This window comes from Maritalea porphyrae (assembly GCF_027213965.1).
Taxonomy (GTDB): domain Bacteria; phylum Pseudomonadota; class Alphaproteobacteria; order Rhizobiales; family Devosiaceae; genus Maritalea; species Maritalea porphyrae_A.
The window spans coordinates 165105-276649 of sequence record NZ_JAPWGX010000001.1 but is presented as its reverse complement, the minus strand read 5'-3'; the positions used below and the strand labels follow the sequence as shown (position 1 = coordinate 276649).

At 50.1% G+C, this 111545-nt stretch carries 127 protein-coding genes and 1 pseudogene (2 of these 128 cut by a window edge); 71 read left to right on the top strand and 57 right to left on the bottom strand.

All coding sequences use genetic code 11. The features are described from left to right. Positions 1-375: the 3' portion of an Lrp/AsnC family transcriptional regulator gene (locus O4H47_RS01610; protein ID WP_269392816.1), read on the top strand. 99 nt of this gene lie to the left of the window's left edge; the window shows 375 of its 474 coding nt (coding positions 100-474); its start codon lies off the left edge, out of view; it ends in the stop codon at positions 373-375. Between the two features lie 4 nt (positions 376-379). Here O4H47_RS01610 and moaA read toward each other — a convergent pair whose 3' ends face one another. Next, positions 380-1393, bottom strand: coding sequence for a GTP 3',8-cyclase MoaA (gene moaA / locus O4H47_RS01605; protein WP_269392814.1), 1014 nt, complete (start codon positions 1391-1393; stop codon positions 380-382). Between the two features lie 103 nt (positions 1394-1496). After that, the gene (locus O4H47_RS01600; protein ID WP_269392181.1) at positions 1497-2090 is read right to left on the bottom strand and encodes a L,D-transpeptidase; all 594 of its coding nucleotides are present in this window, start codon (positions 2088-2090) and stop codon (positions 1497-1499) included. A gap of 209 nt (positions 2091-2299) precedes the next feature. Between O4H47_RS01600 and rpiA the strand changes: the two genes are divergently transcribed. The 3 genes from rpiA to gor all read left to right on the top strand — a co-directional run bounded on the left by rpiA (position 2300) and on the right by gor (position 5002). Then, the gene (rpiA, locus tag O4H47_RS01595) at positions 2300-2998 is read left to right on the top strand and encodes a ribose-5-phosphate isomerase RpiA (protein ID WP_269392180.1); all 699 of its coding nucleotides are present in this window, start codon (positions 2300-2302) and stop codon (positions 2996-2998) included. 14 nt (positions 2999-3012) lie between these two features. Then, a complete protein-coding gene (locus O4H47_RS01590; protein WP_269392179.1) occupies positions 3013-3516 on the top strand; it encodes a DUF2059 domain-containing protein in 504 nt (167 codons plus the stop codon). Positions 3517-3616: 100 nt separating this feature from the next. After that, positions 3617-5002, top strand: a complete 1386-nt coding sequence (gor, locus tag O4H47_RS01585) for a glutathione-disulfide reductase (protein WP_269392178.1) — start codon at positions 3617-3619, stop codon at positions 5000-5002. A gap of 315 nt (positions 5003-5317) precedes the next feature. Here the strand turns inward: gor and O4H47_RS01580 are convergent, their stop codons facing one another. Continuing rightward, positions 5318-6049 carry a VIT1/CCC1 transporter family protein gene (locus O4H47_RS01580; protein WP_269392177.1) on the bottom strand — a complete coding sequence of 244 codons (732 nt, stop codon included), beginning with the start codon at positions 6047-6049 and terminating at the stop codon, positions 5318-5320. A gap of 194 nt (positions 6050-6243) precedes the next feature. Between O4H47_RS01580 and O4H47_RS01575 the strand changes: the two genes are divergently transcribed. The 4 genes from O4H47_RS01575 to gltX all read left to right on the top strand — a co-directional run bounded on the left by O4H47_RS01575 (position 6244) and on the right by gltX (position 11989). After that, positions 6244-7623: a class II 3-deoxy-7-phosphoheptulonate synthase gene (locus O4H47_RS01575; RefSeq protein ID WP_269392176.1), complete on the top strand. Its 1380-nt coding sequence runs from the start codon at positions 6244-6246 to the stop codon at positions 7621-7623. A gap of 159 nt (positions 7624-7782) precedes the next feature. Next, complete coding sequence (locus O4H47_RS01570; RefSeq protein ID WP_269392175.1) at positions 7783-8853, top strand: hypothetical protein; 1071 nt, start codon at positions 7783-7785, stop codon at positions 8851-8853. A 135-nt stretch (positions 8854-8988) separates the two neighbouring features. Further along, positions 8989-10653: an NAD+ synthase gene (locus O4H47_RS01565; RefSeq protein WP_269392174.1), complete on the top strand. Its 1665-nt coding sequence runs from the start codon at positions 8989-8991 to the stop codon at positions 10651-10653. A 4-nt stretch (positions 10654-10657) separates the two neighbouring features. After that, positions 10658-11989 (top strand): glutamate--tRNA ligase, encoded by a 1332-nt coding sequence (gene gltX / locus O4H47_RS01560; protein WP_269392173.1) that lies wholly within the window; start codon positions 10658-10660, stop codon positions 11987-11989. Here gltX and O4H47_RS01555 read toward each other — a convergent pair. Further along, a complete protein-coding gene (locus O4H47_RS01555; protein ID WP_269392172.1) occupies positions 11934-13016 on the bottom strand; it encodes a DUF2865 domain-containing protein in 1083 nt (360 codons plus the stop codon). The genes gltX and O4H47_RS01555 overlap by 56 nt on opposite strands. A gap of 138 nt (positions 13017-13154) precedes the next feature. Here O4H47_RS01555 and O4H47_RS01550 point away from each other — a divergent pair, with 138 nt between their 5' ends. The 9 genes from O4H47_RS01550 (at position 13155) to O4H47_RS01510 (ending at position 23515) form a co-directional block, all read left to right on the top strand. Beyond that, a complete protein-coding gene (locus O4H47_RS01550; protein ID WP_269392171.1) occupies positions 13155-14159 on the top strand; it encodes a fumarylacetoacetate hydrolase family protein in 1005 nt (334 codons plus the stop codon). Between the two features lie 78 nt (positions 14160-14237). After that, positions 14238-14780, top strand: coding sequence for a VOC family protein (locus tag O4H47_RS01545; protein WP_269392170.1), 543 nt, complete (start codon positions 14238-14240; stop codon positions 14778-14780). 135 nt (positions 14781-14915) lie between these two features. After that, positions 14916-15278, top strand: coding sequence for a c-type cytochrome (locus tag O4H47_RS01540; protein WP_269392169.1), 363 nt, complete (start codon positions 14916-14918; stop codon positions 15276-15278). A 246-nt stretch (positions 15279-15524) separates the two neighbouring features. Further along, entirely contained in the window at positions 15525-16967 is a 1443-nt protein-coding gene (cysS, locus tag O4H47_RS01535; protein WP_269392168.1) for a cysteine--tRNA ligase, read from the top strand. After that, the gene (locus tag O4H47_RS01530) at positions 16967-17437 is read left to right on the top strand and encodes a GFA family protein (protein ID WP_269392167.1); all 471 of its coding nucleotides are present in this window, start codon (positions 16967-16969) and stop codon (positions 17435-17437) included. Before cysS ends, O4H47_RS01530 begins: the two co-directional genes overlap by 1 nt. A 2-nt stretch (positions 17438-17439) precedes the next feature. Further along, positions 17440-19038 carry a citramalate synthase gene (gene cimA, locus O4H47_RS01525; protein ID WP_269392166.1) on the top strand — a complete coding sequence of 533 codons (1599 nt, stop codon included), beginning with the start codon at positions 17440-17442 and terminating at the stop codon, positions 19036-19038. Between the two features lie 251 nt (positions 19039-19289). Continuing rightward, positions 19290-21227 carry a LysM peptidoglycan-binding domain-containing protein gene (locus O4H47_RS01520; RefSeq protein WP_269392165.1) on the top strand — a complete coding sequence of 646 codons (1938 nt, stop codon included), beginning with the start codon at positions 19290-19292 and terminating at the stop codon, positions 21225-21227. 41 nt (positions 21228-21268) lie between these two features. Next, positions 21269-21592, top strand: a complete 324-nt coding sequence (locus O4H47_RS01515; protein ID WP_331283662.1) for a metalloregulator ArsR/SmtB family transcription factor — start codon at positions 21269-21271, stop codon at positions 21590-21592. A gap of 3 nt (positions 21593-21595) precedes the next feature. After that, on the top strand, positions 21596-23515 hold the full coding sequence (locus O4H47_RS01510) for an ABCB family ABC transporter ATP-binding protein/permease (RefSeq protein WP_269392164.1): 1920 nt from the start codon (positions 21596-21598) through the stop codon (positions 23513-23515). A 139-nt stretch (positions 23516-23654) separates the two neighbouring features. Here O4H47_RS01510 and O4H47_RS01505 read toward each other — a convergent pair whose 3' ends face one another. The 6 genes from O4H47_RS01505 to O4H47_RS01480 form a co-directional block, all read right to left on the bottom strand. Further along, positions 23655-27032 (bottom strand): efflux RND transporter permease subunit, encoded by a 3378-nt coding sequence (locus O4H47_RS01505; RefSeq protein WP_269392163.1) that lies wholly within the window; start codon positions 27030-27032, stop codon positions 23655-23657. Next, the gene (locus O4H47_RS01500) at positions 27029-28231 is read right to left on the bottom strand and encodes an efflux RND transporter periplasmic adaptor subunit (protein ID WP_269392162.1); all 1203 of its coding nucleotides are present in this window, start codon (positions 28229-28231) and stop codon (positions 27029-27031) included. Before O4H47_RS01500 ends, O4H47_RS01505 begins: the two co-directional genes overlap by 4 nt. Positions 28232-28242: 11 nt before the next feature. Next, positions 28243-28791 (bottom strand): PadR family transcriptional regulator, encoded by a 549-nt coding sequence (locus O4H47_RS01495; RefSeq protein ID WP_269392161.1) that lies wholly within the window; start codon positions 28789-28791, stop codon positions 28243-28245. A 146-nt stretch (positions 28792-28937) separates the two neighbouring features. Then, entirely contained in the window at positions 28938-29744 is an 807-nt protein-coding gene (cysQ, locus tag O4H47_RS01490; RefSeq protein WP_269392160.1) for a 3'(2'),5'-bisphosphate nucleotidase CysQ, read from the bottom strand. Between the two features lie 15 nt (positions 29745-29759). Beyond that, positions 29760-30632, bottom strand: coding sequence for a carboxylating nicotinate-nucleotide diphosphorylase (gene nadC, locus O4H47_RS01485; protein ID WP_269392159.1), 873 nt, complete (start codon positions 30630-30632; stop codon positions 29760-29762). Positions 30633-30697: 65 nt separating this feature from the next. Continuing rightward, positions 30698-31363, bottom strand: coding sequence for a glutathione S-transferase (locus O4H47_RS01480; RefSeq protein WP_269392158.1), 666 nt, complete (start codon positions 31361-31363; stop codon positions 30698-30700). 177 nt (positions 31364-31540) lie between these two features. Between O4H47_RS01480 and O4H47_RS01475 the strand changes: the two genes are divergently transcribed. After that, positions 31541-32479 carry a crotonase/enoyl-CoA hydratase family protein gene (locus O4H47_RS01475; RefSeq protein ID WP_269392157.1) on the top strand — a complete coding sequence of 313 codons (939 nt, stop codon included), beginning with the start codon at positions 31541-31543 and terminating at the stop codon, positions 32477-32479. A 3-nt stretch (positions 32480-32482) separates the two neighbouring features. Here O4H47_RS01475 and O4H47_RS01470 read toward each other — a convergent pair whose 3' ends face one another. Further along, complete coding sequence (locus O4H47_RS01470; protein WP_269392156.1) at positions 32483-34783, bottom strand: putative bifunctional diguanylate cyclase/phosphodiesterase; 2301 nt, start codon at positions 34781-34783, stop codon at positions 32483-32485. A gap of 300 nt (positions 34784-35083) precedes the next feature. Here O4H47_RS01470 and O4H47_RS01465 point away from each other — a divergent pair, with 300 nt between their 5' ends. Beyond that, positions 35084-36337 (top strand): Ppx/GppA phosphatase family protein, encoded by a 1254-nt coding sequence (locus O4H47_RS01465; protein WP_269392155.1) that lies wholly within the window; start codon positions 35084-35086, stop codon positions 36335-36337. A gap of 167 nt (positions 36338-36504) precedes the next feature. After that, complete coding sequence (locus O4H47_RS01460; protein WP_269392812.1) at positions 36505-37158, top strand: RlmE family RNA methyltransferase; 654 nt, start codon at positions 36505-36507, stop codon at positions 37156-37158. On the opposite strand, the gene O4H47_RS01455 is transcribed toward O4H47_RS01460, so the two are convergent. Beyond that, positions 37148-38548: a DHA2 family efflux MFS transporter permease subunit gene (locus tag O4H47_RS01455; protein ID WP_269392154.1), complete on the bottom strand. Its 1401-nt coding sequence runs from the start codon at positions 38546-38548 to the stop codon at positions 37148-37150. The two genes, O4H47_RS01460 and O4H47_RS01455, sit on opposite strands and share 11 nt — an antisense overlap. A 207-nt stretch (positions 38549-38755) precedes the next feature. On the opposite strand from O4H47_RS01455, the gene guaB reads away from it, so the two are divergent. The 4 genes from guaB to O4H47_RS01435 all read left to right on the top strand — a co-directional run bounded on the left by guaB (position 38756) and on the right by O4H47_RS01435 (position 43199). After that, positions 38756-40258 carry an IMP dehydrogenase gene (gene guaB, locus O4H47_RS01450; RefSeq protein WP_269392153.1) on the top strand — a complete coding sequence of 501 codons (1503 nt, stop codon included), beginning with the start codon at positions 38756-38758 and terminating at the stop codon, positions 40256-40258. Between the two features lie 5 nt (positions 40259-40263). After that, positions 40264-40689 carry an MAPEG family protein gene (locus tag O4H47_RS01445; RefSeq protein WP_269392152.1) on the top strand — a complete coding sequence of 142 codons (426 nt, stop codon included), beginning with the start codon at positions 40264-40266 and terminating at the stop codon, positions 40687-40689. A gap of 7 nt (positions 40690-40696) precedes the next feature. After that, the gene (locus O4H47_RS01440) at positions 40697-41995 is read left to right on the top strand and encodes an RsmB/NOP family class I SAM-dependent RNA methyltransferase (RefSeq protein WP_269392151.1); all 1299 of its coding nucleotides are present in this window, start codon (positions 40697-40699) and stop codon (positions 41993-41995) included. Between the two features lie 388 nt (positions 41996-42383). Next, complete coding sequence (locus tag O4H47_RS01435; protein WP_269392150.1) at positions 42384-43199, top strand: hypothetical protein; 816 nt, start codon at positions 42384-42386, stop codon at positions 43197-43199. A 237-nt stretch (positions 43200-43436) separates the two neighbouring features. Here the strand turns inward: O4H47_RS01435 and O4H47_RS01430 are convergent, their stop codons facing one another. Further along, positions 43437-44885: a DEAD/DEAH box helicase gene (locus O4H47_RS01430; RefSeq protein WP_269392148.1), complete on the bottom strand. Its 1449-nt coding sequence runs from the start codon at positions 44883-44885 to the stop codon at positions 43437-43439. A gap of 256 nt (positions 44886-45141) precedes the next feature. On the opposite strand from O4H47_RS01430, the gene O4H47_RS01425 reads away from it, so the two are divergent. The 3 genes from O4H47_RS01425 to guaA all read left to right on the top strand — a co-directional run bounded on the left by O4H47_RS01425 (position 45142) and on the right by guaA (position 47861). Further along, positions 45142-45693, top strand: coding sequence for a helix-turn-helix domain-containing protein (locus O4H47_RS01425; protein WP_269392147.1), 552 nt, complete (start codon positions 45142-45144; stop codon positions 45691-45693). Positions 45694-45705: 12 nt separating this feature from the next. Further along, positions 45706-46224, top strand: a complete 519-nt coding sequence (locus O4H47_RS01420) for a GNAT family N-acetyltransferase (RefSeq protein WP_269392146.1) — start codon at positions 45706-45708, stop codon at positions 46222-46224. Between the two features lie 77 nt (positions 46225-46301). Further along, on the top strand, positions 46302-47861 hold the full coding sequence (gene guaA / locus O4H47_RS01415; RefSeq protein ID WP_269392145.1) for a glutamine-hydrolyzing GMP synthase: 1560 nt from the start codon (positions 46302-46304) through the stop codon (positions 47859-47861). Positions 47862-48021: 160 nt separating this feature from the next. Here guaA and O4H47_RS01410 read toward each other — a convergent pair whose 3' ends face one another. Continuing rightward, positions 48022-48963 (bottom strand): SMP-30/gluconolactonase/LRE family protein, encoded by a 942-nt coding sequence (locus tag O4H47_RS01410; RefSeq protein ID WP_269392144.1) that lies wholly within the window; start codon positions 48961-48963, stop codon positions 48022-48024. Between the two features lie 91 nt (positions 48964-49054). Between O4H47_RS01410 and O4H47_RS01405 the strand changes: the two genes are divergently transcribed. From O4H47_RS01405 to O4H47_RS01395, 3 genes are read left to right on the top strand one after another with little or no spacing between them, the layout of a single operon-like run. Then, positions 49055-49984, top strand: coding sequence for a LysR family transcriptional regulator (locus O4H47_RS01405; protein WP_269392143.1), 930 nt, complete (start codon positions 49055-49057; stop codon positions 49982-49984). A 32-nt stretch (positions 49985-50016) separates the two neighbouring features. Next, positions 50017-50451, top strand: a complete 435-nt coding sequence (locus O4H47_RS01400) for an SRPBCC family protein (protein ID WP_269392142.1) — start codon at positions 50017-50019, stop codon at positions 50449-50451. Between the two features lie 33 nt (positions 50452-50484). Beyond that, entirely contained in the window at positions 50485-51051 is a 567-nt protein-coding gene (locus O4H47_RS01395; protein ID WP_269392141.1) for an NnrU family protein, read from the top strand. A gap of 3 nt (positions 51052-51054) precedes the next feature. Here the strand turns inward: O4H47_RS01395 and O4H47_RS01390 are convergent, their stop codons facing one another. After that, entirely contained in the window at positions 51055-51402 is a 348-nt protein-coding gene (locus O4H47_RS01390) for a TraR/DksA family transcriptional regulator (protein WP_269392140.1), read from the bottom strand. 150 nt (positions 51403-51552) lie between these two features. On the opposite strand from O4H47_RS01390, the gene O4H47_RS01385 reads away from it, so the two are divergent. The 3 genes from O4H47_RS01385 (at position 51553) to O4H47_RS01375 (ending at position 54403) form a co-directional block, all read left to right on the top strand. After that, positions 51553-52239 carry a tetratricopeptide repeat protein gene (locus O4H47_RS01385; RefSeq protein WP_269392139.1) on the top strand — a complete coding sequence of 229 codons (687 nt, stop codon included), beginning with the start codon at positions 51553-51555 and terminating at the stop codon, positions 52237-52239. Positions 52240-52265: 26 nt separating this feature from the next. Beyond that, positions 52266-53732 (top strand): ribosome biogenesis GTPase Der, encoded by a 1467-nt coding sequence (der, locus tag O4H47_RS01380; RefSeq protein ID WP_269392138.1) that lies wholly within the window; start codon positions 52266-52268, stop codon positions 53730-53732. 83 nt (positions 53733-53815) lie between these two features. Then, positions 53816-54403, top strand: coding sequence for a DJ-1/PfpI family protein (locus O4H47_RS01375; RefSeq protein WP_269392137.1), 588 nt, complete (start codon positions 53816-53818; stop codon positions 54401-54403). Between the two features lie 141 nt (positions 54404-54544). On the opposite strand, the gene O4H47_RS01370 is transcribed toward O4H47_RS01375, so the two are convergent. Then, positions 54545-55144 (bottom strand): LysE family translocator, encoded by a 600-nt coding sequence (locus O4H47_RS01370; RefSeq protein ID WP_269392136.1) that lies wholly within the window; start codon positions 55142-55144, stop codon positions 54545-54547. A gap of 526 nt (positions 55145-55670) precedes the next feature. Here O4H47_RS01370 and O4H47_RS01365 point away from each other — a divergent pair. The 3 genes from O4H47_RS01365 to O4H47_RS01355 all read left to right on the top strand — a co-directional run bounded on the left by O4H47_RS01365 (position 55671) and on the right by O4H47_RS01355 (position 57853). Further along, positions 55671-55991 (top strand): hypothetical protein, encoded by a 321-nt coding sequence (locus tag O4H47_RS01365; RefSeq protein ID WP_269392135.1) that lies wholly within the window; start codon positions 55671-55673, stop codon positions 55989-55991. A 478-nt stretch (positions 55992-56469) separates the two neighbouring features. After that, positions 56470-57087, top strand: coding sequence for a LysE family translocator (locus tag O4H47_RS01360; protein ID WP_269392134.1), 618 nt, complete (start codon positions 56470-56472; stop codon positions 57085-57087). Between the two features lies 1 nt (position 57088). Continuing rightward, the gene (locus tag O4H47_RS01355; protein ID WP_269392133.1) at positions 57089-57853 is read left to right on the top strand and encodes a 2-phosphosulfolactate phosphatase; all 765 of its coding nucleotides are present in this window, start codon (positions 57089-57091) and stop codon (positions 57851-57853) included. 1 nt (position 57854) lies between these two features. Here the strand turns inward: O4H47_RS01355 and O4H47_RS01350 are convergent, their stop codons facing one another. The 10 genes from O4H47_RS01350 to rpsF all read right to left on the bottom strand — a co-directional run bounded on the left by O4H47_RS01350 (position 57855) and on the right by rpsF (position 66528). Beyond that, positions 57855-58013 (bottom strand): hypothetical protein, encoded by a 159-nt coding sequence (locus O4H47_RS01350; RefSeq protein WP_269392132.1) that lies wholly within the window; start codon positions 58011-58013, stop codon positions 57855-57857. Continuing rightward, complete coding sequence (locus O4H47_RS01345) at positions 58010-58744, bottom strand: SDR family NAD(P)-dependent oxidoreductase (protein ID WP_269392131.1); 735 nt, start codon at positions 58742-58744, stop codon at positions 58010-58012. Before O4H47_RS01345 ends, O4H47_RS01350 begins: the two co-directional genes overlap by 4 nt. A gap of 3 nt (positions 58745-58747) precedes the next feature. After that, a complete protein-coding gene (purF, locus tag O4H47_RS01340) occupies positions 58748-60259 on the bottom strand; it encodes an amidophosphoribosyltransferase (protein ID WP_269392130.1) in 1512 nt (503 codons plus the stop codon). 106 nt (positions 60260-60365) lie between these two features. Beyond that, on the bottom strand, positions 60366-60950 hold the full coding sequence (locus O4H47_RS01335) for a CvpA family protein (protein WP_269392129.1): 585 nt from the start codon (positions 60948-60950) through the stop codon (positions 60366-60368). Between the two features lie 79 nt (positions 60951-61029). Further along, on the bottom strand, positions 61030-62427 hold the full coding sequence (gene radA, locus O4H47_RS01330; protein ID WP_269392128.1) for a DNA repair protein RadA: 1398 nt from the start codon (positions 62425-62427) through the stop codon (positions 61030-61032). Positions 62428-62429: 2 nt separating this feature from the next. Then, positions 62430-63554, bottom strand: a complete 1125-nt coding sequence (alr, locus tag O4H47_RS01325) for an alanine racemase (RefSeq protein WP_269392127.1) — start codon at positions 63552-63554, stop codon at positions 62430-62432. Continuing rightward, complete coding sequence (locus tag O4H47_RS01320) at positions 63554-65032, bottom strand: replicative DNA helicase (protein WP_269392126.1); 1479 nt, start codon at positions 65030-65032, stop codon at positions 63554-63556. Before O4H47_RS01320 ends, alr begins: the two co-directional genes overlap by 1 nt. 181 nt (positions 65033-65213) lie before the next feature. Continuing rightward, entirely contained in the window at positions 65214-65819 is a 606-nt protein-coding gene (gene rplI / locus O4H47_RS01315) for a 50S ribosomal protein L9 (protein WP_269392125.1), read from the bottom strand. Between the two features lie 72 nt (positions 65820-65891). After that, complete coding sequence (gene rpsR / locus O4H47_RS01310) at positions 65892-66146, bottom strand: 30S ribosomal protein S18 (protein WP_419719579.1); 255 nt, start codon at positions 66144-66146, stop codon at positions 65892-65894. A gap of 13 nt (positions 66147-66159) precedes the next feature. Then, complete coding sequence (gene rpsF / locus O4H47_RS01305) at positions 66160-66528, bottom strand: 30S ribosomal protein S6 (protein ID WP_269392124.1); 369 nt, start codon at positions 66526-66528, stop codon at positions 66160-66162. Between the two features lie 383 nt (positions 66529-66911). Here rpsF and O4H47_RS01300 point away from each other — a divergent pair, with 383 nt between their 5' ends. From O4H47_RS01300 to gmk, 8 genes are all read left to right on the top strand, one after another. After that, a complete protein-coding gene (locus tag O4H47_RS01300; RefSeq protein ID WP_269392123.1) occupies positions 66912-67361 on the top strand; it encodes a GNAT family N-acetyltransferase in 450 nt (149 codons plus the stop codon). 45 nt (positions 67362-67406) lie between these two features. Further along, complete coding sequence (fabD, locus tag O4H47_RS01295; protein WP_269392122.1) at positions 67407-68351, top strand: ACP S-malonyltransferase; 945 nt, start codon at positions 67407-67409, stop codon at positions 68349-68351. A gap of 36 nt (positions 68352-68387) precedes the next feature. After that, positions 68388-69125, top strand: a complete 738-nt coding sequence (gene fabG / locus O4H47_RS01290; protein WP_269392121.1) for a 3-oxoacyl-[acyl-carrier-protein] reductase — start codon at positions 68388-68390, stop codon at positions 69123-69125. Positions 69126-69338: 213 nt separating this feature from the next. Further along, the gene (locus O4H47_RS01285) at positions 69339-69575 is read left to right on the top strand and encodes an acyl carrier protein (protein ID WP_269392120.1); all 237 of its coding nucleotides are present in this window, start codon (positions 69339-69341) and stop codon (positions 69573-69575) included. A gap of 23 nt (positions 69576-69598) precedes the next feature. Continuing rightward, on the top strand, positions 69599-70867 hold the full coding sequence (gene fabF, locus O4H47_RS01280) for a beta-ketoacyl-ACP synthase II (RefSeq protein WP_269392119.1): 1269 nt from the start codon (positions 69599-69601) through the stop codon (positions 70865-70867). Between the two features lie 105 nt (positions 70868-70972). Further along, complete coding sequence (gene mltG, locus O4H47_RS01275; RefSeq protein WP_269392118.1) at positions 70973-72088, top strand: endolytic transglycosylase MltG; 1116 nt, start codon at positions 70973-70975, stop codon at positions 72086-72088. Between the two features lie 57 nt (positions 72089-72145). After that, a complete protein-coding gene (locus O4H47_RS01270) occupies positions 72146-73039 on the top strand; it encodes a YicC/YloC family endoribonuclease (RefSeq protein ID WP_269392117.1) in 894 nt (297 codons plus the stop codon). A 142-nt stretch (positions 73040-73181) separates the two neighbouring features. Next, positions 73182-73823 (top strand): guanylate kinase, encoded by a 642-nt coding sequence (gene gmk, locus O4H47_RS01265; protein WP_269392116.1) that lies wholly within the window; start codon positions 73182-73184, stop codon positions 73821-73823. Between the two features lie 361 nt (positions 73824-74184). On the opposite strand, the gene rsmA is transcribed toward gmk, so the two are convergent. From rsmA to O4H47_RS01235, 6 genes are all read right to left on the bottom strand, one after another. Next, entirely contained in the window at positions 74185-75036 is an 852-nt protein-coding gene (gene rsmA, locus O4H47_RS01260; RefSeq protein WP_269392115.1) for a 16S rRNA (adenine(1518)-N(6)/adenine(1519)-N(6))-dimethyltransferase RsmA, read from the bottom strand. Beyond that, positions 75033-76052 (bottom strand): 4-hydroxythreonine-4-phosphate dehydrogenase PdxA, encoded by a 1020-nt coding sequence (gene pdxA / locus O4H47_RS01255; protein WP_269392114.1) that lies wholly within the window; start codon positions 76050-76052, stop codon positions 75033-75035. The genes rsmA and pdxA overlap by 4 nt, the downstream gene beginning before the upstream one ends. A 6-nt stretch (positions 76053-76058) precedes the next feature. After that, on the bottom strand, positions 76059-76961 hold the full coding sequence (locus O4H47_RS01250; RefSeq protein ID WP_269392113.1) for a peptidylprolyl isomerase: 903 nt from the start codon (positions 76959-76961) through the stop codon (positions 76059-76061). 87 nt (positions 76962-77048) lie between these two features. Then, on the bottom strand, positions 77049-79346 hold the full coding sequence (locus tag O4H47_RS01245) for an LPS-assembly protein LptD (protein WP_269392112.1): 2298 nt from the start codon (positions 79344-79346) through the stop codon (positions 77049-77051). Further along, entirely contained in the window at positions 79343-80419 is a 1077-nt protein-coding gene (locus O4H47_RS01240; RefSeq protein WP_269392111.1) for an LptF/LptG family permease, read from the bottom strand. The genes O4H47_RS01245 and O4H47_RS01240 overlap by 4 nt, the downstream gene beginning before the upstream one ends. Further along, positions 80412-81524 carry an LptF/LptG family permease gene (locus O4H47_RS01235; protein ID WP_269392110.1) on the bottom strand — a complete coding sequence of 371 codons (1113 nt, stop codon included), beginning with the start codon at positions 81522-81524 and terminating at the stop codon, positions 80412-80414. The genes O4H47_RS01240 and O4H47_RS01235 overlap by 8 nt, the downstream gene beginning before the upstream one ends. Before the next feature lie 180 nt (positions 81525-81704). On the opposite strand from O4H47_RS01235, the gene O4H47_RS01230 reads away from it, so the two are divergent. The 3 genes from O4H47_RS01230 (at position 81705) to O4H47_RS01220 (ending at position 85120) form a co-directional block, all read left to right on the top strand. Continuing rightward, complete coding sequence (locus O4H47_RS01230) at positions 81705-83195, top strand: leucyl aminopeptidase (protein ID WP_269392109.1); 1491 nt, start codon at positions 81705-81707, stop codon at positions 83193-83195. A 30-nt stretch (positions 83196-83225) separates the two neighbouring features. Then, the gene (locus O4H47_RS01225; protein ID WP_269392108.1) at positions 83226-83672 is read left to right on the top strand and encodes a DNA polymerase III subunit chi; all 447 of its coding nucleotides are present in this window, start codon (positions 83226-83228) and stop codon (positions 83670-83672) included. A 158-nt stretch (positions 83673-83830) separates the two neighbouring features. Then, positions 83831-85120, top strand: coding sequence for an MFS transporter (locus tag O4H47_RS01220; protein ID WP_331283661.1), 1290 nt, complete (start codon positions 83831-83833; stop codon positions 85118-85120). A 293-nt stretch (positions 85121-85413) separates the two neighbouring features. On the opposite strand, the gene O4H47_RS01215 is transcribed toward O4H47_RS01220, so the two are convergent. Continuing rightward, positions 85414-86223, bottom strand: a complete 810-nt coding sequence (locus O4H47_RS01215; protein WP_269392107.1) for a DUF4344 domain-containing metallopeptidase — start codon at positions 86221-86223, stop codon at positions 85414-85416. A gap of 13 nt (positions 86224-86236) precedes the next feature. Continuing rightward, positions 86237-88132, bottom strand: coding sequence for an ABC-F family ATP-binding cassette domain-containing protein (locus O4H47_RS01210; RefSeq protein WP_269392106.1), 1896 nt, complete (start codon positions 88130-88132; stop codon positions 86237-86239). Between the two features lie 206 nt (positions 88133-88338). Here O4H47_RS01210 and O4H47_RS01205 point away from each other — a divergent pair, with 206 nt between their 5' ends. From O4H47_RS01205 to O4H47_RS01195, 3 genes are all read left to right on the top strand, one after another. Continuing rightward, a complete protein-coding gene (locus O4H47_RS01205; protein WP_269392105.1) occupies positions 88339-88782 on the top strand; it encodes a hypothetical protein in 444 nt (147 codons plus the stop codon). A 104-nt stretch (positions 88783-88886) separates the two neighbouring features. Next, positions 88887-89309, top strand: coding sequence for a nucleoside-diphosphate kinase (ndk, locus tag O4H47_RS01200; protein ID WP_269392104.1), 423 nt, complete (start codon positions 88887-88889; stop codon positions 89307-89309). 138 nt (positions 89310-89447) lie between these two features. Further along, on the top strand, positions 89448-91538 hold the full coding sequence (locus O4H47_RS01195) for a molybdopterin-containing oxidoreductase family protein (RefSeq protein WP_269392103.1): 2091 nt from the start codon (positions 89448-89450) through the stop codon (positions 91536-91538). 19 nt (positions 91539-91557) lie between these two features. On the opposite strand, the gene O4H47_RS01190 is transcribed toward O4H47_RS01195, so the two are convergent. Further along, on the bottom strand, positions 91558-92325 hold the full coding sequence (locus O4H47_RS01190) for a sulfite exporter TauE/SafE family protein (RefSeq protein ID WP_269392102.1): 768 nt from the start codon (positions 92323-92325) through the stop codon (positions 91558-91560). A gap of 168 nt (positions 92326-92493) precedes the next feature. Here O4H47_RS01190 and O4H47_RS01185 point away from each other — a divergent pair, with 168 nt between their 5' ends. After that, entirely contained in the window at positions 92494-93198 is a 705-nt protein-coding gene (locus O4H47_RS01185; protein WP_269392101.1) for a glutathione S-transferase N-terminal domain-containing protein, read from the top strand. 18 nt (positions 93199-93216) lie between these two features. Here O4H47_RS01185 and O4H47_RS01180 read toward each other — a convergent pair whose 3' ends face one another. The 22 genes and pseudogenes from O4H47_RS01180 to O4H47_RS01080 form a co-directional block, all read right to left on the bottom strand. Then, positions 93217-93597 carry a DUF2147 domain-containing protein gene (locus tag O4H47_RS01180; protein WP_269392100.1) on the bottom strand — a complete coding sequence of 127 codons (381 nt, stop codon included), beginning with the start codon at positions 93595-93597 and terminating at the stop codon, positions 93217-93219. 315 nt (positions 93598-93912) lie between these two features. After that, the gene (locus O4H47_RS01175; protein ID WP_269392099.1) at positions 93913-94911 is read right to left on the bottom strand and encodes a tyrosine-type recombinase/integrase; all 999 of its coding nucleotides are present in this window, start codon (positions 94909-94911) and stop codon (positions 93913-93915) included. 59 nt (positions 94912-94970) lie between these two features. Beyond that, positions 94971-95018: pseudogene (locus tag O4H47_RS18150) on the bottom strand (hypothetical protein); the annotation flags it as partial. A 37-nt stretch (positions 95019-95055) separates the two neighbouring features. Then, positions 95056-95253 carry a hypothetical protein gene (locus O4H47_RS01170; protein WP_269392098.1) on the bottom strand — a complete coding sequence of 66 codons (198 nt, stop codon included), beginning with the start codon at positions 95251-95253 and terminating at the stop codon, positions 95056-95058. Then, the gene (locus O4H47_RS01165; protein WP_269392097.1) at positions 95253-95534 is read right to left on the bottom strand and encodes a hypothetical protein; all 282 of its coding nucleotides are present in this window, start codon (positions 95532-95534) and stop codon (positions 95253-95255) included. The genes O4H47_RS01170 and O4H47_RS01165 overlap by 1 nt, the downstream gene beginning before the upstream one ends. Before the next feature lie 5 nt (positions 95535-95539). Beyond that, on the bottom strand, positions 95540-95791 hold the full coding sequence (locus O4H47_RS01160; protein ID WP_269392096.1) for a hypothetical protein: 252 nt from the start codon (positions 95789-95791) through the stop codon (positions 95540-95542). 176 nt (positions 95792-95967) lie between these two features. Next, positions 95968-96399 (bottom strand): hypothetical protein, encoded by a 432-nt coding sequence (locus tag O4H47_RS01155; RefSeq protein ID WP_269392095.1) that lies wholly within the window; start codon positions 96397-96399, stop codon positions 95968-95970. Further along, on the bottom strand, positions 96392-96904 hold the full coding sequence (locus O4H47_RS01150) for an HNH endonuclease (protein ID WP_269392094.1): 513 nt from the start codon (positions 96902-96904) through the stop codon (positions 96392-96394). Before O4H47_RS01150 ends, O4H47_RS01155 begins: the two co-directional genes overlap by 8 nt. A gap of 52 nt (positions 96905-96956) precedes the next feature. After that, on the bottom strand, positions 96957-97487 hold the full coding sequence (locus O4H47_RS01145; protein WP_269392093.1) for a hypothetical protein: 531 nt from the start codon (positions 97485-97487) through the stop codon (positions 96957-96959). Then, positions 97484-97759 (bottom strand): hypothetical protein, encoded by a 276-nt coding sequence (locus tag O4H47_RS01140; protein WP_269392092.1) that lies wholly within the window; start codon positions 97757-97759, stop codon positions 97484-97486. Before O4H47_RS01140 ends, O4H47_RS01145 begins: the two co-directional genes overlap by 4 nt. Positions 97760-97799: 40 nt before the next feature. Then, positions 97800-97985: a hypothetical protein gene (locus O4H47_RS01135; RefSeq protein WP_269392091.1), complete on the bottom strand. Its 186-nt coding sequence runs from the start codon at positions 97983-97985 to the stop codon at positions 97800-97802. Continuing rightward, positions 97982-98377, bottom strand: a complete 396-nt coding sequence (locus tag O4H47_RS01130) for an HNH endonuclease (RefSeq protein ID WP_269392090.1) — start codon at positions 98375-98377, stop codon at positions 97982-97984. The genes O4H47_RS01135 and O4H47_RS01130 overlap by 4 nt, the downstream gene beginning before the upstream one ends. Before the next feature lie 410 nt (positions 98378-98787). Next, entirely contained in the window at positions 98788-99030 is a 243-nt protein-coding gene (locus O4H47_RS01125; protein ID WP_269392089.1) for a hypothetical protein, read from the bottom strand. A 12-nt stretch (positions 99031-99042) separates the two neighbouring features. Then, positions 99043-99477: a hypothetical protein gene (locus tag O4H47_RS01120; protein WP_269392088.1), complete on the bottom strand. Its 435-nt coding sequence runs from the start codon at positions 99475-99477 to the stop codon at positions 99043-99045. Beyond that, positions 99461-100282, bottom strand: a complete 822-nt coding sequence (gene bet, locus O4H47_RS01115) for a phage recombination protein Bet (RefSeq protein WP_419719578.1) — start codon at positions 100280-100282, stop codon at positions 99461-99463. The genes O4H47_RS01120 and bet overlap by 17 nt, the downstream gene beginning before the upstream one ends. Continuing rightward, on the bottom strand, positions 100279-100587 hold the full coding sequence (locus O4H47_RS01110) for a hypothetical protein (protein WP_269392087.1): 309 nt from the start codon (positions 100585-100587) through the stop codon (positions 100279-100281). The genes bet and O4H47_RS01110 overlap by 4 nt, the downstream gene beginning before the upstream one ends. Further along, positions 100584-100811 carry a hypothetical protein gene (locus O4H47_RS01105; protein ID WP_269392086.1) on the bottom strand — a complete coding sequence of 76 codons (228 nt, stop codon included), beginning with the start codon at positions 100809-100811 and terminating at the stop codon, positions 100584-100586. The genes O4H47_RS01110 and O4H47_RS01105 overlap by 4 nt, the downstream gene beginning before the upstream one ends. Continuing rightward, positions 100804-101112 (bottom strand): hypothetical protein, encoded by a 309-nt coding sequence (locus tag O4H47_RS01100; protein WP_269392085.1) that lies wholly within the window; start codon positions 101110-101112, stop codon positions 100804-100806. Before O4H47_RS01100 ends, O4H47_RS01105 begins: the two co-directional genes overlap by 8 nt. A gap of 94 nt (positions 101113-101206) precedes the next feature. Beyond that, positions 101207-101485, bottom strand: coding sequence for a hypothetical protein (locus tag O4H47_RS01095; protein WP_269392084.1), 279 nt, complete (start codon positions 101483-101485; stop codon positions 101207-101209). Next, on the bottom strand, positions 101482-101673 hold the full coding sequence (locus tag O4H47_RS01090) for a hypothetical protein (RefSeq protein WP_269392083.1): 192 nt from the start codon (positions 101671-101673) through the stop codon (positions 101482-101484). Before O4H47_RS01090 ends, O4H47_RS01095 begins: the two co-directional genes overlap by 4 nt. Next, entirely contained in the window at positions 101673-101945 is a 273-nt protein-coding gene (locus O4H47_RS01085) for a hypothetical protein (protein WP_269392082.1), read from the bottom strand. Before O4H47_RS01085 ends, O4H47_RS01090 begins: the two co-directional genes overlap by 1 nt. Positions 101946-102205: 260 nt before the next feature. Continuing rightward, on the bottom strand, positions 102206-102847 hold the full coding sequence (locus O4H47_RS01080; RefSeq protein WP_269392081.1) for a LexA family transcriptional regulator: 642 nt from the start codon (positions 102845-102847) through the stop codon (positions 102206-102208). 92 nt (positions 102848-102939) lie between these two features. Here O4H47_RS01080 and O4H47_RS01075 point away from each other — a divergent pair, with 92 nt between their 5' ends. From O4H47_RS01075 to O4H47_RS00980, 20 genes are all read left to right on the top strand, one after another. Continuing rightward, the gene (locus O4H47_RS01075) at positions 102940-103158 is read left to right on the top strand and encodes a helix-turn-helix domain-containing protein (RefSeq protein ID WP_269392080.1); all 219 of its coding nucleotides are present in this window, start codon (positions 102940-102942) and stop codon (positions 103156-103158) included. Between the two features lies 1 nt (position 103159). Beyond that, positions 103160-103336, top strand: a complete 177-nt coding sequence (locus O4H47_RS01070) for a hypothetical protein (protein ID WP_269392079.1) — start codon at positions 103160-103162, stop codon at positions 103334-103336. Next, positions 103333-103851: an HNH endonuclease gene (locus tag O4H47_RS01065; protein ID WP_269392078.1), complete on the top strand. Its 519-nt coding sequence runs from the start codon at positions 103333-103335 to the stop codon at positions 103849-103851. Before O4H47_RS01070 ends, O4H47_RS01065 begins: the two co-directional genes overlap by 4 nt. Beyond that, positions 103848-104246 carry a hypothetical protein gene (locus O4H47_RS01060; protein WP_269392077.1) on the top strand — a complete coding sequence of 133 codons (399 nt, stop codon included), beginning with the start codon at positions 103848-103850 and terminating at the stop codon, positions 104244-104246. The genes O4H47_RS01065 and O4H47_RS01060 overlap by 4 nt, the downstream gene beginning before the upstream one ends. Further along, positions 104233-104652: a hypothetical protein gene (locus O4H47_RS01055; RefSeq protein WP_269392076.1), complete on the top strand. Its 420-nt coding sequence runs from the start codon at positions 104233-104235 to the stop codon at positions 104650-104652. Before O4H47_RS01060 ends, O4H47_RS01055 begins: the two co-directional genes overlap by 14 nt. Beyond that, the gene (locus tag O4H47_RS01050; protein ID WP_269392075.1) at positions 104649-104819 is read left to right on the top strand and encodes a hypothetical protein; all 171 of its coding nucleotides are present in this window, start codon (positions 104649-104651) and stop codon (positions 104817-104819) included. The genes O4H47_RS01055 and O4H47_RS01050 overlap by 4 nt, the downstream gene beginning before the upstream one ends. Beyond that, a complete protein-coding gene (locus tag O4H47_RS01045) occupies positions 104819-105121 on the top strand; it encodes a helix-turn-helix domain-containing protein (protein ID WP_269392074.1) in 303 nt (100 codons plus the stop codon). The genes O4H47_RS01050 and O4H47_RS01045 overlap by 1 nt, the downstream gene beginning before the upstream one ends. Continuing rightward, entirely contained in the window at positions 105121-105807 is a 687-nt protein-coding gene (locus tag O4H47_RS01040; protein WP_269392073.1) for a hypothetical protein, read from the top strand. The genes O4H47_RS01045 and O4H47_RS01040 overlap by 1 nt, the downstream gene beginning before the upstream one ends. Then, positions 105807-107171 carry a replicative DNA helicase gene (locus O4H47_RS01035; RefSeq protein WP_269392072.1) on the top strand — a complete coding sequence of 455 codons (1365 nt, stop codon included), beginning with the start codon at positions 105807-105809 and terminating at the stop codon, positions 107169-107171. Before O4H47_RS01040 ends, O4H47_RS01035 begins: the two co-directional genes overlap by 1 nt. 40 nt (positions 107172-107211) lie before the next feature. Continuing rightward, entirely contained in the window at positions 107212-107748 is a 537-nt protein-coding gene (locus O4H47_RS01030; protein ID WP_269392071.1) for an HNH endonuclease, read from the top strand. Beyond that, positions 107749-108591, top strand: coding sequence for a hypothetical protein (locus tag O4H47_RS01025; RefSeq protein ID WP_269392070.1), 843 nt, complete (start codon positions 107749-107751; stop codon positions 108589-108591). Next, complete coding sequence (locus O4H47_RS01020; RefSeq protein ID WP_269392069.1) at positions 108588-108797, top strand: hypothetical protein; 210 nt, start codon at positions 108588-108590, stop codon at positions 108795-108797. Before O4H47_RS01025 ends, O4H47_RS01020 begins: the two co-directional genes overlap by 4 nt. Next, positions 108794-109075, top strand: a complete 282-nt coding sequence (locus O4H47_RS01015) for a hypothetical protein (RefSeq protein WP_269392068.1) — start codon at positions 108794-108796, stop codon at positions 109073-109075. Before O4H47_RS01020 ends, O4H47_RS01015 begins: the two co-directional genes overlap by 4 nt. Next, positions 109072-109242: a hypothetical protein gene (locus tag O4H47_RS01010; protein ID WP_269392067.1), complete on the top strand. Its 171-nt coding sequence runs from the start codon at positions 109072-109074 to the stop codon at positions 109240-109242. The genes O4H47_RS01015 and O4H47_RS01010 overlap by 4 nt, the downstream gene beginning before the upstream one ends. 18 nt (positions 109243-109260) lie before the next feature. Further along, the gene (locus O4H47_RS01005; RefSeq protein ID WP_269392066.1) at positions 109261-109584 is read left to right on the top strand and encodes a hypothetical protein; all 324 of its coding nucleotides are present in this window, start codon (positions 109261-109263) and stop codon (positions 109582-109584) included. A 35-nt stretch (positions 109585-109619) separates the two neighbouring features. After that, positions 109620-109964 carry a hypothetical protein gene (locus O4H47_RS01000; RefSeq protein ID WP_269392065.1) on the top strand — a complete coding sequence of 115 codons (345 nt, stop codon included), beginning with the start codon at positions 109620-109622 and terminating at the stop codon, positions 109962-109964. A 385-nt stretch (positions 109965-110349) separates the two neighbouring features. Further along, on the top strand, positions 110350-110655 hold the full coding sequence (locus tag O4H47_RS00995; RefSeq protein WP_269392064.1) for a hypothetical protein: 306 nt from the start codon (positions 110350-110352) through the stop codon (positions 110653-110655). Between the two features lie 222 nt (positions 110656-110877). Then, entirely contained in the window at positions 110878-111159 is a 282-nt protein-coding gene (locus tag O4H47_RS00990; protein WP_269392063.1) for a hypothetical protein, read from the top strand. Between the two features lie 9 nt (positions 111160-111168). After that, positions 111169-111387, top strand: coding sequence for a hypothetical protein (locus O4H47_RS00985; RefSeq protein WP_269392062.1), 219 nt, complete (start codon positions 111169-111171; stop codon positions 111385-111387). Then, positions 111384-111545 carry the beginning of a hypothetical protein gene (locus tag O4H47_RS00980; protein WP_269392061.1) on the top strand. Its footprint extends 387 nt past the window's final position, so 162 of the gene's 549 nt are visible here — the first part of the coding sequence; the start codon lies at positions 111384-111386; its stop codon lies off the right edge, out of view. Before O4H47_RS00985 ends, O4H47_RS00980 begins: the two co-directional genes overlap by 4 nt.

The following is a 111545-nucleotide window of genomic DNA, read 5'->3' as shown; positions in this document are numbered from 1 at the left end:
TGTTGGCGCCGTATTCAAAAGATGGAAGAAGACGGGGTCATCAAACGCCGGGTGGCCATTCTAGATCCTGCCAAAGTAAACGCCGGGGTCACAGTGTTTGTTTCTGTGCGCACAAACCAGCATCACGACAAATGGCTCAAAGAATTTGCAGCAGTGGTTGAAGCCCACGAAGAAGTTGTTGAGTTTTATCGCATGAGTGGCGATGTGGACTATGTGTTGCGCGTTGTTGTGCCCGACATTGCCCATTATGATCGCTTTTATCAAAAACTGATTGCGCAAATGTCTATGAGCGACGTCAGTTCATCATTTGCAATGGAGCAAATCAAATATACCACGGCGTTGCCGTTGGAGTTTGTCGAAGACAAAAACGACTAAATGGTCATCCACCTGTAACCGACATGTGTCGCTTCACGTTGCGCTGCGGCTTTTGTCGGTCAATTTCAAAGTCATGGCCTTTGGGCTTTATGTCCATGGCGTGATCAAAAAGCGAATTGAGCGCATCAACGCCACCTTCGCGCAATGGATCGCGCAAACTCACTTTGTCGTCTTGCCCCAAACACAAATATAAATCACCGGTGGCGGTCATGCGCACACGGTTACACCCTTCGCAAAAATTGTGGGTGAGGGGGGTGATCAGCCCAAGTCTTCCGCCGGTTTCAGCAATGCGCAAATAGCGTGCTGGCCCGCCCGTTGTGTGCGGATCTTGCGTTAAAGTGAATTGCTGAGACAGTTTTTCCTGTACCTCAGTTAGCGGCAAATATTGATCCGCCCGTTCAATATCGACCAAACCCATCGGCATGGTTTCGATTAGCGTCAAGTCCATGCCCTTTTGATGTGCCCATTCCATCATTGGCACTATTTCGTGGTCATTCTCACCGCGCAGCGCCACCATGTTGATCTTAACGTGCAAGCCAGCTTCAAGCGCTGCATCAATGCCATCAAGTACCTGAGAGAGTTTCCCCCATCGCGTGATGGCAGCGAATTTTGCCGTATCGCGGGTATCGAGCGAAACATTGATTCGCCGGACCCCATGTTGAAACAATGCTTGTGCATGTCGGCGCAGCTGACTGCCGTTAGTGGTCAGCGTCAATTCTTCAAGGCCCGCGCCCAATTGGTTGCCCAGCCGCTCGACAAGTTTCATGATGCCCCGGCGCACCAAAGGCTCTCCACCGGTCAACCTTAGCTTTTTGACCCCCCGCGAGATGAACGCTAAAGCGATAGTCTCTATTTCTTCAAGGCTAAGTATCTGACTTTTTGGCAAAAAACTCATGTTTTCGGACATGCAGTACGTGCATCGAAAGTCACAGCGATCAGTCACTGAGATGCGCAAATACTCAACATGTCGCCCAAACCTATCAATGAGCGGGCGTCCGGTGGTTTCGTTTGTTTTCATGTGAATAAGTTTATGCAGTGGAACGTCGCTTGGCAATCGGCTCATAAAAAAAGGCCGCGCACTTTAAAAGCGACGGCCTTCAATTCTTGGTGATGAGTATTGGCTAGTGGCGAACGATAACGCGCGCTCCCACTTTTGCCCGATTGTACAAGTCAACAATATCATTGTTGGTCAATCGGATGCAGCCCGATGATACAGCCTGACCAATTGTCCAAGGCTCTGAAGTGCCGTGAAGTCGATAAATTGTGCTTCCAATATAAAGAGCGCGTGCGCCGAGCGGGTTCTTTGGGCCGCCAGGCATATAGGCTGGCAAGCCAGGAACCCGTTTGCGCATAGCAGGTGGTGGTGTCCAACCTGGCCATTCCGCTTTGCGTGTAATCCGATGCGTGCCAGACCAACGGAACCCATCACGGCCCACGCCCACGCCGTACTTCATTGCGCGACCGTTGCCTAGAACGAGGTAAAGGCGACGTTCGGACGTTTCAACGATGATGGTGCCCTTAGCAAGCTTTGTTTCATAAGCAACTTCTTGTCGCTTAACTTTGGAGCCACCGCGTGCGCCGCGCGTCACATCGTCAGTATCGTACCATTCCTTTGTAACATGGTCGTACACGCGCTTGGCCTGTGCTGTTGTCGTTATCATGGACAGCATCATGATCGACATCAGGACTGCCGTTCCTAGTTTTAATAGTCTCATCTCAAATTCCTCAAGCTCCAGCGCTCACCGCACGAGCGTCATGCCAACATATATTCCAGCAATGGGATATTATGGTTAATACATCGTTTGCGCAATTTCCATTGTTCCAATTTTTTGTAATAAACAACATAAAAACATTGTGATTGTGTCGTCTGACTTGTTATGTGGCGCAAAAACCAATTGCAAGTGCTGGACAAAGGTAGAATGAGATGAGCGACGAACTGAAGAAGCAAGCGGCAAAAGCGGCAATGCAAGAGGTCCGTTCGGGCATGCGCATCGGCCTGGGAACAGGATCTACTGCAAAGCACTTTGTTGACTATCTGGGCGCTGAAGTCGCCAACGGTTTTGAATGCATTTGCGTGCCAACCTCAGAAGTCACAGCAGCGCAAGCGCGCTCACTGAACATCCCGCTTACAACATTGGATGAAATTGACTCGTTAGACGTTACTGTTGATGGCGCAGATGAAATCGACGCCAACAAATACCTGATCAAAGGTGGTGGTGGCGCATTGCTACGCGAGAAAATTGTCGCGGCCGCTTCCGCCAAAATGGTCGTGATCGCGGATACAAGCAAAATGGTAGATCATTTGGGTGCGTTTCCATTGCCGATAGAAGTGAACAAGTTCGGGTTAGGCGCAACCACAAAACTTGTCCAAACCATCATGGATGAATTCGCAGCGCAAGGCGGCTTGGCACTACGCCAAACAAAGGGTGGACAAGCTTTTGAAACCGATGGCGGGCATTTTATTCTAGATGCATCATTTGGCCTTATTTCCGATGCAAAAGCATTGTCAAACGCTTTGCTGAATGTGCCTGGAGTTGTCCAGCATGGACTTTTCTTGGATATGTGTTCAGCTGCCTATTTAGCGAGCCCCGATGGTGTCGTTGAGCTGGGTGGAACAGTTTAATAAGGATGGAATTCATGACTAGTTTGAAAAACCTGTCGACTTGGGCGATTGCTGCTGGCGCGGCATTAATGCTGTCATTTAGCGCACATGCGCAAGAAATAGGACCAGAGCATCTGGCCCTGGCCAAAAAATATGTCGCGATGACAGACACCGGGCATCTTTATGAACGGATCATCGTGGACACATCAAAAAAATCCATGGATTTCTTGGTTCAGCAAAACCCAGCCATAGCGGCATCCATTGCAACCGCGGCAAAAGACGTGGCCACAAGTTATTTTGATGGAAATAATGAGCTTCACGATAGTTTTGCTCGTATTTACGCTGTGCGGTTTTCAGTTGAAGAGCTGAACGAAATTATTGCTTTCTATGAGACAGCCGTTGGGCAAAAACTCCTCGCGAACAACCAAGACATCGGCAAAAACATTGAATCGGCGGCCATGATTTGGAAATCCAACTTGGAAACCGAGATTGCGATTAAGTTACGCACGCTTTTGAAAGAACGTGGTTTCGACATTTAGTCGATAACCCAGTTCCCGAATTCGTGAAGCCTCGCATCTTGTATGCGGGGCTTTTTTGTGGTCAATCGGGCGCAAACATAGATGAAATTTGGAGAAACGCATGTCCACTCATTATGATCTTGTTGTCATCGGTGCCGGTTCTGGTGGTGTTCGGGCCGCGCGAATGGCTTCAACCTACGGCGCAAAAGTCGCGATCATCGAGGAATATCGGCTGGGTGGCACATGCGTTATTCGAGGATGTGTGCCAAAGAAGCTTTTCGTTTTGGCCAGTCGCTATCCAGAACAATTTGAAGTCGCTCAGAGCTTTGGGTGGTCTTTTGGCGAGCCCAAGTTTGATTGGGGCACATTGTTGGCCAACAAAGACAAAGAGATTGATCGGCTTGAAGGCATCTATGGAAACATTTTGGGTGGGGCAAACGTCGAGATCATTCGCGACCGTGGTGTCATTACGGGCCCAACAAGCGTCAAGCTTGCCAAAGCCAACCAAGAATTGAGAGCGGATCGAATTCTTGTCGCGACCGGTGGACGTCCATTTGTGCCCAATATCCCAGGCGCTGAAATGGGCATCACCTCGAATGAGGCTTTCCATATCAAACAGCTGCCTAAGAAAATATTGGTCAATGGCGGTGGCTATATTGCCGTCGAATTCGCGGGCATTTTTGCCGGGCTGGGTGTTGAAACAACATTGCTCTATCGCGGCGACCAAATATTGCGCGGTTTTGATTCTGACGTACGCGATATGGTTGCGGAGCAGATGAAAGCGCGGGGCGTTACAATCAAGCTAGAGAGTGAAATCACGCGGATGGATCGCTGTGCTTCGGGCAATATTGACGTTAGTTTTTCAACCGGAGAAGTCGTCGATTTCGGCGAAGTGATGTTTGCAACTGGCCGTGTTCCAAACATTGAAGGCTTGGGGCTTGAAACAGCTGATGTAAAACTCAACGCTGGTCGTGCCATCCACGTTGACGCTTATTCTCAAACCAGTTGTCCATCAATCTATGCCGTTGGAGATGTGACAAACCGTGCTGCACTTACCCCTGTCGCCATTCGGGAAGGGGCGGCTTTTGTAGAAACAGTTTACAACAATAATCCAATGGCCGTGGACCACTCGCTTATTCCAACGGCTGTGTTTTCCGAGCCCGAAATCGGCACTGTTGGGTTGACGGAACATGATGCGGCGTCAAGTCGCGCGAAGGTCAACGTTTATGTGTCAACTTTCCGCCCGATGCAAAACACACTGACCACACGTCCCGAAAAAATGATGTTTAAGCTGATCACGGATGGCGAAACTGACGAAGTGTTGGGCGTACATATCGTTGGCCCATCGTCCGGTGAAATGATCCAAATGGTCGGCATTGCAGTTTCGATGGGGGCGACAAAGGCAGACTTTGATCGAACGATCGCCGTGCACCCAACCGCCGCTGAAGAACTGGTGACTTTAAAAGCGCCGAGCTATGTCATTGAAAACGGGGAGCGCCAGAGCTAGCGCATTGTCTTGTCAATCGACTTAAGGATGCGCGGTTCAAACTTTTGAATTTTTGCCAGGTTCAACTGCGCTGCCTTGTAAATGGACAGGAACTGAACTTTTGCTTTTGGTGCGCAAACACCGACCAGTGCCCTTTTAAGGATGTGTTGGACTGGATTGCGCATCAAAAAGGTGTCCACCCACTATGCAGAGCCTAGGGTTGTCTTTGCGGCAACCTCCTGGATTTGGGTAAGCTTTGGTTTGATGGCTGAAAGGTCTGTTGCGTGTTGTATGCAATGCCCGGCGCTCAAAACGAAGTTGACCCAAGTTCCTCAATCAAGCGACACCAAAGGCCGTTTTCAGCAATGCGCCCACCGCATAAGCCAGCCCTGCGGCCAACATGCCAATTGCAAATGTTTCTAAGGCACTCATATACCACGTAGCTGTAGACCATAATGATTTGGCAGCGCCGATTGCTAAAAACACAAAGCCAGTCATCACAGCTGCAAGGACGGCACTTGCGGGTAGGCCAAATAGGTAGGGCACAAGTGGAACCGCTCCACAAATAATGAAGGCCATGAATGTGGCGAATGCCGCTCTGGCGGGTGATCGCTGTACAGCTGAAATGCCGTATTCCTCAGTCAACATCACTTCAATCCACATTTCTTGGTTGTTTGTGACCAAATGCACAATTTCGTCTAGCTCAGCCCCTTCAAACCCTTTGGCGGAAAAAATCTGACGCAGTTCTTCTCGCTCCCCTTCAGGGTGGTCCGTGATGTGACGAATTTCGGCTGCACGTACGCGTTTGTAATCGTCGATTTCCGCTTTGGTGCCAGAGTAATTAGACGCGGCCATGGAAAAGCCGTCTGCGAGCAAATTCGCGACACCTAGAATTAAAACGATTGCAGCAGATAATTCCGCGCCGACCACACCAGCGACAATCGCAAAAGTTGTTACGGCCCCGTCGATGCCGCCGTATATCCAATCACGTAAGTAGGAGATTTTTGGACCATTGCTCAATCGTTGGTGAATGGCCTCTTTGGAGTGCTTATGATCAAGTTGACGCATATTGGTTCCAAATTGCTCCTCTAAACTTCTCTTTGTCAGACAATAACATGGCGATTCTTTATAAGAATGTGGTGGAAGGTCGCTTTTAGTATGAAATTGGTCAAGTTTTGCCATTCGTTACTAGTTTGCGCGGCAAAAGTTTGCTAAATCCTTCGGGTTAAATAATCAATTTAGATGTGAAAGCGAGTAGAACAATGAGTAACTGGACACCTGATAGCTGGAGATCGAAAGACATCCGCCAGGTTCCGGCTTATCCAGATAAGGCGGAACTGGCAGCTGTTGAAGAGCGCCTTTCATCATTTCCGCCCCTCGTATTTGCAGGCGAAACGCGCGGATTAAAAGCTCAATTGGCAGATGTAGCCCATGGTAAAGCATTCTTGCTTCAAGGCGGCGATTGCGCAGAGAGCTTTGCAGAGCACCATGCGGACCATATTCGAGACTTCTTCCGTGTCTTTTTGCAAATGGCAGTCGTTCTAACGTCTGGCGGGTCAAAACCTGTTGTAAAAGTCGGGCGTGTCGCTGGTCAATTTGCCAAGCCCCGGTCGGCAGACAATGAAACCATTGATGGTGTAACCCTGCCAAGCTATCGCGGCGACATTATCAACGGCATCGATTTTGATGAAGCTTCACGCGTGCCAGACCCCAACCGCATGACAATGGCTTATCGCCAGTCAGCGGCAACGTTGAATTTAATCCGCGCTTTTGCGTCCGGTGGCTATGCCAACCTAGAACGCACCCATGAATGGACCATGGAGTTCATTAAGGACACCAATTCATACAATCAGTATGACGCGGTAGCGAAGAAGATTGACGACGCAATTGACTTCATGCGTGCGCTCGGCATCAACGCTGAAAACACACAGCAACTGCGTGAAACTAAGTTTTACACCAGCCATGAAGCGCTATTGCTTGGATATGAGCAGGCCTTCACGCGCCGCGACTCAATCACCAACGATTGGTATGCAACTTCTGGCCACATGTTGTGGATCGGCGATCGCACACGCGACGTTGACGAGGCTCACGTAGAATTCTTCTCGGGCATCAAAAACCCGATTGGCTTGAAATGTGGCCCATCGCTTACGAATGACGACTTAAAACGTCTTTTGGACAAGCTTAATCCTGAAAACGAAGCTGGCCGTTTGACATTGATTACGCGTTTTGGCGCAGAAAAAATCAACGATGAACTGCCACGTTTGGTGGAACTGGTAAAAAGCGAAGGCCGCACCGTTGTTTGGTCATGTGACCCCATGCACGGCAATACGGTCAAAGCGTCTACCGGCTATAAAACACGGCCATTTGATTTGGTGCTTTCTGAAGTGAAAAGCTTCTTTGAGGTGCATCGTCAACTCGGCACCTACGCGGGTGGTGTGCATGTGGAAATGACTGGCGCAGACGTTACTGAATGCGTTGGTGGGTCTTCAGCGGTAACAGAAGCGGACCTTGAAAGCCGCTACCACACCCATTGCGACCCACGCTTGAATGCTTCACAAGCACTTGAGTTGGCATTTTTGGTTGCTGAAGAAATGCAAGATCATCAGCGCCCCGTGCGGCCACGCAATTTGGCAGCTATCTAAGCCACAAGAACTCAAATAAAAGAATTTCGCACCGCTCCTCAAAAGGGGGCGGTGTTTTTTGTTGCATTATCAATTTGTTAAGACAGTTTTAGTGCCCCCTTAACCTTAATCAACCATAAATACTCAGGAGTGATTTGATTTACGCAATTGGAGTTGGCCATGCGGCATGTTGGTTTAGGTATTTTGGTAAGTGTTGCGGCAATGGTGAGCGCAAGCACCGCACTTGCAGCAGACTTGGATTATCCAGCAGATATGCGCGGCAGCTACAACAGTTGGGACGAGCCTACCGATCCGCTGATGGAATTTGAAGCTGGTTTGCGCTACCACTATTCGCGTGGTGGAAGCTCTATTTCAACCAGTGGCCTAAACAATTCCGGAATAATCGTCCCTGCGACCAACGGTAGCACCAACGACACCACGCAGTTTGGCGAAGTCTTTCTACGTCTGAACGATTTGGCAACTGATACCTATCTAAACGTATATGGCGGATATTCAGTTCATTTAGATGCTAGCTATGACAATGGCCTAACAAGCGGACAAACAACGCTTGGTAATATGGCTTATGCGGTTGCTGATTTCGGTTATATGCCGGTAAAGCTTGGCAACGATGATGTTGGCGCTACATTTGGTGGCTTTGTGGGCTATCAATATCTAAATGATGCGCCAACAATTGGCGGTGCCGAATACCGTCCGATTAAAGACAATTCATCATTGTCTTGGACGACGGGCACCAGTAGCTTTTTTGTACCAGTTGAACATGCTGATCACACTTTGAACATCAACGCGTTGCGTTTGGGTCTTTCGACTAAGGCTGTGGCGGGAAGCTTTGATGTGACAGCGGAAGTTGCTGCAATTCCTTATGCATCCCTTTCGGGAATCCTGGGTGGGCATAGTTTTGCACCAATCACCAGTGGTGGCTACACAACCTACAAAGCGACCGAGTCAAAATTTGATGGTTCTGGATGGGGTGGTGCAGCTGACGTGATGGTTGGCTACAACGTCACCGATAATGTTGCAGTTCGTGTTGGCGGGCGCGCAACATACCTTCGCGGGCAGGGCAACCTTGTTTACGGCCTTGCGGATGTTACAGCCCCTGTCGACAGTAATTCTGATGGTACTTACGATATTGGCCCAAGTACGGGTGGGACATACTATTTGACGCCAGAGCGGATCGACGCGTTTTCGCTTTGGCGATATGGCGTTCTGGCTGAGCTGAAAGTGCAGTTTTAGTCCGGCACAACGAATTATCTCAAAAAACGCACCTAATATTTGGGTGCGTTTTTTTGTGTCTTTGCACACGCCTTGCTTAACGCCTATTGAATCGCTACATCTACCCCCGATTTTGATCAGTTTTGGACGTTCTTTGTGACCGATAAATTGCGCATTGCGCTTGCTCAGCTCAACCCCACCGTTGGCGCGCTTTCAGTAAATTTTGAAAAAGGTAAGCGAGCACTCGCTGAAGCTATTGATGCGGGCGCGGATATCATTCTTTATCCAGAACTGTTTATCACCGGCTATTTCCCTGAGGATTTGCTGTTTAAGCCAAAATTCGTTGCTGACGCGATGGAAACCGCTTGCGAACTGGCGGAGTTGACCAAAGGCGAGCATATCGCAGCGCTTATTCCATGTGTTTGGCGAGAAAGCGACAAGCTATTCAACGCTGTTCTTTTGGCCAAGGATGGCAAAATCGTTGACTGGCGCGCCAAATACGAACTGCCAAACGACGATGTTTTCTACGAAAAACGCTATTTTGAACAAGGTCCACTTCCCGGGCCCTTCAACATCCATGATGTGCGCATCGGTGTGCCCATTTGTGAAGACATTTGGTGGCCCGAAGTTTGCGAATGTTTGGCCGAAACTGGCGCAGAAATGCTTTTGTGTCCTAATGGTTCGCCTTACTGGCGCAACAAACAAGACGTTCGTGTAAATGAGGTCGTGCAGCGTGTAGTGGAAACTGATCTACCTCTGCTTTATCTCAATCAAGTGGGCGGCCAAGATGAACTGGTGTTTGATGGGGCGTCATTTGGATTGAATGCGGATCGCTCGTTGGCGTTTCAAGCGAAAAGCTTTGAAGAGCAGCTCATCATGAGTGATTGGGCGCGCGAGGACGATCTTTGGGTTTGCGCTGAACCGCAAATCACCAATTTGGTTTCAGAGGATGAAGCACCATGGCGCGCTTGCGTGTTGGGGCTGCGGGACTATATTCAAAAGAACCACTTTAAATCTGTTGTGCTGGGCCTTTCTGGCGGCATCGATAGCGCCATTGTTGCCGCGATGGCGGTGGATGCATTGGGTGCGGACAATGTGCATTGTATCATGTTGCCCTATCGTTACACGTCGGAGGAAAGCCTAAAAGACGCCAAAGACTGCGCACAACGCTTGGGTGTGCGATATGATATTGTATCGATCGGTGATGGGGTGGAAGCTGCAACAAGTGCACTCGCGCCGCTGTTTGCCGGTTTAGAGCCAGGGTTAGCAGAAGAGAACCTACAATCGCGGATGCGTGGCACATACTTGATGGGCGTATCGAACAAGCTTGGCTCCATGCTGATCACCACCGGCAACAAGTCTGAAATGGCGGTTGGTTATGCCACCATTTATGGCGACATGAACGGCGGCTATAACCCAATCAAAGACCTCTATAAAATGCAGGTCTATCATTTGGCAGAATGGCGCAACAACCATATGCCTCAAGACTGCTGGGGGCCGAAAGGTGAGGTGATCCCGCAAGCGATCATTTCCAAAGCGCCAAGTGCTGAACTGCGCGAAGACCAGACGGATCAAGACAGTTTGCCGCCATACCCAATGCTGGATGCTATCTTGCAGCGTTTTGTAGAGGGCGAAGAATCGATGGAAGAGATCATTGCCGAAGGCTTTGATGCAGAAATTGTCGCCAAAGTGCAAAAATTACTCTATATCGCCGAATACAAACGACGCCAATCAGCGCCAGGACCAAAACTAACCGCAAAAGCGTTTGGTTTTGGCCGCAAATATCCAATCACCAACGGTTATCGTGACCAAGGAAACTAAACCAATGACCACAGTTGTGCGCTTTGCGCCTTCGCCTACTGGCTATATTCACCTCGGCAATGCCCGACCTGCTTTGATGAACTGGATGTTTGCGCTTAAAACCGGTGGTCAATTTATCCTGCGTTTTGACGATACGGATTTGGAGCGCTCCAAAAAGGAATATGCGGACGCGATCGAAAAGGATCTCGCATGGCTGGGCATCAAACCAAACCGCTTAGAGCGTCAATCTGAACGTACAACTTTTCACGATGCGGCGCGCGATCAACTGATCGCTGCTGGCCGGCTTTATCCTTGCTATGAAACCGCCGATGAATTGAACCGTCGTCGCGCCCGTGCCCGCGCAATGGGCAAGCCGCCAATTTATGATCGTGCTGCGCTGAATTTGACCGATGAAGACAGAGCCAAGTTAGAAGCTGAGGGGCGCAAGCCACACTGGCGGTTCAAGCTTGAGGGCAAGGAAGTGCATTTTGATGATGTGGTGCGCGGCGATCAAAAAGTAAACACAGACACCATGTCTGACCCGGTGCTTATTCGCGAAGACGGTACTTATCTCTACACATTGCCATCCGTGGTGGATGATATTGAAATGGGTGTGACCCACATCATCCGTGGCGAAGATCACGTGACCAATACAGGCGCACAAATTGAGTTGTTTGAAGCGTTGGGCGCAACAGCACCCACATTTGGACACCACAATTTGCTAACCGACGCAACAGGCGAGGGCTTTTCAAAGCGCAAAGGCTCTCTATCAATCACCAACCTTCGTGAAGAAGGTTATGAATCCCTAGCCGTTGCATTAATTGCAATCCTAACAGGGACAAGCCAACCTGTTGCGCCACATGCCTCACTTGAAGAGCTGGCACAAACATTTGATGTTTCAATAGTGTCACGCAGCTCCGCGCGGTTTGATCCAGCTGAACTTGATACATTCAACGCGCGCATGGTGCATCACTTGAGCTATAATGACGTGAAAGATCGTTTGAATGCGCTCGGCCTAGAAGACGGTGAAGCGCTTTGGAACGCAGTGCATGAGAATTTGGAAAAGTTCGGCGATATTGTGCAATGGAGCGAACTTGTTAAGGGGCCTGTTAAATCAGTGATTGCTGATGAAGATCGTGAATTCATTGATGCGGCGCGCGAGCAATTGCCAGCCGAGCCTTGGGATGAAAACACGTGGGGCGAATGGACCAATCAACTCAAAGCAGAAACCGGGCGTAAAGGTAAAAGCCTGTTTATGCCACTGCGTTTAGCATTGACCGGTCAATCACACGGCCCTGAACTTACGACCCTGCTGCCGCTACTGGGGCGTAAGGCGTGTCAGGACCGACTAGCCTAACCAGTTTTTCACCAATGGTGACCACACGATGGTCGCCATTGGTTTGCTGGGGAATTGCCACACTCGCACTCTCGCCGTCACGATTTGGGCGGGGTCGGGGTAAAGGCACATAGTTTGCAACAGCCACTTTTATTTCTAGCGTTTGGCGTGGATCGCGCCGTGGCAGCGGGAAACTGATGTCGCCAAATGAAATCACCGCCCGTGAAAAATCGTCGCCTTCTGCGGCTTGGATGATCCCATAGACTTCAGTTTGTTTGACGTTGCAGGTCGCATCATATTCACGACGATATTTGAACGCATTTGGACTGTCGGCATACCGTTGGCCATTTAAGTTCACCATGTCGTCAGGCGTGCCCCCACGATTGCTGTAATAATATAGCGAAACCTCGCCAACGCCGGCTTGAGATTCGCACACACCAGCATCCTGATAAAGATAGTCTTTGACGGTTGAAAAACTCACGGGCCAATAGTAGCCATCACAAGTTCTCGCGCAGACGGAACGATAGGTGGTCACAGAGAAATCGTAAAAATCACCGTCGTTGATCCGGTCATCACCGCCGCCGAATAAGCGCTCAAAGAGCGTTTTGCGTTCTGGTTTTGCCTCTGTCCGGCTAACTGAGCCGCTTGAGCGATTGCTACAACCAAATCGCGCATATTGCTGCAACGCAGCTTCGCGGGCCGCGGCCACTTGGCTGCCTTTTTTGACCCGAGCGACGGCATTTGAATAGTCTTTTCTTTCGCGTTGTATCTTGCGGGCGATAGAGCGACACGTGCTATTTAGGCGTCCGCCAGCGTTTAAGACTTTTTGACAGCCACCGCGTACAAATTCACTTTCCCATTTTTTGATTTCGGAAAGCGCCGCGCGTGCTTTTGCATCATTTTCTTGCCCGTCGCGAAAATCCGAGTTGCGTTCATACGAGCGAATCTTACGTTGCAACGAGTTGCAGCTGTCCGCCTGCGCAAATGCGGTTTCGACGCCGCCGAAACTCATAACCAGGGCAATGGTAATTGCTAGAATGCGCTGCACGAATCTACTCACAGTGTTCAAATTGTTGCCGGTAATTCATCAATCTGCCATTTTGAGGGCAATGATTTAATGTACTTGGCACAAGCTTCTCAAAACCGTATTAAATTTAACTCAATTATTCTGCATCGAGAAGAAATTATGAAGCTTGCAACTTTGCGCAATGGCGCCCCTGACGGTCAACTGGCCATCATTTCCCAAGATCTTACCAGATTTACCCAAGCCAGCGCCATCGCGTTAACGCTTCAATCTGCTTTAGATCAGTGGGATCAGGTATTACCGGACTTGCAAGCACTTAGTGATCAACTGAATGCAGGTCACATCGCCGGAAAACCCTTCGATGCTTCAATGGCGATGGCTCCGCTGCCACGGGCCTTTCAATGGATCGATGCCAGCGCCTATATGAGCCACCTTGAGCGCGTGCGTTCTGCAACGGGTTCCAAAGATGCAGAGTTGCAGGATGATCGTCCGATTATGTATCAAGGCGGCTCCGATACACTTCTTGGCGCACATGACGATGTTGTGGTGCCAGCTGATGATTTGGCGGTGGATTTTGAAGCTGAACTCGCCGTTATTCTAGGGCCTGTTGCAATGGGTGCGACCGCCGAAGCGGCTGCCTCTGCTATTCGCCTAATTACCATTTGCAATGATGTTTCGCTTCGCCGCTTGGTGGCTGACGATTTGCAGGGCGGTTTCGGGTTTTTTCACGCAAAACCGTCTTCGAGTTTTGGACCCATTGTCGCAACGCCAGACGAATTCGGTGCGGCTTGGGACGGCAAAAAGCTGTCGGGTAAATTGCAGTCACGCATCAATAGCGTTTTGGTGGGGCAGCCACGAACAGAAGTGGATATGCTGTTTGATTTTCCACGCTTGATTTCAGAAGCAGCTCGCACCCGCAATCTTGGGGCAGGGACCATTCTTGGGTCCGGCACGGTTGCCAACACCCATGATGAGGTGTTGCCGATTGGATCAGATGGCATCGGCTTTTCATGTATTGTTGAAGCCCGCACAGCGGAAAAGCAAAAGAGCGAGAAGGCCGTGACGCCTTTCCTAAGAGAAGGGGACGAAGTGGCTATCCGTTTCGTCGCAGATGATGGCTCAACACCCCTAGGTGAAATCAAACAGATCATCCAAATTAAAGCCTAAGCAATTTTTCTTGCAATTAGTAACAAATGAAACTATTTTATCCATATAGTTACAGATGAAACTAATTTGGAGGCAATTATGAAGATCGAACAAATCCACCACGTCGCTTATCGCTGCAAAGACGCTAAGGAGACCGTTGAGTGGTACACCAAGATGCTCAACATGGATTTTGTTTTGGCCATTGCCGAAGACCATGTGCCCTCAACGCATGAGCCGGACCCCTATATGCACCTGTTTTTGGATGCGGGAAATGGCAACGTTTTGGCCTTTTTTGAATTGCCCACCAAGCCTGAAATGGGCCGCGACGAAAATACACCAATTTGGGTGCAGCACATTGCGTTCAAAGTGAAAGACCGCGAAACACTAATCGAATTCAAAGAGCATCTTGAAGCCAACGGTGTTGACGTGCTGGGGGTAACTGATCATTCGATCTTCCACTCAATTTACTTCTTCGATCCCAATGGTCACCGCGTCGAACTGGCTTGCCCCGATCCAAAAGAAGAAGAGTTGCTTAAGCGTCTGGATGGTGTGAAATGGGAAATGCTTGAAGAATGGTCAAAAACCAAGAAAGCGCCCAAACATGCAGACTGGCTGCACGCGAAAGAGTTGCAAGACGTCTAGCATTTGCCGCAATTGTACGCTTACCTCACAAACATGTGAGCGGCTGTGATCTCGCCGCTCACGATTTGCACTTGGCGCAATCTATTTCAACTGCTTATGCTAAGTGACGTTATTTTGAGGGATAGGGAGTACATAATGAAGTTCAAAATTGTATTGGCCGCAGTTGCAGGTCTTTCGCTTGCTTTTGCTGGCAGCGCAATTGTTGCCGACGAAGACCCAATTGCAGCACGCCAGTCTGCCATGAAATCCATGGGCGCTGCGCTTAAAGCGGGTGATGTTGCTGCAGTGGCCCCATTGGCTGCACAGCTAAAACTGCTGTTCCCTGAAGGCTCAACAAGCGAGAAATCTGAGGCGAGCCCAAAAATTTGGGAAGAGTGGGATGACTTTATCGCCATTCTCGACAAACTCGAGGCAGACGCAACTGCAGGCGCTGCCGTTCCAGTAATTGGCGGAAGCTGCAAAGCTTGTCACGATAACTACCGGGTTAAAAAGGGCTAAGGCTCCTTTTACAGAACGGAACAATTCTGAAACGTCGCCTTTGGCGGCGTTTTTTTGTTTCTGGCTTGATTTTTCTCAACACCCCATGCAAAGTGCGCGCACTATGATGAACCAAAACGCAATCTGCATTATCGGCTGCATTATTATTCGCTAATTTCAAATTGGCGGCGTGGTTCTTTCTTTGACATTTTCAGACAGATTTGACCTCGCTGCCCAACGGGCAAACACGCTTTATGGTTGAGGCAAATGACTGATATCCAACTTTACAACACACTCACGCGGACCAAAGAGAAATTCGTCCCAATCGACGAAACCAACGTGCGCATGTATGTGTGTGGCCCAACGGTCTATGATTATGCCCACATTGGCAACGCGCGGCCTGTCATCGTATTTGATGTGCTTTATCGCCTGTTGCGCCATGTTTATGGCACTGAGCATGTGGTCTATGTGCGCAACATCACCGACGTTGACGATAAGATCAACGCGCGCGCAGTTAAAGAACATCCCGGTATGGAGCTAAACGCCGCCATTCGTGAAGTAACAGAGCGCACCGCAAATCAATACCGCAAAGACATGTTGGCGCTGGGCAATCTGGACCCAACCATCGAACCACGCGCAACAGACAATATTGCTGAAATGATCACTCTGATAGAAGTGTTGATCGAAAAGGGCCATGCCTACATTGCAGGCGGCGAAGTGTTGTTTGACGTCACATCAATGCCCGACTACGGCAAATTGTCCAACCGCAATCTGGATGACATGCAAGCAGGCGCAAGGGTTGAAGTGGAAGCCCACAAAAAGAACCCAGGTGATTTTGTTTTGTGGAAACTTTCGGACGAGAACCAACCCGGATGGGACAGTCCTTGGGGTCGGGGCCGTCCGGGGTGGCATATCGAATGCTCTGCCATGTCTGAGCGCTATATCGGCAAGCATTTTGACATTCACGGCGGTGGCATAGATTTGGTGTTCCCCCACCACGAAAACGAAATTGCCCAATCCCGTTGCGCCCACGGCGAAAGCCATATGGCAAACGTGTGGATGCACAATGGGTTCTTGCAAATCGAAGGCGAGAAGATGTCCAAGAGTTTGGGCAATTTCTACACCATCGCTGACTTGCTCGAAACAGACAAATTCGGCGGACGGGTTTGGCCCGGCGATGTGTTGCGCCTTGCCATGCTGATGACAAACCATCGAGAGCCGATCGATTTCACGAAAAAGCGACTTGAGGAAGCCGAGAAAAACCTCAATCGTTGGCAATCAACAATGCTTAAATTGGGCCTGCACTTTGGAGAAGAAAACCGCGAAGAATATCAAGCGCTTGGTCCGTGCTCTAAATTGTTAGCACATTTGGCAAACGACTTAAACATGTCAGGCGTTTTGGCCGAATTGCACCGCCACGCAGGTGGAGACAAAGAGCATAATGCGAGACGCCTGTTTGGGTCGTTACAACTACTGGGCTTGGTGACATTTGACAGCATGAAGGCCTTTGAAGAAGCGCAGAATGCTGAGCCAACCCACGAAAACGCGGATCAGATTGAAGCCAAGATCACCGCGCGCCTTGAGCATTTGAACGCAAAAGAATGGGGCGAAGCGGACGCCATTCGTGATGAATTGGCCGAAATGGGCGTGAAGCTGAAAGATGGCAAAGACGATGCGGGCAACCGGATCACAAATTGGGAGTTGAATTGATGGCCGAGACAATTCACAGCGGGGGATGCCAATGCGGTGCGGTGCGCTTTCAGGCGCGTGGTGATGATTTCCTGTCTTCCATTTGTCATTGCCGCATGTGCCAAAAGCAAACCGGCGGCTATTTTGGTGCCTTCGCCACATTTAAAGATGACAAAGTGGCGTGGACGCGCGGAGAAGTGAGTTATTTTGTGAGCTCAAGCATTGCCAAACGCGGGTTCTGTAAAGGTTGCGGCACGCCATTGACTTACGAATGGCATGGCGACGGTATTTCGCTCGCCATTGGGGCGTTCGACAATCCAAACCTCGTTGCACCCAATAAACAACTGGACGTCGCCGCACGTATCAAGAGTTTTGATACCCTGCACGAATTGCCTGTTGTCGAAGAGGCTGCAGATTTCAAAGAACAACAAGCAAGCTTAAAAAACCACCAACACCCCGACCACGACACAAACACTTGGCCAGAAGAGTAATTATGACCAAAGAACGCCTCTATCTGTTTGACACGACCTTGCGCGACGGTGCGCAAACCGCTGGCATCGAGTTTTCTGTTGAAGACAAGATTACGATTGCCAAATTGTTAGACGGCATGGGCGTTGACTACATTGAAGGCGGTTACCCCGGTGCCAATGTTGTGGACACCGAGTTCTTTTCCAAAAAACGCACTAAAAATGCAGTTTTCACAGCATTTGGCATGACCAAACGGGCAGGGCGTTCTGTTGGCAATGATCCCGGTTTACAGGGCCTACTGCAGAGCGAAGCGCAGGCCATTTGCTTTGTTGCCAAAGCTTGGGACCGCCAAATCGAATTGGCGATGGGCATCAGCTTGGATGAGAACCTACAGTCAATTGATGGCTCCGTTCGCGCTTCGGCTGAAACCGGGCGCGAAACGATTGTTGATTGTGAGCACTTTTTTGATGGCTACAAATCCAACCCTGAATATGCGTTGAACTGCGCAAAAACCGCCTTTGAAGCAGGCGCGCGCTGGGTTGTATTGTGCGACACAAATGGCGGCACCATGCCCAGCGAGGTTTTCAAGATCGTTGAAGCGGTGCAGAAGGTTGTGCCGGGCAAAAGCCTTGGGATCCACGCCCACAACGACACCGAACAAGCAGTTGCCAACACCTTGTCTGCAGTGCGCGCTGGTGTGCGCCACATTCAAGGCACTTTAAACGGCATCGGCGAGCGCTGTGGCAATGCAAACTTAATCTCCGTCATCCCAACGCTGGCCCTAAAAGAACCATTTGCCTCAACAATTGAAATCGGCGTTTCACCAGATCAACTGGTGGGATTGACCACAGTCTCTCGAGGGTTTGATGAGCTGCTCAACCGAGCGCCTGCGCGCCAAGCGCCATATGTAGGTTCTTCCGCTTTTGCCACAAAAGCGGGTATACATGCCTCCGCCCTGCAAAAAGACCCTTCGTGCTACGAGCATATTGAGCCGGAAACGGTGGGCAACCAACGCAATGTGATGGTGTCGCAGCAAGCGGGAAAATCAAACCTTCTTACGGTCCTTGCACGGTTTGGAATCGAAGTAGAGAAAAACGATCCTCGTTTGGATGGACTGTTGCGGGCCGTCAAGGAACGCGAAGCGCGCGGCTATTCATATGATGGGGCAGATGCTTCGTTCGCCCTTTTGGCACGTAAAACGCTGGGCCAAGTGCCTGAATACTTCCGCGTTGACAGTTTTCGCACCTCTGTTGAACGTCGCTTCAATGCACGTGGTGAGATGGTCACCATGTCAGAGGCGGTGGTAAAACTAGAAGTAGATGGTGAGATTTTGATGTCCGTTGCCGAGGGCAATGGACCCGTCAACGCGCTCGACTTGGCCATGCGCAAAGATTTGGGCAAATACTCCGACCGAATTGACGACCTTGAATTGGTGGACTTTAAGGTGCGTATCTTAAACGGTGGCACGGGCGCGGTAACCCGTGTGCTGGTTGAATCAAGGGATAAATCGGGCGAAAGATGGTTTACAGTAGGTGTTTCTGCAAACATCATTGATGCATCGTTCGAGGCGCTGTATGAGTCTGTTACGTATAAATTGCTAAAGACCGAACCGGATAGAGGGTAGTCCAGTTCAACCTAAGGTCGAGAACGCAAAAAAAATGGGAGGCAACCCTGGCTGAATCGACTTCAAATTCCAATCTGTTTGTTGCGCTTGGCTTTGCCGCGGCAACGGCAGCAGTTGTAACAGGAGTGGTCGCCGCTCCTGCAATCTCATCATGTTCTCAAGGCACTGATCAGCCGTTTTTGAGTTGCGTTGTTGGTAAGATTTTCAACAGAGGTAGCAACGGGTCTCAAGTATCATCTGTAGATGATGCGTTGAAAACCGAAGATGGAGGCAGCGAAAACGGGCCTGCAGCAACCACCGAAACATCACAAACAGCCGCCTTAAACGATCAAGCCTCGCCGCCGGTGGCTCAAAACGACATTGCCGTGGTTGTGCCAGAGTTTACAATCGCGCGCGCCACCGCTGATGGCCTTGTGGTTATCGTGGGCACCGCTGCGGTGGGCGATACAGTGATTGTAAAATCAAATGGACAAATTCTGGGTAAAACCAAGCCCGAACGTACAGGTGAATGGGTGTTTGTGCCCGAAAATCCCCTTGCAACTGGCGGTGTTGAGATCACCGTTGAAGCGCAGGATGCCAAGGGCAATTTTACACCATCTGCAAAGTCAGAAATTGTATTGATCCATGAGGGGCGTGATCAAGAACCAATCGTGGTAGCGTCTGTGCCCGGCGAAGCCTCTTCAATTATTCAAGGACTTGAGCCAAAGGTTGTTGAAGTCGCCGAAGCCATAGTTGAATCAACGCCTGAAGTTGTTGAATCTCCAACTGAGGTTGCAGCGCCAACTGATTCAATTGATTCAGAAAATTCTCCTGAAACAGCTGTTGTTGCCGCAGAGCAACCTTCAACAACACCAACAGAACCTAAAACCGAAGAAACAGCGGTAGAAACAGCTGAAACGCCGGTTGTGGTTGAAGACGCACAAGACACCCTTAGTGAAACGACTGAGGTTGCTGAAGTGGTAACGCAAGCCGTCGCGCCAACTGTTGAAGCCGTGGAGGAGGTTGCTGAAGCAACTACTGATCCAGTGGTTGAAACAGCGCCAGTAGTTGCAACCGAGCAAGCGGTTGATGATGCGGTTCCAGCAACGCAAGAAACAGCTGAGGCTTTAGTTGAAGCGACAGAAACCAATGTTGTGGATGCTGTGTCAGAAGCAGCTGAAGTTCAAACCGAAGTTGCGCAAGCTGAAACAACACCAGTTGAAGTTGAAACAGCCCCAACCGCACAAGAAGTTGCAACAGCAGAAGCCGCACAGGCTGCCGTTGATGCGATTGAACAATTTGTGCAGCCCACAATTGACGCCATTGAGATTGATGGCACGATGAATTTCATCGCTGGTGCTGGGCCTGATGGGGCCACAATGCGGATTTATGTCGACAATCAATATGTTGCGGACGCTGTTGTTGCCGATGGACGATGGTTGGTTGAGGCGCAAAATGTTCTGACCAAACCCACACAACGGGTGCGGGCTGATTTGCTGGTCGCGGATACCTCGCAGGTCTCTGCACGCACTGAAGTGAACTTTGTCGTCGAAAATTTGGCTGAAATTCCTGCCGCGCATGAAACCGCAACGGATACCGTTGCTGTCGCCGAAACAAGCACACCTGCAGCGGAAGAAACAGCGACCGCCGCGCCCGAAGCTACAGCAACTCAAGAGCAGGCTGAGACGGCCAATGCGGACACGCAAACAGCAGTAGAGACTGCAAATACCAATGAAGCTGCGCCTGTGGTGGAAGAGCAAGCGGCAGTGGCACAAGCTGAAACAGCCATCGAAACAGATGCTGCAACCACGCCAACACCTCAAGTGCCTGACCAAACCACTGCATCGGCAGCAGTCGAAACTCCGCCTGTAGAAGCGGCTCAGCAACCAGACCCTGAAGCTGTGGCAAGCCAAACAGTGCCCGATCCGAGCGCGCCAGAACCAGCCATGGACACGGCTGAGACCAGCACCCAACCAGCAACAGATCAAGTGAGTACAATCACAGCTGTTGCTGTGGGCGAGGGCGATGATCAGCGATTTGTGTCAGGCAAGGCCATCATTCGCAAAGGCGACAATCTATGGACCATCGCGCGTCGTGTTTATGGGAGTGGTGTTAAATACACCACCATTTACGAAGCCAATGCCAACTCCATATCAAATCCGCATATGATCTTCCCAGGTCAGGTATTTGAGTTGCCGGACCAAGAATAGGGCTTGAACTTCGGGCGGAACTGCTTTATCGTAATATTACGATGAATGAAATTTCGCCCGAAGACCAACAACTCGCCAAAGCCATGCGCGCCCTGTCACACCCGGCGCGCCTAGCAATTTTGCGCTATTTGTCAGATATAAGCACCCCATGCTGTGGGGATGTCATGACCTGCGTTGAATTGGCTCAATCAACCGTTTCTCAACACCTAAAAGTGTTGCTTGAAGCTGGGCTGATTGAGCGAAGAGGCCAGGGCACCAAAAACTGTTATAGTATATGTACCGAACGTCTAAGTTCTGTTCAGTCCCTCTTTGAGCGCACCGTGGCGCCACTCACGGTTAAGTCAGTTTCCCAAAAATCGGAGTAATCCATGGCTCTAGCGCCAACAGGTCGCACTGTTTCAAAAAAACAAACCGTGAACGCCGACGAAGGCTCTACGTTCACCACAATTAAAAACCTTTGGCCCTATATGTGGCCTTCCGATCGCCCAGACCTGAAAGCCCGCGTGTTGCTGGCTTTATTGTCATTGCTTGCGGCGATGGGGGCAGCAACTTTTGCCCCATATTTTTACAGTCAAGTCATTGATTCCTTGGACATTGGCAATGGTGTCGAACAAGCCAAAATGATGGGGGTAACGCTAGCGGTTGCTTTTGTTGTGGCCTACGGTGTTGGCAATATCGTTGAAAGCCTGTTCATGCAGTTGCGCGATGTGCTGTTCGCTTCTGTTGGACAAAATGCGGTGCGCCAACTTGCCCGTCGTACCTTTGTTCATTTGCACGCCTTGTCTTTGCGCTATCACTTGCAGCGCCGTACCGGTGGCCTTTCACGGGTTATTGAGCGGGGCACAAAGGGCATTGAAACAATCGTTCGTTTCACCATGCTCAACACGGCACCAACACTGGTTCAATTTGTCATCATCTCCACGATTTTCGTCTGGCGTTTCGGATTGCCCTATCTCGGTGTTTTGGTGATCACCGTTGTTGGCTACATCTATTTTACAGTGAAGGCGAGCAATTGGCGCATTGGTATACGTCGCAAAATGAACGACAGCGACACAGATGCAAATTCAAAAGCCATCGACAGTTTGCTGAATTTTGAAACGGTAAAATACTTCGGAAACGAAGAAATGGAAGCCAACCGGTTCGATAAATCAATGGCAGTTTATGAAGGCGCTGCGATCCGCATGTGGACCTCGCTTGGGTTCCTCAATTTTGGCCAAGCGGTGATTTTTTGGCTGGGCATGATTGTCATTTCCATTATGTCCGTGAATAGCGTCCTCGCCGGTCAGATCACTGTCGGTGATTTTGTGCTGATCAATATGTATATGATGCAAATCTACCGCCCACTCAACTTCATTGGTTTCGTCTATCGCGAAATCCGACAGGGGCTGACCGATATTGAAAACATGTTCCAGCTGCTTGATATGGACGCTGAAATCAAAGACAAGCCGAACGCCAAACCGTTGGATATCACCGGTCCCGTTCTTAAGTTTAATGATGTAAAATTTCACTATGATCCAGATCGTGAAATCCTAAAAGGCGTTAGTTTTGAAGTGCCTGCGGGAAAAACCATTGCGGTGGTGGGACCATCTGGTGCCGGTAAATCAACCATTTCTCGACTGATCTATCGCTTCTATGACGCCATTGAAGGCAGTGTAGAAATTGACGGGCAGGACGTGCGCGATGTGACGCAAAAATCACTACGTGCAGCTGTTGGCATGGTGCCGCAAGACACGGTACTGTTCAACGACACGATTGCTTACAATATTCGTTATGGCCGCCCCGAAGCAACTGACGAGGAAGTGCATGAAGCCGCTAAACTTGCGCAGATTGCGGACTTCATTGAAGGCCTCCCCCAGGGCTACGAAACACCAGTCGGTGAACGTGGGCTAAAATTGTCCGGTGGTGAAAAACAACGTGTCGCCATCGCGCGCACCATTTTGAAAAGCCCACCAATTTTGATCTTGGATGAAGCGACGTCTGCGCTTGATACCCAAACTGAACGTGAGATTCAGTCCGCCTTGGACCATGTGTCGCAAAACCGCACGACGCTGGTGATTGCCCACCGCTTGTCCACTGTCATCAACGCCGATGAAATCATTGTGCTGCGGGCAGGGGAAATCGCAGAGCGTGGCAACCACGAAGGCCTGTTGGCCCAAAACGGTCTCTATGCCCAAATGTGGAACCGGCAGCGTGAAGTTGATGAGGCCGGCGAAAAGCTTCGTCTCGCCCGGGAAACGGATACCGAGGGCTTTTTGGGTAAGCACGAAAAACACGAACCTTCGAACTAGTCTCTAGTGAATTACAATGAAGAGTTTCGGGCACGGTTTTTCAAAGCCGTGCCCTTTTTCTTTTGTCCTTGATCGATAAAAAATGGGGCGCGGTATTCCAAAATACCGCGCCCCAAACAAATCATAATAGCGAAACTGCTTATTCTGCAGCCTCAGGGGTTGGTCGCGACACAACGGTCACGCCGTGGCGTTCTTCGGTTACCAAATCACCCGTGATATATGCTTTTGCACTATCAGCGTTTGCTGGGATCTTTGCAGCCGCTGGTTGATCTGTAACCATTGCCTCTTCATCCACCGCTTCAGCGGCTTCAGCTTTCGCTGTTGCTTTTGACCGGCGCCAAGCCGCAAATGCGCGGAACGGGTAGGTGATCATTCCCCAAAGCCAGATGAGTTGGCTCTGCCAAATCGAAGGGGCGACAAGCAGAACAGGGACCATGATCAACGTCAGCAGAGTTGAGAACGTCAGGCCAGAAATAACTGCCGTTGCCAGCTGAATCCACCAAGCACCTGATGGGTCGCCAATCACAATGGATTGCCCAAAGAAGTCTAGGGTGATGCCCAAGGCCATTGGAATCAAACCAAATACTGTTGTGATCGTCGTCAAAAGAACAGGGCGCAACCGCTGTGATGCGGTCATCAAAGACGCACTGATCGGATCCGCTCCTTCGTGTCGGAACCGATTGTAGGTGTCGATCAACACAATAGAGTTGTTCACCACAATCCCAGCAAGCGAAACAATGCCCACGCCCGTCATAATGGCAGAGAACGCCTGTCCGGTGATCAACATGCCTAACAATACACCGGCCACAGACATCACCACTGTCGATAGCGTGATGGCCACTTGGTAGAAGCTGTTGAACTGCGTCAGCAAGATCAGGAACATCAAGAACATCGCAGCGCCACCAGCTTGCATCATAAATGCATTGGTTTCGTTGGTCTGTTCATCCGCTCCGGCATATTCAAATTCAACACCAGCGGGCCAGGTCTGCGCGCTGATCCAAGTTTTCAGCTCTTCAACCTTTTCGGCGGCCATTACCGGGGTGCCATCTTCCTTTTCACCCGATACATTGGCACGAACGCCCATTGTATACCGAGAGTCACGGCGAGAAATGGAAGCCACTTTTGGCACCGCTTCACGCGTGATGAAGTTGGACACAGGAACAAGCCCGGCGTTCGTGATGATTCTTAGTGAATCAAGCGCCTCAAAACTACGCTGCTCTTTTGGCAGACGAACGCGAATATCCAATTCGTCAATCGCATCATCTGGACGATATGTGCCAATTGCAACACCAGAGGTGACCAGCTGCACATATGGGCTCAGGTCACGAACACCAATGCCATAGAGTGCTGCCATTTCGCGGTTCACATTGATCTTCCAATCAATACCGGGCAGGGGACGACCATCTTCAACTTCGATCATATTGCCAAGATCGTTTTCCACGTAATTGCGGATTTTCGCAACGGTTGGTGCCAAGTCATCATAAGACTGGGCAGTCACCCGCATGCTCAGATCTTTGCCTGTTGGAGGGCCTTCTTCAGCTTCCAGCAATTCAACGCCCACACCTTTGATGTCTTTGATGTTTTCGCGAATGTCTGCAAAAATTTCTGTCGCATAACGTCGATCAGAAAAGGGTTCAAACTCCAGTTGCAGGTTGCCAAGTGTATCAGGAGGAGGCGATGAAACAGCACCGGTGCTGCCAAAATTCATCACCACTTCTTTGATGCCTTTAACCTTGAGTACTTCGGTTTCAACCTCGATCAACAAGTCGCGGATTTCAATTGGCGAGTAGTTGCCTCGTCCAGTTACCGCCACTGTGGCATACTCAGGTTCAATTGAAGGAAACGCTTCAACGCCTGTACTGTTTTGACCAAAGTACATGAAAATGCCAACGATCATGCCAACACCAACAACGAGCACCATGATCGGGCGACGAATGATGGCGTTCAAGAAGCGGACATATCCGCCAGTAAATCCTGGTACGGTTTTGGGATCAAAATTGTCACGTCCAGAAAGGGCTTGCGCCGCAAGCATTTCTTTTTCGCTGACTTTCTTGCGTGCCAAAAGGCCACCAAGCACCGGCAAAAACACCATGGCCGTAATCAAAGACGCAATCAGCGTGATGATCACCATGATGGGCAAATAGCTCATGAATTTACCGATAATCCCCGGCCACAATAGCATGGGCAAAAACGCCGCGAGTGTGGTGCCCGTGGAGGAAACAATTGGCCAGAACATGAGTTTTGCAGCGCGAATGAAGGCTTCGCGCCGTTCCATGCCCTCAGAAATCTTTCGGTCGGCATATTCAACAATAACAATGGCACCATCCACCAGCATCCCAACAGTCAACACAAGGCCGAACATGATCATCATGTTCACCGTCATGCCGATGAGTTGTAGGAATAAGAAGGCCATCATGAACGATGTTGGAATCGCAAACCCGATCATAAGGGCAGGGCGGATGCCAAGCATTGCAATGGTCACAATCATCACCAGCGCAACCGCGGTCAAAACAGCTGATTGCAAAGAGCCCAGCATATCTTCAGCCGGTTTCGCTTGGTCAATCATAACGCTGGTTTTAATGGCCGGATTGCGCTCCGAAGCGGTTTCGTCGACCAATTTACGCACGCTATCTGACATATCAATAACGTTGGAGCCCAAACGCTTGAATACACCTAGAATAACAGCTGGTTGCCCATTCACACGTGTGTAGGTATTTGCGTCTTTAAACGTACGCTGAATAGTGGCCACATCACCAAAGGTGACATTTGTGCTGCCATCGGTTTTAAGCGGCAGATTATAAACGTCTGACGCGCTTTCAATAAGGCCCGGGACCTCGATGGCAAATTTGCCTTGCCCAGTGTCCAGCGTGCCAGCAGGCACCACCAAGTTGTTGCGCGCTAGCGCATCAAACAGTTGGTTTGTGGTCAAATTGTAGGATTCGAGTTTGTTCAAATCAACAATAATGTCCAGAACTTCTTCACGGTTGCCGGACATATCAACTGTACGAACAGAAGAAATGCCTTCAAGCTGATCCTGCAATTTACGCGCCGTTTGAGAGAGTGCACGTTCAGGAACATCGCCGTACAGTGCAACAGTAACAGTTGGGAAATCGCTGATCGAGACTTCGTTGACCGTTGGCTCATTTGCATCATCTGGCAATTGAGATTTGGCGCGGTCAACTTTTTCACGCACATCAGAAATGGCCTGATCTTTATCGAAATTGATATCAAATTCCAAGAAGATCGATGCATGACCCGTCGACGAAGTGGAGGTCATGGCCTTCAACCCATCAAGGTTGCGCAATTCCGTTTCCATAGGGCGCGCGAGCAAGCGCTCCGCATCACCAGGCGAAACGCCGGTTTGCGATATTGAAACGTACAAGTAAGGAATATCAATGGCTGGTTGCCCTTCTTTTGGCAACGAAATGTAGGCGGAAATACCCGCCAACAACAGCACGATCATAATCGTAATGACGGATTTTGGCCGCCTTAGTATATTTTCCAGAGCACCAATCATGATGTTTTCTCGTCGCTGATATTGTCAGCAACGACCTTTTGTCCAGCGATTACATATTCCTGCCCAAAAGTGATAATTTCCACATTTCCGGGAAGGCCGGTCACCCAAATACCCTTTGTTGTGTCACGTACGATTTGTATAGCGTGAAACACAACAGTGCCGTCCAACACAGCGCGAACGCCGATTGTACCCTCACTGTCCAAAGTAAGTACTGATTGAGGCACAAGATGTGCCTTAACTGTGCCCAGAACTGCAGTCGCTTCTGCGGTCAGCCCAGCACGAATTGCATAATCATCGTTCGGAATTTTCACTTCCACTGGGAAGGCCCGAGTGGCGGTGTTGGATGTAGGGGACACATAGCTCAATGTGCCCACCACTTCTTGTCCGGTGATGGTTTTTACAGTCACTGGCAATCCAATGGCGGCCGCGTTGATCCGTGCCTCAGGAATATCGCCAGAAAATAGAATTGGGTTCATTTGTACAAGGGTCACACAAGCCGCGCCTGCGCTCAGCATATCGCCGGGCTGGGCGATTGGGTCCTGTACAATACCTGCAACCTCAGAATAGATCACAGTGCGTTCAAGTTCCGCCTGTGCACCATCAACAGCTGCACGGGCAGCTTCAAGCGCCGCTTCAAATTGTCGACCAGAATTTGCTGGTGAAAGGCCTTTTTCTCGAAGTGTCTTGTTGGAGGAATAATCGAGTTCAGCTTTCGCCAATGAGGCTTTGGCTTGTGCCAATTGCGCTTTGCGGGTTCCCTCATCAATTTCGCACAACAGATCGCCAGCCTTAACGTGATCACCTTTGTTCACATGCCGTGTTTTCAAGATACCCGTAGTTTCGGCTCTAATGGACACAGTCGCACTGGCTTTTGTGTTGCCGCGCAATGAAACAGTTAGTGGCAAATCTTGTGCGACAAATGCCTGCGTACGAACTGATTGAAGTGCTTCTGCTTCCGCTTCAGGCTCTTCCGTAGCAACATCAATGTTTTCCTGCGTGGGCTCAGTTGGTGTAACCAGCCCAACCTGCTCCAAGACACCTCTAATTCCGCTATCTTCAGGCAGCTCCAGCACGTCAAGGATAGCGCGTTCGCCATTTCCTGCGCCTTGACCACCTTGAACGAGCGTCCCAGACGCCATCCAAACCCCAATGCCAACGATCAAAAGAAACGCCACGCCATATGACAATAAAAAGCGCATTTAATAATTCCCTATTCGGCTGCCTTAGCAGCAGCATCTATCGGCTGCGCCATGGCGATAATTTCATCTTTATGTTCAATCAGATAGTTTCGAGCTTGCCGAATACAGGACAGTCCGTATTTCAAAACCCAGCGATCTGCTTTAGCCTCCAGATCGGCCCCCATCTCTTCAATCGACGCAATTTCCTCGTCGACCTTTGAGATACGTTCTAAAATTCGTTTTTCAACCAGGTCGCGCGGTAATTCTTCGGCAAAACGCAAAAACAGCATGAATTCTGAACGAAATACATCGGCATTCAGATCTTCAAAAAGCGAATTTATGAAGCTCTCTCGACCCACTTGTGTGATCGAATAAACCCTTTTGGCTGGCTTTCCCTCTTGCGCCTGGACGTGGCTGGTGACAAATCCATCTTCTTCCAATTTAGAAAGTGCTGGATAAATCGAGCCAAAGCTGGCTTCTAAAAAGAAGGAAAAGTCGCCCTCAGTGGAGCGTTTGCGGATTTCATAGCCTGTCGTTTCCCCTTGGGTGAGGATCGCTAGGCAGACGGTTCTTACATTCATGTCTCATGCTCGTTCGATATATATCGAACCTATATAGGTATGAGAGAGTTAAGAACAAGAGTCTTTTGCCGAAAAATGGCACTCAACTGCGCAAATTTGCGTGAGAGGTTAATGGAATATCATACCCAGCAAACGAAAAAATCTTGTTAAGAGACGAGATTTTCCATCAGACATGCCGCTTTTTTGGCAACGTCCTCATTTGCAGCAGCGACAAAAAATGGGTTGTAGAACTCAACCTCGGCCTTGCCGTATTTGAGCGGCGCGCCATCCATGGTCAATACGGCGCCGCCAGCACGTAGCAATATCGCTTGTCCGGCGGCAATGTCCCACTCGCACGTTGGTGTAAAACGTGGATAGAGCAGGGCGTCGCCTTTGGCGACCAAACACAATTTGAGCGAAGAGCCAACGCTAATATTTTCAACAATGTTCAACTCTTGGCACAATGCGGCTAAGGCGGCGTGGCCGTGTGAGCGACTGGCGACAACTTTGCGTGGCCCATCCGGGCGCGTTTGCAGCCTGATGAATTCAGAAGACCCATCTTTATCTTGGACAATAGAATATGCGCCAGTTTCGTCGGCGACGAATTCCAAACCCAAAGCAGGCGCGGTAACAACGCCAGCAACTGGAACGCCATCTTCCACAAGTGCAATATTGACGGTGAATTCGCCATTGCGCTTGATGAATTCCTTTGTGCCGTCCAACGGATCAACAACAAAGAAGCGACTTCCAAGTGAGGGGATTTGACCAGCTGCAACGCTTTCTTCCCCCAATAGGGGAATGCCGGTCGAATTTAGAACACCAATGATAATGTCTTCAGCGTTTTGATCTGCAATTGTCACCGGCGATCCATCGCCTTTGCGCTCAATATCAACGCCATCCGCGTAGTGGCGCATGATTTCTGCGCCCGCTTTTCGCGCCGCGCTAAGCATCAGTTCGGTTAAATTGTTGATCACGACAAGTCCGTTCGGTTAGCTGTCGATTTGAATATCGAGGCCAATATCAAGCGGCATGGCTGCCATGGTGATTTTGCTGGTCGAAATATATTCAACGCCACTTTCTGCAATTTTTCGGACAGATTGCAGATCAACACCGCCGGATGCTTCCAGCCGGGCACGGCCCTTGTTCAGTTGAACTGCTTCACGCAGCACTTTTGGTGGCATATTATCAAGCAAAACCGCAGTAGCACCCGCGTCTAGCGCCTCAGCAAATTGTTCAAGATTGTCAACTTCAACTTCAATCGACATCAAGTGGCCAGCAAAAGCGCGCGCCGCTTGCACAGCTTGAGTGACCCCGCCAGCAACTGCAATATGATTGTCCTTGATCAAAATAGCATCGTCTAACCCAAACCGATGGTTCGAGCCGCCGCCACATTTTACCGCGTATTTTTCAAAAGCGCGCAATCCCGGGGTTGTTTTGCGCGTGCAGCAGATTTTGGCACCTGTGCCTTCCACTTCAGTGGTAAATGCGCGGGTATAGCTGGCAATCCCACTCATATGACACATGAAATTCAAAGCAACGCGCTCACCGGACATAATGTGCCGGGCGTTGCCCGAAACACGTGCAATATTGTCGCCGGCCGCGATCAAATCACCGTCTGATACAAACGCCTCAAATTCAAGGTTGGGATCCACTTGCCGAAATGCTTCGCGCGCGAGGTCAATCCCGGCAACAATGCCGGGCTCTCGCACGTTCATTACCGCAACCGCCACCGCTTGCTTGGATAATGTGGCCTGAGTAGTCACATCACCCGCCATGCCTAAGTCTTCAAGCAATGCATTGCGCACAGCGCCTTCGATTAGCGGTGCTGCGAGTTCCGCGGGGTGCGCAGGTGAATTGATCAATTGGTCACCTCAAAAACTGATTATGTTTGCTTTAAGGCGAATTGTGCACCCCTGCAAGCAAAAGCCTAATTTGGGTGTGAATTGCCTGGAAACAGGATGGGGTTGTCGCCGGGCTTCCAAATTGAAAATTTGGGCATGATTTGTGCGAACCGCTCGGAGTCCAAAAACACATTTAACCAGATTATGACATCGCTAAAATCTTGGGAAAAAAACCAGTCTTTATCCACAAATGCAAATTGGCGCACAAAGGGTACGATGCAAATGTCCGCCAAACTGATCCTAGATCCAAACAAATACGCGCGGTCCTGCAAACGTTCATTCAAGTGACCAAGAAAACCTGCTGCATCGTCTCGGGCCGTAAATGCTGATTCTGGTTCTGAATGAAATCGATATTTATAGCGGTCGAGCAGTGGTTTGAATTGCTGATCCATAGTCAAAATCAGCGCCAAGATCTCGTCCAGATTGCCCTCGATTGGGGCCAGCAAGAGTTCGGGATCGTGTTCAGATAACGCCCAAAGTGCAATGTCTAAGCTCTCGTCAATCACCGTGCCATCGGGCAATTCAAGCACAGGAACGGTGCCTTTTGGCGAAATTTCAAGCATATGATCGGGTTTGTCGCGCAGAATTATTTCCCGCAACACGCACTCAACCTGCGAAGAGGCAATGGCCAATCTAGCACGCATTGCGTACGGGCATCTACGGAAGCTATATAAGGTTGGCCGATCGCTCATTCTCTTTTGATATCAGATATTTGAGCAAACCTCTAGATTGAGATCAAAAAGAACCTCGTTTCCAGTCTGTGGCACTGGAAATTGAAAAAAAGACAGTTTTTCCAACGAACCTGTTTGCATTTTATCGCTGGATGTCGTTTAATTTAACCATATTTTAGTGTATTTTAAAGTGTTCATATGACCAAAAATCTCGCCGTCAAAAATCGGTCGATTGGCCGGGAAGAACCAACGTTCAAGCTTCTCACTCAATCTGACCTGCCGTTCAACCGCCCCAAAGACCAAGAAAGGTTTTGGGGAAACTTGGGACAGATCGAAAGCAATTTCGATATTTCCAATGCCACTGTTTGGTCATTTATGCAGTTCGAGGGCAGGGCATCTTATAATCCCCGCCTACTAGATGACTTTCACAATTGGCACATCAACATCGAAGCACTTAAGTCGCAGATGCACGACCAAATGAAATTTGTCGTGCTGGGTTCAAGGCATGAAGAGTTCTTTTGTCTTGGCGGAGACCTCGATTATTTTTCACGCTGCATTGAAGAGCAAGACCGAGAAGGGCTTTATGAGTATGGCCTATCATGCGTTCAAATTCTTCATCGCAACTGGCTCGCCACCTCACTCGACCTAGTCACCATTGCATTGGTGCAAGGGGATGCATTGGGGGGCGGCTTTGAATCATTGTTGTCATTCGACATTATTTGTGCGGAAAAAGGTGCAAAATTCGGTTTTCCAGAGCATCTGTTTGGTCTGTTCCCTGGCATGGGAGCTTTGACTTTTTTGGGGCGCAAGCTGGGTTTTGCCAAAGCGGAGCAGCTCATTCGCACTGGGCGGTCACTAAGTGCAGAGGAATTGTTTGAAATGGGGGTGGTTCAAATCCTTGCCGAACCCGGTGAGGGGGTGAAAGCCGTCAAGAAATATATTTCCAAAACCACGCCAAGGCACCAACCCGCCTGCGCCTACCATGCAGCCATTAAGCGTGCAAACCCAATTCCCTTCGAGGAATTGGACGATATTGTGAGTTATTGGACGGACGCGGCGCTAAAAATTACACCTCGTGAACTCAAAATCATGCGCAGGCTCGTTTCAGCGCAGTCAAATAAACCTTTGACCGACTAAGGATTAGCCAGCTTCACTCACTGCTGGGGCAGCTTTAACCAGAAGCGCCTCAGCGGCCTCAGCATCCATTGGTCGACCGGTGAAATACCCTTGGATATGGGTAACGCCAACCGATTTGAGGAAGTCCAATTGAGCTTGGGTTTCAACGCATTCTGCGACAACCGTAATATCAAGCGCCTTACCAATTTCAGCAACTGCGGTTGCAACCGCCGCAGAACTTGGGTTCGTCTCCAAATCGCGCACAAAGCTGCCATCAATTTTGATTTTGTTGAATGAAAAGCGCTGCAATTGGCTGAGTGATGAATAGCCAGTTCCAAAATCATCAAGCGATATCTTTACGCCAAGATCCTTCAGCTGTTGAAGCTGCTTCAGACTGTTCTCAATATCAACGATAAAGGCGGTTTCGGTAATTTCCAACTCAAGCAGTTCTGCGGGGAAGTTGTACCGCTTTAGCTGGCGTTTCAGGAAATCAGCAAACCGAGAATCCTGAAACTGAACAGCTGAAAAATTCACCGATATCTGTGTGCGCACAGGCCAGGCAGCTGCAGTCTTGATGGCTTCTTTGGTCACCCAACGACCAATTTCCATAATCTGCCCTGTTTCTTCAGCGGCCGGTATAAATTTGGCGGGCATCATTTTGCCATTTGTTGGATGTGTCCAGCGCACCAAACATTCAAAGCTTGCAACGCTGTTGTTTTCAGCGTTGACAATTGGCTGAAATGCCAACTTGAATTGGCTCTTTTCCAAAGCCTGTTTGATGTCCAGCTCAAGCGCACGCATTTGTTGCAAGCGCTGATCCATTTGCGGTTCAAAATAGGCAAACTTGTTACGACCCGCTTTTTTCGCGGCATAGAGGGCCATATCTGCCCGCTTGAGCAGCAAGTCCGCGTCATTACCATCTTTTGGCGCAATCACGATACCTACGGAAGCGCCAATTTGAATGAAGTGAGAATTGACGTTGAAAGGTTGGTGCAATGCCGCAACAATTTGTTGTGCCAAGTCACGCGGCGAGCGGGCTTGAGGCGAAAGTTTTTGCAAAACCAAAAACTCGTCACCGGCCATTCGTGCAACGTCACCTTCGTCCAAGCACACATCGCAAATACGATCTGCAACCTGTTTCAAAAGCATGTCGCCAATTGGATGTCCCAAAGTATCGTTGACGCTCTTAAAGTGGTCCAAATCTATGTAGTGAACGGCTAATTCAGAGGATTCATCCATCTGCTCAAGTTTTTGAATAAAGGCTTCATGTACAGAAACTCGATTCATCAACCCCGTGAGTTGATCCACCCAAGCAAGGTTTCTGATCCGCGCTTCAGCTTTTTCTTTTTCTGTCACATCGGCAAAAACAATAACGGTGTTGCCATTTTCCATGGTGCGTGTGGACGCCGAAACAAAGCGGCCATCGCTCAGTTTGGCCGTTTCTGCCCATTCGCCGCGTCCATTGCTGCTCTTTTGGGTGGTGATTTTGGAGTGATCGTCCGGATGAAACGCGGAAATGACCTTTTCCATCGTAGTGCCATATTCAAACAATGATTGTTCCGCACCAATAATGTCGGCAACCTTCTCATTCCAAACCACAAGGGTTTGATTTTGATCGAACATGCAAAGCCCGTGCGACATATTCGTAAGTGCTGCATCAAAACGCTCTGCTTGCTGTTTGAATGATGAAGCGAGCTCAGCGTTGCGCTGTTTATGTTCCAATGCATCGATGATTGTTTTGCGCACAGCAATTGTGATGTCGGTCATACCAAACATGAATAGAATCAGTGCAAAACCGACAACGTGATAAAAGATGGTGTCTTGCATCATCAGGCCAACGCCCATCGGAATTGTGGCAAGATACAATTGGCTGAGGGCCAGCCATGGCCGTCCCGCATTACGCCCCGCAATGCTTGCGCCATAAGCAGCGGCAGTTGTGCAAAGCATCAAATGAACCGGCGCATTGTCTATTCGGGTGAGGGCAAAAAATGTGACCACGCCCAAGCCGGCACTAAATGCGCCAGCGCCTATCGTGTAGGCCCATTCCCATTGCCTTACATTTTCGACTGTAACCGATGAACCTGAACGCAAGTAAATAATGCCAATGATAATTCTTGCAACAGCCGAGAAAACGACGAAATATCCGAGATTTACAACAAGCTGGTCTTCGACAAATAGGGTCAAAATGGTGGCAATAAATATGCCAGCTAGCGCGCCAGAAATAAGCGACGCGAACGGATGAAAAAGCCCATCGACAAGGTGTGCACGAATGACAGTGGAGAGTTGTTGTTCTGAACGAATTGTTTTTAATAGACGGCCAAACATAACCAATACCTGCCTAACATTGTGCACAAAATATATGTCTAGGCTCTATTAGTGTAGTTAAAACCTTTAATAATCGTGACCTACAAAATTTTTTTGATTATTTTTATCGTTTTCTGTCAGTGCTTTGGCAGGTTTTTGTGATGGAACTGATCAGAAAGGGCCACAATAGGTATTTTTTTGAACGCTTGATTGCGCAATTGCGCATTTTGTTTGATTGAATTATCATCACCTCCAACATGTAAACAAGATGCCCTTCGGCGCGCCCATAAGCGGCAAGCGACGTAGGCAACGGAGCAAAATGTGGTCGATGAAAATCGGCCCGTAATTGGTGCGAAAAAGCAGAGTTCTTCGGCGCCCGAAGACCGTCCAGTTTCCAATGCGGACAGGTCAAATGTGCCCAAAAACCCTGCAAATGCGCAAGCTGCCAATAAAAAGCGGGCCCGCAAGCGGAATACCAAAAGCCACCATAATAGTGTCCAGACCCACCAAAGGCCTGAGCTATATGGCGCGCTAGATCTTGGTACAAATAACTGCCGGCTGCTGCTGGCGCGACCAACCGCGAGCGGATTTAAAGTCGTAGACGGTTTTTCCCGAATCGTACGGCTAGGTGAAGGGTTGACCAGTACAGGGCGTCTGTCGGACGACGCCATGGACAGAACGATTGAAGCGCTTCAAGCCTGTAAAGTGAAGATTGAAAACCAAAACGTCACAAAGTTTCGATTGATCGCCACCGAAGCATGCCGCTCGGCGGATAATGCTGAGAGCTTTTTAGCAAGGATTGAAAGCGAAACCGGCATTGTTTTGGAAGTGGTGGACCGCCAAACCGAAGCGCAACTTGCGGTGACCGGTTGTGCCGACTTGGTGGAACCCGGCGTTGCTGGCTCCATCATATTCGATATTGGTGGCGGTTCGTCAGAATTGGCGTGGCTCGATTTTCGTGGTGGCAGGCCAAAAAGTCCCGGCAAGATGGCGTCTTCGATCCGTTCTTGGCAGTCGTTGCCCGTTGGCGTCGTTTCGATTGCGGAAAAGTTTGATGGGGTCAATGTAACGCCCGAGAGCTTTGAAGAAATGGTGGCTTATGTGGCAAGTCACCTCAAGAAATTCAGAGGTCGCGAAAAGCTCAAGCAAACACTGGCGGAACACCCCATGCACTTGGTTGGCACCTCCGGCACCGTAACAACATTGGCAGGACTGCACCTTGGCTTGGACCGCTACGACCGTTCAAAGGTTGATGGGTTGTGGATGCGCTCCGAGCAGGTTGAAGACACGATGCGCGTGTTGATCAACATGGATTATGAGCGACGCAAAGCCAACCCATGTATTGGTCGTGACCGTGCGGATTTGGTGCTGCCTGGCTGCGCCATTTTCGAAGCGATCAGGCGCGAATGGCCCTGCGATCGTATTCGCGTGGCCGATAGGGGACTGCGTGAAGGCATATTGATTTCACTCATGTCCCAAGATCGGGTATGGTCTAAACCAAATGTGGGTGCGCAACGTCGCCGCCGGCGAACAAAACCAACCCAGCAAAACTCAAACCAAAGGACTGTCTCATGAGAGAGAAAGTCAAGGTCAAAGGCACGAAACGATTAGGCACCAAGGCTGGTGGCGTCAAGAAAGCCAAAATGAACGCCCAAGCTGCAAGGCGTGATGCCAAACAGCGCAAAACCACCCGCGAGCAAGAAGCAGGTGTGAAGCCCAGTCGCAAAGCTGAAGCGCGCGGCATGAGCACGCGTGTGAAAACCGCAAAAGGGCGCACAACTTCGTCCACAAATTGGCTCAAACGCCAATTGAATGACCCCTATGTGCAAAAAGCGCGCCTTGAAGGCCGTCGCTCACGCGCCGCCTATAAAATTATCGAGCTAAACGCCAAGCACAATCTCATCCGACCCGGCATGCGAGTGGTTGATCTTGGCTGTGCGCCAGGTGGTTGGTGTGAAGTTTGTACAGAAATTCTGGGTGTGCACCCAGAAGATCCAAAGGTTGTGGGCATTGACTATCTGGAAATGGGCGAACTGCCCGGCGTGATCTTTTTACAAAAAGACTTTAACGATGATGATGCGCCTGATGCGCTGATTGAGGCGTTGGGCGGCAATAAGGTCGATTTGGTGCTTTCTGATATGGCAGCACCCACCACGGGGCACCGTCCGACCGATCACATCCGTATTATTGCACTGGTTGAGCTTGCAGCTGATTTTGCAACCCGCATTCTCAACCCGGGTGGCACATTTGTGGCCAAGGTGTTCCAAGGCGGTACAGAGCATGAATTGCTTGGTGAGTTGAAGAAGCACTTCAAAACAACATTCCACGCAAAACCACCAGCTTCGCGTCAAGATAGCGCAGAAACATACCTGATCGCAAAAGGCTTTAAGGGATAGGCGTTTGTGCTTTGGCGACGTGACCGGACACGTCGTCACCCACTTGTTTTGACAGCGCGAACAAAGGCAGCAACGACAAAACCGTAATGCCTGCCAATATGAAGAATACAATTTGCATTTCTGCAACGCCGACTTCAACGCCGCGCGCAAATGCAATGCCTTCTAACAACAGCGCTGTAATCGCCACGCCCAACGCAAACGCCAATTGGATCGATACAGAGCTGATCACCGTGGCCGAGGCAGTGTGTGCGGGCGTTGTTTGCGTGAAGGTGAGTGTGTTGAGCGATGTGAAATACATGGAGCGGAAAAAGCCCATGAAAAGCAGCAGTGCCATCATTACCCAGATGGGTGTTTGAGCCGAGAAGTTTCCTTGCCCGACGGTCAATAATGCAGAAACGCACACGCCAAGGATCAAAAGCGAACGGAAGCCAAATCTCTTAAGCGCAGGCTTTAAAAAGAACTTCATTGAAATCGCCCCGACTGCCCCAATAAAGGTGATCATACCCGCCTCAAATGGCGAATAGCCAAAGCCTATTTGCAACATCAATGGAAAAAGGAACGGCACGCCGCCGATCGCAACCCGGAACACAAAACCGGCATAGGTTGCCGTTTTGAAAATCGGCTCTTCAAAAACCCTCAAGTCCAAAACAGGATTTTCGACCCGTTTTGCATAAAAAACATAAATGATGCCGCAGATGAATCCAGCCGCTGCAACAGAAACGCCAAAAATGGGCGGCAATGCAGGCAAACTGATCACCGAAAGGCCAAAGATCAATCCCGAGAAACTGCTGCCGCAGAGCAAAAATCCGACCCAATCCAGTTTCCGTTTTTCGCGATAACCTGTGCCGCTTAGATATTTGCTTGCCAAAATGATGCCAATGATCCCGATGGGGATGTTTATGTAAAAGATCCAGTGCCAAGAGAAATAGGTGGTGAGAAAACCACCTACAGGTGGGCCAGCAAGTGGGCCAAACAAGGCAGGCACTGTCAACCACGCCCATGCGTTGATCAATTCTTTCTTCGGCGTATTCCGAATGAGAATGAGCCGCGATAGTGGGGTCATCATTGAACCACCAACACCTTGAACAAATCGAGCCAAAACAAATGTCAAAAGTGAGTCGGCAAACGCGCATGCAATCGAGCCCAGCATGAACACCACAATGGCGCCGCGAAAAACGTTCCGCGCGCCAAATCGGTCCGCCATCCATCCGCTGATTGGGATGAAGATGGCAAGGGCTACAAGGTAGGATGCTAATGCCAGTTTTAAGGAAATAGGTTCAGTGCCAATGTCCGCAGCAATGGCGGGCAGGGAGGTGGCAATCACCGTGGAATCCATCATTTCCATAAAAAGGGCCACCGCTAATATAAGCGGCGTGATGCGGTTGGACATAATTACCTAAAGACTCAGTGGTTGGACCAACAGTGTCGCACGGCACCCCAATTGATGCAATTGTCATACAAAATTTGTCTTATAGGCCTCTATGCAAAAGGTTGAGGCCATGTTAATGACCCTCGCCAACCAGTAGAATGGTGGCGATGCTCTCCACCAGTCTCACGCATACCCAAAATTCGTGTCTTTAGACGGAGGCTTACGCCCGTGGCAAAAATCATTTCTTCAGCAACCGGTGATACCGCATTAACGTTTGACGACGTTTTGTTGCAACCAGCTCAATCTAGCGTAATGCCCGCTGACGTTGATCTCAAAACAAATGTCACCAAAGATATCGTGTTAAACTTGCCCATTCTTTCTTCTGCAATGGACACTGTGACCGAGAACAAAATGGCGATCGCATTGGCCCAAGCGGGCGGCATGGGCGTTATTCACCGCAACTTGACCCCAGAAGAGCAAGCTGAGCAAGTCAAACAGGTCAAGCATTTCGAAAGCGGTATGGTGGTCAACCCAATCACTATCGGCCCAGATGCGACACTATCTGATGCGCTCAACGTTATGGAAAGCCGCAATATCTCGGGCATTCCCGTGGTCGAAAACGGAGGCTCTGGCGGCCGCAATTCTGGCAAATTGATTGGCATATTGACCCACCGCGATGTGCGATTTGCGTCAAATCCGAACCAGCCGATCTCTGAACTCATGACGCATGAGAACCTGATTACGGTGCGCGATGGTGCCACCCAAATTGAAGCGAAGCGTTTGTTACACGCCAACCGCATTGAAAAGCTTCTTGTGGTTGATGATGCTTATAATTGTGTTGGTTTGATCACGGTAAAAGACATCGAAAAAGCCCAGCTTCACCCCAATGCGATCAAAGACAGCAAGGGCCGTCTTCGTTGTGCCGCAGCTTCAACGGTGGGGGACAAAGGTTATGAGCGTTGCTTGCAGCTAATCGATGCTGAAGTTGATTTGCTGGTAATCGACACAGCCCACGGCCACAATGTGGAAGTGGCAAAAATTGTGACACGTCTTAAAAAAGAAAACTCAAAGGTCCGCATTGTCGCTGGCAACGTGGCAACAGCCGCTGCAACTCGCGCGCTGATCGATGCTGGCGCGGATGCGGTAAAAGTGGGCATTGGCCCAGGCTCAATTTGTACAACACGTATTATTGCCGGTGTTGGTGTTCCTCAGCTTGCCGCCGTTATGGGTTGCGCTGAAGAAGCGGCAAAATCTGGCATTCCAATTATCGCGGATGGCGGAATCAAATTCTCAGGTGATTTGGCTAAAGCATTGGCCGGCGGTGCAAATTGCGCCATGGTCGGCTCGCTCTTGGCGGGAACTGACGAAAGCCCAGGCGAAGTTTACCTTTACCAAGGTCGCTCATATAAGTCCTACCGTGGCATGGGATCTGTTGGCGCCATGGCTCGGGGATCGGCTGACCGATACTTCCAGCAAGATGTTAGCGATTCAATGAAATTGGTGCCGGAAGGCATTGAAGGGCAAGTGCCTTACAAAGGGCCAGCGGGTGCCGTATTGCACCAACTCGCCGGTGGATTGAAGGCCTCAATGGGCTATACGGGCGCTGCCAATTTGATCGACTTTGCCAAGAACGCAGAGTTTGTCAAAATCTCTGGCGCGGCCTTGAGCGAAAGCCACGTGCATGACGTGTCCATCACGCGCGAAAGCCCGAACTACCGCGGCGGTCGCTAAGCAATATGGTCGGTGCTGAAAAACTATTGCTGGTCGCGGTGTTTGCGCAGGTCTTTTTGACCTTCGCTGTGTTGATCATACTTGGTTACCGCCGCGTGCCATTGGTTTTTCAAGAAAAGATCAAAGTAGCAGACATTGCATTGGACGGTGAAGCGTGGCCTTTGGGTGCAAAATTGGCGTCAAACAATTTTGCCAATCAATTCCAATTGCCAATCATGTTCTATGCGCTGGCAGCCGTTGCACTGGCCACCGAGCAAGTAACGATGTGGCTTGCAATTCTTGGTGTGCTTTTCGTTTTAAGTCGTTATATACATGCAGCGATCCACATATCGAAGAACCGCGTCTATCGGCGGTTCTTTGCTTATGTGACGGGCATGGTCATTCTTGCCATTATGTGGCTTGGCTTTGCCATTCAAACTCTAATTTTGTGAGGCGCAAATGCGTTTACCTGGTCGGCTGAATGCCGCTATTGAAGTTCTGGCGGATATCGAAAAACGCAAACGCCCCGTTGGCGATGCGCTAAAAGACTGGGGACTATCGCACCGTTTCGCCGGTTCTGGCGATCGTGCGGCCATCGGCAATATCGTCTATGATGCTTTGCGCAAAAAACTCTCGAACGCGCACATTGCCCGCTCACAAAGCGCGCGCAGCTTAGCATTTACAACGCTTGTGCGTGATTGGGGCGAGAACCCCGAAGAGCTGAATGCCAGCTTTGTTGATGATAAGTTCGCGCCAGAAGTTTTGTCAGAAAAAGAAATCGAGACCATCACCCGCGAAAATCCATTGGTTGATGCACCCGAACATGTGCAGGCTGACATTCCTGAATGGACACAAAGTTCGTTTGAAAGCAATTTCGCTGAAGAATGGATCAAAGAAGGGGCAGCTTTGGCTGAACGCCCACCATTGGACTTACGCGTCAATAGCTTGAAAACCACCCGTGAGAAGGTTCTTAAAGCGCTCAGCCACACCAATGCTCAAGCGACCAACATTGCGACGCAGGGCATTCGCCTTTCAGCTGGTACACGTGATTCACGTACACCAAACGTTCAAGCCGAAGAAACGTTCAAAAAAGGACGTTTTGAAATTCAGGATGAAGGCAGCCAGATTGTCTCTGAGTTGATTTATGCACGCCCCGGCGAAAAAGTGCTCGACCTTTGCGCAGGCGCTGGCGGCAAATCGCTTGCAATGGGCGCGATGATGGAAAACAAGGGCCAACTTTTCGCCTATGATAGCGACAAGTCGCGGCTTGCCCCGATTTGGGATCGCATCAAACGCTCTGGTTTGCACAATGTGCAAGTGCGCCAACCCCACCACAAAGACCCGCTAACCGATTTGGTCGGCGCAATGGATCGCGTGGTTTTGGATGCCCCTTGTACCGGTTCAGGCACATGGCGACGTCGCCCAGACGCAAAATGGCGTCTAACCCGTCAGCTCATGGAACAACGCTTGCAAGAACAAGAAGAAGTGCTCTCCCAAGCCGTGCCATTCGTCAAAATCGGTGGCTTTTTGGTCTATATAACTTGTTCAATCTTCCCAGAAGAAAACGAAGGCCAAATCTACGCCTTCATGGACGAAAACCCGAATTTTGAACTGCTCAGCGCAGGCGAAGTTTGGCAAGACCTTTATGGCTTTGACAAGCCAATGCCCTGGTCGTCTGATTTGAAATCAGTGACGCTTACACCAGCTTCCACCAATACAGATGGGTTCTTTTTCTCGGTGTTGCAGCGCTCCAGCTAGTTGGGAAACTAAATGGCTAGCGTTTCTCAGCAACACTGCGTGTCTTGAAACAGTTTGCACATGGGACAAAGCGACCAAACTTGAACGCCAGCCTCTAACCGTCATGCTCGGGCTTGACCCGAGTATCCACGCGGTGTTGCATACCTGCCAAATCCGTATCGATTTATACAGCCGTGCGATTTTGCAATCTCATCATGGACCCTCGTGTCGAGCACGAGGGTGACGAGGTGGGGTGTGATGGTTTCTGAGCTTGCTGATAGGTGGTTGTGTCTATGTTGGCTAAATTGAAAACTGGCAAAAATCACTCAAGTATCGCTGTTCGATAAATTGAAGTATGTTGCTTTTGCAGCGCAATTGCGTCGATTTGAGTTTTGCAGAAAGAGTTTTCATGAGCGAGAGTAGGTCTAGAGCAAGAAAGCATGATGACATCCTGAAAAGAGCGGAGCGATGCGTTTATTGCCCTTCGAAAGGACCGTTCACCATTGAGCACATGCCGCCCAGAGGAATGTTTGAACGCAAGGACCGGCCAAGTGGCTGGGTATTTGCTTGCTGTTGCAACTGTAATCAAAACACGCGTGGGGTTGACGCCGTTGCGCAGATGTTTGCGGTAATCGAGCCTTCGTCAAAGACCGCTTGGAAGTCAGATAAGCTTGAGGCTATTGTAGGCTCGGTGAACCAGCGCGCACCGAGGGTTATGGAAGAACTTACAAGTCAAGGATCGTCGCAGAATGTCTATGTAAATGAGAATGGGATATTGAAGCCAGCTCGTGAAGTAAAAGTAAATGGGATTGCAACTAGGGCACACTTGGATTTGTTTGCGGAAAAGATGGCAATGGCCGCATTTTCGGAGCTATGTGATCGACCTATCAACATGAACGGAATACTTTTCACAGAGTGGTACTTGAATGTTGGAATGCCGACAGACATTTACCACTCCTCACTGGCAATAATGCCCTGCTTTGGTCAGCTACAGCAGGGAACGAAAGTGTCCCTAGGACAGTTTTCGTTACACTATAATACCGACAAACAGGGTTTGGTTGGAGCGATAATCAAGTTTCAGAGTTCGCTGTCTATGCTCATTTTTGCAACTGATGACGAAAAATACGTCGGCCCACTCACAAAAATCTTGTCCGAATTAGCTAGTCCCAGCCGCCCCACCTCCCAACTGACGCGGCCTGGCTTGACAAAGCTTTGCGAAATCTGATGTAGCGATCGGCGTCGTGCTTTTGGAGAGGGTCAAGAATATGCGGTTCCGGTTTTAGAGTTGTCGAGCGGTTGCTTTAGGCAGAATTGTTTCGCGTAATCTGATGCTTTAGACGAGGTTTAAGCGTGAGATGTTTTGTTAGGTGAATAAAAAACTCGGCATTCATTACACCACCACCCCAACAAAAAAAGGCCAGTGAAATTCACCGGCCTTTTTTAATTCTCACATCAATTTGCCTTAGGCAACTTTTGGTCCGCGTGAACGGTTGCCGCCACCAGCACCGCCGGCGCCACCACTGCGGCGTTTGCCACCTGGAGGTCCATTGCGTTTTTGGCCATCACGATTTGGTTTGCGTGCGAAAGGCTTATCGCCGCGCTTCGCTTCTGAACGCTCGCCGCCGCGACCTTCAGGCTTGCCGCCCTTACCGCCATTGCCTTTGCGATGGTTGCCATCTGAACCACGTGGACGACGCTGACCGCCACCACCACCGCCAGAACGACGACGGAATGGCTGTTTTTTGCCGTTTGAACGTGGAATGTCCAATTCAACAACTTCACCGCTTGAATCGGTTGCTGGGATTGTGATGTTCAGCATGCGCTGCACATCGCCCAACAGGCCAAGCTCTTCGGTTGAAACCAAGGAAATTGCAACGCCACTTTCGCCAGCACGGGCCGTACGGCCAATACGGTGCACATAGCTTTCAGCAACTTCTGGCATATCGTAGTTCACAACCAAGCCAACACCTGGAACGTCAATGCCGCGCGCAGCAATGTCTGTTGCCACCAAAACCCGTGTGTTGCCACGACGGAAAGAGTTGAGGGCGCGTTCACGCTGGTTGTGTGATTTGTTGCCGTGAATGGCAGAAGCGCGAATGTCTGAAACAGTCAAACGCTTTTGTACTTTGTCCGCGCCATGTTTGGTGCGGGTGAAAACGATGATTTGCTCGCCTTCATACTCAAGCAACAAATCGCTAATGGCTTCCATTTTGGCTTTTTGGCCAATTGAAATCACTTTTTGCTCAATCCGGTCAGCAGTACGCTTTTCAGGAATGACAGAGATTTCCAATGGGTTTGTCAGGTGCGAATTTGTCAGCTTGCGAATTTCTTTCGGCATCGTTGCAGAGAAAAGCATGGTCTGACGTTCTTTTGGCAAAAGCTCCAAAATGCTTTTGATCGCTGGCAAGAAGCCAATATCAAGCATTTGGTCAGCTTCGTCCAAGATCACAGTTTCAACAGCGCTCAGATCAACAAAACCTTGATCGATCATATCGATCAAACGGCCTGGCGTGCCAACAAGAATGTCAACGCCGTGCTGCAGTGAATGTTTTTGTTTGTGGTAAGAAACACCACCAACAATAATCGCAGAACGCAATGGCACCTTAGGCGTAAAGCGTTTGATTGTGTCGTGGATTTGCGCAGCAAGTTCGCGAGTAGGCGAAACGATCAAAGCGCGAATTTTACGTTTTTTCGTTGCCGGAATATTTTCAGCAAGACGAGAAATGGTGGGCAAAGTGAAGGCAGCGGTTTTACCGGTACCAGTTTGCGCAAGACCAACAATGTCCCGGCCTTCAAGCGCCGCAGGGATCGCTTGAGACTGAATAGGAGTTGGTTCTGAGTAATTTAGGTCAGCCAAACAGTTTAGGATCGGCTGGCTAAAACCGAACATATCAAATGTCAAAGGAGGCATCTTTCCAATTTTTGACGCCTACTACATTGCATTTGATCATCATTGATCGAACTTGCAAAACGGCTTTCACCGCTAGTCGACGCATCGGCCAACATCGACCGAATTCAAGGTGGCGCTTTATTGTCGAATGTTGATTGTTAAGTCAAGCACTATTCGCGCAGGGCAGCTATGCGTGTGAAATCGCTCTTCTTATTGACCACAAAGGGTAAATGCGTTATCTCAAATATGAGAAAATTTCTTATAAAAGAGAATTCGCATGTCTGATCTATCCACACGATTGTCACAACGTATCAAGCAATTGCGACATGAACATGACTATTCGTTAGATGATTTGGCCGCCTTAAGCAGCGTTAGTCGCGCATCTCTTTCGCGTTTGGAAAAAGGCGAGGTAAGCCCCACCGCTGAAGTGCTTGGCAAATTATGTGCTGTCTACAAATTACCCATGTCGCGTTTGATGTCGATGGTTGAAGATCAGTTTGCCCCTTTGGTGCAGGCACAGGATCAAACTATTTGGCGCGACGAAGACACGGGCTTCACCCGAACCAACATCTCGCCGCCCGCCCTGGCCCTAAAAGGGGAGGTCATCCGCTGCACATTACAACCTGGCCGCGAAATTTCCTATGATCAGCCTTCACTTGCCGGGCTAGAGCATCATCTCATCGTTGAAGCAGGTGAGCTTGAAGTCCATCTCGATAATCAAACCTACGCTTTAAAAACAGGCGATTGCCTGCGCTATCAGTTGCACAGCGCGTCGCGGTTCAAAACGCTACCCACTTGTTCTGCCACATATCTCCTTGTTCTCATCTGAAAAGTGCTCGCCATGAATATTCAACAAATCGCCCCCAATGAAATTGACTTTTACCTTGATGGATTGGTTGAAACGCTACAACAAACGGTTGCCGGAGATGGCGCGGTTGGGTTTGTTATGCCTTTGTCGCAAGAAGACGCAGCAGCGTTTTGGCTGAGCAACATCAAATCTGCGCTTCTGTCCGGAGATCGCATAATGTTTGTTGCGGTGGAAGAAGGCCGTTTAGCAGGCACTGGTCAGCTTATTGTTAGGATGCCTAACAATCAGCCCCATCGGGTTGAAATCTCAAAACTCATGGTTCATCCGGCCTTTAGGCGACGTGGCGTTGCGCGCCAAATCATGTCTGCGCTTGAGGGGTTGGCTGTAAAGTTGGGGCGTACCCTGATTACGCTGGATACCCGCACTGGTGATAGCGCGGAGCCACTATATGCCTCGCTTGGATATAAGACTGCGGGGATCATCCCCAACTATGCAAAAAACGCAGTCGGTGATGATTTTCACGCCACAACTTACATGTACAAACAGATTTAGGCGTGGCCGCGTAAAAATGCTGGGTTTTTCGCGTTTTGATGGTTGCGGAATCTAACATTTGACGCTAAAGCCTCGCCATGACAGCAAAAGATCACCAAAGCATCCTCATTGTAGACTTCGGCTCACAAGTTACCCAGCTTATTGCGCGGCGCTTGCGGGAGTTAAATGTCTATTGCGAAATCCATCCATTTTCGAGTGCAGCAGCGGCGCTAAAGGACATGAACCCACGTGGTATCATCCTTTCTGGCGGACCTGCCAGTGTGCTGGATGAACATGCCCCCCACATCGACCAATCTCTGCTCGACGCAAACCTGCCAATTCTTGGCATTTGCTACGGTCAGCAAGCTTTATGCGTCTCGCTTGGCGGTAACGTTGAGGCGGGTCATGATGCAGAATATGGTCGTGCAACGCTGAAAATCGAAAAAGCTTGCTCGATCTTTGGTGATGAATGGCCGGTTGGTGGTGAACAACAGGTTTGGATGAGCCATGGTGACCGCGTCACTAAAATTCCTGAAGGGTTTGAAATTGTAGCCACATCTTCTGGCGCACCATTGGCCGTGATCGCCAATGAAGAGCGCCGCATGTGGGCCGTGCAATTCCACCCCGAAGTGCACCACACCCCCAATGGCGCCCAGCTCTATAAAAACTTTGTCATGGACATTTGTGGGTGCACAGGCGATTGGACTATGGGCGCTTATCGCGAACAAGCGGTCCAACAAATCCGCGATCAGGTTGGCGATGCAAAGGTTATTTGCGGCCTGTCTGGTGGTGTTGATTCATCTGTTGCGGCTGTGCTTATTCACGAAGCGATTGGCGACCAGCTGACGTGCATCTTTGTGGATCATGGCTTGTTGCGGTTGAACGAAGCTGAAGAGGTGGTGACCCTTTTCCGTGATCACTACAATATTCCATTGGTCCATGTTGATGCCGCTGACGAATTCTTGGGCGAGTTGGATGGCAAATCTGACCCCGAAGAAAAGCGCAAAATCATTGGCCGCTTGTTCATTGAAACATTCGACAAAGAAGCCAAAAAAGTTGGCGGCGCAAAATTCTTGGCCCAGGGCACGCTATACCCCGACGTGATCGAAAGTGTATCCTTTACTGGTGGCCCAAGCGTGACCATCAAATCACACCACAATGTGGGCGGTTTGCCAGAAAAAATGGACCTCAAACTCGTTGAGCCATTGCGCGAATTGTTTAAAGACGAAGTGCGTGCATTGGGCCGTGAACTTGGTCTGCCCGACAGCTTTGTTGGCCGTCACCCGTTCCCCGGACCCGGCCTTGCCATTCGCTGCCCCGGCGGCGTGAACAAAGAAAAAGCCGACATTTTGCGCAAAGCAGATGCGATCTATCTCGATGAGATCCGCAAGTCAGGCCAATACGACAAGATTTGGCAAGCATTCGCCGTCTTGCTACCGGTGCAAACTGTTGGCGTGATGGGCGATGGCCGCACTTACGAATCTGTATGTGCATTGCGTGCTGTGACATCTGTTGATGGCATGACCGCTGATTTCTATCACTACGATATGGAATTCCTTGGCCGCACCGCCACCCGCATCATCAATGAAGTCAAAGGCATCAACCGCGTGGTTTATGACGTCACGTCAAAACCACCGGGCACCATTGAATGGGAGTGAGCAACGACCTTTAGGGCAAATTGGTCCGGTGGACCAATTTGAGTTGCGAACGCCTGAAGCCAGCGCAGAATTGGGGCTGTTAACCGATCAAACGGAACGTCTGACACCTGAGAAATGGCCCAAAAATCACAAACGGCGCATCATCGATGCGCCGTCTTTTTTATTGGTTGATTATTGAAATGGTGAACTGGTTTGGCGCAATAGCCGACGGATCAAAGGCGGGTAGCTTATTCAATTGGCCTTCAACAACATAAATCTTGCCTTCATGCAGCGCCAAAGAAGTTGGCCCGTCAAAAGAAGAATTTTGTGGGATCACCTTCGCTTTCAATCCATCAATCTTCAGGCGGGCAATTTGACCACTTGCCGCTGCTACCAAGATCGTGTCGTCATTCAGCGTGCGTAGCCCATCAGGTGCGAAAATGGGCTGATCTAGCTGAATTACCTGTGCCAATGCAGGACCATTTGCGAGATCAACTCGAAAGAATTGACCGGTGTTGAATTTGGCTAAGATGAGTGAATCCCCCAGCAGGGTAATGCCGCTCAAATTGAAACCTTCTCCGCTGAAACGTTCGTCTTGCAAAAAGGTTTCAAACGCGTCTGCACCCGTAGGCAGTTTTAGAACACGGGGCACAAATGAATCTGAAACATACAATGTGCCATCAGGAGCTTGAGCAATGTCGTTGCAAAGCCCACCACCGGGAAAATCCCAGCGCGCGATCAATTCACCACTTGAGGTGCTGAACGCCAATAGTCCCGTTGCCGCACTGCCGCTAAATCCATTCAAACCTAAATCTGAACTACAAGCATAGAGTGTGTCTTGCTCGTTTGACAACAGCAAGCCACCGATGGAGATCGCGCCGTTTGTACCACCTCTAACGAAGAGTTTATCTGTTCCGTCCGCCGAAATGTAAACAATGTTGCCCATTGTTACACTACCAGTGTAAATGCCGCCGCTTTTGTCGATGGCAATGCTTTCTGGAAACGCCGCAGTTTCTGGCAAGATCAGTCGGCCTCGCTCCTCGCTAATTGCGGGAGCAATCGATATGCCTAGAGCAACCAGGGCACTAAAAACGCTGCGCAGCGATAAAGATATAAATTTCATAACACGTCCTTTCAAAGATGACCGACCATATTTGCTGTGCTAGTGTGCGTAAATTATCGGAAACTGCACATAAGAGGTGCAAAAAGTATCAATGAACAATTGGGATGATTATCGTTTTCTGTTAGCAATCAATGAGGCAAAGAACATTTCGCGTGCCGCGCGAATCTTGAATGTAAATCATGGCACCGTTTCACGACGACTTGCTGCGTTGGAGGAGCGATTGGGCGCTGTGATGTTTGAACGCAATCCAGATGGATACGAACTGACCGAAGCCGGTTTGGTGATGATTTCAGCGGCAACGACCATGAAAACGGCGCTCAACGACGCCGATCAAATTGTGCGCGCAAGCGATAAGCGCCTTTCTGGTGAAGTCACGTTTTCTGCGCCAGAATATCTACTCCTGACGGTGATCTTGCCCAGAATGCAGGCGTTTCACGATGAGTACCCGGATATCATGGTGAATTTTGATAGTGATGATCAGATCGTGAGCATTAAAAAACACAATGCTGATATTGCTTTAAGGGTAACAGCTGATCCAGCGGAGGGCTTAGTTGGGCGGCGTCTTGTGGCGCGCCATTTGGCCCTTTATGCAGCGCGAACATACTTGGACGCGCGCCAAATGAATATTGAAAAGCCCCATCGTTGGATTGGTCGAACCAATACAAAGGGTCGGCCAGATTGGGTTAAACGGTTTTACCCCGATGCCAAGACTGGTCCGCGCGTAAAGTCGAACGCCGCTATGCATACAGCCGCACAAGCAGGGATGGGGATTGCCCAACTGCCATGCCGCATTGGAGACGATGATGAAATGTTACAACGCGTGGCGCCATTCCAGTCTGTAAAAGATCGCGATCTATGGATTCTATACAATCCAAATATGCGCCAAACACCGCGTCTGCAAGTTTTTGCCAAATTTCTGAGTACACTCATATTGAATGACAAAAATCTGTTTGATGGCACACACGGCGATAGTTTTATCGGCCATTTGACTAAGCCAACGGGTACCGTTACGTCGAGATAAGTGACATAATCTGCCCAAATAGGGGGAGAACCATGTCCGAAATTTTCGCAGTTGAAGAAAAAATCGCAGCGCCTGTGCATGTTGTGTGGGCGCATTTGACCGATCCGCAAAAGATGGCTTTGTGGATGCCCGCCATTGAAAACGTGCATACGGCAAATGGTGAGCACACTTCACCAGAAAACCCATTGTGTTACCGCTCAGGGGGCAAAAGCCTATTCTCTCCCGTGGTGGATTACGTTCCACTGATCTTGATCGCCTATCGTTCGACGCGCGGAAATTTTTCTGCGACCTATGTTTATCAAATCGACGCTGATGGAGAAGGCACGAGCATCACGCTCAATGCAACGTGCGAAGCAAAGGGATTGATGGTGCTCATGCAGCCTTTGCTTAAATCTGTGATCAAAAAAGCCGACAGCGTTCAGCTTAAAATGCTCAAGGCGGTTGTGGAAGGCCACAAGCCCACCTAAATAGAGAACTCACAAAAGGATTGGGAGGCTTAAATGCTTTGGTTGATACTTGGCATTGTAATATTTCTTGGCGTGCATTCAATACGCATGGTCGCGCCGGAATGGCGAGACAAACAACTTGCGGCGCGTGGTGAAAAGGGCTGGAAAGGCCCATACGCTTTAGCCGTTTTTGTGGGGCTTGCCCTCATCATTTGGGGCTTCATTCAGGCAAGACCTGACGCCATGTTCATTTATGAGCCGCCAACATTTGTTAAACACATCACGCTGACATTGATGTGGTTTTCTTTTGTTGCGCTCGCCGCATCAAGCACCCCAGCGGGCAAAATCAAGGCTATCCTTAAGCACCCCATGCTTGTGGGGGTCAAAATCTGGGCCCTCGCGCATTTGCTTGCCAATGGCGATCTCGCATCGCTCATTCTATTCAGCTCATTCCTGGCATGGAGTGTATGGAACCGCATTGCGGTTAAACGCCGGGGCGACCCGACCCCAGTTGCTGGGCCTTGGATCAACGACGTCAAAGCTATAGTTGGCGGCACCGTACTCTATTTAGCTTTTGTGTTTTTCTTGCACGGCTGGTTGATCGGCGTTTCGCCAATCTAGCGCTCAGCGCTCATTCGCTTGTGCGCACTTAAGACAAAACAATGCGGCTGGATCAACCTCCAGCCGTTTTCCGCTGATCGCATCCCCACATTCAACACAATAGCCAAACTCATCGTTCTGCATGCGGGTGAGGGCTTGCTCAATGCGCATCAGCTCTTTTGAACGTTGGCGTTCCTGCGCCTGCGCCATCGCTTGGCCCTGCATGGCATCCATTCGCGAAAGTCGCCCAACAGACTGTTGATCAAGCGCAACCGTATCACGCGCTTCAGCGCTCATTTGATTTTGCTGTTCAAGGTCGTGCTTTCTATCCTTTAAAAGCCCACCAAACCGTTCAATTTCCTGCGCATCCATCCATCGATTCTGCCTCGCATTTACCCAGATTGCAAATTCACATCGCAATGTTGGTTTAAATGGGTGTTTTGCTGCATTCTCAAATTGCTTTTTCCCAAAGCCCGCACTATGGTGCACGACCTGAACTTGCCCGAATAAAGAGCTCCAAGTATGTCTGATACAGATAATGTTTTCCGCGAAGTAGACGAAGAATTGCGCAATGAACGCATGAACAAGCTATGGCGCCAGTTTGGCCCATTTGTGATTGGCGTTGCCCTTGTCATTATTCTCATAGTTGCGGGCAATGAAGCTTGGCGTTGGTGGCAAACTTCAACAGCCAACCGTGGTGCGGAACAATTCACCGCAGCCCTTGAGCTTGTTGAAAACGGCGACGTTGCTGGTGGCCAAACCGCTTTGCAAGAAGTCATCAATTCTGGCTCGGGCCAATACCCCGTGTTAGCAAAATTCCGCTCTGCAGCCCTGTTGGCGACAGAAGGCAAAACAGCTGAAGCCGTTGCAGCTTATGACCAGCTCATGAGCACATCTGCTGACACGCGCCTGCGTGAATTGGCAGCAGTTTTTGCAGCCTATTTGCTGGTTGATGGTGGCGATCCGCTTGCTGTGACCCAACGGGTTGGCGATATGCAAGTTGAAACGCACCCATTGCGCAACGCAGCGCGCGAAGCCATTGGCCTAGCACATTATAAAGCCGGCAATTATGTTGACGCGCGCGTTTTGTTTGACGCCATTGCCGCTGACCCATTAACACCGCAAGACCTTGGTTTGCGTGTTTCACTTTATCTTGGCCAATTGACCGCGCAAGGCGTTGGCCCAACTGCCGAGGCTGCGTCAGAGTAATCTGACGCGCTTTACTGGAGCCCTAAATGTCTGTTTCTGTTGCGATCGTTGGGCGTCCCAATGTCGGCAAATCCACTTTGTTTAATCGCTTGGTGGGCAAAAAGCTGGCGCTGGTTGATGATACACCAGGCGTAACCCGTGACCGGCGCGAAGGTGAGGGCCGCATTGGCGATCTTACCTTTACGCTTATCGATACCGCTGGTTATGAAGATGCGGATGACGCAACGCTTGAAGGTCGTATGCGCCAACAAACCGAAGCCGCCATTCAAGAAGCCGATGTCATTTTGATGATGATTGATGCGCGCGCTGGCGTCACCCCAATGGACGAGCATTTCGCCAAATTGCTGCGCAAAGCGGGTAAAAAAGTGACCTTGCTGGCCAACAAAGTTGAAGGCCGCGCCGCTGAAGCTGGCCTGTTTGAAGCCTATAAACTTGGGTTTGGCGACCCTGTTGCGCTTTCTGCTGAGCATGGTCTTGGCCTTGCAGACCTTTACCACATTGTAGCAACGGCTATTGAAGCGGCCGCTGAAGTGCTTGAAGAAGGCAAAGAAGAATTTGAGAAGGCCGTCGCCCAGCTCGACGAATCCATGATGCCAGAAATCAACGTGGAGTTGGACGAAGACGGCAAAGGCGTTGAAGACGGCAAGGGCACATATGACCCAACGCGCTTCCTCAACGTGGCGATTGTTGGCCGCCCAAATGCCGGCAAATCTACCCTGATCAACAAAATGGTTGGCGAAGAGCGCGTGCTGACCGGCCCCGAAGCCGGTATCACCCGCGACGCGATTATGGTGCCGTGGGAATGGCAGGGCCGTACCATCAACTTGGTGGATACCGCCGGTATTCGCAAGCGCGCCAAAGTGCAGGAAAAGCTCGAAAAGCTTTCCGTAGCCGATGCGTTGCGCTCCATTCAATATGCCGAAGTTGTTGTGCTTATGCTTGATGCAACAGTGCCGTTTGAAAAACAAGATTTGCAACTTGCCGATTTGGTGGAACGCGAAGGCCGTGCCTTGGTGATCGCGCTCAACAAATGGGACTTGGTAAAGAACAAGCAAGAACACCTCAAAGACATGCAAGAATCATGTGAGCGTTTGCTACCACAGCTTAAAGGCGTGCCGCTGGTTACGCTTTCTGGCCTGCGCGGCAAAAACATCGATCGCTTGATGGAATCTGTACTTAAGGTAGAAAAGACTTGGAATTCAAGGATTTCCACCGCCCGCTTGAATCGATGGTTGATGGAAAAGACCGAAAGCCATCCACCCCCAGCGGTTTCCGGCCGCCGCTTGCGCTTCCGCTATATGACCCAAGCCAAAACCCGGCCACCGAGTTTCATCATCTTCTCATCGCGCCCAGATGCGGTGCCAAAATCTTACGAACGCTACCTGACCAACGGTCTGCGCGAAGCCTTCAATTTGGCTGGCGTCCCCATCCGCATGTGGTTGCGCGGTGGCGATAACCCTTATCACGATAAGGAAAAAGCGAAGCGGTATTAGGCGGTTGACCGGTCTAATATTCTTGCCAACTTTAGCCGTTCACGTTATGTTCTCATGTGAATCGTTTGAGAAAGACCGTGTCGATGTCTAAAATTGCCTTATTGCTCACCCAAGGTTTTGCTGATTGGGAATATGCCCTAATTGGCGGAACCGCAGGCCCGTTTTACGGGATTGAAGTTCAATATTTCACTCCAGTTGCCGGACAAGTCCGCTCGCAAGGCGGCTTAGGCGCACAGGTTTCTGAAAACCTAGACAACTTGCAAGACTGGCAACCAGACGCACTTGTTGTTGTAGGTGGTATGATCTGGACGACGGATCAATCGCCGGATATCCGAAACCTGCTCAACCAACAACACTCTAGTGGGACTGTGGTCGCTGGAATTTGTGGCGGAACCCTCGCGCTGGCGCGTGCTGGCCTGCTAAATGAGGGGCCGCACACGTCTAATGATCCAGATTATCTCACTCAAAATGCACGGGACTATGCGGGGACTGAACACTACCTCAAAAGCCCGTCCGCAGTCTCAGCGAACCGTATTATAACTGCCCCCGGCACCGCTCCCGTAAGCTTTGCCGCCGCCGTCTACGATAGTATTGGCATGGATCAAAGTACAATCGCGCAATTCAAAGCCATGATGGCCGCTGAATTTGGGTCAGATCTGAACGCTACCTGACCAACTGTCTACGGAGAAGCCTTCAATTTGGCTGGCGTCCCCATCCGCATGTGGCTACGCGGTGGCTATAATCCTTATCACGATAGGAAAAAGCGAAGTGGTTTTAGGCTGGGTTTTTGCCGAAATCTAGTTTGGGGGGCCTCAAACCCGCTGTGCAAACGCTGCCGCAAATCCACTGCCGATCAACCCAAACGCCGAACCAAACTTCAAGGTTTGCTGTCCGCCACGGCTTTCAAACAGCAGTTTGGTGTGCGATGCCAAAACGGCGATTATGGAAAACATCACAAACACCATGCTCAGGAACAAAGGCCCCAGCAACATCAATTGCGGCCAAAAGGCTTGGTTGGGGTCAATAAACTGCGGGAAGAAGGCCACAAAAAAACCGATGGCTTTTGGGTTGAGCAGCGTGGTGCCCAGCCCTTGCAAGTAGGGTGAAGCTGACACTTCAGCTGCCGCAACATCCACATCTGCGCTCGCCCGCAATTGCTTGATCCCAAGATAAATCAAATATGCAATGCCCGCCCATTTCACCGCGTTAAACAGCAAAACCGAACTTTGCATCAACGCCCCAAGGCCCAACAAGCTAAGCGAAATCAGAATTGTATCGGCGGAAATCACCCCGGCGCTGTACTTTATCCCCGCCATTGCCCCACGTCTGAGGCTGACGACCAGCAGCAGAATAATCGATGGGCCCGGTGAAAGGGTGATGACGATGGTCGCAATGATGAAGCCTAAGAGCATTTTGCTGTCTCCGTTGTTCCTCATGCTGACACGAGTTTAGCGGCTTGAGAAATTCATTTTTTGGATGTGGCATCACAAGAATTGATGACGGCAGCCTGACTATCACTTTCACACATGCTTAGTTCCTCCATCGTCATCCTCGGGCTTGACCCGGGGATCCATTTGGCTGTGCTGCTTGTTTCAGCTTTGGTGGTATTCAGGCAGCTTTACCCCATTCCGATTCATCATGGACCCTCGGGTCAAGCCCGAGGGTGACGAGAGGGATATGGAAGAAGTTGACGAGCGAGGCAAAGACGAGGGCAATGCGCAAGATTACTTCCTGCCCGTTATCCCTGTGTAGGCAGGGATCCAGGCCGGAGCAAACCAAGAGTGCCTTTCCTAAGGATGTTCTCTCCTGGATCTCTGCCGATATCCGGGATGACGCGCGGGGGAGTGGTAGTGTTGGCTGTTCAATGATTGCTTTGCCCACCAAGTGCAGGGCCGAACCCGTTGTGCTGCAGTGTGGTCCCGCATCAAGTGCGGGACGGTGCAAGTTGAAACCACATCACCCACACTTGATGCGGCGTCTAATGATCCAAACGCAACACCCAACCTCATGGAGAGCCTGTCGAACCATGAATGCTGTGCTGTGCGGTTCATCCTTCGACAAGCTCAGGATGAGGGCAATGCGCAAGTTTGCATCATGGGAGAGACAGCGCACGTTGAAACCACATTTCCCGCCCGTACCGCCCCGCACTTGATGCGGGGCCATTTCAGCTCAAATACGAAAAAACTTATCCTCCCCCAGAAAACACATGCCAATATTATCGCACCTGAGTTTGAAGCCGTGCAGATCACTGACGAGTGAGGGGCGGCGAACAGAGGCCCATAATCTGCTCACTTAAAATGTGCGCAGGAACGGCTAAAGTTCAAAACTCAGGGGATGGCTGAGCAACAAGACGTTTGTTGTTCGCACGAATTGAATTTGACCAGTCCGACACCGAGGATAACCGTAAACCGCTGGTGGTTTGATGACCATCCGAAACTTTTGACAGGCCGAGCAGTCAATGCTTCATCACGGCTCTGTGGCGTTGGTAAGGGGATAAAAGGGTTTAGCACCCCGGGTTGAAATCAATTCGTGCAGCGGTCATTTGCGCGAGGCGTTTTACGTCTCCTCATTCACTACCCTATTCGAGACGAAAAACCGCCTCGCGCCTTGCAAACTCGATCAGCTCCGCGAAGAAAGTTCGGCGGAGGCAAACCCGCAGGTGCCATAAACGCGATTGACCAAAATCTCCACCAAGCCTAAGGTTCGTGCTTTACCATCCCATTTCGAGGTTCCTCAAATGACATTCGCAACCCTTGCGACATATTGTATTGCGCTTGCTATTGCAGTGGCCATTCCTGGCCCTGGCGTTATGGCGCTGATTGGCACGGCCCTTGGTGGCGGCTTAAAACGCGCGATGCCGATGATCATCGGGATTGCATTTGGCGATACAACATGGTTGGTGATGGCCGTTTTGGGGCTCGCCGCCATTAGTGAACTCTATGCGGAAGCGTTTACCGTTATTCGCTATATCGGCGTTGCTTATCTCTTGTTTTTGGCGTGGAAGTTTTGGACCAACACATCCGAACTCAAAGCCGATGAAGGGTCGTCCAAACGCTCTGGTTTTGCATCCATGCTAAACGGTTATTTGATCACCATGGGCAATCCCAAGCCAATGTTCTTCTATTTGGCACTGGTGCCGGTGCTTTTGGACTTGAGCGCGTACGGCGCGGGTGAACTTTCAATCGTTGTTGTGGCGACATTCTTTATTCTTGTGACGGTTTTGACACCATATGCGTTACTGGCATCAGGCGCGCGCGAATGGCTTAAGTCTTCGCGCGTTTATAAAATCATGAACCGCACCGCCGCCGCGCTGATCGGCACTGCCGCCATCGTGATCGGGCTGCGGGCGCACTAAAATGGCCCGTGTGCACGTTGAGTGGGGCGAACGGGCGCTCGACGCTGACGCGCAAACGGCGGTGATTGTTGATTGCCTCAGCTTTTCGTCAGCCCTCAGCGTGGCTTGTTCACGCGGGGCAACCGTCTACCCATTTGGGTTGCGCGACGGGGCAAAACGCTTTGCGCAATTGCTGGATTTACAAATTGTTGGCAAGCGAAAAGGGCAAGGTCTGTCGCTTTCGCCACCTTCGTTGAACCAGCTAACAGAGGGGCAACGCATTGTCTTGCCCTCGCCAAATGGCTCCAACCTGACGCTGTTTGCGCGCCAAAAACATGTGTTGAGCGGCGCGTTGCGCAATGCAAAATCCGTCACAGAAGTCGCACAGCGCTTGGGCGAGAATGTGATCATTGTAGCAGCAGGCGAACGTTGGCAAACAGACGGCACATTGCGCCCGGCATTTGAAGATTGGGTCGCCGCAGGTGCAATCGCTTCTTATTTCAGCGATGGGTGGGACTTGAGTGCCGAAGCAAAACTTGCTGTTGCCTCATTCCAATCCCTTGCTGGAAACTTATATGACAGCCTTGCTGATTGTCTATCTGGCAAAGAACTAATCGAACGCGGGTTTGTTGAAGATGTGGAATGGGCCGCCAAGCTGGATGTGAGCGACGTTGTGCCCACTTTAATGCGCGAAGCGCGCACCTATCGTGAGATTGGTTTGAATGGCAATGATGTACCCTCAGAAACGGTCTTAGATATGCAAGTTTGCCGGTACGAAAGCCGTTGATTTATTCAAATACACAATTGTAAAAGCCGCGCTCAATATTGATCGCACCGCCACCATCAAGACAGGAATCAACAATCAACCACCGCTCAATATGCATGCCCAGCCAAATACCAAGACACAAAAGGATCACGCCACCAAAGACGAACCCAAAGCGCTTCATAATGGCCGATAAGCATTTGTGCGAATGTCGAAAATCTGCCCGTTCATTTGGTTTTCAGGAACAACCATATCGATCAATTTAGGCGCGATTTCACGCGGGTGTGGCAATGTAGAAGCGTCTTCACCTGGAACAGCTTTTGCGCGCATGCCCGTGCGCACCGCACCGGGATAGAACACATTTGCATTAACGGTGGAGCTTTCCATTTCGCCAGCATAAGACGCCGTCATCGCATTCACCGCCGCTTTGGTGGCACCATAAAGGCCCCAAAATGGTTTGCCCGTCTCAGCAGCAGAAGAGGACACAAAGACCGCTCGACCAGCGTCGGATGCACGCAGCAAAGGATCAAGCGAACGCAAAAGCCGGAAATTGGCGATCACATTGACGTCGAAAACATTCTTTACTTCCTTGGGGGAAATGTGCGGAACCGGGCTGATAATGCCCAACAAACCCGCATTGGCAATGAGACCGTCAAGCTTGCCCCAACGTTCAAAAATCGATCCACCCATTTGGTCGATCTTGTCGCCATCAGCAATGTCGAGGGGCACAAGGGTGGCAGAACCACCAACCGCTTGGATTTCGTCGTCCAGCTCTTCCAAACCGCCAATAGTGCGGGCGACAGCAATAATATGCGCGCCGCGCTTCGCCGCTTCAATTGCGGTAAAATATCCAATGCCGCGCGATGCGCCAGTAATCAGGATGACGCGATTAGCCAAATCTTTGTTGTCAGACATGAATTAGCCAGCCTCTCGCAGCATGGAAGTTTGTTTCAGTTTGCCGTTTTCCGCTTCTAAATCGACCAGACGAGTAGGGTACTCTCCGGTGAAATAATGGTCAGTAAACTGAGGGTTTTTCGGATCGCGAGGCGCACCGCCCACCGCATCATATAGCCCATCAACAGATAAGAAATGCAAAGAATCGGCGCCGATAAACTTACACATTTCATCATGGTCTGTGTATTGATTAGCCAATAGCTTTTCAGGATCTGGCGTATCAATGCCGTAATAATCTGAATGGGTGATTTTTGGGCTGGCCACGACCAAGTGCACTTCGCTGGCACCCGCATCGCGCACCAATTGCACAATCTTGGTAGACGTTGTGCCACGCACCACTGAATCATCCACCAATATCACGCGCTTGCCATCCAATTGGCCGCGGTTGGCGGAGTGCTTCAGCTTCACCCCAAAGGCGCGAATTTGCTGGCTTGGTTCAATAAAGGTCCGACCCACATAGTGGTTGCGGATGATGCCCAATTCAAACGGGATACCGCTTTCTTGTGCGTACCCGATTGCAGCTGGGGTGCCGCCATCTGGCACAGGCACCACAACATCGCCTTGCACAGGCGCCTCGCGGGCCAAGTTGCGGCCCATGGCTTTGCGCACATTATAAACCGAGCGCCCCGCAACAAATGAATCAGGGCGGGCGAAATAAACATATTCGAACAAGCAAACGCGTTCTGGTTTGGCTTCAAACGGTTTGGAAGAGGTTATCTTCACAGAGCCATCAGATTGCTTTTCACAAACAATGACTTCGCCATTTTCAACATCGCGCACAAACTTCGCGCCGATTATGTCCAGAGCGCAGGTTTCAGATGCCAAAATCGGGGCACCGTCCAGTTCGCCCAAAACGAGTGGGCGGATACCAAATGGATCGCGAGCACCCATAATTTTGGTGCGGGTCATGGCGATCAAGGCATAGCCGCCTTCCATCTGAGAAATCGCTTCCACAAAGCGAGCGACGGAGCCTTCTTTCTTGGATTGCGCAATCAGGTGCAGCACAACTTCGCTATCTGATGTGGACTGGCAAATCGCACCGTTTGCGATGATCTCGCGACGCAATTTCAATGCATTGGTGAAATTGCCATTGTGCGCCACCGCAATGCCGCCAACACTAAGTTCGGCAAACAATGGCTGCACGTTGCGTAACGCAACTTCGCCAGTTGTTGAATATCGATTGTGACCCAAAGCAACATCGCCGGGTAGCTTCTCGAGCATCTGGGGATCAGTGTAATGATCACCCACCAAGCCCATGCGCCGCTCAGAGTGAAAGCGTGTGCCATCGTAGGTTACGATACCTGCAGCTTCTTGACCGCGATGTTGGAGAGCGTGAAGACCAAGCGCGGTCAGTGCCGCTGCGTCTTTGTGTTGGAGGATGCCGAATACACCGCACTCCTCATGTAACGTGTCACCTTCAAGGTCAAAAACGTCATTTTCGCTGGCATTGCCAGCCGGGTGAGAGGAGTGCGCCAACGGTTTCCACCTATGTCATTTCATTGTCATGCAATGCTTGTCGGCTGATTACGCCCATGCGGCAATGGAGTCAACAAGCCGACTGGTTTTTACAAACCTTTGACCATTAGGTCGAAGTTTCGGTTGGAAGTTCTTCTTCCAATTCGTCGGTGCCCTCTACAACCGGAGCTTCGGGTTGAGGGGAGCGCCCGCGCAGAGTTTCGCTGACCATATCTTCCAGATCTTCAGGTAGGGCAGCGATCAAATCTTCGCCCAACTGTGAAAGCATAGGCAGTGTTTTGCTTTCTTTGCCCCAGTCGTTGACCACAGATTGGAACAACCACTGACCAAAAATTACAAACACAACAGCAATCAAAATGCCGCGTAAACCACCAAAGATGAACCCGAGCGAACGATCGAGTGGGCCAATTTTGCTGTCGCCCACAAGGTCGGCGATCCACATGGTCAACAGATGCAACACAATCAGCGCAACAATAAAGCTCACAAGGACCGTCGCAATGTCTGCAACCAATGGCTCCGCTACATATTGGCGTGCAAGATCTGGATTATTTGCAAACATCCACCAGGCAAACAGTGCAGAACCACCCCATGTTGCAAGCGATAGTATTTCGCGGGTTAGTCCCCGCATGGTGGCCAACAAGGCTGAAACCAAAACGATCAAGCCAACGGCAATATCAAATGCGGTAATCATTCTAAGACTATTCCCTCACGAAAACTCAGCGGTCGAATTTGCATTTCATTTAACCGCAATTGACGATAAAGCCAAGCGTTCACTCGTCATCTTTGTTAATGGGGCGCTTTGCACGGGATGCGATTTGTGCCACCAAATCCGCCAGTTGTTTAAATCGGCGCGTTTCGATTGCCCCGTCTTTGTCTTTCTCTTTGCCAAAAGCGGTGACGGCCAACCCAAATCCAAGCTTGTTTGCTTCTTTGAGGCGCGTTTGACTGTGCGAGACTGGGCGCACGCCACCGGAAAGGCTCACTTCACCAAAATATACCGCGTCGGCGGGAAGGGGGGCATTCGTTAATGAGGACACAAGTGCAGCGGCAACGGCCAAATCTGCGGCTGGCTCAGAAATCTTCAAACCACCTGCAACGTTTAAATAGATATCGTTTGCGCCAATTCGAACGCCGCAATGGGTTTCCAATACGGCCAGCACCATCGATAGGCGGGCCGAATCCCAACCGACTACCGCCCGGCGCGGTGTGCCAAGTGGTGAAGGGGAAACAAGCGCTTGAATTTCAACTAAAACTGGCCTTGTGCCTTCCATGCCTGCAAAAACCGCAGAACCGGACGCTTCTTTGTCGCGTTGGTCAAGAAATAGGGCGGATGGATTTGCGACTTCGCGTAAACCTTCGGACGCCATTTCGAACACGCCAATTTCGTCCGTTGCGCCATAACGATTCTTCACGCCGCGCAAAATGCGGAAATTGTGGCTAGCATCGCCTTCAAAATATAAAACCGCATCAACCATATGCTCTACAACACGTGGTCCAGCAATTTGGCCATCTTTGGTGACGTGACCCACCAAAACAACCGCGGCGCCTGACTTTTTGGCAAAACGTGTCATTGCCTGCGCGCTGGTACGTACTTGAGTGACAGTGCCCGGCGCGCTGTCGATGCGCTCGGTCCATAGGGTTTGGATAGAGTCAATAATCACAAGATCTGGTTTGCCCGCAGATTCAAGTGTCGCCAGAATGGTCTCGACGTGGGTTTCGCTGGCCAGCTGCACGGGCGAATTGTTGACGCCCAAACGTGATGCACGCAATCGCACTTGGGCAATGGCTTCCTCACCTGAAAAATAGACAACATTCAAACCCTGGTCGGCAAGGGCTGCGGCGGCTTGCAATAGAATTGTTGATTTGCCGATCCCCGGCTCACCACCAACCAAAATGGCAGAACCGACAACAAAGCCGCCGCCGGTTACACGGTCAAGTTCGGCGATTTTGGTGCAAACGCGCTTGGCATCTTCGCTGGAACCAGAAAGCGCAACCAGCTCGACCGGACGACCAGAGGCAACCGCAGATTTAGGACCACTGCCAACACCTGAGTTGGTTTGCTCTTCAACAATGGAATTCCACTCGCTGCAGCTTTCGCAACGTCCAGCCCATTTGCCGGTGACATTGCCACAAGCCTGGCAAACATATTGCGTGCGTGATTTGGACATTTCTATTCGATCTCGCTGCCAAAGTAGGTGCGGTGATAGCGCCCTTTCAGGCCTGTTAGAATTTCATAGCCGATGGTGCCGGCAGCATCCGCCAAATCATCGACAGAAACCGTTGGGCCAAGCACCTCAACCATCTCACCAGGCACCGGGCCATTAAGTCCAAATCCGGTTACGTCTACGGCAACTAAATCCATCGACACTTTGCCAAGAACGGGCACCAAATGGCCATTGATGGCCAATTTTGCACCCTGACGAGAGTTTGAACTGCTTGCAGAGCGCAAAAATCCATCCGCATAGCCAAGCGATATGATTGCGATGCGGCTATCCCGCTGCAAAGTATATTCTGCGCCATAGCCGACCGTTTCGCCCGTCTTGCCATCACGAACCTGCAAAATCGGTACATGCAAACTCACAACTGAGGACATTGGGTTCTTGCGGCCAGAAATCGCGCGGCCACCATAAAGGGCAATGCCAGGGCGCACCAATTGGAAATGATTGGCTTTGTTTGCCATCAATCCCGCCGAATTGGCTAAAGAAGCAGGCGTGTCCGGAAAATGGGCCATAATGGAGTGGAACAGCGCCAATTGGGTGCGGTTCTTTTCGTGATTTTGAACGTCCGCACAGCAAAGGTGGCTCATAATGACTTGAGGTTGATAACCAGAACGCTGCATTTGTTGGCGAACCCAATTGACGTCGCTCATGCGAAAGCCTGTTCGGTTCATACCGGTGTCAAAATTCAATGCCGCTGGATAAGCCTCGCCTTGCTGAACGCAAAAATTTAGCCATTCATCCAGCATTCCCATGGAATGTAGGATTGGCATGAGTCGCTGTGCCGCATAAAGATCTGAAGCGCCGGGCCATAATCCGCCAAGAACAAAGATATGCGCGTTGGGCAATGCCTTGCGCAGCATCAAGCCTTCTTCAGGGTTGGCGACAAAAAAGAATTGTGCCCCCGCGCGGGAAAGCGCTTTGGCGACAGGTTCCAAACCAAGGCCATAAGCATTGGCTTTCACCACGGCACCGGTGAGGGTGCCCGGGGATATTTTATCAAGCGCTGACCAATTGCGACCGATCGCATCAAGGTCAATCCGCAAGTGCCCGGAACTGATTGCCGCCAACTGATCCATTAGTCCAACTGTTCTGGGAGATAGTCTTCCCGCGCCAAATTGCCAAAACGTGTGATGTTGGCGTTAAAGTGCAACTGAACAGTGCCGGTCGGTCCGTGACGCTGTTTGGAAATAATCACTTCCGCACGTCCCGCAACTTGTTCCATTTCTGCTTGCCAAGTAAAAAACTCTGGCGTGTTTTCTTTGGGCATCTTGTTCTTCAAATAATATTCTTCACGATAGATGAACAGCACCACGTCCGCATCTTGCTCAATAGAACCTGATTCCCTCAAATCCGCTAGCTGTGGTCGTTTGTCATCGCGTGATTCAACTTGACGAGACAACTGAGACAGCGCGATCACAGGCACTTCTAGCTCTTTGGCCAGGGCTTTCAAGCTCGTAGTAATCTCGGTTAGTTCTTGCACCCTGTTGCCCGCGTTCTTTGAAGAACCTGAAAGTAGCTGCAAATAGTCAACGATCATCAAATCGAGGCCTTTTTGCCGTTTTAGCCGACGCGCACGGGCCGCCAACTGCGAGATCGCTAAGCCACCAGTATCGTCAATATAGAGCGGTGCCTTTGCCATTTCTTGGCTGGCTTCCACCAATTTAGAGAACTGGCTCTCGTGAATAGTACCCCGACGAATGTCCGAAGAAGAAATCTCAGCTTGTTCGGCCAAAATACGGGTTGCGAGCTGTTCGGATGACATCTCCAGCGAGAAAAAGCCCACCACGCCGCCATTCTTGGCCTTGATTTGCCCGTCGGGCATCGTTTGTGGCTCGTACGCTTTGGCGATGTTAAAGGCGATGTTGGTCACAAGCGAGGTCTTGCCCATCGCAGGCCGTGCCGCAAGAATAATCAAATCTGACTTTTGCAAACCGCCCATCACGCGATCCATATCGCTCAATCCGGTTGAAATACCAGAAAGGCCGCCATCGCGTTTAAACGCTTCGCCCGCCAAATTTACCGCGTCGCGCAGTGCTGTATCAAAATTGACAAAGCCGCCATCATAGCGCCCCTTTTCGGCCAACTCGAAAAGCGCTTTCTCCGCGTCTTCAATTTGCTTGTTGGGGGGCATATCCACGTCGGCGGTATAGGCTTCGTTGGATAGATTGTCGCCAACCTCGATCAGTTTGCGCCGGATGGCGAGGTCGTAGATTGTTTGAGCATAGTCTGAGGCGTTCAGAACGGTCGTGGCTTCAGCGGCCAACCGGGCCAGATACTGAGACATCGACATGTCGCCCGTAAACTCGTCCGGCAAAAATGTCTTTGCGGTAATCGGTGTCGCCCGTTTGCCAGTGCGAATGATTTTGGACAGTACCTGGTAAACGTCAGCGTGGACTTGTTCGTAGAAGTGTTCGGGCAGCAAAAAGTCAGAAACACGGTCAAACGCTTCGTTATTTACCAAAATCGCGCCCAAAAGCGCTTGCTCGGCTTCCACATTGTGGGGAGCAAGACGATATTCTGCCTCTTCAGGATGTAACTGCTGAACCGCTTCCATTTCCGCCTCCAATCACGACCCACTGTTGACCATCAACTGCTTACGCACAAGCAAAACAAATGCTCACTATCGATTGTATTCGATTCGAGCCAGATAGGTTGTGATTAGTGGGGAAAAAACTGCATCAAACAAAAAAGGCCGGGCGAACCCGGCCTTCTGAACTCAAAGGAAAAAGTAAAGCTTACGCTGTTGCTTCTTCTTCTGTTGCTTCGTCAGCCTCAGCAGCGGCTTCTTCACCAGCTTCTGCGTCTGCTTCTTCTTCAACAACTTCAGCAACAGGTGCATCGTCCTCGTAAGAAACAACAGTCATGTCTTCACCAGCTGCTTGACGTTCAGCTTCATCAGCAGAACGAGCAACGTTTACAGTGATCGATGAATCAACTTCAGCATGCAAATTCAAAACAACATTGTGCAAACCAACGTTTTTGATCGGCAAGCTCAAATCAACTTGTGATTTAGCCACTTGGATGTTTTCGGCAATCAAAGCATCTGAAATGTCACGTGATGAAACAGATCCGTAAAGAACCCCAGTTTCGCCAGCTTGACGGATCATTGTGATTTTGCGGCCGTTTACAGCTTCAGCAACTGCCATCGCGTTGTCGCGACGTTCTGCGTTGCGTTGCTCAATTTGGTCACGCTCTGATTCAAAACGAGCACGGTTCGCATTGTTTGCGCGAAGTGCTTTACCTTGTGGCAACAAGAAGTTACGCGCAAAGCCGTCTTTTACAGATACTTCATCGCCGATGGTGCCAAGGCGACCAACACGCTCAAGAAGGATAACTTTCATTTTATTTCTCCATTGCTGTCCCGCTTCAATCTGAAACGGTTAGGGGACTAAGCCCCAACGCCCAATCTGGGCTTAGCTTACCACGTATGGCAAAAGACCAAGGAAACGCGAACGTTTGATCGCGCGGGCCAATTCACGTTGTTTCTTTGCAGAAACAGCAGTGATACGGCTTGGGACAATTTTGCCGCGCTCTGAAACATAACGTCCCAACAAGCGAACATCTTTATAGTCAATCTTTGGAGCGTTCGCGCCAGAGAATGGGCAAGTTTTGCGACGACGTTGGAACGGACGACGTGCTTGAGAGGTTGTTAGATCACGAATAGCCATCTTTTAAATCTCCTTAGAAGCGACGTGGACCGCGACGTTCACCGCGATCACCGCGGTCGTCACGTTTTTGCATCATTGCAGAAGGACCTTCTTCGTGTGTGTCTACACGAACAGTCATGAAACGAAGGATGTCTTCGTTGATGCGCATTTGGCGCTCCATCTCAGCAACTGCAGCAGCAGGCGCTTCAATGTTAAGCAATGTGTAGTGCGCTTTACGGTTTTTGCGGATACGGAATGTCAGGGACTTAAGACCCCAATATTCTGTCTTGCCGATTGTACCGCCGTTTGAAGTGATCATTTCACTCAATGTCTTAGTCAGTTCTTCAACTTGTGCAGTCGAAACGTCCTGACGAGCCATGTAGATATGCTCATATAGTGGCATATAAATCGCCTTTGTTTGTGTTACGTGTCTGTTCATCCGCCGGCGCAAAGCCAATTTGGAAACCCACAAAAGGCGTCCAAAAGAATTTCACAAAGAGCGGGAACACGGGAGGCCGATACCGTTCCTGATATCATTCGATCTGAATAAACAAATCGACCCTCCGTTCAGCCCCCGGCCAAACGAACTGGCGCTATGTACGTCGACTCATCTTGGAATGCAAGCATTTCCTCACTTTTTGCGCCAATTTGGCGGTGAAGTGAAACAGATCCGTGCATAAAAGTTTGCAAAACTTGCACCAAGCGCCTCCACCAGCATAAAATGGGAGCCGAGTATCCGCGCATTCACATCAGTAATGCGCGTTTGCGTTTTTAAAGGGGCCAGTTATGACAAAAGTCCAAGTTCGCGCTCTAGAACAAGCGGACCGCGCCGCGTGGGGCGAACTCTATGGCGCATATGCGCGTTTTTACAATTCTCCCCAAACAGAAGAAATGCGCGACAAAGTCTGGTCTTGGCTGCATGCTGATGCCAACAGTCTTTTTGGGCTGGTGGCTATCGACAAAAATGCAGACCTCGTGGGCTTGGCGCACTGTCGTGAGTTTGCGCGTCCACTGGCCGCAAGCACCGGTTTGTTTCTTGATGATCTTTATGTGGACCCAGATAGCCGTGGCACAGGCGCCGCTGAAGCTCTGATTGCGCACATTAGACAGTTCGCGGTGGACAACCAAAACTCGATCGTGCGCTGGGTGACAGCCGACAATAACTACCGGGCGCGCGGTCTATATGATCATGTGGCGCGTAAAACGGACTGGCTTACCTACGATATTCAGCTATAAAACGCCAAAAATCCCAAATTGTTTTTACGCTAAGAGGCAGCAAAAATGACAAAAAGAGCATTCACGTTTCCAGGACAAGGCAGCCAAGCTGTCGGCATGGGCCAAGAATTGGCACAAGAGTTCGCCGAAGCGCGCGCCGTTTTCCAAGAAGTCGACGATGCACTTGAGACAAAACTGTCCAAAATCATGTTCGAAGGCCCAGAAGATACGCTTCGGCTAACCGAAAACGCTCAACCTGCATTAATGGCTGTCTCGATGACTGTTGTCCGCATTCTTGAAGCTAAAGGCGTCAAAATCGCAGATGTAGCAGAATATGTTGCTGGCCACTCGTTAGGCGAATATTCGGCCCTATGTGCTGCCGGGTCACTTTCAATATCCGACACTGCTCGGCTGTTGCAAACCCGTGGCCGTGCGATGCAGCAAGCGGTGCCGGTTGGTGAAGGCGCAATGGCCGCAATTCTGGGTCTTGAGCTTTCAGAAGTTGAAGAAGTTGCCGCCGCTGCCGCTCAAGGCGGTGTTTGCGATGTTGCCAACGACAACGCGCCGGGCCAAGTGGTTGTTTCTGGTGGCGCGTCTGCTGTTGAGCGTGCCATTGAGCTGGCAAAGGCTAAGGGCGCAAAACGCGCAATGTTGCTGCCAGTTAGTGCGCCGTTCCACTGCGCCATGATGGGCCCCGCAGCCGAAGCAATGGAAGTTGCTTTGGCCAACGCGGAGCTGGTCGCACCATCGGTGCCGCTGGTTTGTAACGTTTTAGCCGCGCCGATTAGCGACCCTCAAGAAATTAAACGCCGCTTGGTCGAACAAGTATGTGGCAAAGTGCGCTGGACGGAGTCAGTGGCTTGGTTGTCGAGTGAAGGCGGCGTTGAAGAATTGGCGGAGTTGGGCACAGGTAAAGTGTTGTCTGGCCTTGCACGTCGCATCAATCGTGATGTAAACGCTGTTCCTTTGAATACAGCGGCAGACATTGAAGCCTTTGTTGCTTCACTGTAAATCTGAAGAGTTGAACGAATAGGAAGTGCGACGACAATGTTTGATTTAACCGGTAAACGTGCATTGGTTACAGGTGCGAGCGGCGGCATTGGTCGCGCCATCGCGCAAAAACTTGCCGAAAAGGGCGCCGAAGTTGCCCTTTCTGGTACACGTGTTGAAAAGCTTGAAGAAGTTGCAGCTTCAATTCCTGGCAAAACGCATATTTTGCCGTGCAATTTGTCAGACCTAGATGCCGTGGACAAATTGATCCCGTCAGCCATTGAAGCCATGGGCGGCTTGGACATTCTGGTCAATAACGCAGGCATTACGCGCGACAACATCTTCATGCGCATGAAAGACAGCGAATGGGATGAGGTGATCGCAGTGAATCTAACCGCCGCGTTCCGCCTGTCTCGTGCCGCGGTTAAGGTCATGATGAAACAACGCGCAGGTCGTATCATTGGCATCACTTCAGTTGTTGGGGTTGCTGGTAATCCGGGGCAGGGCAACTATGCCGCGTCCAAAGCGGGCCTGATCGGCATGTCAAAAGCGATCGCACAAGAAGTAGCGAGCCGTGGCATCACGATTAACACTATTGCACCGGGCTTTATCGCCTCAGCAATGACTGATGAGTTGAATGACAAGCAGCGCGACACCATATTGGGCACCATCCCTGCTGGTCGGTTGGGAAATGCGGACGAAATCGCTGCCAGTGCTGTTTATTTGGCTAGTGATGAGGCTGCATATGTGACCGGGCAGACCATTCATGTGAATGGCGGGATGTTAATGGTCTAATGGATCGTGTTTTGGCCACAATTCATCGCTTTGTGCACAACTTAGCGAACCAATGTGGTCAAACAGATCAAAGTATGATAATGCCCCCAACCAACACGGGCCCAAAGCGAAACTTTGGCTAAAATGTGGTTGCTCCACATTGGGGAACTTGTAATCATGACGGTGCGATAGTAAGCCGTTAAATAGAATTAATTTGGCGAAGAGGAATAAAATATGAGCGATGTATCAGATCGCGTTCGCAAGATCGTTGTTGAGCACCTAAACGTAGAAGCCGACAAAGTTACAGAAAAAGCCAGCTTTATTGATGATCTTGGCGCGGACTCGCTCGATCAGGTTGAGCTAGTGATGGCGTTTGAAGAAGAATTCAGCGTTGAGATCCCTGATGACGCAGCTGAAAACATTCAAACTTTCGGTGATGCGGTTTCTTTCCTTGAGAAAGCTGTAAACTAAGATAACAAGCTGCGAGTGCCTGTATGAATTTACGAAGGGTTGTCGTCACTGGGGTGGGCATTGTGTGCCCCCTTGGTTCTGGTGCTGAAACCGTTTGGAGCAATATCCTTGCTTCAAAAAGCGGAGCAGCCCGGGTGACTGGTTTTGAAGTGGATGATTTGGCTTGCCAAATCGCCTGCCAAATTCCGTACGGCGACCAAACTGAAGGCAAGTTCAATCCTGATGATTGGATGGAGCCTAAAGAACAACGTAAAGTCGATCCGTTTATTGTTTACGGTATGGCAGCAGCCGGTCAGGCGCTTCAGGACAGTGGTTTTGAACCCAAGACCGAGCAGCAAAAAGAACGGGCCGGTGTTCTCATCGGCTCGGGCATTGGCGGCATTGGTGGCATCTATGATGCCGCAATTACGCTCAAAGAACGTGGCCCCCGTCGGGTAAGCCCCTTCTTTATACCGGGCAGATTGATCAATCTTGCATCGGGTTATGTTTCCATCAAGCACGGTCTAAAAGGCCCAAACCATTCGGTTGTGACCGCCTGTTCTACCGGCGCCCATGCCATTGGTGATGCCGCACGCATGATCGCGTTCGACGATGCTGACGTGATGGTTGCTGGTGGCACCGAATCTCCGGTTAATCGATTGTCGTTGGCTGGTTTTGCAGCCTGCCGCGCCCTATCAACCGGGTTTAATGATCAACCAGAAAAAGCTTCACGCCCATACGATAAAGACCGCGATGGTTTCGTCATGGGTGAGGGCGCTGGTATTGTTGTGCTTGAAGAATATGAACACGCAAAAGCGCGTGGCGCTAAGATTTATGGTGAGGTGGTTGGTTACGGCATGTCCGGCGACGCCCATCACATCACAGCACCTGCCGAAGACGGCAACGGTGGCTTCCGATCTATGTCAGCTGCGCTAAAGCGCGCCGGCATGGCGGCTTCAGAAATCGATTATATCAACGCACATGGCACTTCGACCCCACTTGGGGATGAGATTGAACTGGGCGCTGTTACCCGATTGTTGGGCGATGCGGCACCAAACGCTGTCATGTCCTCCACCAAATCGGCAATTGGTCATTTGCTTGGCGCAGCCGGCGCCGTCGAATCGATCTTTTCGTTGTTGGCCATGCGCGACAATATTGCGCCTCCGACCATAAATTTGGACAATCCGTCCGTTGAAACCCAGATTAACCTGGCTGCAAAAGTACCAGTTAAGAAGGAAATCAACGTTGCTTTGTCAAATTCATTTGGGTTCGGCGGGACAAATGCTTCCTTGATTTTCCGCACAGCGGAATAAAAGGCTGCATAGTCAGTAAATATCACTAGTTTCCCCTTGTTTTGCCGCAATCGCCACATCAAAATGCACGCAAGTTTTTCGTCAAATTTGTGAGAAAAGACAGCCGTGGCCAAGCGCACCAAAATAAAGAAAAAACAAAACGGATTGCTTCAAGTCCTCAATGCACTTTTGACGCTAACTGTCATTGGTATGGTAGCTAGCATTGGCCTTGTCTATTTTGGGCTGACCAAGTTCCATGAACCGGGCCAGATTTTGGAAGATACAGTTTTTGTGGTGCCAGAAGGCGCTGGGCTAAATGTTGTCGCTGGCAAGCTTGAAGACGAAAAGATCATCGATAATCGTCTTGTATTCCGGTTTGGTGCCATTGCAACAGATCTGAACGGCGGCTTGAAGCGGGGCGAATATTTGTTGCCCGCAAATGCGAGCATGCGCAAAATCCTCGACACGCTGATTGAAGGGCGACCGATACAATATAGCGTCACTTTGCCGGAAGGGTTGACCTCTTGGCAGATTGTTGAACGCCTTCGTGCAAGCGTTGATTTAACTGGTGAGATCTTGGAAGTGCCGGCTGAAGGGACTTTGTTGCCAGACACTTATTCTTTTGAACGCGGCAGTTTCCGCAAGTCTGTTCTTGCGCAAATGACTAAGGCCCATGATGTTGTGGTGGCTGAGATATGGGAGACACGTCAACCAGATTTGCCCATCAAAACCATCGAAGAATTTGTCATTCTTGCATCGATTGTGGAAAAAGAAACCGGCGTAGCCAGCGAACGCCCTCAAGTTGCAGCCGTGTTCATCAATCGGCTCAACAAAGGCATGCGCCTTCAATCTGATCCAACAATTATTTATGGCATCAACAATGGGCAAGGGCCACTTGGACGAGGTTTGAGGCGGTCGGAAATTGATACAAAAACCGACTATAATACATATCAGATTGATGGCCTGCCAATAGGCCCAATCTCAAATCCGGGCATAGATTCGCTTAGAGCGGTGGCAAATCCTGCACAAACAGATGCGCTTTATTTTGTGGCAGATGGCACGGGTGGTCATGCTTTTGCCGCAACTTACAAAGAACATCAAAAAAACGTGGCTGCATGGCGCAAAATCGAACAAGAACGCGCAAAAGCCGCCGAAGAAGCAGCCAAAAAGGCAGCTGAAGAGGCCGAAGCTGCTGCCACCGCGGCAGAAGCAGATGGCAGCGAAACACCGGTAAACAATTAGTCTGCGGCAGTTGGGGCGCTGTGGCGCTCCAACGCACGAGGCAAAGGAATGCGACAAATGATTAAGCCACTAGCCAGTATGACTGCATTTGCGCGAAGCGCTGGCGTTGCCCAAGGTTGTCGCTTTGCAATTGAAATCAAAACCGTCAATGCCCGTGGGTTGGACGTACGTTTGCGGGTCGCCCAAGGTTTGGATGATCTTGAACATCAAGTGCGCAAGAAAATCTCAGACCGCCTCAATCGTGGCGCAGTGAACTTTTCCCTTAACCTGACCAATGAAAATGCTCAGACGGAAGTCACTGTAAACGAGCAAGCCCTGGGCACCGCGCTTGACGCAATTGACACATTGGCGGGCCGGATAGAAGCAGATCGACCACGGTTAGACGGCATATTGGCACTAAAAGGCGTGCTTGAAGTCAAAGAGGCCGAGCTTTCCGAAATCGCAAAAGCGGAACTTAAACAGACCATTTTGGCTGAAGTAGATGTTGCGTTGGATGATTTGCTCGAAGGGCGTCGCCTTGAAGGGGCGCAGTTGTTGGATGTAATTATCGCCCGGCTAAACGAAATTGAGCAGCTCACAGCCGCCGCAGAAGAAAATCCCTCGCGCAGCAGAGAAGCCATTTTGTTGCGCTTAAAAGATCAGGTTGAACTTCTCGCCACCGTAGATGCAAGTTTGTCCGAAGAACGGTTGCACCAAGAAGCGCTTGTGTTGGCCACGAAAGCAGATATTCGCGAAGAGCTTGATCGTCTAACCGCTCACGTTCAAGCCGCCCGCAAGCTCATCAAACAGGGCGGGCCGGTCGGGCGAAAACTCGATTTTTTAGCCCAGGAGTTCAACCGGGAAGCGAATACACTTTGCTCAAAGAGCAATAATGTAGAACTGACGTCCATCGGTTTGGATCTAAAGGCCGCCATTGACCAACTGCGCGAGCAGATTCAAAATATCGAGTAAAAACAAAGCGCCGTGCACAGAACTTTGGTGTGAAATGGCCAATAGGGGTTGAATTATTTGCCACTATCGGCATGTTCACTCCTAGTACATTTTCGCAAGTGTGCCCCTTGTTCGCTTCCTTTTTACTGGTTGGATTTGATCTATGTTTCAACGCCGCGGCATTATGCTCATCCTTTCTTCACCCTCAGGTGCAGGAAAAACGTCTATTTCACGCGCGATTTTGCGACAAGATGCAAACATCCAGCTTTCCGTTTCGGTGACCACCCGACCCAAGCGTGCAAACGAGGTTGACGGGGTGGATTATCATTTCAAAACCGTTGAAGAATTCAACCAAATGCGCGACGCGGGCATGTTGCTGGAATGGGCAGAAGTGCACGGCAATTTTTATGCAACGCCCAAGGCTCAAATTGATGAATTGTTGGATGCCGGAAAAGACGTCCTGTTCGACATAGATTACCAAGGCGCGCTGCAACTTTATGAGACTTGCCAAGAAGATATTGTGGGCATTTTTGTGTTGCCTCCATCCATCAAAGAACTCAAGCATCGGCTCGAACGGCGGGCAGATGACAACGAAGACGTGATTAACAGGCGGTTAAAAACAGCACGACAAGAACTGCGCGAATGGAACAAATATGACTATGTGATCGTTAACAATGATCTCGAAAAGAGCTGCGCGCTGGTCACGGAAATCATCAATGCCGCGCGTATTGCACGTCGTCGGCAAGTCAATTTACCTCAATTTGTCAGTGACTTACAGGACGAGCTTGAATCTTTTCTAAAATAGCAAGCACCGACCTACTAAAGATTGACTAGGTTTACAAATTGCAGGTTTTGAGTGTGTACAAAACCGGATCGTTCTGCTACATTGAGCGGGCTACACGTTAAGCGGGTGGTGATGGGAGGGAGCAATTTTCTGCTTCCGCCGGATCTATCCATAAGGGGCTTGATGTAAGCGCTCACATACTTGGTTCAGGCATAAATTTTGCTATGCCCACCCGCTCGTGGTTCGAGCGGGTGTTTTGCGTTTTAGGGCCTAGTTTTTTTAAGCCCGACGCCAAAAAACACACCCAACCACACCAGAATTTTGATGAACAAACCTGTTTCATGCGCAACATTTTCGTTGCCGCAGTGGGATCTATTGCAAGCTAGTTGGAAGCTCTTAGCGCTTCATAAGCCCTGGCCAATGCCACGAATTGATCAACGCTCAGTTCTTCTGCGCGCTCCGTGCCTTTGATGTCTGCCGCTTCATAAAGAGGGGGCAATTCAACGCCTAGTGCCTTTAAGCTTTGGCGCAGCATTTTCCGGCGCTGACCAAATGCAGCGCGGGTAACCGCTTCAATGCTTTTTATATGTGGCGCGCCTGCTAAAACTCGGGGCACCAAATGCGCAATGGCTGAACTCACTTTGGGGGGCGGCGTAAAAGCTGCGGGGCCAACGTTGAGCGCAATATGCGCATCCGTCATCCATCCACAAAGAATTGAAAGGCGACCATAGGCTTTTGAGCCCGGTTGAGCGCAGATCCGGTCGGCCACCTCTTTTTGAAACATCAACGTGAGGCTTTCAAAAAGCGGTTGTTCGAACTGCGCGTGCAGCCAACCCGTTAACAGGGGGGTCGCAATGTTGTATGGGAGGTTGGCCACGAGCTTTGTGGGTCCATCCGCCAGCGCTCGATAGTCGATTTCCATCGCATCGCCAGAAATCACATCTAGCCGTCCCGGATAGGCGTCGGCAATTTCTTGCAAAGCGGGCAGGGCGCGCTCGTCGCGCTCGATGGCGATGACCTTTTTTGCCCCTTCGGCCAGCAACCCACGCGTCAGGCCGCCAGGGCCCGGTCCAACTTCGATAATCGTAGACTGATCGAGCGGCGTCGCAATCCGCGCAATACGAGCGGTTAGATTGAGATCGAGTAGAAAATTTTGTCCAAGCTCTTTTTTGGCGCGCAATTCATGTCGATTGATGACATCACGCAAGGGCGGCAGGCTATCAATTTGGCTCATTCTACTTCCCGTGACGTCATTTGGTGCGCAAGCACAATGGCTTCATACATACTGTTGGTTGAGGCTTGGCCCGTTCCTGCAAGGCTTAGGGCCGTGCCGTGATCTGGTGAGGTGCGCACAAGGGGCAACCCTAGCGTAATGTTGACGCCAGAATCAAAGCCGATGGCTTTAACAGGGATCAGCGCTTGATCGTGATACATGGCCACGACCACGTCGTAGCCAGACCATATGTGGGGCGCAAAAGCAGTGTCAGCGGGCAACGGCCCATCCACTTGGATATCGTAACGTTTTTTAAGCTCGTCTATTGCTGGCTGAACGATGGTCTTTTCTTCGTCACCCATCGCGCCATCTTCACCCGCATGTGGATTGAGGCCCGTCACACCGATCCGAGGCGCTGCAATACCAAATTTATGTATCAGATCATGGTGCGCAACGCGGACAGTTTCAACTATTCGACCAACCGTTAAGCGAGAAAAAACCTCTTTAAGCGCGATGTGAATGGTCACGGGTATGGCGCGCTTATCTTTGTGCGCTAGCATCATAACCGGGCGAGGCGAAACACCTTCTTGTGCACACAAAGCTGCTAAAAACTCAGTATGTCCGGGGTACTTAAACCCCGCTTCATAGAGGTTGGCTTTATGAATTGGCGCGGTAACCACTGCCCGTGCCTGTTTTGCACGAACAGCACCAACAGCCTGTTCAATAGATGCGGTCACGATGGCCGCATTTTCCTTGTCCAAAAAACCGGGTACGTCCGTTGCACGCGCATCTAAAGGCATTACGGGCAGTGCGGTATCAAACACGTCTGCTGCCTGTTCAAGGGTGTCAATTTGACGAACGGCAATGTCCAATTTCAACCGTGCAGCGCGCGCTTCTAGAAACTGCACATCACCAAAAACGGCAAAACATGGCAGTGGCTTCTTCACGCGGTTTGCAAATAGCTGCAAAGTCAGGTCGGGGCCAATGCCTGCGGGTTCACCCAATGTGAGGGCTAGCGGTAACAGTGCTTGTTGCATATGCGATTAGCGTCTTTCGATAGACGCTTCTTTGCGTAGCTTATCAAGATAAGCTTCAGATTCACTTTCAAGTTTCTCCGAGCCTACTTCGTTGCGCAATTTGTTTTTCACAAAGGTCAGGTCTTCCGCGGCACTTTTTTGACAAACGGCAAGCATTTGCACGCCGTTCGCAACGGTACGAGGTTTGGAAATTCCACCAACGGAGAGCTTCGCAAGTTCTGCTGCAACCGGGTCAGGCAGTTGGGTGGAGTGGCGGCGGCCCAATTTGCGCACGGCAGCATCACGATAAGAAAGCGAAAGGTCCACTGCGCTGTCGCATCCATTGAAGTTTTTGCGGTACTGGTTGGCTTGCGCTGTGCGAGACTTTACCGAGCCACCAGCAGAATTCAAAAAAACGATTTCGGTGAGCATATAGTCGTAAGAGGTTGTTTCACCTAGTTTTTCTTTGGCAGCTAGATCAAGGTCCAAATCCGAGATTTGAACCTTTTGGCGGAGCACATTTGCCACAACCGCCTGCCAAGCATATTGAGCGCGCAACCGGTCCTTTAAGGTTTTGGTTTGCACCCCGGCGGCATTCAAAATCTGGGTCAATTTGTTCGCACTCAGTTTCGCGTTGATCGCAATTCGAGTATAGGCCTCATCGACGGCCTTTTCGTTTGCTTCAAAACCAAGTCGACGAGCTTCGGACAACATGACTGCTTCGTCAATCAGTTCTTTTTCCGCAAGTTTGCGTCGGTCCGCATTGGATTTTCCACGACGTTCCAAGCGCATAAATAGAGCGCGTTGGTTGATGTCGTAATCGGTCACTGTTTTGCCGTTCACAACCATCTTTACCTGCGCCGCATGGGCAGTGCCAGATACTGAAGTTAAGCTAAGCAGTGCAATGAGGATCAAACCTATGATGCGCATCGAATGGTTCCCGTATATTGAGTTTTTCGCTTGAATGCTGTGTTAGCATGAGTGCGCAACGATTGCGGCCTTTTTTTGAGCGTCAGATCACAAATTGTGATCGTAACCCACATCTGCGAGCATTTTTAGTTTCAAACTGACCCCAACACGGTCGCCTTTGGTGCCGCTGCGATCTGAATGATAAAAAATGCTGCCTTGCGTGTAATTGTCGTCATAGCCTAATGAAATGCCATAATTGTTCAGTTTTGAGCCCACAATGTCATATCGAGCGTTCGCCCCGACTGTCCAATAGTCGTCAATCGGCACAGCAAGGTTGCCACCAATTTCATGGCGGTCTGCGCTAACACCGGGCGCCATTGCTTTGGATTGATAGGCGTAGTCGATACCAGCAGAAAACAATTCTCCAGAATATTTTCCAGCAACTACGGCCCGATCAATCGATGTGCTATTGGGGTCAATTAGCGTTTTTGCGCCCAACTCAACACCAGCAAAAGGCGCGCCTTTTGCGGCGACCACAATGTGTGAAAGGCCATCGCTTACGCCCGAGCCGCGACCGGTTTGATAAGGATTAGCAAGCGCCGCGCCGTTGGTGCCGCCAATTTGAATGGATTGACCAATTGCAAGATCAAACCAACGCCCGTCGGTTAAATCAGCATGATAGGTGACGCCATAAGTTGCTCGTGTGCCTGTTTCTTGCCTGTCAGTGCCTGAAAAGCGATTGAAGCTGAACAGGTTCGTATCATCAAACACAAAACTCTGCGCGTCATCATTGGTGATCCCTGGTGAGGAATCGCCACCGCGTGAAACGATCTGTAGGCGAGGGGTGACAAAGTGGTTTGCCCCTTCGCTCCGCGCCATTAATGGCCAGCTCACATCAAGCGCTGCGATGGGTGTTATAGAATGGGTTATGCTGGTGGTCGGTGCATTTGCGTGCGTGCTTGCGCTCTCATATTGCGCCACATCACCACGCACGCCAACATAAGGAGAAATCAGCACTCCGGCGGGCAAGACCCATTGGTCGCGCCACGCAGCTTGCACGCTTGCATGTGTCTTTTCACCAGCGAAGCCTTCAACATAATCAACACCGCCCACGGTGGAGGAACTATCGGCCTCCCGCGTGATGCGGGTTAATTGACCGTCAAGTGCGACTTCGCCCATGCCGTTGGGCGCTTCAGCCACATGGTGGCCAAGGATTGTTGGCAAAACTTGACCCTGTTTGGCTTCGTTCGTTGCCCCGTCTTCACCCAGTCCCACGTAATATTCCGCTCGAGCGTCTATAGAGGTGTCGTTGGTTAGTTGAGTGGCAAATATCCGCTGCGTTGCATAATCGCCATCACGACGACCTTTGTTGTAGTCAAGCGCGAAAGAACGATCGGAATAAGCAGAGGCTTGAGCGCCCGCTTTCCATCCATCATCTAGGGCAAGGTCCACTTTGCCTTGCATTCCACCGCGCAGGTTTGTGTCGCCAATTTTGCCGGCATAGGCCCAAGGCGAAAGTTGGTAAATGCCCCATGCGTCTGCCGAATAACTTGCAAAACCAACCTGTTTTTTCCAGTTCAACTCGCCCAGAATACCTTGTCGCGTGTAAAATTCGGGAGTCAATGTCAGTCCATATTCGGGCTGATGCCAAACAAAGCCAGGATAGACAACAGCAACGCCTTTTTCCGCACTGTAGGATATGCGGGTGCGCACAAGGTCTTCAATGTTGGTCAAAGAAGGGTCGGGCAGGGCAAGCCAAGGCAAATAGGCAATAGGAATGCCAGCGATCTCAAGCGATCCGCCTGTGAAATAGATCGTTTTCTTTTCCGTATCACGCAAAATGGTGGCAGACTTAACGCGCCAACCAATTTGCCGACCTTTTGCATCCACGCAGTTCCCGCAAGGGGTAAGCGATGCGTCGTTCAAAAACAGAGTGTTGCCTGGGCGGATTTCAGCATCGGCAGCACTGAGACGCATGCCATTGCTGGTTTCAAAAATCAGCGATTTTAAGAAGCCCTGCTTAAAGCCACCATAAAGTTCCGCGCGGTCTGATGTATATTGTTGACCCTCAGGATCGCGTACTGCAACAGAACCAACCAAAATCACTTTGCCGCTTTTTTGATTATACTCTGCCCGATCCGCAGCGATTAGATAACCTTCAGAGGATAAGCGAACGCCTCCCTGTGCCACAACGATGGAGGTTCGGCTATCAACGGTTAGTCGATCTGCAGAAACCAACATTTGGCTGGTGGTAGAGAGTTTTTGATTGGCAAAAAAATCGGTGGGGAGGAGCTGCTCAGCGCGCGCGATTTGAGTAGACGCAACAAGAAAACCCAACACCGTGGTGGTGTTGAGCAGCACATGTCGCCAACTACTCCAACCCGCGTGGTTACGCGCTACACTCATCCATCTTCCTTCCACAATAGTACACTTGTTCCGATAACAATTGCGACTATTGCAGGTCCCCATGCGGCCAATGTTGCATCCATCACTCCCGAGCTACCCGCCCGTTCGAGCAATTTCGTGACAACATAAAGCACGAACCCCAATACAATACCATATAGAACTTGTGACCCGGAAGTGCCGTGGCGGCGATAACCAACGGTAAATGCAAACGCAATTAACAAAGAACCAACAAGCAACGCAGGTAGCGCCTCTGCTCGGCGCAATCGCATCAATGCGGCAGCCACATTGCTGTTTTCAACCTTCACGCTTTGAATGAAATCGCGCAGGGTAAAAATGTTCATTTGATGAACAGATCCCAACTGCAAGCTAATCGATTCTTTGGTGGCACTGACAATGAGATCTAAACGTTCGAACGAGCGCTTTTCACCATTGGATGTGATCAGCGTACCCTTTATCAATTGCCACGCGTTACCCACAAATTCTGCGTCTTGGGCGACAATCTGCTCACCAAGGCCCTGATTTGCATCATATTTAAACACGGAGACATCTCGCATCCGTAAGCCATCATCAGACAGATATTTTGCGCGCATAAAAAATGGGCCACCATCGGATTGCTGTTTAATCCATCGGCCACTGCCTTGGCTTGTCAGTTGTGAGGATTCGATGATGCCTACATTTTTTTCCACCAACTGCTTGCTGTGCAAAACAGCAACTTCGCCCGCATAGCTCACAAAAATGCCAATCACCAATGTTGCAAAGGCAGGCACGGCCAGAATGCCCCAAATCGACACGCCGCTTGATTTGGCAACAATAAGTTCTCGGTTGTTTTGTAAGTCGATTAGCGCCAATACCGAACCGACCAAAATGGAAATGGGCAAAAGGTCACCAGCCCAGCTGATGGCAGTCAACCCAACTGAAGCCAATGTGATTAAGGGGCGTTCAAACAGCCCAAGGTTCGGCCTATTGCCAACTTCAACCAACTCGATGAGCGCCACCAAGCAAAAGAACAAAAAGGTCACAATGGCGATTGAGCGCAAAATGTGTCCTGCAAAATGTCTCCCGAGCCTAAACATTTGCCACACTCCGCAAGTCTGCTGGAATGGTAGAAAAGGCGCCATTTCGCCACGCGATGACAAAGGCGGGTATCAAAGGCAAAATCGGTATCAAATAGATAAGCAGGATCAAATTTGCATCACCACCGGCAAGCTGTTTGGCGCTGGCGCCCAGCACTTTCACCAACACGCCAGTGCCTAGAAGGACCACATCACCGCTGATACGACGTTTGGAGCGCAAAGGACGGGGCTGCATACTCATGGCAAAGGCAAGCAGCACCAGGCTGAGCAAGTAAAGGGGGGAGGCGATCCTGTCATGCAAGAGCGCCAATTGACGTGGCGCATTGTTAAGTGCGCCACTTTGCACAAGGCTAACGAGTTCAAGACTAGTCGGCTCAATGGCTGCGAAAAGGTTCGAAGAAGCCAGCTCACGCACCGCAACACTGTAAGTTCCAAACTCAAGCGTCGACATGGTTTGTGTCTTTGTATTGAAATATTGGATCGCGCCATCTTTGAGTTTTATGTAAAGCGTGTCGTCGGCGCGCGAAAGCTGGGATTGGGCCGCAAAGGTTGTTTGGTTTTTGAGCGGATCACGAGCGTCGTGCAAAAAGAACCCAAGCCCGGTTCCGTCGTCAGCGCGCCCCGCAATCATAAGCGTTAAATCAGGCGCAATGTCTGTAAACTGGCCGGGTCGCGAAGAGTTTGCAATCAAGTCGGCGTTAATTTCATCCGCACGAGCCGCTGCAAGTTGATTGGTTTTGGGCACCAATTGGTGGACAAGCGTTGCATCAAAAATGATGCTGATCAGCAAGAATAAGCCAATCGATTGCCAAAGGGGCTTAATACCGATGCCGGAATGGATGGGAAATAGCTCTTTGCTGACTTGCATGGCCCTGAGCCCGCGTGAAACACCCAAAGCTAAACACAAGTACAAAATGATGCTGATGACTTCTGGCACAACCAGCAGAGATTGGGAAAAGAGGGTAAAGACACCTTGCCCCTTTGCTGTCACCACATCAATGGTGCGCAACAATTGAACCATCCAGCCCAAAAAGGCCAAGAGCAAAACAAAGCCAACCGAGGCGGCAAAATATTTGCTCAGTAAATATCGCGCAACGTGAGTCATGTTTGATGTTTTGCCACGAAGGTTTGCCCACGTACAGACTTCAATTCTTGATCACACAAGTTGATAAGCGCAATTGACCATTGAACTTTGATTTGTCCCGGCGCAGGATGGGCAAAACTGGCGTCGCATGTTCGACGTCCCGCCCCATAACGACCAAAATCATTCAAGTGGAACACATTGATGGATCAAATACTCAGCCTTAAAATTGAAGGTTTTGCCAAGACCAAAGCCAAGCAGATTTGCTTGATTGTTGCTGATGAGCTTGCCCTTGGGGAAGAAGCAACAAAAATATGGGAGGCAACGGGCCAAGATCTATCCGCTTTGTCAAAAGCTGCAGATTTTGTTGCGAAAAAGTCGAGCTTTTTGAATGTGTTTGCTCCAACTGGTGTGGATGCCGATCGAATTCTGTTGGCTGGCATTGGCGATTTGAACGCTGATACGGACTTAAAAGAATTTGCCTCCGCCGGCGGCACAATTGTCAATCAGTTGCGAGCCCAAAAAGCCGAGAATGCAGAAATCATTTTTGATCTGGATGCTAGCGCCGAGCAAATCGCCGCATTTGCTGCAGGCATTCGCCTTGGTCACTATCGTTTTGATAAATATAAAACCAACCCGGGCAAAGAAACAGATTTGCCACCTGCTGAACTAAAACTTGTGTTGCAAGTCGCAGACAAAAAGGCCGTAACCGCAGCCGATAAAATCCGCGATGCGGTGACCCAAGGCACCATTTGCGCCCGCAATTTGGTCAATGAACCGGCAAATATCCTGGGCACTGTCGAATTTGCGCAAGCCGCAAAAGACCTTGAAGAACATGGCCTTGAAGTTGAGATTCTCGACGAAAAGCAAATGACACAGCTGGGCATGGGGTCCTTGTTGGCGGTCGGCTATGGCTCACGTCGTCCATCGCATTTGGCAATTATGAAATGGAATGGCGGCAAAAAAGCTGACGCGCCAATCGCCTTTGTGGGTAAAGGCGTGGTGTTCGACAGCGGTGGCTTATCGATCAAACCAGCTGGCGGCATGGAGGATATGAAAGGTGATATGGGCGGCGCAGCGGCTGTGACTGGCATCATGAAAACCCTTGGCCTGCGCAAAGCCAAAGTGAACGCGGTTGGTGTGATTGGCCTGGTGGAAAACATGGCAGACGGTAACGCCATGCGCCCAAGCGATATCATCACCTCCATGTCAGGTCAGACCATTGAAGTTTTGAACACAGACGCTGAAGGCCGCTTGGTTTTGGCAGATGCGCTTTGGTACACCAAAGAAACGTTCAAGCCAAAATTCATGGTCAACCTTGCAACGCTCACTGGCGCAAACATGGTGGCGCTGGGCGATCAACATGCGGGCCTTTTCTCAAATGATGATGAATTGTCGCAAAATCTGACCCAAGCGGGTTTGGACACAGGTGAGCGGGTTTGGCGCATGCCCATGGGCCCAGAATATGACAAGCTGATCAATTCAAAATTCGCAGATATGAAAAATATTGGCGGACGTTGGGCAGGGGCAATTACAGCCGCTCAGTTCCTCAAACGTTTTGTCGGCGAGGTGCCTTGGGCGCATATCGATTTGTCCACCGCCATGAATGTGCCCGCAACTCCAATTTGCAAAAGCTGGGGCACTGGCTTTGGCGTAGCGCTACTCGATAAAATGGTGCGCGATCATTACGAATAGGCAAATGCTCAAAAGGATCGGTGTACCGAATTGACCGAGATTTTGTTTTACCATTTGGAGCAGCGCCCCGCAGAGGCGGTGCTGCCCCTTTTGCTTGAAAAAACGCTGGAGCGCGATTGGCGTGCCGTGGTGCAAGTTGGCGATGCAAGCGAACTTGACGGGCTCGACACCGCGCTTTGGTCTTATCGTGACGATAGCTTTTTGCCCCACGGCATAGGCGAGGGCGAGCTGGCCGCCGAACAGCCCATCGCGCTGGTAGCTGACCAATCTAACCCCAATAACGCACAACTACGGTTTTTCGCCAAAGGGGCCGTACCCACAGATGCGGGAACCTACGAACGGCTGGTCTATATGTTCGACGGCCACGACCCAGATGCCGTAACCCGCGCCCGGGAAGCCTGGAAAGCGCTCAAACCTGATCATCAATTGACCTATTGGCAACAGGAGCCAAACGGCAAGTGGGTGAAGAAAGCTTAGCTGAGGGCATAGTGTTGCGTTGGTGCGCCTTGGGGGCGGGGTGCGGAGAACGCGGCCGTTCGGTGCGCTTGATTGAGCGATTACTATAGTGCACAAATAATAGCACTCGGCTCAGCCGACGTGCTTTTTAAAATCACCTTCAAGCCGAAGATGCGACCATGGCAACGGACTTAGATTTCTCCTTCAATATGTTGCCCGTTCCAGCGCGACGGCACATCCGGGTTTTTCAAGTCCACCAATTTCTTGATCGTTTTGCGATGGGTTTGACGGTTGCCGTTGTTGCACTGGCGTTGACTGATCGAGGTATGGACCTCCTCCAGATCTCACTGCTTTTTGGGGTTTATTCACTTACGACTATGGCGATGGAGCTCCCTTTCGGGGGATTGGCCGATAACATTGGACGCAAGCCCGTCTTTTTGGCGGCGGTCGTCGCCAGCATGGTCTCTCTCGCACTCTTTCTTTCCACCAGCGATTTCAATGTACTCGCGCTCTCATTTGCCTTTATCGGTTTTGGACGAGCATTACGGTCGGGCACGCTCGACGCTTGGTTCGTTGAGACCTTCAAGGCCGTTGCGCCAAATGTGGATGTTCAACCCGCTCTTGCAAAAGCGCAATGGGCCAATGCCATGGGCTTGGCAATTGGGGCGGTTTTAGGGGGGCTTCTGCCCGATCTCTTTGGCTCGGCGGCGGAGAAACTGGGTTTCAGTGTCTATGATGTTTCTTACGCGGCGAGCGTCTTGGTAATGCTTCTCGTGTTCGTCTACACCCTATTTGTAATCGTAGAAAAACCGCGTCCGCTGAACCCTCAAGCTCTTAAACAGGGGTTTGCAGCTGTACCTCTGGTGATCAAAGACGCAGGTCTTCTCGCCATTAGAACCCCGACGCTGTCTTTGCTTTTGCTTGCTCTCGCGCTATTCCTAATGGCGACCAACCCAGTTGAGGTGGTTTGGCCGACCCATGCAAAGCCCATGTTAGAGGAAGGTTATGCAAACACGCTCATTGGTGTTCTCACCGCAGCCTACTTTTTCTCAATCGCATTCGGCGCATCTTTGTCCTCTCGCATCAGTCGGATGTTCAGGCGGCGGCACGCGATAACATTAGCGGTGGTTTTTGCCTGCATGGCGGGTATTCAAATCACTTTGGCCTTGCAAGGCGACATCTTCGGCTTCGTGATGGTTTTTATCCTCTATTCCGTCGTCCTTGGTGTTTCTGAGACGCCAGCCAGCAGCATACTGCACAGTTGCGTTGAAGACCGCCAGCGATCAACAATGTTGTCCCTAAGGTCGCTCATACAGCAACTTGGAGCAGCTTTGGGTCTAATTTTGGCCGGCGCTATCGCTGAGGTTTATTCTACGCCCATCGCTTGGATGGTCGGCGCCGTTTTTCTGTTCGTCGCCGTGATCCTGATCGGTTTCCTGGTTAAACGCCTTGCCGCAGCGCCTGAATAGAAGCATTCGTGCCGAGCGCTGGTCTTCGGCAAGCTGGATGCAAAGCAGACGCTCATATCGACGCCCGTTCAAAAAAAGAAGGGTGCCCCCGGATCAAGTCCAGGGCGCGGAAGTCTCATAAAGAGAAATGCCCGAAGTGAAACACCCAATGCACAAAGAGTAGGGGCATCATGGAGGTGGCACAAATCAATTTCATGGGCATTCCCGGCCTTGAGCCGGGATCATGTTAGAAAAGCGCGGCCCTGAGCCGCACTCTTCCCAAATTGCAATCGGGTGCCTAATGGCCCGTTAGTCTAACCTTTCGGATTTTCCAAAATGTCTTTTGCGACTTGGCCGAAGTACAGGTTGACGATTTCATAGCAAACGATGACTTCTTCGTTTTCAGAATCGTAATAGGCGTTTTCTTCGCCGCATTCACGGCCAACAAAACTCACTGGCTTGCGCAATTCAATTGTATCCGTGATTTCTTTGGCAACTGTTTCAAGCAGTTGCGAGTTTTTGAGCAGTTCGGCTGCGCCCTCATGCTCTTCAGTTGCTGGCTCATAAGAAACAGTGATCGGCTGGCCGTTATTGCCTTGCGCAATAAACGTTTCATTCAATCGGTTCCAGTTGCCTGCAATTTGCTCATAGTCGAAGGCGCAACTTTCTTGACGGTCCGGGTCAATGCCCACTTCGTCGGCAAGGTCGCCAAACAGCTCAGCGTCAGAGCCAACCATCAAACAAATCACTTGGAAAGCGCGCTGCAAATCTAGGCTATGCAAATCATACATGGCCGCGTCTTCGATTTCTTCAGGCCCTTCATTGTTGGAATAAAAGAACGAATTTGCCGCATCAATCAGCATCGCGTCTTTGTTGTCGTCTTCCGCTGCCAACAGCATCACAGTGGCGATATTGTCCGCTGCGTCCTCTTCCTTGCCCAAAATAGGCAATTGAAACTGGGAAATCAGCATATGACCAACTTCGTGATAAAGCGTGGCCGCCGTTGCGTTTACGGCAAACGTCGCCGCTTGATTATACTGCTGTTCGGTCAATTCCTGCGATTGGCCCACTGTGCTCAACATCGCGCCACAAATGAATGTGGCGATTGCAAAACCCTTCTTCATTGGTCGCTCCTCCCTAACGTGCTTGTTGCTCTTTTTCGGCACTTTCTAAAGCTTCGACCTTATCCAACCAATTTGTTTCTGCCAATTCAATTTCGTTCAAGCAATCGGCACGGTCTTTACCCAGTTTCACGGCCAATTCGGGGTCTTTTTTAAACAAGTCAGGGTCGCTCAACTCTTGGTCGACTTTCTCAAGTCTTTTGTTGAGCTTTGAAATGTCAGCTTCAAGCGATTTGATTTCTTTGCGCAAGGGGGCAAGTTCAGCCCGCAAAGCGGCGGAGGCCTTGCGGTCTTGTTTCTTATCAGGTGAACTCTGGTCTTTTACTGCGTCGTTTTTCCCGTTTTTTTTTGAGCCACCAAGGATTGAGCGCTGGTAAGTGTCCAGATCATAATCACAAACCGAAATTGTACCGTTTTCCGCAATCCAAAGCTGATCAACTGTGGCTTCGATGAGGTGGCGGTCGTGGCTGATGATCAACACCGCGCCTTCATACTCGTTGAGCGCCTGCACAAGTGCATCACGGCTATCAATATCCAAGTGGTTGGTTGGCTCATCCAAAATCAGAATGTTCGGGCCAGAGAAGGTGATCAATCCCATCAACAGCCGGGCGCGCTCACCACCCGAAAGATTTTCGGTTAGTGTTTCCATACGCGACGTTGAAAGACCCATTTGGGCAACGCGAGAACGGCGCTTCGCTTCGCTATCGTAGGGCATTAGCGATTCAACGTGCTGCAGCGGTGTTTCTTTTGGGCGCAACATGTCCATTTGGTGCTGTGCGAAGTGGGCAATTTCCAACTTGCGGGCTTTGGTCATGCGGCCATCTTGCAACTCAATATCACCCGCCAATAGTTTGGCGAATGTGGATTTACCATTTCCGTTGATGCCAACAAGCGCAATCCGGTCTTCCGGATCAATCCGGCCGCTGATCTTGCTCAAAATCCGTGTTTCGCCATAACCAGTTGCCGCATCATCCAAACTGATCAGAGGCGCAGAAACGGCGCGTTGCGGCTGTGGGAAAGAAAAGGGCGAAACATATTCGTCAAACATGGCTGCGATCGGTTTGATCTTTTCCATGCGCTTTAGGCGAGACTGGGCTTGTTTGGCTTTTGACGCTTTGGCGCGGAAACGCTCCACAAACTTGGCCATATGGTCCAGCTGCACTTGCTGTTTTTCGCGCTGCTTGTTGTTCAATTCCATCTGCAAACGGCGATTGGCCTCGAACTGATCATATTGTCCGCGATAGAACGAAAGGTCCTGGTGGTCCAAATGCACAATTGAATCGACCGCTTTGTTCAACAGGTCACGGTCGTGGCTGATCATGAAAACAGTATAGGGGTAGTTCGCCAAATAGCGCTCTAGCCACAATGTGCCTTCCAAATCCAAATAGTTGGTCGGCTCATCGAGCAGCAGCAGGTCGGGTTGTGAAAACAAAACCCCAGCAAGCGACACACGCATCCGCCACCCACCAGAAAGGTTGGCGCAAGGCTCGGCCTGCTTTTCTGCTGAAAAGCCCAAGCCTTTCAAAACAGCACTAGCCCGCGCTTCTGCAGAGTGTGATTCAATTTCGGCCAACCGAGTATAGACTTCGCCAATGCGGTTCGGGTCGGTAACTGTTTCCGCCTCTGCAAGCAGCGCCAAACGCTCTTTGTCTGCACTCAGCACAATGTCCATCACGCTGTCGGCAGTTGCAGGTGCTTCTTGCGCCACTGCGCCAATGCGCGCGCGCTGGTGAATTTCAAAACTGCCGCCATCCGGCGCAATTTCACCTTGTAGGATTTTGAACAGGGTCGTTTTGCCAGAACCATTGCGACCCACAAAGCCGGCTTTGGAGCCCGCAGGCAAGGTGAGGTTGGCATTTTCGAAAAGCGTGCGGCCTTCGATCAAATAAGTCAGGTTTGTAATTTGCAGCATGATGCGAAGGTATTTGCTTTGATTTTGGCACAGTGTGAGACAGTGTTGAAACGGTGTCACGATTGGGCGCTGAGGTTGAATTGGTCGATTTGTGCCGCTTTTACGTGAAGAAGGGGGCGGTTGGCCATTGTTTTTGTGTGCTACGCGCGCAAAAACGTAAAAGAAAGCAGGAAAATCTGCTGTTTTATCGCTTAAGGAGCGCCAACATGAACAAAAGAGCCATAATTCTGGGGTTGTGCGCCTTTTGGGTTCTCGTGGCATTTGTCATTTGGAACAGCGTCACAACCGATCCGACACAAAGCGGCACAGATCGAACCAATTTTGACCCAAACGCAGCCCCCAAAGAAGCCATTCAGCGCGCCTGGCGCACCGGGGATAATTCCGTCTTCTTGCAATATACCTACACCGCACCCAACGCTTGCTGGCAAAAGAGCAACATAAATTCGCTATCGATAGAGAACGACACAGCAACCTTAACGCTGGTGCCAATGATCGTTGACGCCTTTTGCGCGCAAGCAATGACAGCGCTAACATATGATCAAGTAATTGAAATAACGCGAAAAATTGAAGTGCTGGTCGTTATTGTCGAACATCCAGCAGGTGGTTTGATCGAGCGTAGTGAGTTGTGGATCGAGCCAGAAAAAGAATAGTTTTTTCGCCCAATGATTGAATGCTGCATTCCAAGGGTTGTTTATTGATCCAACTCGGCGTAAAACCCCGGCCAAATTCCCCATAGAACCACTAAGGAAATAAAATGGCTCTGGAACGTACTTTTTCAATCATCAAGCCCGACGCAACAAAACGCAATCTAACAGGCAAAATCATCGCAAAATTCGAAGACGCAGGTCTTCGCGTTGTCGCTTCTAAGCGCATTCACATGACACAAGCACAAGCTGAAGGCTTCTACGCTGTTCATAAAGAGCGTCCTTTCTTTGGAGAACTTGTTGAGTTCATGATTTCTGAGCCAGTTGTTGTTCAGGTTCTTGAAGGCGAAAACGCAGTTTTGAAAAACCGCGAAGTTATGGGCGCAACAAACCCAGCAGAAGCAGACGCAGGCACAATCCGTAAAGAGTTCGCGCTTTCAATCGGCGAAAACTCAGTTCACGGTTCAGACGCTCCTGAAACTGCTGCAGAAGAAATCAAATTCTTCTTCTCTGACGATGAAATCGTTGGCTAATTAGCTACACCTCATCAATGATTTAAAGGCCGTGCTCAAAGCTTGAGCGCGGCCTTTTTGCGTCTAGTGCTTGACAAATCACCTAGCCAATTGGCTCTATGGCTTTGTCGAATATCCTATTGCACATAGGCTACCCAAATGAACAAAATCCCCGTTCGCTCTATCGAGCGCAGCGTGTGTCCGCACGATTGCCCGTCCACCTGCGCGCTTGATGTTGAAATTATTGATGAAAACACAATTGGCCGCGTTCGTGGCGCCAAGGATGATCCCTATACGGCAGGGGTGATCTGCGAGAAAGTCGCGCGATACGCTGAACGCGTGCATCATCCAGAGCGTTTGACCCATCCGCTCAAGCGGGTTGGGGAAAAGGGTGAAGGTAAATGGCAGCAAGTCAGTTGGGATGAGGCGCTGGACTATATTGTTGAGCGTTTTCAAACCATTGAAGCAGAACATGGTGCTGAGGCTATTTGGCCCTATTTTTATGCAGGCACCATGGGCCACGTCATGCGCGACGGGATAGAGCGCTTGCGCAACGCCAAATCCTATTCCCGCCAGTATGGCACCATCTGTTCAATGATCTCGTGGGCCGGTTTTGTTACCGGCACAGGCAAACTAATGGGCGTCAACCCAGAGGAAATGGCCAAATCTGATGTGGTGGTGATTTGGGGCACCAACCCCGTGCATACTCAGGTCAATGTGATGACCCACGCCATGCGCGCGCGCAAAGAACGCGGCGCAAAAATTGTAGTGGTCGATATCTACAACACCGCGACCATGCAGCAGGCTGACTTGGGCCTGATATTGCGCCCAGGGACCGATGGTGCACTCGCCTGTGCCATAATGCATGTCTTGTTGCGCGACGGGCTGGCAGATCGTGAATATATGAGCAAATTCACAGACTTCGGCCCTGAATTTGAATCTCACCTAAAGGATAAAACACCCGAATGGGCGGCTGGTATCACTGGATTGAACGCCGCTCAAATTGAAGAATTTGCTGCGTTGGTAGGACAGAACAAAAAGAGCTATTTCCGCCTCGGCTACGGATTTACCCGCCAACGCAATGGCGCTGTCGCCATGCATTCAGCGCTTTGCATCCCCGCCATGACTGGTGCGTGGATGGAAGAGGGCGGTGGAGCGTTCCATTCAAATTCTGGCACTTGGGGATTGAATAAAACTGACCTCGAAGGCACCAACCTGGTAGATCAGCCAACACGCCTATTGGACATGTGCGAAATCGGCCCGATTCTAACAGGAGAACCAAAGGCGCTTAAATCTGACGTTCCCGTCAAAGCCTTGTTGATCCAAAATACCAATCCCGTGGTGGTCGCTCCAGAGCAAGCCAAAGTAAAACAAGGATTCGCGCGTGAAGACTTGTTCACCGTGGTGCATGAGCAATTCATGACAGAAACCGCGCAAATGGCCGACTACGTGCTGCCAGCCACAATGTTTCTGGAGCACAGCGATTATTACACGCGTGGTGGGCACACGCGCATTCTATTGGGTCCAAAACTAATAAAAGCACCGGGCGAGGCCAAGTCGAACCACTGGCTATTTGCCCAATTGGCAAAGCGACTTGCTGTGTCATCTTCTATTTTTGAAATGTCGGACGATGAACTGATCGACCATACGTTCAAAGAATCTGGATTTGGACAGTTGGAAGAATTTGAACAAACGCGTTTTGTTGATCGCGAAAACAAGTCCGACATTGCCCATTACCGCCAAGGCTTTGCATGGCCCGATGGCAAGTTTCGCTTTGCGCCAAATTGGGAAGAAACCCGCAAAACCAAAGGCGTTGAATGGGTCTGTGATCCGTCGATTATGCCAAAATTCGCTGACCATTGGGACGTAAATGAGCCAACGGATGCCGAGCATCCTTTTAGACTGGCCACCAGTCCGGCACGCGCATTTCTGAATAGTTCATTCAACGAAACACCTGGTTCGCAAAAACGGGAAGGGGCGCCAAAGGCGCTTATCCACCCAATAGATGCTGCGAAGCAGAACATTGCTGATGGCGATCAGATTCAACTCGGCAACAAACGAGGGCAAGTTATTCTAAGTGCTGCAATTTTTGACGGCATACAATCCGGCGTGGTGATTGTTGAAGGGCTGCACAAGAATAAAAGTCATGCTGATAACAATGGCATTAACACGCTTGTTGGATCAGACCCGGTGCCACCATTTGGCGGCGCTGCGTTTCATGATTGTGCGGTTTGGGTTAAGCCACTTTAGCCCAGAATGGCTGCAAGCCTTATACGAAGTAGGTTACGTAAAAGAAATACACCGTCAGCCCAAACCCATAAATGATCACAAAGTTGCGCAGCAATGCCGCCGGCAAAAGATAGGATAGTTTTGCCGCTGCAAAGCCGCCAATGGTGGCGCCAACCAACGCTATGGTGCCCGCTTGCCATTCAATTGAACCGCTCATGGTGAATCGGATCACAGCGGTAATAGACACCAGAAACGAGATCAGCAGCTTAAGCCCGTTCATTGCGTTTAGGTCTTTGAACCCCGCAAGCACCAAATAGGCGAGTAGGATGATCCCAAGCCCTGCATTAAAGAACCCCCCATAAAAGCAAATCAACGCCAACAGCCCAACAAGGGCAATAGAACCGGCCTTTGCGGCACGCTTTGAGCTGCCAGATCTTGACGCAAGCCAACTGTTCAATCGACCGCCAAAGGTAAAGGCGATCACAGCAAACGCCATCAGCCAAGGGATTAACCCTTCAAACTGAACGTCAGATACGCGCAATAGCGCTTCAGCACCCAAAAAACCTGCCGCCAGTGCAATGATCGCATAAAGCACAAGCTTATCTTTATGTCGCAATATGTCGGCCCGAAACCCAATTGCACCGCTGCCATATCCGGGCAGGCAGGCGAATGTGTTGGTGGCGTTGGCCATTATGGGGGGGACCCCCACAAACAAAAGCGCTGGGAAAATAACAAATGAGCCACCACCCGCAAGCGTGTTCAGAGCGCCAGCAACCAGCCCGGCGAAAAACAAAACCAACATTTCCATGAGATTACCCCTGCGATCGACCAAGGAATGCTATCGCAAAGCGAAGCGATTTGGATAGGCGAACTTGTGACAAATCGTCCAAACACAAAATAGTGTTTAGGCTGCCCTTGCAGCTTTATCGCAATTATACGATAAATGACCTAATACTCTTAGAAAGTAAGGTTGATCATGTCCCACACTCAAACGCAGCCAATTGAACTGCACTATTGGCCCACTCCAAATGGTTTTAAAGTATCAATCATGCTTGAAGAGCTCGGCGTGCCTTACGCGCTCAAGCTGGTCAATATCGGCAAAGGTGAGCAGTTTGAACCAGACTTTTTAAAGATTGCACCCAACAACCGCATGCCAGCAATTGTTGATCCTGAAGGGCCTGACGGACAGCCGATTTCAGTTTTTGAATCGGGCGCGATTTTGAAGTATTTGGGCGAGAAATTTGAAAAGTTCTATCCTAAGGATTGGCGCGAGCGCGTTGCAGTTGATGAATGGTTGTTTTGGCAAATGGGTGGTTTTGGGCCAATGCTGGGGCAAAACCACCATTTCAACAAATATGCGCCAGAAAAACTGCCTTACGCGATTAAACGCTATATCGATGAGTCCAACAGGCTCTACGGCGTTTTAGACAGGCGTCTAGAAGGGCGCGATTTTGTCGCCGGTGACTATTCTATTGCGGATATGTCAATTATTGGTTGGTCGTTGGGCCATGAAGGGCAGGGCGTCAATATTGATGAGCTCCCAAATGTGAAGGCATGGCAAAAGCGCCTGCTTGAACGCCCAGCAGTTGTTGCGGGTATAGCCGTTGGCAAGGCGGAGCGTGACAAAATGAACTTGGCTACCGATAAAGACGCTCAAAAAGTTCTGTTTGGGCAAAGGTAAGACAATTATAACTCTGGGTCAGGACCCAATTCTGACCCAGTCCTCGTGCAAACACAAAACGCGTAGCACGCATCCGCGAACACGAAGTTTGTCGGCATTCTTCAATTCTAAAGTCCCATCATACATTTTGCCATCAAGCGGATTGTAGAGTTGCCCGGGCAGCTTGCCGTGCTGCGCATCCTTTTGCACTTCAAGCAAAGGTAAACCGAGTATGGGGCGACCGTTTAACTGCGGGTCTGGGTTGCGAATATCACGCAAACCTGGTTTGGCGGGTTTGGACACGATGCCACAATAATTCTGTCCGCATTCCTTGATCGTGATTTCGGCTTTGTCCTTGGTTAGCCACACCCCCGTTGGGTCGGTCGCAAAGGCAGCAGACGCCGACAAATATGTCAGCATTATCAATATCGTACCAAGAATATACCTTTGTGGCGTTCTCCAAAACACGGTTTTACCCTCATTCGTATCAACGACCGATATGGCCAATTGTAACATCACGAAGCGCTTAAAGACAATCGCCCCAATCTGCACTCCCATTGCCAATTGATATGATTACGCACGTACTAAATTGCAATCAGCAAAAATAATTGAATAGAATCTGCATAAAATCGTCAGGTTAGACTTGATTTGCGCGTCGCTTTGGGATTTAAGCGGCCTCGGAGAGGTGGCCGAGTGGTCGAAGGCGCGCCCCTGCTAAAGAAGCATTTTCTCTTTTTAAGTGTCTGATTTTGCTTTGCTATTTTGCACTGCTATGATTGGCTGTGTAAGTTTTGTGCCAAACGTCTTTTGAACGGCCTCTTTTGTGTCGCTTGGTTGCGCGTATACTTCAAGCACCATTCGCTTGCTATTCCAACCACCAGCTTTGGCAACTGTAACAGGGTCAACCCCGGCTTGCATCATTGCTGTCGCAAAGAACCTGCGCCCCGCATCATGTGGCGCAATGTGGTCAATCCCAGCCCTTATTTCCGCACTATTCCATGCTGTTTGTACAGAATTGCGTGATGCATAGCGGAAAACCCTATCGCTCACCCGCTCCAAATTTGCCAGCTTGATAATCAAGGGTTGGGGTAATGTGCAAATGCGCGGGTCTGTTTTGGTTTGCTTCAGAACAGCTATTTGGTTGTCAAAATCTACATCTTTCCACTCCAAACGCACAGCTTCGCTTATTCTTGCGCCTGTATAGGCCATAAATAGGGCCAGTGCGCCCAAATGAGGGCTTGAATGGGCAATGAAGGCTTCAAGCCAATCTTGCGTCCCTACGCTTGGTATTTTGCGCTCAACCTTAAACCGTTCAATTTTGATTGGATTGCATAGGCCGCGCTTGGCCGCGTGATTGATGACCGCTTGAACGGGCGTTATAACTTGGCGGTTATGTGTCGCTGGTCCCGCGTTGGGGTGAATTGCCCGGCAAAGGTCGTGAACATGCCCCGGCTTTATGTCTTTTATTTTCTTGTGGCCCCAGTGTGTGAGAATGGGTAACAAAAAACGGTCTGATTTTTTGGCGTCAAGATAAAGGTTAATTGCAGCCGCTATTGTGATGACGCTTTCTTCGCCATAGATTTTGACCTTATGAGCGTCAAGTTCGCGCTTTGTGGCGTATTGTTCTGCAATGGCTTGGATAGACGTGCCAGTGCTTTCCCTAATTCTTTGTCCATTGATTGTACCGCCAACCCACCAAGTTTGGCCGCGTCTGTAGACTTTGAGGCGTCCCATTTTTCCTGCAACCTTTCCAAGTGTGATCGATAGTAGATTACTTTGCGCCCGGCCTTTGCGTAAAGCCCATGTTTGCGCGCATGTTCAGCGAATGTTTTGGGCCGCATGTTGAACATCGCCGCCGCTTGCTCTTTGGTGTAGGTTTCAATCATTTCTGTAGCCTTTCGATTTTAGAAAGTCCTCAATTTGATCTAACTCGCCATCGTCTGCATGAAGGCAAAGCCATAAGGCATCCATGACGGCGATTTTCTTTTGTTTGTTGTTGGTTTTGGCTAAAGCATTGACGGTTTGGTTGATGTTGCCTTTGTTAAGGGCCGCATATGGCGCTCGCATTCGGTTCATCATTCCCCCTTGTCTATAAGCGCTTTGATTTTTAGACCTATTGATTGAGCTGCACGGTTCCAGCCTTTTTCTCGTTCGTTGTGAGCAAGCATAAGCAAATGAGACGTGGCGACTTTCTCAGCTTCTTTCAAAGCCTCTTTACGCGCGGCTTGTTCTCGTTGGGCGAGTAGGGCAGCTATCACTTCAGTTAGGTCCGTTTCTGGAAAACACTCAGTTACCATGTCGCAGTAAACCCCATTCGCCGCTTCTATCTGTTCTTTCGTGGGTGTTGGTTCAGTCATTGGATTTATCCATTTCTTGCTTTTAGCTCTTGTGTCTGCATAACAAATTTAGCTGCGGCCCTGCATTCTTCACTGCAAAATGTAAGAATGCTGGCGGGGTCTTCGTCTAAGTCCTTATATGAGCCGTACCACACCCATCTTGATGACCAAGGGACGCGCCGAACATTGCAATCCGGTGCATCACAAGCATAAAGCCGTTTGCCTGATAGTGATTTTGCAACATCCGTATGTTGATCGTTCCAAACCAGCCCCATCATTCTTTCCTCTCATGCATAGGGGGGAGGGGGATGCGTTTGCGGCAATACAAGCATTCTTTGTACGGGATAATGGCAGTGTTGTAGGGAAATCGGCCTTCGAGATGCACCCCGTTTAGCCAAGATGGGAAACTATGTTCACATCTTGGCGCAAACAGCCTCTTTATGAAGTTGAACATCTATTCTGTCTCCTTTGCAGGGGGTAGGGTGATAAGCTTGAAGGCGACCCACTCTGCCACAGCGCCGTAATAAACCCACCCACCACCATTCATTTTTTCCCAATACGCCTCTGTCCAAAAGACATGACCAATATCGATGCATGGGTGTATGGTCTTACCGAGAAGAAGTATTCTCTCCCCATCCCTTGGCGCATTTTCCATATCGGTACGCCACCCATCCGCTTCACGCTCTGCAAGGGCGGTGGCAAGGGCTTTGATCGCTGGTGATGGTCCATCGCGTTTTGGGAGTTGTGCTTTCTTGTCTTTCGATGCGTGTGCCGCTGCTCTCAATGCAACGCTACCGCTGGATTTGGGCTTGCTGATTTTCACACAAATATGATCAGCTAGGACTTTCTCAGCCCATTCTAGTTGCTCTTTCGTTGCTTTAGCCACTAATCTCTCCTGTGTTTGTAAACTCTCCAAAATGCTTTCTGGCTGCATCGCAATATGCCTTGTGCGCATCTTCTGGCGTGTTGAAGGTACCAAGATGCACTTTCTTGCCGCAAATTTTGATGCCCGCACACCACATCCTCTTATCCCGCGCTAAATACACACCTTTGAAGCCTGAAGTGTTATTCTTTCTGAGCCTCGTGTTCCTTGCGTTCTCAAATACCGTCGCCTCTCGCAGGTTTTCAATCCTATTATCGTCTTGAATGCCGTTTATGTGGTCGAGATAAGCGCTTGGCATTTCTCCATAGGCATAAAGCCAAGCCAGACGATGCGCTAAATACCTACGATCATCGATGGTTATTCGAATATACCCGCGCCTATCCTTGTGACCCGCAACATCTCCTTCATTCGCATGACCCCTTAAACTTACGCGCCTATTAAAAATTCCAGTATCGGTGCAGTAATGAAGGAGTTCTTTAAGGCGGGTTTGTGTTAGTTTATCACTCATTTGTCCAATCCCTCGCCTTTAAACCATGTGATAGGGACTTCAATGCAAGCCTTCATTTCTTACCCCCTTGTGGTGGTAGTGCTGCCAATTCTTCTTCGACTTGTTCAAGGCGTGATTTGAGGCTCATTCCACCAAAAACATCGCTATCTGGAGTGTCTTCAATTAGTGCTGTTAGCGTTGTCTTTTCAGACAAGAGCCATTCGCGCTCGGTCAGACCAAGCACAGTGCCCTTCCTTCCCTGCGCTACACCAGCTTCATGGGCTTTATCGTGGGTGGCTTGTTCAAATTTGCGGATCAAATCCAGTGATGCGTCGACGCTATCATAGCTCACGTCGCACAAGTCTTTTAGAAGCTGGCAACCCGCCTCGGAACAACCGTATCGTTCATGCGTGGTAAGTGCGTCCATTGCATCTTCAATGTCAGGTTGGGGTGGGGTGTGTGGTTTATGGGATAGACTTTTTGCGCTAGGGTAAGTATGCCCGTTCTCACATTCATCATTCCCGAAAGGGCGGCGCTCACGCATACGGCCAGCGGCACCGCACACAGGGCAAAATCCGTAAGGGGTTTCTGGTTTAATGGTCATGTTGCTTCCTTAACTGAAACAACAAGTTGAGTTGCCAATTCTTTTGCTGTTGCATCGCGAAGTTTATGCTTCCCGCCAAACTTGTCATTCAGCATCGATGAAACTTCGCGTCGAGCGATAGCATCAATGGAAAACTGTCCATCATGTTGTTTTATAAGGTTTTGAACTTCTTCTCGGACAGCCTCGCGGACCCACTGGCGAATATCGCCTTTAGAAATTCCGAGTTCGTTGTGCAAGAAATTCTTAAATTCTTCGTACTTATCTCGCTTCATTATCCTGTCCTATCTATCTGCTTGGCTGTGAGGGGGGCGACTAGTAATCAAGCCCGTAGTGCAGTTCATAACCCAATTTCATGATTTCATCTGCGGGGCATGAAATGAACAGAACCGACTTGCCGTTCTTGCGGCCAACCCAGTTTTCGCCATTCATGAGGCTTCCCGATAGCTGCCGCGCTTCCTCTTCGTCTTTCATCTCGATTTCGAGTTCCACAGTTCTCATGTTCTGTCCTCGTCTAAATATCTTGTGTTGTCAGGTGAGGGGCTAAACCCACGGCTGCGAATTTTCTGCTTTGGCTTGGTAATGCCTAAATGCTTTTTGCGAATGCGATCAGACTTGGCTTTTTCTTTGCGGTCTTGAGCGGTTTTCGCTTTGTGTGCTTTGACAAGGGCAGGGGCTAAGTTGCTTTCACGATTTTCTCCGCCGTTGCAAAGGGCTTTGATATGTTCAAGCTCCCATTTCATGCCCGGCAAAATCTTAATGCCAGATAGGTAGCAAATGCCGCCGTAGCGCTCGAACACCCGCAATTCAACACGCGGCGGCGCTTTGGTATCGGCTGTCGCACCGAACCATTCATCTGTTGAGCGGCCTATGGGGTTTGCGAGTTTGGTCAATATGAAATCCTCTTATGCTTGATTTCACCGCACTTTTGGCAGCGCAAAACAAATATTTGAGCAGTTGGCAGATCACTAGGACTAGAGTTAGGTTCCATCACTTGCATTCTTTTGAAGTCTGCCCATTCATGCCTACAAGCATGGAAAAGCCATTGCCAAATTCGTGCTAACATGCTGTCCCGCCTTTCGCCGCATTGGTGTAGCTAGTGGAGATGATGGGGGCGTTCATTGCTAAACCCTTTCCAAGTTGCGCGGGTCTTCTTTCATCAAGCCACCCCTGCGCCATAAGACCCAGACGTGGCCTCCTTCAACCTTGGTAACCCGTCCGCGCATATCTTCATCATTTCGAACCCATCGAACTTCGTCATTTCTTTTAAAATCGCGTTCGCCCATGTCTATTCCCCTTGGTGCTATTGGCTTTTATTGGTTGGGAGTGGCGGTGCGATGCCCTGCATGACTAGGCCAAGTGCTGCCATAACAACACCTACCCACCAGTCAGGAAAAACAGGTTCATGAGTAAACGCCCACCACGCAAATGCCACGATAGGTGCAACAAAAAGGAAGACCCCGAACAGCATGAAAACAAGATGGGCGATTGCAATAGCCCACCACCCGGACGGACGGTTATTAGCTTTCGGCTTGTTTCCTGTCATACCTCTATTCCCCTATGCTGCTATTTCGCTGACATACGCCCAAGGGTCATAGCCAAGCCATATCGTGAGTTGCGCTTTTGCGCTTTCCAAGTAACGCTCAAAATCGGCGGTTTTCATGTTGTCAAATGCGGTGCTATCGGCTTCAATTCGCGGCGTCCCATCGAATTGCCAAGTGGTTGTTGTGTGGCCAAGATAGGTGAGCAATGCGCGGTGAAGGTTTTCCTTCTTTGGGTATTTCCGCGCTAAATCGTCATCAAAGTTTTTGACCGCCGTTGTCAGTCCCGCCCAATAATGAGCATTGCGCTTTGTGGATCGTGGGTGCGTTAGAGCCGCGTCTAATAGCGCCCCTTCTGCATAGTCATCACGCAACAAAACCGCATCATCAATAGAGGCGGGAATTAGTGCATCCCCATGTCGCCGAAACTGAATTTTATTCTTGCTGGCCATCTTCAACCCCAACCCTTGCGCAATGATCGGAATACAATCCGGTCAACTGTTCTTGTTCGTCTTTCGACAAATCTTCAAAGCGTGGTTCGTAATTGTCGTTCCAGATTTCGGTCAGTGTTTCTTGGTCATCCGCCACTGCAAATTCGTCATTGGCGTTGCTCAAGAATATTTCGAATTCGCTGCTTTCACTTTGTGGTTCTGGTGCGTCTTCCACAATAGTCGCGTCAACTGGTGGCGGTGGCGCCACTAATTCGCCTGTAACGACTTCTGGTGAGCGTTCGGCTTCTTCTGGATCGATTATGCCAGCGAAGCCAAACGCGTAACGTGCGCACTGAATAGCGGCTTTATGGCGCAACATACGTTTTGGCCATTTTTGCCAAGGTTCCGTTGGGCGATGGCATTCATCCATGTATTCGGTAACTTCTGTGTGCGTCTTGCGGTCCTTGCGGAAAATCCGACACGTCACAGAAACCATTTTGCCCTTCTCGTTTAGCTCGTCAACAAACTCCATGCCGTCCATTTGCGGGTGTGAATTGATCAGATTCATCCATCCATCAATCCCAACGATAGGTTGGATGCCGCCGCCTTTTTTTGGGAACGCGTATATTTCGCGGGTGATTGGGTTCAAGCCGTATTCATTGGCCACCATTAAAAACGCCGCAAATTCCTCATTGCTGGATTTTGGTGGTAAGCAAGTTGCCCGAACCGTGCTTTGAAACATGGTGGCATCCATTTGATACTGCGCTGACATTGTTTCAATTAAGCTGCGCTTTGGTTGTATCTTAACGACGTTGTTTTGTGTCATGCTGCTTTCTCCGGCCATTTTTCGTGTTTGTGCCAATAGGCATAATCTTCGTATGAAATCGGGTATCGTGCGCAGTGGGGCCAAATGTATTCGACGTTAATTGGCGTTCCTGCGCGCTCGGCTTGCAGTTCCCCATCTTCACCGCGCCAAATTGCAACAGCGATAAACGGTCGCTTGGCTGGCGCTAAGTCTGCGTTCAATCCGCGCCTGTCGCGCATTTTGTAATATCCACATTCGGCGGGGCTTTCGTGCAAAGGGAGTTTTTCGCCATTTACTGACCTGCGCCACCATTCGAAATCCTTCATATTCCCACCTGTCCATGCTTTAGTTTTACGTTCAATATCCGCACTGGCTTGGCTTGTGCCACCAGATCAGACTTGTGCTTTGCTCTTGCCCATTGCTGGCTATCTGGCGTCCATGCCCATGCTTTGGTAGGCGTTAAACACTCAAGAGATTGGTGAATGTAGAGGTTGCCAACGCGGGCGAAATACAGGTTGCGAAAATCAACGTGTGTGTTTGGTTTAGCCATGTTGTTCACCTCTTGCGCGTTTTAGAGCCTCATTGGCGAACTCACATTCAGCCGGATAGCTGTCCGAAAAAGTGGTCATTTCCGCTACTGCAAGCAGCTTATTCAACGCCTCATACAGTTCTGGCGCGGCTGCAATTAGATTGGCGTTGGCATCGTCAGGCAAAGCACAGGTGTCGCAATCGTCATAAACTGAACAAATCCAACCGTCTGCGGCGTCCTTGAACGTCGCCACCGTCTCTGAATTGTATGCGTTCCCGTTGGTCAAAGCCTTCCACGGCCCTTTTGTGAATTTCTCAGCCATTACACCACCTCCAAATACTGGCTTGCCCAAATTACAGGCGCTATAAATGAAACCGTGAATACAAATGCTGATGCTAATAGGGTGTTGAGAATGGTCACTTGCCACCTTCTTTCCGCGCCCGTTTTTCGGCGGCTTCTTTTCTTGCTTCAAGCTTTGCAACGCGGTTTTCTTCACCTGTTGCCCACCATGCTTGCGCCTTATCAATCGCGCCTTGTTCGGATTGATCGTGGAACCAAATAGGCAAGAACCCATCGCGTGTATGCGTTTCGTCAAATTCGGGGTTTTTGTTCTTTACAATTTTCGTGACCTGCCATTTCGCGACCCACTGAAATCCGTCAGGCGCGTTTTGACTTTGGTATGTGACAATGTTCATTTCGCACCTTCTTTCCGCGCCATATCGAACGCGCTTGCAATTTCCATTGCTGCAAAATAATTGCCGCTCTGGCGTTCTTGAACGATCTGATCAGCAACCGCCGACCCGATTTTTGATGTTTCGATTAGCGACTGAACCGCACACCCGATAACCGGATCGCAAGCCGCCTTGATTGCAGTTGGCGACATTATGCAGCCTCCGCTTTTGATGATTTGAGTTGGTTGAAAATCTCAGCGCGGCGTTTAACCATCGCTTTGCAAGCCTTTGCGTAGCGGGCTGTTTTGCCGCTTTGAATGTTGAAGGCTAGCTGGTCAAAGCTGCCTGCGCTTGGCTTGTTTGTTTCTGCAAGGATTTTTGCATTTGTGTAAATAACGTCAGCTTCGCAGCACTGGTCTAGCGTTGCTTTGAACGCCCATGCGGCTTCCATTTTGGCGAAGGCTGTTTCGAGTGCTGTTGTCATCTGAATTGCTCCTTTGTTAGGAACAATATATGCGCATACGAATAATTATGCAAGCACAAAAATGCATGAACGCATAAAAATATTTACAGATGCGCTATCCCTGTGTATAAAGGGCGCGTGGAAGTGACACGGTGATATTCTGCTGGCCGTAGCACAAAAATTGTTTTGGAGCGTTATGCGGGGTTGATAAAGCAGGCCCCGTCTTTCACGATATTCATTTCGCGAGGCCCGTCAGAAATGGCGGGTCTTTTTATTGAGGGTTATTCATTCCAACTAAATACAGCGATCACGCGCCCAAATATATGCACGTCCTCACGATTGAATTCGTATGTGCTGTATTCTTTGTTGTCTGAAATTATGCGGATATCTTCGGAGCGCGGAATAAGCTCAACGCGCTTTACCAGCCTACCGTCGCCCGTATCGATTACAAATAAGCCTGGGGGCGAGGGGTAGTTTTGCTTGGTGTCCACAAACACGGCTGACCCGCCTTTAATGGTCGGGGTCATTGAATCGCCAGTTACTACAAAAGCGAAAACGCCTTTTATATTGCCAAACCGCGACATGAACGCCGGGGGCATGTTCCAATCCCCATCGGTGTATTGGGGCAGGGGGCGCATTGTGTCTGGATCAACTTCAATATGGCCCATGCCGCCATTGCCTAACCCAGCATGAATATCAAGGTTTGGGATGCCATTGTCTGTTGATACTTGCTGGCTCGAAGAGGGTGTTGACGCAACTTCACGATAAAGCTCTTGAATGGCTTGGAATTGAGCGCCGTTTGGTTCGGAGCCTTTCATCCATCTTGATACGGTTGGCTGTGTCACACCAAGGTGATCTGCCAGCCTTGACTGGTTCCAACCGCTTACCTTGAGAATCGCTCGAATTACGTCACTTGTTTTCATGGGGCGCACAATATCCGTATCCGATGCATAAAAAAAATGCAAAGCCGCATATTTATGCTTGCATTAAATGCGTATGCGTATATATTGGGGATATGGAAACAGCAATCAAACATATTAGAACCCGCGTTTTTAAGGTTAGCCAAGCAGAATTTGCTGCGCTGATCGGGCGGACACAGCCAACGGTTTCGCGTTGGGAGCAGGGCGTTGCCCTTTCACTTACAGACATGAAGGCGATCCGCGACGCCGCCAAAGCCAAACGGGTTCGGTTCGCTGACAAGCTGTTTTTCGAAACCCCCAAAGAAAGAGCGTAAGATGCGAAACCCATTTGTAATTATGGCCGCAGCAGCAGCTTTGATGAATAGCGGGCACTTCATGGACGAACCAACACGCCCAAAACCGCCAAAGCGGAATGAACAATGCTTGCCAACATCTAAGCGTTCGAAAGTAAAAGCGCGGCGCAAGCAATCTCGCCAAGGTCGCAAGAAATGACCAATAAGGGGGAACAGACAAAAGCACTGACGCAAGAGCGATTGAAAGAGCTTCTTCGCTATGATCAGAACACCGGTGTGTTCGTTCATAATAAATCCGGCCACGGCGTTTTCAAAGAAGATGTTGCCGGACACACGAGACGCGGGGGCTACATCTACATTAGTGTGGACAGCGTTATCCTCGCCGCACATCGACTGGCTTGGCTCTATGTTCATGGTGAACTCCCTGATCGCGAGATTGATCACGCAAACTGTGACCCTTCGGACAATCGCTTGGAAAACCTCAGACTTGCAGACCGGTCCCAAAATAACTGCAATCGACGGATCCAGAAAAACAACACGTCCGGCTTCAAAGGGGTCGATTGGGCAAAGAGCAAACGCAAATGGCGCGCTGTTGTCAAGAAAAACAATCGTTGTCACCATCTCGGCTACTATTCTACGGCTGCAGAGGCAGCGGCAGCATACAACTCCGCTGCTAAAAAACTTCATGGCGATTTTAAGAGGGTCAACACATGATGCGCGATGAGCAAACAAATGTGCAGCCCGTTGCTGCACATCTGCCTGCGCATGAAGTGCAGGAGCTTAGTCCTAAACATGACTATGTGACCCCTCCAAACTTGCGGGGCGGCTTAATCGTTGCCCCGTCTTTTGGTGCGGAAGTAGACAACGCTGGGACTTTCCCTACCCAGCACAGGGGCGCGGTCTCCTCCCAACTCCAAGCCGCGTCCCGCTCTTTTCTTTTCCAAATCTTGCATGAGGCTCATCACAGCTTCTTCAAGTTTTATCATTCGATTTTCCTAACTGCTTCTCGTCCCGTTTTCATCAATAGGACGGGACAATTCTCAAATGCAGGAAATCAAACCAACAAATTTAGAAACAAATTCGGAGTTCTCAGAAATGAAACTGTCTGAGTTACGCACGTGGGTAACGAAAGCCACGGCAAAAGCCATTCACCGCATCGCTGATTTAAAGGCGGGTGCTGGTGCAAATTACAAGCTGCGCATTAGCGCTGTAGAGCGGGCGACGGGCATTACGTGGGGCCGGGTTAAATCCCTGCATTACAGCGAAAGCCGCCGCATAGACGCCCACGAATGGATACGCATTCAACAAGCACAAGACAAAGCGGAGCGAGAAGAAATTGAGCGCAAGAAACATGAGGCCCAAATTTTGGCCGTTCGAACTGCAGCCCTTCTTTCTGGTGAGGGTGAAGACGAAATGCACCCTGTTTTGCGTGACGTGCAGACTGACCGTTCGGATGTGGATCTACAGGCTCGTGAAATGGCTAAAGCAATCCGCGCAGTAGGGGTAAGGGCATGAACATTTTCAAGTTTTTTCTAAAACCAATCATCACCGTTCGCGCTGCTTCCAAAGAGCAGAAAAAAGCCGAACGCAAATACATCGAAACGCACATGCAGTTGGCACGTGAGCTTGGCCTAGACGTCGAGTTCCGCGCCCGCATGGGTGAAGTTCAAGGAGTGAAGTAATGGTTTATCGCTTGTCTGAAGAAAAGAAAAAAACTCGCAAACAAGAAGCTATTCGGCTGGCCAAATCGGGTATGTGTCGAAAAGACATAGCGGCAAAGCTAGGCGCAAGCCACGTCACCATTAAGCGCGTTCTAGATGACGCTGGCATACCATTGCTGCCCCGCGCTTATAAGAACCCCACAAACCCATGCAAAGTGCACCCCATGTGGGATGCGCAAGACCCCAACGTGATGCGCCAACGCTTTGCAAAGCGGGCGGCAAGTGGTGCGCGGGCTGCGCTTGAAGCTATGGGCGCTGTGTAATGGAGTACGTTCCTCAGCGCAACATAGCAGATGACAGTGGGTTTATGAGCTACATCCCAACCATTTGGACGCTGGGGGACGCTCGCGATGCTTTGCTACTTCGGTTGGAGTGCAATGGTGATGAGGCAAGAATCCTTAAGTCTCACAAGGGGCAATCAAGCCAAGCATTCAAGTGCGCTGCGCATGAAATGACCACCCGAGAGGCTTACAACGGTGCATCTGAAAGCGACCAGAGGATAGCGCTTGATCAACTGCAAGCAGGTTTTGACGCTGGTATGGCGTTATGTGAAAGCCCAATTGAGCGGACCTTACTCCCGACTTTGTTAATTGCGCAGTGGGTAGGTTGTGAGTGCTTTCCAGCCAAGGTTTCAAGTGCCTCACTAGATGAGGTTGCAGGGCTAATGGAGCCATCTCGCGCTCTTATCGTACCACAGCTAAAAGTTGCGGGCCGACGCTTGGATTTTGCTTTGTTTTTGCCAATAGAGCTTGCTCCAAAGGGTTTCGCAATTGAATGCGATGGGCGCGCTTATCACAACGCGATGGACGATATCGAAAGAGATGTAGAGCTAGCACAAAGCGGGTTCGCGACATTGCGTTTTACGGGCAGCCAAATCAACACCAACCCTTTTGAGTGCGCGTTGAACGCTGTGCACCAAGTTGAGCAATTCCGAGGGGGGCGCAATTAATGACCAGCACAGCCCCGTTTGATGATCCTGAAATTGAAAGAACACTCATTGGAAGCTTCATTAATGCGCCAAAGAGTATTCCACTATTCGCAAATAAGATTAGCGCGGAGTGGTTCAGTGAAGAAGTTTGCGCCCGACTTTGGGAGCGGCTGCAAACCAACTCCAATGAGGGTGAATACACTACATACCTGGCGCTCCTAAACTCACTGCCAGAGCAATTGGCTCCGGACGTGAAACGCGGTGATTTCATGGCGCACATTATGGCCTTAGCGCTCCCAATTACTCAAATTGATGGGCTAATTAGAAGCCTAAAGAGATTGTGGGCGCGTCGGGTGATCAGAGACAACGCGGATGGGATCAAGCGCGAAGTTTATAGTGTTGATTGTGACCCTTTTGCTTTGGCAAGCGATCTAATTTCAGTCTTGGACTACGTTGCAGCAGGTGACGCGGATCAGAACGCTGGAACGTTTAAAGACGGTGCACATGACCTCCTGCGCGATATTGATAATCCCGATCTATTGGCAGGAGCCACAACTGGTATCAAGACGATTGATGAAGCATTAAACGGCTACAAGAAACAGCAGCTTTATGTGATCGCTGGACGCCCCGGCATGGGGAAGTCCGCTTTCGCTTTATCATCTTTGCGTCAAACCGCTTTAAATGGGCATGGGGTTGTTTTCTTCTCGTTAGAGATGTCGCAGCAGCAGTTGGCCGCGCGGATGCTCTCAGACACGCTCTATGACAGATTTGGGGTGCCAGCAGCTCCGACTTACCGATCTATTTTGCGGGGTGAACTAAGGTCGGGGCAACGAAACTCACTCAACGGTGCGTTGGAAAGCATGTCAAACATTCCATTCATGTGGGATGCATCGGCTAAATTGACGATGGCTGACATTAAAGCCAAGGCTCGAGAAGAAAAAACCAAGTTTGAAAAGAACGGTTTTTCACTTGATGTGGTTTGCATCGACCACATGCAAATCGTTGAGCCATCTTCGCGCTATGCTGGAAACAAGGTAGCGGAGGCCAGTGAGGTTTCAAACGCTGCTCGAGCGATGGCAAAAGAACTGGATTGCTGTGTCGTGTTGCTGTGCCAGTTATCGCGACAAGTCGAGTCCCGCGACGACAAGCGCCCAATGATGAGTGATTTGCGGTGGTCTGGTGAAATCGAGCAGGACGCCAACGTTATCGGCTTTTTGTACCGTGACCACTACTACCTAAAAATGAATAAAGACACCGATTTGAACGAGTTGGACGCTTCTAGAGACAAGCTAGAATTTCTGGTTCGCAAGAACCGTGACGGTGATCTCAATGACATCCTTTTACATTGTTCAGTTGCACACAATGCTGTGCGGGAGATTGCATAATGGCGTTTCAATCACAGTACAATGACGGGGAGGCGGCTTAATGCCAAAGGTTACAATTGAAAGTGTCCTATGGTTCTCAGGAAACAATGGGATCGTGCTCGACGCTAAGGAAGTGTTGCACTGGCTGGTCAATGGTCGAATGATCGATCTGATAGACGCCATCGAAATGGCTGAGAAATACAAAAGTCATCACCTGATGCGGGAAGCAGATTGCGGGCAAGGTAGTGGCATTCTCTCTTCATTTGAAGAGATGAGTTTTGACGAATTCCTCGGTGTTATTACGGAGTACAACAGACACGAATTTCAAGATGATTTAAACCAAAAGGCGAAGTATGAAGCCTGCAAGGCTCGACGCTCGGAGTTCGCAAAATCGAGACCAGAATTGGTCTTAGCTTTGTTAAACAGAGGGGACGATTTTGTCTGTGCCAAGCAGGGGTGTGAAACCACATCCGACATCGCCGTGGATCATATCACCCCTCTATCGCGTGGGGGAACGGATGATTTGGGGAACCTTCAATTCCTATGCCGATACCACAACAGCGTCAAGAGCGACAAGATAGAGCGGGGAGATCAATAAATGGCCTTGCACTCATTTGATCCCGAAATCGCGCAAAAAGTTGGTGTCACAGGCGCGACAATCTATCAAAATATCTCGTACTGGATTGAAAAAAACCAGAGCAACGATAAGCACCTGTATGACGGTCAATACTGGACTTACAACAGCACAAAAGCGTTTGCTGAACAGTTCCCATATTTGACAGTAAGCCAGATCAAAACAGCGCTAAATAAGCTTGTAGAACACGGGTTTATCGTTAAAGGCAATTACAACAAAATCGGGCTTGATAAGACCAATTGGTACGGACTAGCGATAAATCGCCAATCGATTGGTCAAAAATCGCCAATGGGTCGGTCAGAAATCGCCAATGGATTGGCTAAAAATCGCCAACCTATACCAGATAGTAAACCAGATATTAAACCTAATTCATCTGGAAAGATCCTGAAAGAGCGTGATCAGTACGGCCAAGACGACCAGCCAACCTTCAACCAGTTCCTAACAGAACTTTGGGCATACCGTTGGAAAGATGGTGATGATCGAAAGCCAGCATATCTCGCATACTGCAAGCTCACGCCGCAACAGCGCAAGTCCTGCGCACAGGTAGCGGCGCAAGCGCAACGGGCCATGCGACAGCGCGACAACACATTCCGCAAGTCTATGGCAGCATGGCTAAACGCAAACGGCTGGGAAAGTTTCAAACCACAGCATACCCAACAAGAAGCGGGCGGCGAATGGGTGAAGCGCATGAACTATTTCGACAGATCAGGCGATTGGGCCGTGGCGTGGGGGCCAAAACCCGGCAGCCCCGGCTGCAAAGTCCCGCCTGAATTTCTCACACCCCCATCACAAGAGGACGCAGCATGAAGAACGAAACAGGGTTCGCAGGTTATCCAGAAATTGCGGAACGAGGCCGCTATTGGGTCGAGGTTGATGGCATGGAAGTTGCGGGGGGATCAATCCTTAGCTTAGCGGTTCACTACTTCCATCAATACATCAATGAAGGTGACAAAGTTATTCTCAAAGGGCCAAACGGCAAGCATATCGCTTGGAATGAGAAGGCCAAGCAATGACCACAGACAAGGACAAGGCGCGGGCGGAGGAGATTATGTCTGCGATCGACAAGAGGTCATATTTCATCCCGGGCTATGCCAACGAACCAGATGGGGAAACTCTCATAGCCACCCTCATTGCAGACGTACGTAATGAGGCGTTGGAAGGCGTTTACCGCACAATGGAACATCGAGCGAGATGGGCGTCAAAGAACCATGCAGAGCCGGGGTATATCGCGGCTTGCAGAGACACGCTTAAAGCACTCGACACCCTCAAAAGCAAAAAGGAAACGACATGAATTGGCTCACACTTGTTTGCGCATTTTCGTGGTCGCTGCTTATCACGATGTCCGTTGCGACTTGGCAATTATCTGATGAAATGTATGTGAAATTTACGCCGTACTACATAACCAACGCGCTTATCACCTTATCCAGCACCTTATCGCTGATGGCTCTTAACGCATAACTGAAAGGAAACGACAGAATGAACGAACGTTTAGACGCACTAATGGTGCGCAACTACGAACAGAACGGCGAGAAAAAAGCGCAGTTCACAAAAATTGGTGTGGCTTGGCCAACAGCAAACGGTGAAGGTTATCGGCTGCAATTGGACGCAATCCCGGTCCCCACGATTTACAACAACAAGATTGAAATGAGCATACTGCTTTCCCCGCCCAAAGAGCGGTCACAGGGCGGCAACAGCGATAATTCGGGGCAGTCACAGGGCGGTAGGCCACAAAGCGCACCAGACGCGGGTTTTGGCGATGGTGACTCGGATATCCCATTCATTATGGAATGGAGGGTGTGATGGGGAAAAGATTTGGGCGAAACCAAAAGCGGAAAATGCGCGAACAAATTGCTGATTTGGGCGCGTTGCTAAAAGCTGAAAGATTTCTCAAAAGCCGGGCCGAGGGGGCAAGGGACTCGTTCGTGCGCGAGGGAATGGAGCGAGTGCTAAACGATGACAGGTTCGCTCTGGCAAAGCGTGAAATCGTTGATGAACTTTTCCGTTTTCTTGCCCCTGAATTAGAAAAGCCAGCCCGTGAGCTATTAAAAAGCATGGAACGACATAACACACCTATGTCGCCTACGTTTGCAGTCCATGAAGATTGGGAAAAGGTAGAAGTGTACCGGGTTTCGGGGCGCATATCCTCCGCTGAATACAACGTACAAGTAGCGCAGTATTAGATGCCCGCTGCCATTATCAAAGGCCGCTTACACACTCGTTGTGAAACATGCGGTGCAGAGAACGCGGCTTTTGGATATGGCGTAAATCTAAGACAGGCAATGAACCAAATAGCTGAGAAACGAATTGAAGCTGCAAAGCAAAGTTTAGGCAAATGGTTTTGTGGTGAATGTAGAAAGGAAATGGAATGATGGAATTAACACGATACAGCGGGAAAGGCGGGAAGTGCATCAAATGTGAAGCGTCGGGCGCTTCGACTCTTTTTGTGCCTTCTCAGCAGGTCAAGAACTTTGGAGGAGCGGTTGTGGCAGAAACTAGCGAGCATCTGCTTCGCCGCTGTTGCAACTGTGGCTTTGAGTGGAAAGAGGCACCTTTGGAGAAACCCCAATGATACCAGCATGGGCAAAAGTAGGCGCGAAGGTGGTGGCGATTCGTGATGGATCAAAAGGACAGGTTAAAAAGGGGGATGTTTTTACTATTCGAGAGCTGCTGTCGAAATGGACAGTGTGTGTATCGCACCCGGAATTTTCTGGATACGGCATGAGAGTTACTGGAATTTTGGAACGACATGAAGGCGATTGGTTGCCGATTGCAGCATTCCGCCCTGTCCAAACCAAGACACAAGAGCAAGATATTGAAATGTTCGCGCCCTTGCTCAACACAAAAGACGAAAAGGAGCTGATAGATGGGTGATGGGTTTGAACCTTTTAGCAGTGGGGATGATCTCGATGTGGGCGATGAAGTTCTAGTTCGCATGAAGATCACGGGGGTTGGGTGGTCTGCTGGACTGCCTCGGTTCTCGACAATCAAAATGAGGGGGTTGGTTAGCGGGCTGTCACTGAGGCATGAATTTATAAACTACGAAGATGACATCGCGGCTGTAAGGCGCAACCCCACCACACAAAAGGAAAGCGCATGACGAAAGATTTTGTGAAAATCCAGTTGCCGGGCGAATCCCCTTGGGGCGAGGTGGTCAAGAGAACAGACGATGGGCGAGCCGTTATCCGAATTGACAACACCGTTGCCGGCGACCTGACAGAAAAGGAATGGTCAGAGCGGCTGGCATCTCTTTTTGGTATCGCCGCCGCTGACGCGCCCTTTATGGCCAAGCCTCACAACCACAAGCAAGACGAATTGGTTTTGTGTGAGTTGAACGAATTTGAAATGTGGCAGCCCGTCACTCCTAACCCAACATAAGGCGGCAATATGAACAAGCTTAGAATAATCAAAATTATGGCCCTAGACGTGTGGTGGGTGGCAAAGCACGTTTTAATGATTGCCGCAATAATGGGTATTTTCTATCTCTTCGAGCGCTACACTGGACTGGCTTCTGGTTGGTTTATTTTTGGATCGATTGCGACATATGGGATAGGGGCAGCGGTGTATTTTTGGTTCTTACGGGCTAGAGAAAGAGCAAATAAATGAACAAGGCTGACATTCAAACACGCTTCCTTGACGACCCAACAATGTCAAAAGCTGAACGTTTGCACCAGCACGAAAAGCGCCCTAACGATCCAAGGGTAGGCAAGGAGCGGGTAAACGTAAACCTTGCCACAAGGCTAGGCGGCTATTCCAAGTTCAAG

What these genes read in the sequence shown, in the direction of transcription:
- O4H47_RS01515 (WP_331283662.1), top strand. Translation starts at nt 21,269, where the DNA reads ATGAATGAAATTTCGCCCGAAGACCAACAACTCGCCAAAGCCATGCGC.
- O4H47_RS01470 (WP_269392156.1), bottom strand. Translation starts at nt 34,783, where the DNA reads ATGTTTGGCCGTCTATTAAAAACAATTCGTTCAGAACAACAACTCTCC.
- O4H47_RS01165 (WP_269392097.1), bottom strand. Translation starts at nt 95,534, where the DNA reads ATGACTGAACCAACACCCACGAAAGAACAGATAGAAGCGGCGAATGGG.
- O4H47_RS01495 (WP_269392161.1), bottom strand. Translation starts at nt 28,791, where the DNA reads ATGAATGTAAGAACCGTCTGCCTAGCGATCCTCACCCAAGGGGAAACG.
- O4H47_RS01090 (WP_269392083.1), bottom strand. Translation starts at nt 101,673, where the DNA reads ATGTCGCCAACTGCAATCAAGGCGGCTTGCGATCCGGTTATCGGGTGT.
- O4H47_RS01405 (WP_269392143.1), top strand. Translation starts at nt 49,055, where the DNA reads ATGAACAATTGGGATGATTATCGTTTTCTGTTAGCAATCAATGAGGCA.
- O4H47_RS01510 (WP_269392164.1), top strand. Translation starts at nt 21,596, where the DNA reads ATGGCTCTAGCGCCAACAGGTCGCACTGTTTCAAAAAAACAAACCGTG.
- O4H47_RS01220 (WP_331283661.1), top strand. Translation starts at nt 83,831, where the DNA reads ATGGCAACGGACTTAGATTTCTCCTTCAATATGTTGCCCGTTCCAGCG.
- O4H47_RS01540 (WP_269392169.1), top strand. Translation starts at nt 14,916, where the DNA reads ATGAAGTTCAAAATTGTATTGGCCGCAGTTGCAGGTCTTTCGCTTGCT.
- O4H47_RS01020 (WP_269392069.1), top strand. Translation starts at nt 108,588, where the DNA reads ATGAAGAACGAAACAGGGTTCGCAGGTTATCCAGAAATTGCGGAACGA.
- O4H47_RS01060 (WP_269392077.1), top strand. Translation starts at nt 103,848, where the DNA reads ATGATGCGCGATGAGCAAACAAATGTGCAGCCCGTTGCTGCACATCTG.
- O4H47_RS01120 (WP_269392088.1), bottom strand. Translation starts at nt 99,477, where the DNA reads ATGGCCAGCAAGAATAAAATTCAGTTTCGGCGACATGGGGATGCACTA.
- O4H47_RS01215 (WP_269392107.1), bottom strand. Translation starts at nt 86,223, where the DNA reads ATGAAGAAGGGTTTTGCAATCGCCACATTCATTTGTGGCGCGATGTTG.
- O4H47_RS01430 (WP_269392148.1), bottom strand. Translation starts at nt 44,885, where the DNA reads ATGCCTCCTTTGACATTTGATATGTTCGGTTTTAGCCAGCCGATCCTA.
- O4H47_RS01050 (WP_269392075.1), top strand. Translation starts at nt 104,649, where the DNA reads ATGAACATTTTCAAGTTTTTTCTAAAACCAATCATCACCGTTCGCGCT.
- moaA (WP_269392814.1), bottom strand. Translation starts at nt 1,393, where the DNA reads ATGAAAACAAACGAAACCACCGGACGCCCGCTCATTGATAGGTTTGGG.
- O4H47_RS01580 (WP_269392177.1), bottom strand. Translation starts at nt 6,049, where the DNA reads ATGCGTCAACTTGATCATAAGCACTCCAAAGAGGCCATTCACCAACGA.
- O4H47_RS01570 (WP_269392175.1), top strand. Translation starts at nt 7,783, where the DNA reads ATGCGGCATGTTGGTTTAGGTATTTTGGTAAGTGTTGCGGCAATGGTG.
- O4H47_RS01145 (WP_269392093.1), bottom strand. Translation starts at nt 97,487, where the DNA reads ATGACCATTAAACCAGAAACCCCTTACGGATTTTGCCCTGTGTGCGGT.
- O4H47_RS01500 (WP_269392162.1), bottom strand. Translation starts at nt 28,231, where the DNA reads ATGCGCTTTTTATTGTCATATGGCGTGGCGTTTCTTTTGATCGTTGGC.
- O4H47_RS01455 (WP_269392154.1), bottom strand. Translation starts at nt 38,548, where the DNA reads ATGTCCAACCGCATCACGCCGCTTATATTAGCGGTGGCCCTTTTTATG.
- O4H47_RS01230 (WP_269392109.1), top strand. Translation starts at nt 81,705, where the DNA reads ATGGATCAAATACTCAGCCTTAAAATTGAAGGTTTTGCCAAGACCAAA.
- O4H47_RS01000 (WP_269392065.1), top strand. Translation starts at nt 109,620, where the DNA reads ATGCGCGAACAAATTGCTGATTTGGGCGCGTTGCTAAAAGCTGAAAGA.
- rsmA (WP_269392115.1), bottom strand. Translation starts at nt 75,036, where the DNA reads ATGAGCCAAATTGATAGCCTGCCGCCCTTGCGTGATGTCATCAATCGA.
- O4H47_RS01185 (WP_269392101.1), top strand. Translation starts at nt 92,494, where the DNA reads ATGTCCCACACTCAAACGCAGCCAATTGAACTGCACTATTGGCCCACT.
- O4H47_RS01240 (WP_269392111.1), bottom strand. Translation starts at nt 80,419, where the DNA reads ATGTTTAGGCTCGGGAGACATTTTGCAGGACACATTTTGCGCTCAATC.
- O4H47_RS01425 (WP_269392147.1), top strand. Translation starts at nt 45,142, where the DNA reads ATGTCTGATCTATCCACACGATTGTCACAACGTATCAAGCAATTGCGA.
- O4H47_RS01005 (WP_269392066.1), top strand. Translation starts at nt 109,261, where the DNA reads ATGAACGAACGTTTAGACGCACTAATGGTGCGCAACTACGAACAGAAC.
- bet (WP_419719578.1), bottom strand. Translation starts at nt 100,282, where the DNA reads ATGACACAAAACAACGTCGTTAAGATACAACCAAAGCGCAGCTTAATT.
- ndk (WP_269392104.1), top strand. Translation starts at nt 88,887, where the DNA reads ATGGCTCTGGAACGTACTTTTTCAATCATCAAGCCCGACGCAACAAAA.
- O4H47_RS01435 (WP_269392150.1), top strand. Translation starts at nt 42,384, where the DNA reads ATGAGCGAGAGTAGGTCTAGAGCAAGAAAGCATGATGACATCCTGAAA.
- O4H47_RS01075 (WP_269392080.1), top strand. Translation starts at nt 102,940, where the DNA reads ATGGAAACAGCAATCAAACATATTAGAACCCGCGTTTTTAAGGTTAGC.
- O4H47_RS01350 (WP_269392132.1), bottom strand. Translation starts at nt 58,013, where the DNA reads ATGAAGCGCTTTGGGTTCGTCTTTGGTGGCGTGATCCTTTTGTGTCTT.
- O4H47_RS01480 (WP_269392158.1), bottom strand. Translation starts at nt 31,363, where the DNA reads ATGAGCGATCGGCCAACCTTATATAGCTTCCGTAGATGCCCGTACGCA.
- O4H47_RS01285 (WP_269392120.1), top strand. Translation starts at nt 69,339, where the DNA reads ATGAGCGATGTATCAGATCGCGTTCGCAAGATCGTTGTTGAGCACCTA.
- O4H47_RS01095 (WP_269392084.1), bottom strand. Translation starts at nt 101,485, where the DNA reads ATGAACATTGTCACATACCAAAGTCAAAACGCGCCTGACGGATTTCAG.
- cysS (WP_269392168.1), top strand. Translation starts at nt 15,525, where the DNA reads ATGACTGATATCCAACTTTACAACACACTCACGCGGACCAAAGAGAAA.
- O4H47_RS01205 (WP_269392105.1), top strand. Translation starts at nt 88,339, where the DNA reads ATGAACAAAAGAGCCATAATTCTGGGGTTGTGCGCCTTTTGGGTTCTC.
- O4H47_RS01410 (WP_269392144.1), bottom strand. Translation starts at nt 48,963, where the DNA reads ATGAAATTTATATCTTTATCGCTGCGCAGCGTTTTTAGTGCCCTGGTT.
- O4H47_RS01085 (WP_269392082.1), bottom strand. Translation starts at nt 101,945, where the DNA reads ATGACAACAGCACTCGAAACAGCCTTCGCCAAAATGGAAGCCGCATGG.
- O4H47_RS01420 (WP_269392146.1), top strand. Translation starts at nt 45,706, where the DNA reads ATGAATATTCAACAAATCGCCCCCAATGAAATTGACTTTTACCTTGAT.
- O4H47_RS01385 (WP_269392139.1), top strand. Translation starts at nt 51,553, where the DNA reads ATGTCTGATACAGATAATGTTTTCCGCGAAGTAGACGAAGAATTGCGC.
- O4H47_RS01035 (WP_269392072.1), top strand. Translation starts at nt 105,807, where the DNA reads ATGACCAGCACAGCCCCGTTTGATGATCCTGAAATTGAAAGAACACTC.
- O4H47_RS01015 (WP_269392068.1), top strand. Translation starts at nt 108,794, where the DNA reads ATGACCACAGACAAGGACAAGGCGCGGGCGGAGGAGATTATGTCTGCG.
- O4H47_RS01175 (WP_269392099.1), bottom strand. Translation starts at nt 94,911, where the DNA reads ATGGGACGCCTCAAAGTCTACAGACGCGGCCAAACTTGGTGGGTTGGC.
- O4H47_RS01135 (WP_269392091.1), bottom strand. Translation starts at nt 97,985, where the DNA reads ATGAGAACTGTGGAACTCGAAATCGAGATGAAAGACGAAGAGGAAGCG.
- O4H47_RS01505 (WP_269392163.1), bottom strand. Translation starts at nt 27,032, where the DNA reads ATGATTGGTGCTCTGGAAAATATACTAAGGCGGCCAAAATCCGTCATT.
- O4H47_RS01300 (WP_269392123.1), top strand. Translation starts at nt 66,912, where the DNA reads ATGACAAAAGTCCAAGTTCGCGCTCTAGAACAAGCGGACCGCGCCGCG.
- O4H47_RS01045 (WP_269392074.1), top strand. Translation starts at nt 104,819, where the DNA reads ATGGTTTATCGCTTGTCTGAAGAAAAGAAAAAAACTCGCAAACAAGAA.
- O4H47_RS01110 (WP_269392087.1), bottom strand. Translation starts at nt 100,587, where the DNA reads ATGAAGGATTTCGAATGGTGGCGCAGGTCAGTAAATGGCGAAAAACTC.
- radA (WP_269392128.1), bottom strand. Translation starts at nt 62,427, where the DNA reads ATGTCCAAATCACGCACGCAATATGTTTGCCAGGCTTGTGGCAATGTC.
- O4H47_RS01370 (WP_269392136.1), bottom strand. Translation starts at nt 55,144, where the DNA reads ATGCTCTTAGGCTTCATCATTGCGACCATCGTCATCACCCTTTCACCG.
- O4H47_RS01065 (WP_269392078.1), top strand. Translation starts at nt 103,333, where the DNA reads ATGACCAATAAGGGGGAACAGACAAAAGCACTGACGCAAGAGCGATTG.
- O4H47_RS01055 (WP_269392076.1), top strand. Translation starts at nt 104,233, where the DNA reads ATGAAACTGTCTGAGTTACGCACGTGGGTAACGAAAGCCACGGCAAAA.
- O4H47_RS01360 (WP_269392134.1), top strand. Translation starts at nt 56,470, where the DNA reads ATGACATTCGCAACCCTTGCGACATATTGTATTGCGCTTGCTATTGCA.
- O4H47_RS01270 (WP_269392117.1), top strand. Translation starts at nt 72,146, where the DNA reads ATGATTAAGCCACTAGCCAGTATGACTGCATTTGCGCGAAGCGCTGGC.
- O4H47_RS01390 (WP_269392140.1), bottom strand. Translation starts at nt 51,402, where the DNA reads ATGGATGCGCAGGAAATTGAACGGTTTGGTGGGCTTTTAAAGGATAGA.
- O4H47_RS01190 (WP_269392102.1), bottom strand. Translation starts at nt 92,325, where the DNA reads ATGGAAATGTTGGTTTTGTTTTTCGCCGGGCTGGTTGCTGGCGCTCTG.
- guaA (WP_269392145.1), top strand. Translation starts at nt 46,302, where the DNA reads ATGACAGCAAAAGATCACCAAAGCATCCTCATTGTAGACTTCGGCTCA.
- O4H47_RS01150 (WP_269392094.1), bottom strand. Translation starts at nt 96,904, where the DNA reads ATGAGTGATAAACTAACACAAACCCGCCTTAAAGAACTCCTTCATTAC.
- rpsF (WP_269392124.1), bottom strand. Translation starts at nt 66,528, where the DNA reads ATGCCACTATATGAGCATATCTACATGGCTCGTCAGGACGTTTCGACT.
- O4H47_RS01080 (WP_269392081.1), bottom strand. Translation starts at nt 102,847, where the DNA reads ATGAAAACAAGTGACGTAATTCGAGCGATTCTCAAGGTAAGCGGTTGG.
- O4H47_RS01440 (WP_269392151.1), top strand. Translation starts at nt 40,697, where the DNA reads ATGCGTTTACCTGGTCGGCTGAATGCCGCTATTGAAGTTCTGGCGGAT.
- O4H47_RS01245 (WP_269392112.1), bottom strand. Translation starts at nt 79,346, where the DNA reads ATGAGTGTAGCGCGTAACCACGCGGGTTGGAGTAGTTGGCGACATGTG.
- O4H47_RS01575 (WP_269392176.1), top strand. Translation starts at nt 6,244, where the DNA reads ATGAGTAACTGGACACCTGATAGCTGGAGATCGAAAGACATCCGCCAG.
- O4H47_RS01250 (WP_269392113.1), bottom strand. Translation starts at nt 76,961, where the DNA reads ATGCGCATCATAGGTTTGATCCTCATTGCACTGCTTAGCTTAACTTCA.
- O4H47_RS01105 (WP_269392086.1), bottom strand. Translation starts at nt 100,811, where the DNA reads ATGGCTAAACCAAACACACACGTTGATTTTCGCAACCTGTATTTCGCC.
- alr (WP_269392127.1), bottom strand. Translation starts at nt 63,554, where the DNA reads ATGGATCAGTTGGCGGCAATCAGTTCCGGGCACTTGCGGATTGACCTT.
- O4H47_RS01180 (WP_269392100.1), bottom strand. Translation starts at nt 93,597, where the DNA reads ATGCTGACATATTTGTCGGCGTCTGCTGCCTTTGCGACCGACCCAACG.
- O4H47_RS01400 (WP_269392142.1), top strand. Translation starts at nt 50,017, where the DNA reads ATGTCCGAAATTTTCGCAGTTGAAGAAAAAATCGCAGCGCCTGTGCAT.
- fabG (WP_269392121.1), top strand. Translation starts at nt 68,388, where the DNA reads ATGTTTGATTTAACCGGTAAACGTGCATTGGTTACAGGTGCGAGCGGC.
- O4H47_RS01210 (WP_269392106.1), bottom strand. Translation starts at nt 88,132, where the DNA reads ATGCTGCAAATTACAAACCTGACTTATTTGATCGAAGGCCGCACGCTT.
- O4H47_RS01235 (WP_269392110.1), bottom strand. Translation starts at nt 81,524, where the DNA reads ATGACTCACGTTGCGCGATATTTACTGAGCAAATATTTTGCCGCCTCG.
- rpiA (WP_269392180.1), top strand. Translation starts at nt 2,300, where the DNA reads ATGAGCGACGAACTGAAGAAGCAAGCGGCAAAAGCGGCAATGCAAGAG.
- O4H47_RS01545 (WP_269392170.1), top strand. Translation starts at nt 14,238, where the DNA reads ATGAAGATCGAACAAATCCACCACGTCGCTTATCGCTGCAAAGACGCT.
- O4H47_RS01100 (WP_269392085.1), bottom strand. Translation starts at nt 101,112, where the DNA reads ATGGCTGAGAAATTCACAAAAGGGCCGTGGAAGGCTTTGACCAACGGG.
- O4H47_RS01345 (WP_269392131.1), bottom strand. Translation starts at nt 58,744, where the DNA reads ATGTCTGACAACAAAGATTTGGCTAATCGCGTCATCCTGATTACTGGC.
- gltX (WP_269392173.1), top strand. Translation starts at nt 10,658, where the DNA reads ATGACCACAGTTGTGCGCTTTGCGCCTTCGCCTACTGGCTATATTCAC.
- O4H47_RS00995 (WP_269392064.1), top strand. Translation starts at nt 110,350, where the DNA reads ATGATACCAGCATGGGCAAAAGTAGGCGCGAAGGTGGTGGCGATTCGT.
- gmk (WP_269392116.1), top strand. Translation starts at nt 73,182, where the DNA reads ATGTTTCAACGCCGCGGCATTATGCTCATCCTTTCTTCACCCTCAGGT.
- O4H47_RS01590 (WP_269392179.1), top strand. Translation starts at nt 3,013, where the DNA reads ATGACTAGTTTGAAAAACCTGTCGACTTGGGCGATTGCTGCTGGCGCG.
- fabF (WP_269392119.1), top strand. Translation starts at nt 69,599, where the DNA reads ATGAATTTACGAAGGGTTGTCGTCACTGGGGTGGGCATTGTGTGCCCC.
- O4H47_RS00990 (WP_269392063.1), top strand. Translation starts at nt 110,878, where the DNA reads ATGACGAAAGATTTTGTGAAAATCCAGTTGCCGGGCGAATCCCCTTGG.
- O4H47_RS00985 (WP_269392062.1), top strand. Translation starts at nt 111,169, where the DNA reads ATGAACAAGCTTAGAATAATCAAAATTATGGCCCTAGACGTGTGGTGG.
- O4H47_RS01475 (WP_269392157.1), top strand. Translation starts at nt 31,541, where the DNA reads ATGACCAAAAATCTCGCCGTCAAAAATCGGTCGATTGGCCGGGAAGAA.
- O4H47_RS01140 (WP_269392092.1), bottom strand. Translation starts at nt 97,759, where the DNA reads ATGAAGCGAGATAAGTACGAAGAATTTAAGAATTTCTTGCACAACGAA.
- O4H47_RS01355 (WP_269392133.1), top strand. Translation starts at nt 57,089, where the DNA reads ATGGCCCGTGTGCACGTTGAGTGGGGCGAACGGGCGCTCGACGCTGAC.
- pdxA (WP_269392114.1), bottom strand. Translation starts at nt 76,052, where the DNA reads ATGCAACAAGCACTGTTACCGCTAGCCCTCACATTGGGTGAACCCGCA.
- der (WP_269392138.1), top strand. Translation starts at nt 52,266, where the DNA reads ATGTCTGTTTCTGTTGCGATCGTTGGGCGTCCCAATGTCGGCAAATCC.
- O4H47_RS01195 (WP_269392103.1), top strand. Translation starts at nt 89,448, where the DNA reads ATGAACAAAATCCCCGTTCGCTCTATCGAGCGCAGCGTGTGTCCGCAC.
- O4H47_RS01445 (WP_269392152.1), top strand. Translation starts at nt 40,264, where the DNA reads ATGGTCGGTGCTGAAAAACTATTGCTGGTCGCGGTGTTTGCGCAGGTC.
- O4H47_RS01040 (WP_269392073.1), top strand. Translation starts at nt 105,121, where the DNA reads ATGGAGTACGTTCCTCAGCGCAACATAGCAGATGACAGTGGGTTTATG.
- rpsR (WP_419719579.1), bottom strand. Translation starts at nt 66,146, where the DNA reads ATGGCTATTCGTGATCTAACAACCTCTCAAGCACGTCGTCCGTTCCAA.
- O4H47_RS01160 (WP_269392096.1), bottom strand. Translation starts at nt 95,791, where the DNA reads ATGATGGGGCTGGTTTGGAACGATCAACATACGGATGTTGCAAAATCA.
- O4H47_RS01600 (WP_269392181.1), bottom strand. Translation starts at nt 2,090, where the DNA reads ATGAGACTATTAAAACTAGGAACGGCAGTCCTGATGTCGATCATGATG.
- O4H47_RS01550 (WP_269392171.1), top strand. Translation starts at nt 13,155, where the DNA reads ATGAAGCTTGCAACTTTGCGCAATGGCGCCCCTGACGGTCAACTGGCC.
- O4H47_RS01070 (WP_269392079.1), top strand. Translation starts at nt 103,160, where the DNA reads ATGCGAAACCCATTTGTAATTATGGCCGCAGCAGCAGCTTTGATGAAT.
- rplI (WP_269392125.1), bottom strand. Translation starts at nt 65,819, where the DNA reads ATGAAAGTTATCCTTCTTGAGCGTGTTGGTCGCCTTGGCACCATCGGC.
- O4H47_RS01395 (WP_269392141.1), top strand. Translation starts at nt 50,485, where the DNA reads ATGCTTTGGTTGATACTTGGCATTGTAATATTTCTTGGCGTGCATTCA.
- O4H47_RS01460 (WP_269392812.1), top strand. Translation starts at nt 36,505, where the DNA reads ATGAGCACGCGTGTGAAAACCGCAAAAGGGCGCACAACTTCGTCCACA.
- O4H47_RS01010 (WP_269392067.1), top strand. Translation starts at nt 109,072, where the DNA reads ATGAATTGGCTCACACTTGTTTGCGCATTTTCGTGGTCGCTGCTTATC.
- O4H47_RS01025 (WP_269392070.1), top strand. Translation starts at nt 107,749, where the DNA reads ATGGCCTTGCACTCATTTGATCCCGAAATCGCGCAAAAAGTTGGTGTC.
- O4H47_RS01170 (WP_269392098.1), bottom strand. Translation starts at nt 95,253, where the DNA reads ATGAACCGAATGCGAGCGCCATATGCGGCCCTTAACAAAGGCAACATC.
- O4H47_RS01335 (WP_269392129.1), bottom strand. Translation starts at nt 60,950, where the DNA reads ATGATTACCGCATTTGATATTGCCGTTGGCTTGATCGTTTTGGTTTCA.
- fabD (WP_269392122.1), top strand. Translation starts at nt 67,407, where the DNA reads ATGACAAAAAGAGCATTCACGTTTCCAGGACAAGGCAGCCAAGCTGTC.
- O4H47_RS01125 (WP_269392089.1), bottom strand. Translation starts at nt 99,030, where the DNA reads ATGACAGGAAACAAGCCGAAAGCTAATAACCGTCCGTCCGGGTGGTGG.
- O4H47_RS01320 (WP_269392126.1), bottom strand. Translation starts at nt 65,032, where the DNA reads ATGGAAGCGGTTCAGCAGTTACATCCTGAAGAGGCAGAATATCGTCTT.
- gor (WP_269392178.1), top strand. Translation starts at nt 3,617, where the DNA reads ATGTCCACTCATTATGATCTTGTTGTCATCGGTGCCGGTTCTGGTGGT.
- O4H47_RS01375 (WP_269392137.1), top strand. Translation starts at nt 53,816, where the DNA reads ATGTCTAAAATTGCCTTATTGCTCACCCAAGGTTTTGCTGATTGGGAA.
- O4H47_RS01030 (WP_269392071.1), top strand. Translation starts at nt 107,212, where the DNA reads ATGCCAAAGGTTACAATTGAAAGTGTCCTATGGTTCTCAGGAAACAAT.
- cimA (WP_269392166.1), top strand. Translation starts at nt 17,440, where the DNA reads ATGACCAAAGAACGCCTCTATCTGTTTGACACGACCTTGCGCGACGGT.
- O4H47_RS01530 (WP_269392167.1), top strand. Translation starts at nt 16,967, where the DNA reads ATGGCCGAGACAATTCACAGCGGGGGATGCCAATGCGGTGCGGTGCGC.